Annotated in this window: 110 protein-coding genes and 7 pseudogenes (1 of these 117 only partly in view); 56 read left to right on the forward strand and 61 right to left on the reverse strand. The window is 73.6% G+C overall.

The genetic code is table 11. The features are described from left to right. From ABD946_RS34600 to ABD946_RS34610, 3 genes are all read left to right on the forward strand, one after another. A partial coding sequence (locus tag ABD946_RS34600) for a hypothetical protein (protein WP_345289627.1) occupies window positions 1–188 on the forward strand: 188 nt, incomplete at its 5' end. Between the two features lie 13 nt (window positions 189–201). After that, a complete protein-coding gene (locus ABD946_RS34605; protein ID WP_345289628.1) occupies window positions 202–783 on the forward strand; it encodes a GNAT family N-acetyltransferase in 582 nt (193 codons plus the stop codon). Window positions 784–808: 25 nt separating this feature from the next. Then, window positions 809–1363, forward strand: a complete 555-nt coding sequence (locus ABD946_RS34610; RefSeq protein ID WP_345289630.1) for an Imm21 family immunity protein — start codon at window positions 809–811, stop codon at window positions 1361–1363. On the opposite strand, the gene ABD946_RS34615 is transcribed toward ABD946_RS34610, so the two are convergent. Beyond that, window positions 1312–2295, reverse strand: coding sequence for an ArsR/SmtB family transcription factor (locus ABD946_RS34615; RefSeq protein WP_345289631.1), 984 nt, complete (start codon window positions 2293–2295; stop codon window positions 1312–1314). The genes ABD946_RS34610 and ABD946_RS34615 overlap by 52 nt on opposite strands. A 70-nt stretch (window positions 2296–2365) precedes the next feature. Here ABD946_RS34615 and ABD946_RS34620 point away from each other — a divergent pair, with 70 nt between their 5' ends. After that, window positions 2366–3280, forward strand: coding sequence for an aldo/keto reductase (locus ABD946_RS34620; protein WP_345289632.1), 915 nt, complete (start codon window positions 2366–2368; stop codon window positions 3278–3280). A gap of 7 nt (window positions 3281–3287) precedes the next feature. Here ABD946_RS34620 and ABD946_RS34625 read toward each other — a convergent pair whose 3' ends face one another. Next, the gene (locus tag ABD946_RS34625; RefSeq protein WP_345289633.1) at window positions 3288–4349 is read right to left on the reverse strand and encodes an ATP-dependent DNA ligase; all 1062 of its coding nucleotides are present in this window, start codon (window positions 4347–4349) and stop codon (window positions 3288–3290) included. Window positions 4350–4459: 110 nt separating this feature from the next. On the opposite strand from ABD946_RS34625, the gene ABD946_RS34630 reads away from it, so the two are divergent. The 6 genes from ABD946_RS34630 (at window position 4460) to ligD (ending at window position 8604) form a co-directional block, all read left to right on the forward strand. Beyond that, window positions 4460–4894 (forward strand): arsenate reductase/protein-tyrosine-phosphatase family protein, encoded by a 435-nt coding sequence (locus ABD946_RS34630; protein WP_345289634.1) that lies wholly within the window; start codon window positions 4460–4462, stop codon window positions 4892–4894. A 196-nt stretch (window positions 4895–5090) separates the two neighbouring features. Then, a complete protein-coding gene (locus ABD946_RS34635; RefSeq protein ID WP_345289635.1) occupies window positions 5091–5474 on the forward strand; it encodes a hypothetical protein in 384 nt (127 codons plus the stop codon). Next, window positions 5474–6601 carry a hypothetical protein gene (locus tag ABD946_RS34640; protein ID WP_345289636.1) on the forward strand — a complete coding sequence of 376 codons (1128 nt, stop codon included), beginning with the start codon at window positions 5474–5476 and terminating at the stop codon, window positions 6599–6601. The genes ABD946_RS34635 and ABD946_RS34640 overlap by 1 nt, the downstream gene beginning before the upstream one ends. A 94-nt stretch (window positions 6602–6695) precedes the next feature. Next, a complete protein-coding gene (locus ABD946_RS34645; RefSeq protein WP_345289748.1) occupies window positions 6696–7103 on the forward strand; it encodes a roadblock/LC7 domain-containing protein in 408 nt (135 codons plus the stop codon). A 34-nt stretch (window positions 7104–7137) separates the two neighbouring features. Further along, window positions 7138–7512 (forward strand): roadblock/LC7 domain-containing protein, encoded by a 375-nt coding sequence (locus ABD946_RS34650; RefSeq protein ID WP_345289637.1) that lies wholly within the window; start codon window positions 7138–7140, stop codon window positions 7510–7512. A gap of 96 nt (window positions 7513–7608) precedes the next feature. Beyond that, window positions 7609–8604 (forward strand): non-homologous end-joining DNA ligase, encoded by a 996-nt coding sequence (gene ligD / locus ABD946_RS34655; protein WP_345289749.1) that lies wholly within the window; start codon window positions 7609–7611, stop codon window positions 8602–8604. Between the two features lie 13 nt (window positions 8605–8617). On the opposite strand, the gene ABD946_RS34660 is transcribed toward ligD, so the two are convergent. From ABD946_RS34660 to ABD946_RS34670, 3 genes are all read right to left on the reverse strand, one after another. Beyond that, a complete protein-coding gene (locus ABD946_RS34660; protein WP_345289638.1) occupies window positions 8618–9793 on the reverse strand; it encodes an alanine--tRNA ligase-related protein in 1176 nt (391 codons plus the stop codon). Window positions 9794–10103: 310 nt separating this feature from the next. Continuing rightward, window positions 10104–10700, reverse strand: a complete 597-nt coding sequence (locus tag ABD946_RS34665) for a GNAT family N-acetyltransferase (protein WP_345289639.1) — start codon at window positions 10698–10700, stop codon at window positions 10104–10106. Between the two features lie 20 nt (window positions 10701–10720). Beyond that, window positions 10721–12130 (reverse strand): NsdA family TPR-like regulatory protein, encoded by a 1410-nt coding sequence (locus ABD946_RS34670; RefSeq protein WP_345289641.1) that lies wholly within the window; start codon window positions 12128–12130, stop codon window positions 10721–10723. A gap of 181 nt (window positions 12131–12311) precedes the next feature. On the opposite strand from ABD946_RS34670, the gene ABD946_RS34675 reads away from it, so the two are divergent. The 4 genes from ABD946_RS34675 to ABD946_RS34690 all read left to right on the forward strand — a co-directional run bounded on the left by ABD946_RS34675 (window position 12312) and on the right by ABD946_RS34690 (window position 15203). Beyond that, the gene (locus ABD946_RS34675) at window positions 12312–12755 is read left to right on the forward strand and encodes an ATP-binding protein (RefSeq protein WP_345289642.1); all 444 of its coding nucleotides are present in this window, start codon (window positions 12312–12314) and stop codon (window positions 12753–12755) included. 20 nt (window positions 12756–12775) lie between these two features. Beyond that, the gene (locus ABD946_RS34680; protein ID WP_345289643.1) at window positions 12776–13414 is read left to right on the forward strand and encodes a GNAT family N-acetyltransferase; all 639 of its coding nucleotides are present in this window, start codon (window positions 12776–12778) and stop codon (window positions 13412–13414) included. A 52-nt stretch (window positions 13415–13466) separates the two neighbouring features. Next, window positions 13467–14084, forward strand: a complete 618-nt coding sequence (locus ABD946_RS34685; protein ID WP_345289644.1) for a hypothetical protein — start codon at window positions 13467–13469, stop codon at window positions 14082–14084. Between the two features lie 177 nt (window positions 14085–14261). Continuing rightward, window positions 14262–15203 (forward strand): hypothetical protein, encoded by a 942-nt coding sequence (locus ABD946_RS34690; protein WP_345289645.1) that lies wholly within the window; start codon window positions 14262–14264, stop codon window positions 15201–15203. Window position 15204: 1 nt separating this feature from the next. Here the strand turns inward: ABD946_RS34690 and ABD946_RS34695 are convergent, their stop codons facing one another. After that, window positions 15205–15993 carry an aminotransferase class IV gene (locus tag ABD946_RS34695; RefSeq protein ID WP_345289647.1) on the reverse strand — a complete coding sequence of 263 codons (789 nt, stop codon included), beginning with the start codon at window positions 15991–15993 and terminating at the stop codon, window positions 15205–15207. Between the two features lie 132 nt (window positions 15994–16125). Here ABD946_RS34695 and ABD946_RS34700 point away from each other — a divergent pair, with 132 nt between their 5' ends. Then, window positions 16126–16779, forward strand: a complete 654-nt coding sequence (locus ABD946_RS34700; protein ID WP_345289648.1) for a maleylpyruvate isomerase N-terminal domain-containing protein — start codon at window positions 16126–16128, stop codon at window positions 16777–16779. A gap of 19 nt (window positions 16780–16798) precedes the next feature. Here the strand turns inward: ABD946_RS34700 and ABD946_RS34705 are convergent, their stop codons facing one another. The 3 genes from ABD946_RS34705 to ABD946_RS34715 all read right to left on the reverse strand — a co-directional run bounded on the left by ABD946_RS34705 (window position 16799) and on the right by ABD946_RS34715 (window position 19859). Beyond that, window positions 16799–17749 carry a hypothetical protein gene (locus ABD946_RS34705; RefSeq protein WP_345289649.1) on the reverse strand — a complete coding sequence of 317 codons (951 nt, stop codon included), beginning with the start codon at window positions 17747–17749 and terminating at the stop codon, window positions 16799–16801. A 224-nt stretch (window positions 17750–17973) separates the two neighbouring features. Further along, window positions 17974–18462: a hypothetical protein gene (locus tag ABD946_RS34710; RefSeq protein ID WP_345289650.1), complete on the reverse strand. Its 489-nt coding sequence runs from the start codon at window positions 18460–18462 to the stop codon at window positions 17974–17976. A gap of 224 nt (window positions 18463–18686) precedes the next feature. Then, window positions 18687–19859: an 8-amino-7-oxononanoate synthase gene (locus ABD946_RS34715; RefSeq protein WP_345289651.1), complete on the reverse strand. Its 1173-nt coding sequence runs from the start codon at window positions 19857–19859 to the stop codon at window positions 18687–18689. 362 nt (window positions 19860–20221) lie between these two features. Here ABD946_RS34715 and ABD946_RS34720 point away from each other — a divergent pair, with 362 nt between their 5' ends. The 5 genes from ABD946_RS34720 to ABD946_RS34740 all read left to right on the forward strand — a co-directional run bounded on the left by ABD946_RS34720 (window position 20222) and on the right by ABD946_RS34740 (window position 27115). Next, the gene (locus tag ABD946_RS34720; RefSeq protein ID WP_345289652.1) at window positions 20222–21439 is read left to right on the forward strand and encodes a glycosyltransferase; all 1218 of its coding nucleotides are present in this window, start codon (window positions 20222–20224) and stop codon (window positions 21437–21439) included. Between the two features lie 120 nt (window positions 21440–21559). Continuing rightward, complete coding sequence (locus ABD946_RS34725; RefSeq protein WP_345289654.1) at window positions 21560–23323, forward strand: SpoIIE family protein phosphatase; 1764 nt, start codon at window positions 21560–21562, stop codon at window positions 23321–23323. Between the two features lie 80 nt (window positions 23324–23403). Next, entirely contained in the window at window positions 23404–24618 is a 1215-nt protein-coding gene (locus ABD946_RS34730; protein ID WP_345289655.1) for a serpin family protein, read from the forward strand. A gap of 84 nt (window positions 24619–24702) precedes the next feature. Then, window positions 24703–25461, forward strand: coding sequence for a hypothetical protein (locus tag ABD946_RS34735; protein WP_345289656.1), 759 nt, complete (start codon window positions 24703–24705; stop codon window positions 25459–25461). A gap of 100 nt (window positions 25462–25561) precedes the next feature. Then, window positions 25562–27115, forward strand: a complete 1554-nt coding sequence (locus tag ABD946_RS34740) for an APC family permease (RefSeq protein WP_345289657.1) — start codon at window positions 25562–25564, stop codon at window positions 27113–27115. On the opposite strand, the gene ABD946_RS34745 is transcribed toward ABD946_RS34740, so the two are convergent. Beyond that, window positions 27112–27756, reverse strand: coding sequence for a hypothetical protein (locus ABD946_RS34745; protein WP_345289659.1), 645 nt, complete (start codon window positions 27754–27756; stop codon window positions 27112–27114). The two genes, ABD946_RS34740 and ABD946_RS34745, sit on opposite strands and share 4 nt — an antisense overlap. A gap of 121 nt (window positions 27757–27877) precedes the next feature. Between ABD946_RS34745 and ABD946_RS34750 the strand changes: the two genes are divergently transcribed. Next, window positions 27878–29179 carry a cytochrome P450 gene (locus ABD946_RS34750; RefSeq protein WP_345289660.1) on the forward strand — a complete coding sequence of 434 codons (1302 nt, stop codon included), beginning with the start codon at window positions 27878–27880 and terminating at the stop codon, window positions 29177–29179. A 94-nt stretch (window positions 29180–29273) separates the two neighbouring features. After that, window positions 29274–29615: a hypothetical protein gene (locus tag ABD946_RS34755; RefSeq protein WP_345289661.1), complete on the forward strand. Its 342-nt coding sequence runs from the start codon at window positions 29274–29276 to the stop codon at window positions 29613–29615. Window positions 29616–29679: 64 nt separating this feature from the next. Here the strand turns inward: ABD946_RS34755 and ABD946_RS34760 are convergent, their stop codons facing one another. From ABD946_RS34760 to ABD946_RS34865, 22 genes and pseudogenes are all read right to left on the reverse strand, one after another. Next, a complete protein-coding gene (locus ABD946_RS34760) occupies window positions 29680–30927 on the reverse strand; it encodes an ATP-grasp domain-containing protein (protein ID WP_345289662.1) in 1248 nt (415 codons plus the stop codon). Between the two features lie 34 nt (window positions 30928–30961). Next, entirely contained in the window at window positions 30962–31825 is an 864-nt protein-coding gene (ddaH, locus tag ABD946_RS34765; RefSeq protein ID WP_345289663.1) for a dimethylargininase, read from the reverse strand. Window positions 31826–31862: 37 nt separating this feature from the next. Then, window positions 31863–33036, reverse strand: a pseudogene (locus ABD946_RS34770) (acyl-CoA dehydrogenase family protein). 103 nt (window positions 33037–33139) lie between these two features. Continuing rightward, window positions 33140–33655, reverse strand: a complete 516-nt coding sequence (locus ABD946_RS34775; protein WP_345289664.1) for a flavin reductase family protein — start codon at window positions 33653–33655, stop codon at window positions 33140–33142. A gap of 24 nt (window positions 33656–33679) precedes the next feature. Next, window positions 33680–35044 carry an FAD-binding oxidoreductase gene (locus tag ABD946_RS34780; protein ID WP_345289665.1) on the reverse strand — a complete coding sequence of 455 codons (1365 nt, stop codon included), beginning with the start codon at window positions 35042–35044 and terminating at the stop codon, window positions 33680–33682. After that, window positions 35037–35411: an avidin-fold protein gene (locus tag ABD946_RS34785; RefSeq protein WP_345289666.1), complete on the reverse strand. Its 375-nt coding sequence runs from the start codon at window positions 35409–35411 to the stop codon at window positions 35037–35039. Before ABD946_RS34785 ends, ABD946_RS34780 begins: the two co-directional genes overlap by 8 nt. Next, entirely contained in the window at window positions 35408–36724 is a 1317-nt protein-coding gene (locus ABD946_RS34790) for an ATP-grasp domain-containing protein (RefSeq protein WP_345289668.1), read from the reverse strand. The genes ABD946_RS34785 and ABD946_RS34790 overlap by 4 nt, the downstream gene beginning before the upstream one ends. Then, window positions 36721–37818: an NAD(P)/FAD-dependent oxidoreductase gene (locus ABD946_RS34795; protein WP_345289669.1), complete on the reverse strand. Its 1098-nt coding sequence runs from the start codon at window positions 37816–37818 to the stop codon at window positions 36721–36723. Before ABD946_RS34795 ends, ABD946_RS34790 begins: the two co-directional genes overlap by 4 nt. A gap of 1 nt (window position 37819) precedes the next feature. After that, window positions 37820–39388, reverse strand: a complete 1569-nt coding sequence (locus ABD946_RS34800) for a class I tRNA ligase family protein (RefSeq protein WP_345289670.1) — start codon at window positions 39386–39388, stop codon at window positions 37820–37822. Then, the gene (locus tag ABD946_RS34805) at window positions 39385–39789 is read right to left on the reverse strand and encodes a cupin domain-containing protein (RefSeq protein ID WP_345289671.1); all 405 of its coding nucleotides are present in this window, start codon (window positions 39787–39789) and stop codon (window positions 39385–39387) included. Before ABD946_RS34805 ends, ABD946_RS34800 begins: the two co-directional genes overlap by 4 nt. Beyond that, window positions 39789–41075: a lysine N(6)-hydroxylase/L-ornithine N(5)-oxygenase family protein gene (locus ABD946_RS34810; protein ID WP_345289672.1), complete on the reverse strand. Its 1287-nt coding sequence runs from the start codon at window positions 41073–41075 to the stop codon at window positions 39789–39791. Before ABD946_RS34810 ends, ABD946_RS34805 begins: the two co-directional genes overlap by 1 nt. A gap of 190 nt (window positions 41076–41265) precedes the next feature. Continuing rightward, window positions 41266–41787, reverse strand: coding sequence for a hypothetical protein (locus tag ABD946_RS34815; RefSeq protein WP_345289674.1), 522 nt, complete (start codon window positions 41785–41787; stop codon window positions 41266–41268). A gap of 107 nt (window positions 41788–41894) precedes the next feature. Next, the gene (locus ABD946_RS34820) at window positions 41895–43373 is read right to left on the reverse strand and encodes an XRE family transcriptional regulator (protein WP_345289675.1); all 1479 of its coding nucleotides are present in this window, start codon (window positions 43371–43373) and stop codon (window positions 41895–41897) included. A gap of 103 nt (window positions 43374–43476) precedes the next feature. Next, entirely contained in the window at window positions 43477–44712 is a 1236-nt protein-coding gene (locus tag ABD946_RS34825; protein WP_345289676.1) for an MFS transporter, read from the reverse strand. Window positions 44713–44932: 220 nt separating this feature from the next. Then, window positions 44933–45815 (reverse strand): annotated as a pseudogene (locus tag ABD946_RS34830) (isocitrate lyase/PEP mutase family protein). A gap of 78 nt (window positions 45816–45893) precedes the next feature. Beyond that, window positions 45894–46511, reverse strand: a complete 618-nt coding sequence (locus tag ABD946_RS34835; RefSeq protein ID WP_345289677.1) for a hypothetical protein — start codon at window positions 46509–46511, stop codon at window positions 45894–45896. Window positions 46512–46558: 47 nt separating this feature from the next. Next, window positions 46559–47884, reverse strand: a complete 1326-nt coding sequence (locus ABD946_RS34840; protein WP_345289679.1) for a lanthionine synthetase C family protein — start codon at window positions 47882–47884, stop codon at window positions 46559–46561. A 125-nt stretch (window positions 47885–48009) separates the two neighbouring features. Continuing rightward, window positions 48010–51102 (reverse strand): lantibiotic dehydratase, encoded by a 3093-nt coding sequence (locus tag ABD946_RS34845; RefSeq protein ID WP_345289680.1) that lies wholly within the window; start codon window positions 51100–51102, stop codon window positions 48010–48012. 89 nt (window positions 51103–51191) lie between these two features. Then, complete coding sequence (lanA, locus tag ABD946_RS34850) at window positions 51192–51347, reverse strand: SCO0268 family class II lanthipeptide (protein WP_345289681.1); 156 nt, start codon at window positions 51345–51347, stop codon at window positions 51192–51194. Window positions 51348–51639: 292 nt separating this feature from the next. After that, complete coding sequence (locus ABD946_RS34855) at window positions 51640–52653, reverse strand: TIGR03842 family LLM class F420-dependent oxidoreductase (RefSeq protein WP_345289682.1); 1014 nt, start codon at window positions 52651–52653, stop codon at window positions 51640–51642. 12 nt (window positions 52654–52665) lie between these two features. After that, on the reverse strand, window positions 52666–54063 hold the full coding sequence (gene hydA / locus ABD946_RS34860) for a dihydropyrimidinase (RefSeq protein WP_345289684.1): 1398 nt from the start codon (window positions 54061–54063) through the stop codon (window positions 52666–52668). A gap of 11 nt (window positions 54064–54074) precedes the next feature. Further along, window positions 54075–54917: a nitrilase-related carbon-nitrogen hydrolase gene (locus ABD946_RS34865; RefSeq protein WP_345289685.1), complete on the reverse strand. Its 843-nt coding sequence runs from the start codon at window positions 54915–54917 to the stop codon at window positions 54075–54077. 177 nt (window positions 54918–55094) lie between these two features. Between ABD946_RS34865 and ABD946_RS34870 the strand changes: the two genes are divergently transcribed. Both ABD946_RS34870 and ABD946_RS34875 read left to right on the forward strand, forming a co-directional pair. Next, a complete protein-coding gene (locus ABD946_RS34870) occupies window positions 55095–57593 on the forward strand; it encodes a DEAD/DEAH box helicase (protein WP_380149274.1) in 2499 nt (832 codons plus the stop codon). A 121-nt stretch (window positions 57594–57714) separates the two neighbouring features. After that, complete coding sequence (locus tag ABD946_RS34875) at window positions 57715–58971, forward strand: polysaccharide deacetylase family protein (protein ID WP_345289687.1); 1257 nt, start codon at window positions 57715–57717, stop codon at window positions 58969–58971. Window positions 58972–59180: 209 nt separating this feature from the next. On the opposite strand, the gene ABD946_RS34880 is transcribed toward ABD946_RS34875, so the two are convergent. Continuing rightward, window positions 59181–60983, reverse strand: a complete 1803-nt coding sequence (locus tag ABD946_RS34880; RefSeq protein ID WP_345289688.1) for a transglycosylase domain-containing protein — start codon at window positions 60981–60983, stop codon at window positions 59181–59183. A 329-nt stretch (window positions 60984–61312) separates the two neighbouring features. Between ABD946_RS34880 and ABD946_RS34885 the strand changes: the two genes are divergently transcribed. Next, entirely contained in the window at window positions 61313–61681 is a 369-nt protein-coding gene (locus ABD946_RS34885; RefSeq protein WP_345289689.1) for a PRC-barrel domain-containing protein, read from the forward strand. Between the two features lie 70 nt (window positions 61682–61751). Here the strand turns inward: ABD946_RS34885 and ABD946_RS34890 are convergent, their stop codons facing one another. Continuing rightward, the gene (locus tag ABD946_RS34890) at window positions 61752–62471 is read right to left on the reverse strand and encodes a GntR family transcriptional regulator (protein WP_345289690.1); all 720 of its coding nucleotides are present in this window, start codon (window positions 62469–62471) and stop codon (window positions 61752–61754) included. A 111-nt stretch (window positions 62472–62582) separates the two neighbouring features. Here ABD946_RS34890 and ABD946_RS34895 point away from each other — a divergent pair, with 111 nt between their 5' ends. The 8 genes and pseudogenes from ABD946_RS34895 (at window position 62583) to ABD946_RS34935 (ending at window position 69783) form a co-directional block, all read left to right on the forward strand. After that, a complete protein-coding gene (locus ABD946_RS34895; protein WP_345289691.1) occupies window positions 62583–62810 on the forward strand; it encodes a hypothetical protein in 228 nt (75 codons plus the stop codon). A gap of 27 nt (window positions 62811–62837) precedes the next feature. After that, window positions 62838–63071: a DUF7848 domain-containing protein gene (locus ABD946_RS34900; RefSeq protein WP_345289693.1), complete on the forward strand. Its 234-nt coding sequence runs from the start codon at window positions 62838–62840 to the stop codon at window positions 63069–63071. Further along, window positions 63064–63303, forward strand: coding sequence for a hypothetical protein (locus ABD946_RS34905; RefSeq protein WP_345289694.1), 240 nt, complete (start codon window positions 63064–63066; stop codon window positions 63301–63303). The genes ABD946_RS34900 and ABD946_RS34905 overlap by 8 nt, the downstream gene beginning before the upstream one ends. A 74-nt stretch (window positions 63304–63377) precedes the next feature. After that, window positions 63378–63974, forward strand: a complete 597-nt coding sequence (locus tag ABD946_RS43145; protein WP_425558779.1) for a GNAT family N-acetyltransferase — start codon at window positions 63378–63380, stop codon at window positions 63972–63974. A gap of 45 nt (window positions 63975–64019) precedes the next feature. Beyond that, window positions 64020–67400, forward strand: coding sequence for a hypothetical protein (locus tag ABD946_RS34920; protein WP_345289695.1), 3381 nt, complete (start codon window positions 64020–64022; stop codon window positions 67398–67400). Window positions 67401–67631: 231 nt separating this feature from the next. Next, window positions 67632–67922, forward strand: a complete 291-nt coding sequence (locus ABD946_RS34925) for a hypothetical protein (protein ID WP_345289696.1) — start codon at window positions 67632–67634, stop codon at window positions 67920–67922. A 174-nt stretch (window positions 67923–68096) separates the two neighbouring features. Then, a pseudogene (locus ABD946_RS43150) lies at window positions 68097–68873 on the forward strand (DUF5979 domain-containing protein); the annotation flags it as partial. Window positions 68874–69024: 151 nt separating this feature from the next. Beyond that, window positions 69025–69783, forward strand: coding sequence for a DUF5979 domain-containing protein (locus ABD946_RS34935; protein ID WP_345289751.1), 759 nt, complete (start codon window positions 69025–69027; stop codon window positions 69781–69783). Between the two features lie 666 nt (window positions 69784–70449). On the opposite strand, the gene ABD946_RS34940 is transcribed toward ABD946_RS34935, so the two are convergent. The 10 genes and pseudogenes from ABD946_RS34940 to ABD946_RS34985 all read right to left on the reverse strand — a co-directional run. Further along, window positions 70450–70920 carry a hypothetical protein gene (locus tag ABD946_RS34940; protein WP_345289698.1) on the reverse strand — a complete coding sequence of 157 codons (471 nt, stop codon included), beginning with the start codon at window positions 70918–70920 and terminating at the stop codon, window positions 70450–70452. 306 nt (window positions 70921–71226) lie between these two features. Then, entirely contained in the window at window positions 71227–71913 is a 687-nt protein-coding gene (locus tag ABD946_RS34945; RefSeq protein ID WP_345289699.1) for a cellulose-binding domain-containing protein, read from the reverse strand. 92 nt (window positions 71914–72005) lie between these two features. Continuing rightward, a complete protein-coding gene (locus ABD946_RS34950) occupies window positions 72006–73400 on the reverse strand; it encodes a glycosyl hydrolase family 8 (RefSeq protein ID WP_345289700.1) in 1395 nt (464 codons plus the stop codon). Next, a complete protein-coding gene (locus ABD946_RS34955; protein WP_345289701.1) occupies window positions 73349–73654 on the reverse strand; it encodes a carbohydrate-binding protein in 306 nt (101 codons plus the stop codon). The genes ABD946_RS34950 and ABD946_RS34955 overlap by 52 nt, the downstream gene beginning before the upstream one ends. Window positions 73655–73664: 10 nt before the next feature. Further along, entirely contained in the window at window positions 73665–74645 is a 981-nt protein-coding gene (locus tag ABD946_RS34960; RefSeq protein ID WP_345289702.1) for a chitinase, read from the reverse strand. Window positions 74646–75055: 410 nt separating this feature from the next. Then, on the reverse strand, window positions 75056–75352 hold the full coding sequence (locus ABD946_RS34965) for a hypothetical protein (RefSeq protein WP_345289703.1): 297 nt from the start codon (window positions 75350–75352) through the stop codon (window positions 75056–75058). 73 nt (window positions 75353–75425) lie between these two features. After that, window positions 75426–75879: pseudogene (locus ABD946_RS34970) on the reverse strand (type II toxin-antitoxin system PemK/MazF family toxin). Window positions 75880–75966: 87 nt separating this feature from the next. Next, a complete protein-coding gene (locus tag ABD946_RS34980) occupies window positions 75967–76920 on the reverse strand; it encodes a PfkB family carbohydrate kinase (RefSeq protein WP_425558780.1) in 954 nt (317 codons plus the stop codon). An 85-nt stretch (window positions 76921–77005) separates the two neighbouring features. Next, window positions 77006–77320, reverse strand: a complete 315-nt coding sequence (locus ABD946_RS43155; RefSeq protein ID WP_425558781.1) for a methyltransferase — start codon at window positions 77318–77320, stop codon at window positions 77006–77008. Next, window positions 77298–77999, reverse strand: a pseudogene (locus tag ABD946_RS34985) (methyltransferase); the annotation flags it as partial. The gene ABD946_RS43155 and the pseudogene ABD946_RS34985, both read right to left, overlap by 23 nt. 138 nt (window positions 78000–78137) lie before the next feature. On the opposite strand from ABD946_RS34985, the gene ABD946_RS34990 reads away from it, so the two are divergent. Beyond that, a complete protein-coding gene (locus tag ABD946_RS34990) occupies window positions 78138–78860 on the forward strand; it encodes a siderophore-interacting protein (RefSeq protein WP_345289705.1) in 723 nt (240 codons plus the stop codon). A gap of 307 nt (window positions 78861–79167) precedes the next feature. Here ABD946_RS34990 and ABD946_RS34995 read toward each other — a convergent pair whose 3' ends face one another. Beyond that, window positions 79168–79428 (reverse strand): hypothetical protein, encoded by a 261-nt coding sequence (locus ABD946_RS34995; protein WP_345289706.1) that lies wholly within the window; start codon window positions 79426–79428, stop codon window positions 79168–79170. 22 nt (window positions 79429–79450) lie between these two features. Here ABD946_RS34995 and ABD946_RS35000 point away from each other — a divergent pair, with 22 nt between their 5' ends. After that, window positions 79451–79780: an HAD-IA family hydrolase gene (locus tag ABD946_RS35000; RefSeq protein WP_345289707.1), complete on the forward strand. Its 330-nt coding sequence runs from the start codon at window positions 79451–79453 to the stop codon at window positions 79778–79780. Window positions 79781–80158: 378 nt separating this feature from the next. Here the strand turns inward: ABD946_RS35000 and ABD946_RS35005 are convergent, their stop codons facing one another. Further along, on the reverse strand, window positions 80159–80779 hold the full coding sequence (locus ABD946_RS35005) for a DJ-1/PfpI family protein (protein WP_345289709.1): 621 nt from the start codon (window positions 80777–80779) through the stop codon (window positions 80159–80161). A 73-nt stretch (window positions 80780–80852) separates the two neighbouring features. Here ABD946_RS35005 and ABD946_RS35010 point away from each other — a divergent pair, with 73 nt between their 5' ends. Then, complete coding sequence (locus tag ABD946_RS35010; protein WP_345289710.1) at window positions 80853–81206, forward strand: VOC family protein; 354 nt, start codon at window positions 80853–80855, stop codon at window positions 81204–81206. 35 nt (window positions 81207–81241) lie between these two features. Here the strand turns inward: ABD946_RS35010 and ABD946_RS35015 are convergent, their stop codons facing one another. Further along, window positions 81242–82111 (reverse strand): DMT family transporter, encoded by an 870-nt coding sequence (locus tag ABD946_RS35015; protein ID WP_345289711.1) that lies wholly within the window; start codon window positions 82109–82111, stop codon window positions 81242–81244. A gap of 239 nt (window positions 82112–82350) precedes the next feature. Here ABD946_RS35015 and ABD946_RS35020 point away from each other — a divergent pair, with 239 nt between their 5' ends. Further along, the gene (locus ABD946_RS35020; RefSeq protein ID WP_345289713.1) at window positions 82351–83148 is read left to right on the forward strand and encodes a hypothetical protein; all 798 of its coding nucleotides are present in this window, start codon (window positions 82351–82353) and stop codon (window positions 83146–83148) included. Here the strand turns inward: ABD946_RS35020 and ABD946_RS35025 are convergent. Next, window positions 83109–83534 (reverse strand): DUF5958 family protein, encoded by a 426-nt coding sequence (locus ABD946_RS35025; protein ID WP_345289714.1) that lies wholly within the window; start codon window positions 83532–83534, stop codon window positions 83109–83111. The two genes, ABD946_RS35020 and ABD946_RS35025, sit on opposite strands and share 40 nt — an antisense overlap. Before the next feature lie 469 nt (window positions 83535–84003). Between ABD946_RS35025 and ABD946_RS35030 the strand changes: the two genes are divergently transcribed. Genes ABD946_RS35030 through ABD946_RS35045 form a run of 4 tightly spaced genes read left to right on the forward strand, consistent with a single transcriptional unit; the run spans window position 84004 to window position 86603 of the window. Then, window positions 84004–85101 (forward strand): hypothetical protein, encoded by a 1098-nt coding sequence (locus tag ABD946_RS35030; RefSeq protein ID WP_345289715.1) that lies wholly within the window; start codon window positions 84004–84006, stop codon window positions 85099–85101. A gap of 45 nt (window positions 85102–85146) precedes the next feature. After that, window positions 85147–85728 carry a DUF6434 domain-containing protein gene (locus ABD946_RS35035; RefSeq protein WP_345289716.1) on the forward strand — a complete coding sequence of 194 codons (582 nt, stop codon included), beginning with the start codon at window positions 85147–85149 and terminating at the stop codon, window positions 85726–85728. 4 nt (window positions 85729–85732) lie between these two features. Next, the gene (locus ABD946_RS35040) at window positions 85733–86179 is read left to right on the forward strand and encodes a helix-turn-helix domain-containing protein (RefSeq protein ID WP_345289717.1); all 447 of its coding nucleotides are present in this window, start codon (window positions 85733–85735) and stop codon (window positions 86177–86179) included. Window positions 86180–86189: 10 nt separating this feature from the next. After that, the gene (locus tag ABD946_RS35045; RefSeq protein WP_345289719.1) at window positions 86190–86603 is read left to right on the forward strand and encodes a VOC family protein; all 414 of its coding nucleotides are present in this window, start codon (window positions 86190–86192) and stop codon (window positions 86601–86603) included. A 51-nt stretch (window positions 86604–86654) separates the two neighbouring features. Here the strand turns inward: ABD946_RS35045 and ABD946_RS35050 are convergent, their stop codons facing one another. The 4 genes and pseudogenes from ABD946_RS35050 to ABD946_RS35065 form a co-directional block, all read right to left on the reverse strand. After that, window positions 86655–87068: a PPOX class F420-dependent oxidoreductase gene (locus ABD946_RS35050; protein ID WP_345289720.1), complete on the reverse strand. Its 414-nt coding sequence runs from the start codon at window positions 87066–87068 to the stop codon at window positions 86655–86657. Between the two features lie 134 nt (window positions 87069–87202). Further along, window positions 87203–87400 (reverse strand): NAD(P)-dependent oxidoreductase, encoded by a 198-nt coding sequence (locus ABD946_RS35055; protein WP_345289753.1) that lies wholly within the window; start codon window positions 87398–87400, stop codon window positions 87203–87205. 362 nt (window positions 87401–87762) lie between these two features. After that, window positions 87763–87840, reverse strand: a pseudogene (locus ABD946_RS35060) (NADH-flavin reductase); the annotation flags it as partial. Window positions 87841–87869: 29 nt separating this feature from the next. After that, a complete protein-coding gene (locus ABD946_RS35065) occupies window positions 87870–88775 on the reverse strand; it encodes an EamA family transporter (RefSeq protein ID WP_345289721.1) in 906 nt (301 codons plus the stop codon). 46 nt (window positions 88776–88821) lie between these two features. Here ABD946_RS35065 and ABD946_RS35070 point away from each other — a divergent pair, with 46 nt between their 5' ends. Next, window positions 88822–89307 (forward strand): MarR family winged helix-turn-helix transcriptional regulator, encoded by a 486-nt coding sequence (locus ABD946_RS35070; protein WP_345289723.1) that lies wholly within the window; start codon window positions 88822–88824, stop codon window positions 89305–89307. 121 nt (window positions 89308–89428) lie between these two features. Further along, a complete protein-coding gene (locus tag ABD946_RS35075) occupies window positions 89429–90691 on the forward strand; it encodes a serine hydrolase domain-containing protein (protein WP_345289724.1) in 1263 nt (420 codons plus the stop codon). Between the two features lie 51 nt (window positions 90692–90742). Here ABD946_RS35075 and ABD946_RS35080 read toward each other — a convergent pair whose 3' ends face one another. Further along, window positions 90743–91936 (reverse strand): C40 family peptidase, encoded by a 1194-nt coding sequence (locus ABD946_RS35080; protein WP_345289725.1) that lies wholly within the window; start codon window positions 91934–91936, stop codon window positions 90743–90745. A 301-nt stretch (window positions 91937–92237) separates the two neighbouring features. Here ABD946_RS35080 and ABD946_RS35085 point away from each other — a divergent pair, with 301 nt between their 5' ends. After that, window positions 92238–94127: a glycoside hydrolase family 3 protein gene (locus tag ABD946_RS35085; RefSeq protein ID WP_345289727.1), complete on the forward strand. Its 1890-nt coding sequence runs from the start codon at window positions 92238–92240 to the stop codon at window positions 94125–94127. 32 nt (window positions 94128–94159) lie between these two features. Further along, the gene (locus ABD946_RS35090) at window positions 94160–96343 is read left to right on the forward strand and encodes an RICIN domain-containing protein (protein WP_345289728.1); all 2184 of its coding nucleotides are present in this window, start codon (window positions 94160–94162) and stop codon (window positions 96341–96343) included. 27 nt (window positions 96344–96370) lie between these two features. On the opposite strand, the gene ABD946_RS35095 is transcribed toward ABD946_RS35090, so the two are convergent. After that, a complete protein-coding gene (locus ABD946_RS35095) occupies window positions 96371–97093 on the reverse strand; it encodes a hypothetical protein (protein WP_345289729.1) in 723 nt (240 codons plus the stop codon). Between the two features lie 201 nt (window positions 97094–97294). Here ABD946_RS35095 and bioB point away from each other — a divergent pair, with 201 nt between their 5' ends. The 7 genes from bioB (at window position 97295) to ABD946_RS35130 (ending at window position 105525) form a co-directional block, all read left to right on the forward strand. Further along, entirely contained in the window at window positions 97295–98515 is a 1221-nt protein-coding gene (gene bioB / locus ABD946_RS35100) for a biotin synthase BioB (RefSeq protein ID WP_345289731.1), read from the forward strand. A gap of 16 nt (window positions 98516–98531) precedes the next feature. Further along, window positions 98532–99806 carry an adenosylmethionine--8-amino-7-oxononanoate transaminase gene (locus ABD946_RS35105; RefSeq protein WP_345289732.1) on the forward strand — a complete coding sequence of 425 codons (1275 nt, stop codon included), beginning with the start codon at window positions 98532–98534 and terminating at the stop codon, window positions 99804–99806. A gap of 22 nt (window positions 99807–99828) precedes the next feature. Next, complete coding sequence (gene bioD / locus ABD946_RS35110; RefSeq protein WP_345289733.1) at window positions 99829–100569, forward strand: dethiobiotin synthase; 741 nt, start codon at window positions 99829–99831, stop codon at window positions 100567–100569. 21 nt (window positions 100570–100590) lie between these two features. Continuing rightward, window positions 100591–101907: a YncE family protein gene (locus ABD946_RS35115; protein WP_345289734.1), complete on the forward strand. Its 1317-nt coding sequence runs from the start codon at window positions 100591–100593 to the stop codon at window positions 101905–101907. Between the two features lie 229 nt (window positions 101908–102136). Next, window positions 102137–103246, forward strand: coding sequence for a hypothetical protein (locus ABD946_RS35120; protein WP_345289736.1), 1110 nt, complete (start codon window positions 102137–102139; stop codon window positions 103244–103246). A gap of 382 nt (window positions 103247–103628) precedes the next feature. Beyond that, window positions 103629–104237: a hypothetical protein gene (locus tag ABD946_RS35125; protein WP_345289737.1), complete on the forward strand. Its 609-nt coding sequence runs from the start codon at window positions 103629–103631 to the stop codon at window positions 104235–104237. A 136-nt stretch (window positions 104238–104373) separates the two neighbouring features. Then, window positions 104374–105525 (forward strand): alpha/beta hydrolase family protein, encoded by a 1152-nt coding sequence (locus tag ABD946_RS35130; protein ID WP_345289738.1) that lies wholly within the window; start codon window positions 104374–104376, stop codon window positions 105523–105525. Between the two features lie 29 nt (window positions 105526–105554). Here the strand turns inward: ABD946_RS35130 and ABD946_RS35135 are convergent, their stop codons facing one another. Next, the gene (locus tag ABD946_RS35135) at window positions 105555–106280 is read right to left on the reverse strand and encodes a hypothetical protein (RefSeq protein WP_345289739.1); all 726 of its coding nucleotides are present in this window, start codon (window positions 106278–106280) and stop codon (window positions 105555–105557) included. 752 nt (window positions 106281–107032) lie between these two features. Between ABD946_RS35135 and ABD946_RS43160 the strand changes: the two genes are divergently transcribed. Beyond that, the gene (locus ABD946_RS43160) at window positions 107033–107110 is read left to right on the forward strand and encodes a 50S ribosomal protein bL37 (RefSeq protein ID WP_380149272.1); all 78 of its coding nucleotides are present in this window, start codon (window positions 107033–107035) and stop codon (window positions 107108–107110) included. A gap of 64 nt (window positions 107111–107174) precedes the next feature. On the opposite strand, the gene ABD946_RS35140 is transcribed toward ABD946_RS43160, so the two are convergent. Then, complete coding sequence (locus tag ABD946_RS35140; protein ID WP_345289740.1) at window positions 107175–107501, reverse strand: deoxyxylulose-5-phosphate synthase; 327 nt, start codon at window positions 107499–107501, stop codon at window positions 107175–107177. A 92-nt stretch (window positions 107502–107593) separates the two neighbouring features. Between ABD946_RS35140 and ABD946_RS35145 the strand changes: the two genes are divergently transcribed. Next, entirely contained in the window at window positions 107594–108097 is a 504-nt protein-coding gene (locus ABD946_RS35145) for an isochorismatase family protein (protein WP_345289741.1), read from the forward strand. 7 nt (window positions 108098–108104) lie between these two features. Here the strand turns inward: ABD946_RS35145 and ABD946_RS35150 are convergent, their stop codons facing one another. The 3 genes from ABD946_RS35150 to ABD946_RS35160 form a co-directional block, all read right to left on the reverse strand. After that, window positions 108105–108773: a class F sortase gene (locus tag ABD946_RS35150; RefSeq protein WP_345289742.1), complete on the reverse strand. Its 669-nt coding sequence runs from the start codon at window positions 108771–108773 to the stop codon at window positions 108105–108107. 90 nt (window positions 108774–108863) lie between these two features. Then, the gene (locus tag ABD946_RS35155) at window positions 108864–109175 is read right to left on the reverse strand and encodes a hypothetical protein (protein WP_345282796.1); all 312 of its coding nucleotides are present in this window, start codon (window positions 109173–109175) and stop codon (window positions 108864–108866) included. Window positions 109176–109410: 235 nt separating this feature from the next. Further along, window positions 109411–109842 carry a GNAT family N-acetyltransferase gene (locus ABD946_RS35160; protein ID WP_345282798.1) on the reverse strand — a complete coding sequence of 144 codons (432 nt, stop codon included), beginning with the start codon at window positions 109840–109842 and terminating at the stop codon, window positions 109411–109413. Between the two features lie 273 nt (window positions 109843–110115). Between ABD946_RS35160 and ABD946_RS43165 the strand changes: the two are divergent. Together ABD946_RS43165 and ABD946_RS35170 are read left to right on the forward strand one after the other, a co-directional pair. Further along, window positions 110116–110448: pseudogene (locus ABD946_RS43165) on the forward strand (class I SAM-dependent methyltransferase); the annotation flags it as partial. Between the two features lie 52 nt (window positions 110449–110500). Then, entirely contained in the window at window positions 110501–110785 is a 285-nt protein-coding gene (locus tag ABD946_RS35170) for a class I SAM-dependent methyltransferase (RefSeq protein WP_345289745.1), read from the forward strand. A gap of 824 nt (window positions 110786–111609) precedes the next feature. Here the strand turns inward: ABD946_RS35170 and ABD946_RS35175 are convergent. Continuing rightward, window positions 111610–111897: a hypothetical protein gene (locus ABD946_RS35175; protein WP_345289746.1), complete on the reverse strand. Its 288-nt coding sequence runs from the start codon at window positions 111895–111897 to the stop codon at window positions 111610–111612. A gap of 877 nt (window positions 111898–112774) precedes the next feature. Beyond that, window positions 112775–112938, reverse strand: partial view of a hypothetical protein gene (locus tag ABD946_RS35180; protein WP_345289747.1) — the 3' portion only. It continues 109 nt past the right edge of the window; the window shows 164 of its 273 coding nt (coding positions 110–273); its start codon lies off the right edge, out of view; its stop codon occupies window positions 112775–112777.

Raw genomic sequence — 112938 nt, forward strand, 5'->3', positions numbered from 1 at the left:
TCGACTGGGTGCTCCCCGAACTGCCCAAGGGCGAGAGCTTCCTGCTGGAGACCAACCTCTGCTGGCGCGCCACCTCACCCGAGGAGGACCGGGACGACATGAGCACCTGGTGGGCCGCCATCACCCGCCCCGAGCACCTCCTCGCGGCCGCTGGTGGAAATCCGTTTGGCGCGGCCCGCGCCGTTTGAGCATGATCAGGCAATGGAGACCCCCCAGCGCGTGATCCGCGTCGACGACGAACTGACCCTGCGCGCCTACGAGCCCGGCGACCTCGACGAGCTGCTGCAGGTGATCGAGGAGGCCCGGGAGCACCTCGTCCCGTGGATGCCCTGGGCCTCCGACCACACCCCGGAGAGCACCACGGACTTCCTCGGCTCCCGCGCGGAGAAGTGGGCCTCGGGCACCGACCACACCTACGCCATCGTGCTGGACGGCGCGATCGTCGGCTCCTCCGGCTTCTTCCTCCGCGAGGGCGACCCGGCCGAGCGCCGCGAGATCGGCTACTGGCTGCACCCCGACGCCACCGGCCGCGGCCTGGTCACCCGCACCGCCCGCGCCCTCACCCTCGAAGCCTTCCGCAGCGACCCCCGGGTCGCCTACGTCGAGATCGTCCACGACCCCGCCAACACCGCCAGCGGCGCCGTCCCCGCCCGCCTCGGCTTCACCGACCTCGGCACCGTCCCCGCCGAGAAGCTCGCCCCCGCCGACACCGGCGAGGACCGCCACTGGCGCCTGACCCGCGATCAGCTCCCGATCCTGACCGACGGCGCCGCCCGGAGCTGACACCCCCGGCTGGCACCATGACCGCATGAGCCTGCCGCTGACCTGGATCGACCGCACCGACTTCGCACGCTACGCCCTCCTCCCCGAACACCTGGTCTCCGAATGGACCGGGGCGGAGGCGGACGACGTCATCGGCGAGTACGCGGAAGCGGTCCGCTTCGCGGGCCACGACGTGCTCGTCCTCGGCGGCGAACCGCTCCCGATCGCCTGGTTCCCCGACAACCTCGTGTTCGCGCGCTGGATCTACGCCGACGACGACGGCTCCCTGCGCTCCGCCCTGGAACCCGCCCTGGCCGGCGGGGCTTGGGAGGATGCCGTCACGGTCGAGCTCGGCGGCAGGTACGTGCTGACGGACGCGGGCTACGACGGCGAGCGGATCCTCGGCCTCGACGGGACGCAGCAGTCACCGGAGCTCGTCCGCATCGAACTCCCCGCCGGGCGCTACCTGGTGCAGTCCCTCCTCGTCGAGCCCGATCCCGAATCCGCCTTCTACCTGGAGCGCCTGCTCCCGCTCGCCCCAGCCGAGCGTCAGTCCGAGGCCGCCTCCAGGAGGGTCTCCGCTACGGCGGTGCGGGCGTAGAGGACGGAGCGGCCGGCGCGGTGGGCGCTGACCAGGCCCGCGTCACGCAGGGCGGTCAGGTACTGGGAGACCCCGGCGGGGGAGAGGCCGGTGCGGCGGGCGAGGTCGGTGGTGGAGGCCGGGGCGGCCAGTTCGGTGAGCAGCCGGGTGCGCGAGCGGCCGAGGACGGCGGCCAGAGCGCCGGCCGTGGCACGTGTCTCCCACAGGGTGCCGACACCGCGTGCCGGGTAGGCGAGTTGGGGCGGGTCCGGCGGCCGCACCCGGGTGCGCAGACCGGGCCCGGTGAAGGCGGAGGGGATCAGCAGCAACCCCTCACCCGCGATCCGTCGGGGCATGTCCCGCTTGCGCCGTGCCATCCGGAGCGCACCCTCGTCCCAACTCACCTCACTGTGGAGGTCGTTGAACAGGCGCGCCGCCCCGTGCTCGGCGACCGTGCGGGCCCGGTGGGAGACGTCCGCGTCCAGGACGGCCCTGATCCGCGCCCAGAACGGGGCGAGCGCCAGCTCCCAGAACGTCTCCAACTCCCGGGCGAGCTTGACCAGTCGGGCGTCCGGGTCGGCACGGAGGCTCGCCAGCCGCGGGCCGAGGTGCCCCTGGTGGCGGGCCAGGTGGTCGAGGTCCTCGCGCACCCGGTCGGCGGGCGTGGCCGCGATGGCCTCCCACTCCGCCGACGGCTCGGGTGCGGGCCCGGCGGGGGCCGGATTGAGGAAGTCTGGCACGTAGCCGGACGGCCCGATCAGCTCGGCGAGCCAGCCGCGGTCCAGTCCGGCCTCGAGCACGCGTGGCCGTACCTGCTCGACCCAGGGCCGGTGGACCGGGTGCCCGGTGCCCGACAGCAGCAGCCGGAAGCCGGGAGCCACCTCCCACATCGGCGAGACGGCGAACCGCACCTGCGCCAGGTCGTCCGCCGTGAACGCCAGCTCCGCCACCACACACCCCCGTTGGATTCGGACATACCTTAACCAGTGGCCCGGCCGTCCGGCCCGTACCGATCATTCCGCCATGACCTCACGCACCGTCCCCACCACCTGGCAGCTCGGCGACCGCACCGTCCGCCGGATCGGCTTCGGCACCATGCGGCTGCCCCAGCACGGAGAAGCCCTGCTGCCCGAGGCCGTCCCCCGCGACCGGGCCGACGCGCTCGCGGTGCTGCGCCGGGCGGTCGAGCTCGGCGTCAACCACCTCGACACCGCCGCCTTCTACTTCTCCTGCCTCCTCTCCGCCAACCAGCTGATCCACCAGGCCCTGGCCCCCTACCCGGATGACCTGGTGATCGCCACCAAGGTCGGCCCGGGCCGTGACCCGGCCGGCCACTGGCTCCCGCACGCGACCCCCGGGCAGCTGCGCGGCCAGGTCGAGGAGAACCTGCGCCAGCTCGGCCGCGACCACCTGGACGTGGTGAACCTGCGCGTCGTCGGCACCGGCTCCGTCGCCGAACGCTTCGGCGCGCTCGCCGAGTTGCGTGCCGCCGGGCTGATCCGCCACCTCGGCCTGTCCAACGTCCATCCCCACCAGCTCGCCGAGGCACGGGCCGTCGCGCCGGTGGTCTGCGTGCAGAACATGTACGGGATCGGCGCCTCCCCCGAGCAAGAGGAGCTCGTCCGGACCTGCGGCGAGCTGGGCATCGCCTTCGTGCCCTTCTACTCCATCGCCGGCCGGGGCCGCACCGCCGGTGCCACCGGCGCGGACGGTGCCACCGCGGAGCTCGGCGGCGCCGTGCGCGCGGTCGCCCGCGCCCACGGCGTGAGCCCCGCGCAGGTGCGGCTGGCCTGGACCCTGCACCGGGGCCCGCACGTGCTCGCCATCCCCGGCACCGGCGACCTCGGCCACCTCGCGCAGAACGTCGCCGCCGGCGCCCTCCGACTCGGCCCGGAGGAGCTCGCGGCGCTGGGCTCCGCAGCGCACAGCACGGGCTGAGCCGCCGTCAGCCGCGCAGCACGTCGGCCAGGTCGTAGCCCACCGGCTCCTCCAGCTGCGCGTAGGTGCAGGACTCCGGGTCCCGGTCCGGGCGCCAGCGTTTGAACTGGGTGGTGTGGCGGAAGCGGGTGCCCTCCATGTGGTCGTAGCCGACCTCGCAGACGCGTTCCGGGCGCAGCGGCACCCAGGAGAGGTCCTTCCCGCCGGTCCAGCGGCTCTGGCCGCCGGGGAGCCGGGCCGCGGCCTGGGCGCTCTCGTCGCGCCAGGCCGCCCAGGGGTGGTCAGCGCCCTCGTCCATCCTCAACTCGGCCAGTTCGTCGACCAGTTCGGCCCGGCGTTTCATCGGGAACGAGGCGCAGACGCCCACGTGCTGGAGCTGCCCGTCGGCGTCGTGGAGGCCGAGCAGCAGGGAGCCGACCACCGGTCCGCTCTTGTGCTCGCGGTAGCCGGCCAGCACGCAGTCGGCCGTCCGGGAGTGCTTGATCTTGTACATCGACCGGGCCCCCGGCTGGTACGGCTGGTCGAGCGGCTTGGCCACCACTCCGTCCAGCCCGGCCCCCTCGAACTGGCCGAACCAGCGCCGCGCCACCTCCACCTCGGTGGTGGCCGGGGCGAGGTGGACCGGCGGCCGCACCCCTGCCAGCGCCCGCTCCAGCGCTGCCCGCCGCTCCGTCAGGGGCCGCCCGTCGTAGGCCTCGTCCCCCAGTGCCAGCAGGTCGAAGGCCACGAAGGAGGCGGGGGTGCGCTCGGCCAGCGTCCGCACCCGGGAGGCCGCCGGGTGGATGCGTTCCAGCAGTTCCTCGAAGTGGAGCCGCCCGTCATGGGCGATGACGATCTCGCCGTCCAGCACGCAGCGCTCCGGCAGCTCGGCCCGCACCGCTTCCACCACCTCGGGGAAGTACCTGGTCAGCGGCTTGCCCGTGCGGCTGCCGATCTCCACGTCCTCGCCGTCGCGGAAGACGACCGCGCGGTAGCCGTCCCACTTGGCCTCGTACTGCATGCCTTCGGGGATCTTCGTCACCGCCTTCGCCAGCATCGGCGAGACCGGCGGCATCACGGGCAGCTCCATGCCCCGATCCTGGCGCCCCGTCAGCCGCGCCGCCCGTGGGGTACGGCCGGGCGGGCGGATATGCTCTGTGTACGGGGAGTCGGAGCACGAACACGGGAGGGTGGCCACCGATGGCCGACGAACCGTCACGCCCCCGCCGCCGCGTCCTGGTGGTCTGCAAGGGCAACATCTGCCGCAGCCCGGCCGCCGCCGCGATCCTGGCGGCCCGCTCTCCCGACCGCCCCGAGGTCCGCTCGGCCGGCACCACCCACTGGCACACGGGCGAGCCCGCCGACCCGCTGATGGTCGAGACCATGGCCCGGCTCGGTTACGACCTCTCGGCCCACCGGGCCGCACCGCTCACCCCGGAGCTGGTGGGCTGGGCGGACGAGCTGATCGCGGTGGACGCGGAGACCGCCCGCGAGACCCGGCGGCTGGCCGGCCCCGGACGGACGGTGCACCAGCTGGCGGACCCGGGCATCTTCGACCCGTGGGGCGGCACGCCCGCCGACTTCGTCCGGACGGTGCGCGAGATCGAGGCCGCCCTGGACGCCCTGCTCCCCTGACCGTTCATCAGAGGATCCCACTATCACGCCGGTTGCCCCGGCGGAGAGATTCGGGCATATGCCCGACGAGTATGACGGATCCTCTCCCGCAGCCGCCCGAGCCGGGCTAGCGTTACGTCCCGCAGAGGTTACCGCGAGTGAGCGCGGTACCGCAGGCGTGCTCTTCGACGGGTGCGCGGGAGGGAAGTGCTGCCCGGTGCCGGGAATCGATGACTGCCTTGCCGAGGCCATGGGCGTGCCGGGCGCGCTCGGAGTGAGCCTGGTCGACTGGACCAGCGGACTCGCCCTCGGCACCGCCGGGGAGGGCCCCGGCGGTGACCACGAGGCCGGCGCGGCGGACGCCACCGAGCTGGCCCGGGCCGTCACCCAGGGCACCTCGTTCACCGACCCCGCGGCCGGTACCGCCCCCGCCGAGGACCTGATCCTCAGCTCGGCCGGCGCCTACCACCTGGTCAGGTTCCTGGAGACCGACTTCGACAGCAGCCTGATCCTCTACCTCCGGCTCGACCGCGAGCGCGCCAACCTGGCCATGGCCAGGCTCCGACTGGCCGCCATCGCCGACCAGTTGGTGCTGGACTGATGTCGCTGACCCGGCCCGTGGAGGCCGTCCGACTGCCCCGCCGACGCCGCTCCGGCTGCGCCCCGGCCACCCCCTTCGAGCACGAGCTGGCCGAGCTGGCCGCCCGCCGCGCCACCGGGGTCCTCGCCGGGGAGCACGGCCGGGTGCACCTGGCCGAGGGCGCGGTGGTCTACGCCGAGAGCCACTCCGCCCCCGGCGTGGAGGCACTGCTCACCGGCTGCGGCCGGATCAGCTCCGCCGAGTGGGCCTCACTGCTGGGCAGTTGCTCCGCCACCGGCCGTCCGCTGGGCGAACTCCTGGTCAGCGCCGGCCTGGTGACCACCGCCGAGCTGGAACTCTGCCTGACCACCGCCGTGTTGGACGCCGCCTTCTTCGCCCTCGGCCCGGCCGCCCGGCCTCCGTTCTTCACCCCGTCCGCGGTCCCGCTGCTCACCCTGGCCCGGCCGATGACCGTCCGCCAGCTGCGCGCGGCGGTCGGCCGCCGCCGCGCGCTGCTGGACCGGGTCTGGCCCGCGCCGCCCGGCGAGCACGGCCCGGTGCTGCGCCGCCGCACCGGCGGCGGCCCGGCCCACCCGGCCCGCAGCTGCACCCTGCGGCGCCGGGCCGTCCTGGAGGCGGCCGACGGGCTGCGCACCCCGTCCGAGATCGCCCTGCTGCTCGGCCGCTCCGCCTTCACCACCCTGCTCGACCTGCGCCACCTCGCGGCCGTCGGCCTGCTGGAAACCCCCGTTCCCGCAGCTCCGGCCACCGCCGCCACCCCGGTCACCGGCCTCACCCCCGCCGTCGTCCCGGTGGTCCCCGTGGTCCCCGTCCCCCCGTACCCGGCCACCGCGCCCCCCGCGCCCGCGGCGCCCACCGCTCCCCAGATGCCGCAAGCGCCCCAGGTGCCCCCCACCGCCGCGGCCCCCACCGCCGCCGCCCGGCAGGTCCCCTCGGTACCGCCGCCCCGCTCCGCGCCACCGGCCCCCACCCGCCCGACGGCCGCCGTCCCGGTGATCACCTCACTGCCGACGCCGACGGCCCCCGGGCGGCCCCCGGTCACGCAGCCCTCCCCCGCGTACGACCCGTCAGATCCGCACGTCGCTCTGCTGCTCCGCATCCGAGCCGGCCTGGAGGCCCGACTGTGACTTGCCCACCCGCCCCGACCGCCGCCCGGTCGACCCTCCCCTCCGAGTCATGAAGCGCACCTTGCGACAGTTCACGGCCCGGAAGCCACCCGTCATGATCGACCCCGAGGCGCTCGCCGACCCCGGCCTGCACGCCGAGCTGCGCGGGCTGCGCGCCCGGGTCCCGCACCTGACCGGCAGTCTGATCGCCACCACCGACGGCCTGGTGGTGGCCCACGACGCCGCCACCCTGGAACCCTCCGGCGTGGCCGCGCTGACCGCCGCCGCGCTCGGCGTCGGCGCCCGGCTGGCCGAGGCGACCGGACAGGGCGAGTTCCGCGAACTGATCACCCGCGGCGAGCGCGGCTACACCGCCACCTACGCCGCCGGGGCCTACGTGGTGCTCACCCTGCTGGCCGGGCCGCAGGCCAACCTGGGGCGCCTCCACCTGGAGGCCCGCCGCGCCGGCCAGCGGATCGCCGACCTGGCCGACCTCGCCCTCGAACGCAACCCCCGTACCTGACGCCCCCGTTCACCCCTCTTCCAAGGAGATCCCCGTGGCCACCACCGAAACCGCCCTCAAGGACATCATGGCCTCGATCGACGGCGCCATCGGCGTCGCCCTGGTCGACTACACCAGCGGCATGGCCCTCGGCACCCTGGGCGGCAGCGCCGACCTGGACCTCAACGTCGCCGCCGCCGGGAACACCGACGTGGTCCGCGCCAAGGTCCGCGCGATCGAGCTGCTCGGCCTCAAGGAGGCCATCGAGGACATCCTGATCACCCTCAGCAGCCAGTACCACCTGATCCGGCCGCTCACCAACCGCTCCGGCAAGGGCCTGTTCCTCTACCTGGCGATCGACAAGAACCGTGCCAACCTCGCCATGGCCCGCCACCAGCTGAAGCGCGTCGAGGCCGACCTGGAGGTCTGACGGACCGTCCACCGGGCCGCCACTCCCGGCCCGCCCGACAGGCGCGGGCGGGCCGGGCCCCCTAGCGTGAAGCGCATGGCGGCGAGCAGCACGGCGATCGAACTGGACGTGGACGGCCGCGCGGTGCGGCTCTCCAACCCGGACAAGGTGTACTTCCCGGAGCGCGGCTACACCAAGCGGGACGTGGCCGAGTACTACCTGGCGGTCGCCCCCGGCGCGCTGCGCGGACTGCGCGAACGGCCGACCACCCTGCAGCGCTTCCCGGACGGGATCGAGGGCGAGTTCTTCTACCAGAAGCGCGCCCCGAAGAACGTTCCCGACTGGCTGCCCACCGCCCGGATCGCCTTCCCCAGCGGCCGCACCGCCGACGAGATCTGCCCGACCGAGGCCGCCGCCGTGCTCTGGGCGGTCAACCTCGGCTGCCTCACCTTCCACCCCTGGCCGGTCCGCCGCGCCGCCACCGAGCACCCGGACGAGCTGCGCATCGACCTCGACCCGCAGCCCGGCACCGACTTCGCGGACGCCGTCCGCGTCGCGCACCGGCTGCGCGAGGTGCTGGAGGAGCACGGGCTGCGCGGCTGGCCGAAGACCTCCGGCGGGCGCGGGCTGCACGTCTACGTGCCGATCGTCCCCGAGTGGACCTTCGCCGACGCCAGGCGCGCCGTCATCGCGCTCGGCCGCGAGCTGGAGCACCGGATGCCGGGCGAGGTGACCACCAACTGGTGGAAGGAGGAACGGGGTTCGCGCATCTTCGTGGACTACAACCAGATGGCCCGCGACCGCACCATCGCCTCCCCGTACTCCGTCCGCCCCCGCCCCGAGGCCACCGTCTCGGCCCCGCTGCGCTGGGAGGAGCTCGACTCCGTCTCCCCCGCCGACTTCACCATCCGCACCGTGCCCGCCCGCTTCGCCGAACTCGGCGACCTGCACGCCGACCTGGACGACCACGCCTTCCGGCTCGACCCCCTCCTCGCCCTGGCGGACCGTCAGGCCGCCGACCACGGCGCGGGCGACCTCCCCTACCCGCCCGACCACCCGAAGGCCGAGGGCGAACCGCCCCGCGTCCAGCCCAGCCGCGCCCGCAAGCACTGACCCCGGGTCCCCGTCACCTCCCGTCCCCTCCGCGCAGTCCGAGCACGAGCTCGCGCGGCAGTCCGTGGGTGTCGTGCAGCTCGTGGAAGTCCTGCTCGCCCAGCGGGCCGCGGTAGCGTGGACGGGACAGCACCCGCCGCCCGCGCTCCAGCAGCCGGTCGAAGCGGACCTCCTCCTCCCGCAGCACCCCGCGCACCAGCTCCGGGTCCACGTCCTGCCGGAAGCGGTCCAGGGTGTGGCGGACCAGCTCCACCGGCAGGTCACCGAGACCGCGGGAGGGATCGTCCCGCCGCAACACGGTGAGCACCCGGCGGAGCAGCCGGCGCAGCACGTAGCCGCGGCCGGTGTTGGACGGGAGCACCCCGTCGCCGATCACCACCACGGACGAGCGCAGGTGGTCGCAGACCACCCGCAGCGAAGTCCCGTCGAGCCGCCACAGGCCCGGCACGGTGCGGCGCCAGGGCTCGAAGACGTCGCACTCGAACACCGAGCGGCGGCCCTGCAGCAGGGTGGCCAGCCGCTCCAGGCCGAGCCCGGTGTCCACGTTGCGCTGCGGCAGCGGCACCAGCGAGCCGTCCTCCAGCCGCCGGTGACGCATCATCACGTGGTTCCACACCTCCACCCAGCGGTCGTCGCCGGTCGGCGTGGACTCCGGCGGGGTGTCGCCGGTCCACAGGAAGAGCTCCGAGTCGGGACCGCACGGGCCGGTCGGCCCGTTGGACCACCAGTTGTCCTCGACCGTGAGCTCGACGGGCACCCCGAGGCCCTGCCACAGCTCCAGCGACCCGGTGTCGGGGCCGGTCCGCTCGTCGCCGCCGAAGACCGTGACGTGCAGCCTCCCCCGGTCGACGCCGAACCCCTCGGTGAGCAGGTGGTAGCCCCAGTCCAGGCTCTGCGGGCCCTCGTAGTCGCCGAGCGACCAGCTGCCGAGCATCTCGAAGACGGTCAGGTGGGTGCGGTCGCCGACCTCCTCCAGGTCGGTGGTGCGCAGGCAGCGCTGGACGTTCACCAGCCGGCGGCCCAGCGGGTGCGGGCGGCCCTCCAGATACGGGGTGAGCGGGTGCATGCCGGAGGTGGTGAAGAGCACCGGGTCGCCCGGGGGCGGCAGCAGCGTCGAGCCGGTGATCCGGCGGTGGCCGTGCTCCTGGTAGTACTCGGTGAACGTGCGGACGATCCGGTCGGTGTCCATGGTGCGGCTCCTTCGCGCGGTGGGCGGGGAGGCGCCGGACGACGGTGCGCACGGGCGGCGGGAGCCGGACCCTGGGGAACGGCGACCACCGGCGGACCGTGTCCGGTCGCCGGTGGGAAGTGGGGGTACGTCAGGCGGCGGCCGGCGAGCTGGTCGCTCGCGCGGCGGCGGTGTGCGTGGTGCGGTCCATGACGTCCATGCCGCGAGGGTAACGCGCCCACCGCACCGCCCGCACCGGCATTTCCGTCGCCCCGCCCCGCCACGCCCCCGCCCCCGCCCCCGCCCCCGCCGAGGCCGAGCCGCGGGCCGCTCAGCCGCAGTGCGGGGTGCTCACCTGCGCCACGGCGCCCGGCCGGAGCAGCATCGCGTCGTACTCCGGCGACTCGGGCGCGTGCCGGATCCGGCCGCCGATCACCTGGTAGCCCCAGCGGGGGTAGGCGCTGCGGGCGGGCTCGTTGTCGTGGATGCAGGTGAGGGTGGTCCAGCGCTCGGGGCGGTGGCGGACCAGCTCGTCGTGCAGGCGGCGGCCGATGCCCCGGTTGGCCAGGCTCGGCAGGACCATCAGCTCCCGTAGCCAGAAGACGTCCCGGGCCGCCGCGGCGGCCAGCGCCGCCGGCGGCCGGCTCACGCCGAGGCTGACCCACCAGGCCCGCTCGGCCGGCAGCGTCGCCCCGTGCACCAGCCCCACCAGCCGCCCGTCCGGACGCCCGCCCACCCTGGCCGTGACGGTCTCGAAGCCCGGCATCTCCATCGCCCCGCGCAGCCGCTCCTCGAAGGACTCCACCGAGAAGAACGGGTCCCCCGCGTACGGTGCGACGCCGTAGACCACCCGGTAGACCTCGACCAGGTCGTCGAGGACCTCCTTCGTCTCCTGGCCGTGGTGGTGCCGGAACTCGATGTTGTGCACGTGCCTGTCCTCCGCCCGGCTCAGGCGGTGTAGGCCGCCAGCCGCTCCGTCGTGTCCCTGACCTCCGCCAGGGCCTGATGAGCCGTCAGTTTCTCACGTACCAGCGACAGTTGACGCTTGTTGCGGGCCGAGGCCATACCACCCTCGATCAGCCGCAGCGACTCCTGGGCGGCCGCCACCGTGCGGTCCACGTCCCGGTCCTGGAGCGCGGCGTAGGAGAGCCGGGCCAGGCACATGCCCCGGTTGCGGGCGTGCGCGATGTGCTGCAGCCGCGCCGAGCGCTCCAACAGCCGTACCGCCTGCCGGTAGTGGCCGAGGTCGAGCCGGCACATGCCCTCCAGGCAGACCAGTTCGGCCTCGTTGAGGAAGCTCACCCAGTCCGGGTCGCGGTCGGTGGTGCCGCGGCCGAAGGCCTGCCAGGCCCGGCGGATCGCCGCGGCGCAGGCCGGCTCGTTGCCCAGGCGCCCGTAGCCCTGGGCCTCCCGGATCGCCAGCAGCGCCGCCACCCGGGGCGGTGCGCTCCACTCGGCGGCGTGCGCCTGGGCGATCCGGGCGTAGCGGACGGCCTCCCTGGGCTTGCCGAGGTCCACGCTCTGCCGGGCCATGTTGGCCAGGGTGCGGGTGGCGAGCGGGTCGTTCCCGGAGAGGACCGCGGTGTTGAGCGCCTCGGAGAAGTACACCCGGGCCTCGGTCTGACGCTCCGCGTCGTAGCAGAACCAGCCCAGCGAGGTGGTCAACTGGCCCGCGATGTCGTGCAGTTCGCGCCCGGTCTGCTCGCCGTAGGTGGCGTGGTCGATCAGGTCGTGCACCCGGAGCAGCTGGGCCCGGGCCGAGCGCCAGAGCAGGTCGCCGCCGAAGCGCTGGTCGATGGCGTCGAGGTCGAGCGCGGTGGCCCGCAGCTCCTCGATCTCGTCCCTGCCGATCCGCGCCCCGCCCTGCGCGGCCACCGGGGACGCGTCGAGCCAGGGCAGGCCGCCGAGGGCGGCCGTTCCTACCGTTCTGAGAGCCTGACGGCGGTTCAATGGTCCCTGCCGGTCTTCCGTTTCGAGGTCTTCGGTGCTGTCGGCCGGGGAGAACGGACCGAAGCTGACGACCGGGAGCACCGGCGTTCCGCCCTTGGCCACGAAGCCGAGCGCCTCCGGCCCGCGGTCGAACGCGGCCCGCAGCGCCGAGGCGTGGTCCGGTCGCGGCCAGGGCGGGGCCGGGGCCTCCCAGCGCCGGTAGGTCCGCACGTTCACCTGGAACGCCCGGCTGGCGAGCACCTGCTGTCCGGCCGTGCTGATCCCGGCGGCCGCGGCCTCCTGGGAGAACCAGCCCTTGGAGATCCTGGCCGCGTAGAGCAGCTCGTTGCCCGGCGCTCCCCGCCCCATGGTGTCCCCCTCCGCCGTGCCCCGGGCCGCCCTGTCCTGCCGCCCGCCGACAGTGATCACGGTAGAGGAGTCCGCAGCTCACCCGGCCCGTCCGTCCCCCGGACGAGCGACTCCCGGCGGAACCCGCCCCGTGCATGCCCTCGCTATGCCCTCTCCGTGCCCTCGCACCGACCGGCTCCGCCCGCCACCCTGGGCAAGCACAGGAGCCGGGCGCTCCCGACCGACTGGAGCGATACCGGTGATGACGACACTTCAGGTGTGGGAGACGGAGTTCCCGGCCCAGGCGCAGGCCGCGCGGGCGGCCCGGGGCTGGGTGCGGCAGGTGCTCGGCGAGCACGGCTGGACGCCGGAGCGGGCGGACGACGTGGTGACGATCTGCTCGGAGCTGGTGACCAACGTGCTGCTGCACGCCCCCGGCCACCGCTCCGGCATCCCCGTCCGGCTGGAGCTGGACCGCCTCGGCGGCTCCTGCCGGCTGGAGATCAGCGACGGCCGGGCCGAGCGCGGCCCGGTGGTCCGCCCGGCCGGGGTCCGCGACCACGGGCAGGGCATGCGGCTGGTCGAGGCGCTCGCCGCCGACTGGGGCGTGGTGGCGCGCGGCGGCTCCAAGACGGTCTGGGCGGTGGTGCTGCACGGGTCCGTGCGCGGCGCCCCGTCCGAGGGGGTGCCGACCGGCGTCGTGTAGTCCGGGGCTAGGCTGCCCCCATGCTCAAGACGATCTTGGACGCCGCCGCAGCCGGCCGGTTCCCCGCCCCTGACGGCTCGGTGACGGTCCTTCCGCAGCCGAGTCCGCGCGACGCCGGGGTGGTCGCCTTCAGCGCGCACGCCGTGGTCTTCACCGACCAGGACCCGGAGTGGGTGCGCGCCGCCGTGGCCGCCGCCCCCGCCGACGTCTTCGCCGCCCCGATGAACCCGCACTTCCTGGCCGGCTTCGCCGACCGCACCGGCCGCCGCATGGACACCATCGACCTCCTCTCCGCCGGCTCCCGCCTCCCCGGCGAGCCCCCGCTCCCCCTCACCCCCGTCGCCGACCGCGACCACCCCCGCCTGGTCCGCGCCCTCGCCTACCGCGAGGACGTCCGCGCCTGGACCGCCCCCGGTGGCGTCCTCATCCTCGGCCGCGGCGTCGCCGGCCGCTGGGAGTGCGCCGTCGAGGTCTCCCCCGAGGCCCGCGGCAAGGGCCTCGGCCGCGCCCTCGCCCTCAGCGCCCGCCACCTCCTCCCCGAGGGCGACCACGTCTGGGCCCAGCAGGCCCCGGGCAACGTCAACAGCGTCCGCACCTTCCAGTCCGCCGGCTTCCGCCCGATCGGCTCCGAGGCGCTCCTGATCCCGCGTCAGGCCTGAGCCCGACTCCCTCCTGCTGAGCCCGACTCCCTCCTGACCAGCCTGGGCGGCCATGAGCACGGACATCTACGGCGGCATCGAGTTCCGCCATCCCGGCGTCGACGCCGGGTACTACGAGGGCGAACCCTGGGTCAAGGCGATGGACCTGTGGCCGCTGTACGACCAGAACGACCACGAGTCGTTCAGCTGCCTCTTCGGGGTGCACGACCGCGCGGGATTCCGTCCGCCTTCCGCCGGCCGCGGCCTGCCCGCGGACGTGTCGAGCGGCCTGGCCGACCTGGGACCGCAGCTGGAGGCCGGCGACCTGCACGGCGCCACCTGGGTCGACTGGGCCGAGATCGCCGGCATCGACCCCCGTGCGACTCCCGCCGTGTTCAGCGGGCGGCTGAGCTGGTCGGCGGCGTCCCATCCCGCGCGGATCGACCAGCGGCTGGTGTCCGAGCGGTGGCCCGCGGACGCGGTGGAGGCGGTGGGCCCGCCGCCACCGGGCCTCGACCGTGCGCGCCCCGCCGAGTGGAGCAGGGGCGGCCTCCGGTGCCGGTACGAACCCCTGACGGTGGGCTCCGTGCTCGGCGACGGCTCGGACTGGCAGCACGTCTTCGCCGTGATGAAGGCGCTCGCGGCCCGCTACGGCGAGCGGCACGTCCGGCTGGTGGTGGCCTTCGACTGAGCGGCCCTGATCCCGCGTCAGGCCACGTCCCTCGGCCGGGCCGTGACTGCCCGTGATCCCTCGGACGGGGCCCACCGCTTGCCGAGGCACGCGCTCGCGTGTGCACTCCGTGGTAGGGGCCGGTCCGCGCTGCCCGGTCGTCCTGGCAGGTCACCGAGCTCACCGAGGAGCCCTCCGATGCGTCCGATCGTCCGCGGCCTGCTGGCCGGCACCCTCGCCGCGACGACCGTCCTCACCACCGGCCCAGCCGGTGCCGCCCCGGCCGGGCACCGTGCCCTCCCGTCCCCGGTGTTCGGCGTCACCATCGACGATGTCGAGAACATCGAGCAGGTGGTCGCCGCCGAGGCGACCCTCCCGCGCCGGCCCACCACCCGCGTCGTCTTCGACGAGGGGGTGGACGCCGAGCACTACCGGACCCCGGTGGAACGGCTCGGCACGGTCAGCTACGTGATGGGCGGGCTCCTCGACTCCGAGGGCCTGCGCGAGACCGGCGTCGAGGCGTACCGGCAGCGTGCCCAGGCCTACCTGGACGCCCTCGGCGACAGCGTGGACGTGTGGGAGATCGGCAACGAGGTCAACGGCGACTGGACCGGCCCGTACGGTTCGGTCTCTCAGAAGATCCAGGCCGCCTTCACCACCGTCGAGGCCGCCGGCGGGCGGACCGCGCTCACCCTCTACGAGAACAGCTACGCCCCGGACCACTGCGGCGACGGGGCGGCCGAGCTGACGCCGGTGCAGTTCTCGCAGCAGTACGTGCCGCAGGCGATGCGGGAGGGCCTGGATTACGTCTGGCTGTCCTACTACCCCACCCAGTGCTCGCCGACGACCTACCCGTCGGCCGCCACCGTCCGTGCCGAGGTGGAGCAGTTGCACGCCCTCTACCCGAACGCCCTGATCGGCTTCGGTGAGGTCGGCCTCCCGGACAAGGTCCGGACCTCCACCCTCGCCAAGGCCAGGGCCGTGATGAACTGGGCCTACCGGCTCGCCCCCGGCCCCGACTACTACGTCGGCGGCTACTTCTGGTGGTACGCCTACGAGGACGCGTTCACCGGGCGGCAGCTTCTGCTGCCCGACCTGCGGCAGGCCTTCCTCAACGAGGCCGCGGCACTGGGCGGGTAGCTCAGAGCTCGTCCCAACGGACGGTGGCCCAGGCGGCGGTGAGGACATCGACGAGTTCCGAACCGTCGCCGGGGAGGGCCGACTCGTCGATGCTCGCCAGGGGTTGGGCGTGGCAGTGCGAGTTGGTGGCGACGGCCGCGCGCAGCGGCGGGAGGTCGGCGAGGGTCAGCGGGACGACCGACCAGGGCAGGCCGAGGTGGGTGAGGCCGCGTCGCAGGAGCAGCATGGTGATGCCGGGCAGGGCTTCCCCGTCCGGCCAGAGCACCCGGGCGCCGTCCCAGAGGGCGAGGTTCCAGACCGATCCCTCGCGCAGGCGCCCGTCCCGGCCGAGGAACAGGACGTCGTCGTAGCCGGCCGCCCGCGCCTGCAGCGCCTGGTGGGTCAGGCCCATGGTGGCCAGGTGCTTCAGGTGCGGCAGGTCGCGCTCATAAGTGGCGGTCCGGACCCGCAGCGGCGGCCGCGGCTCCTCGCTGACCGGGTCGGCGACCGCGACCATCAGGTCCGGTACGTGCGGGACGCCGACCTGCGGGACGACCGTCACCTGGACCGAGGCGTCGCGTTCGCCGCCGAGCGCGTGCCGGACCAGCCCCCGGATCCGGTCCTCGTCGTGCTCGGCCTCGGCACCGAAGAACGCCCGGGTCCCCGCTTCGAGCCGTGCCAGGTGCAGGTCGAGGCCGCGCACCCGCCCGCCGCGCACCTGCATCGAGGTGAAGTGCCCGTAGTTCCAGGTCGCCGCCCGGTAGACGTCCGCGACCTCTGCGGGCCGGCCGTTGATCTCGATGTTCCGCACCCGCGCCATGCTGCCACGTCCACGCACGGAGAAGATCATCCACCCCCGGCCGCCGCCTGCCCGGAGGCCACGCGGCGCACGGAGCGGTGAAATTCCGTCAGCGGCCGCCGCCGGACGGGATAGCGTCCCGGCATGACCAGCTCAGCGCACCCCGTGACCGCCGACGACCTCGACCAGGCCGTCCAGCTCGCCCTGACCACCCTCCGCCAGGCCCCGCCCACCACCGACTGGGACCGTCCGGCCGGCGCCCTCACCTGGACCTGCTGGGAGACGGTGGAGCACCTGGCCGACGACCTCTTCGCCTACGCCGCCCAACTCGGGCCGCGCAGGCCTCCGTTGACCCGGGAGGTGCCGTTCGTCTGGGAGGCCCGGCGCGAGGGCGGCCCGGCCAACGCGATCCACGCGGACCGTTCGGCCGGGCCGGAGGGGCTGCTCCAAGTCCTTGAGGCGGCCGGGTCGTTCCTCGTCGCGCTGGTCCGGGTCTCCGCCCCGGAGGTACGGGCGTACCACGGCTACGGCATCTCCGACCCGGAGGGCTTCGCCGCGATGGGCATCGTCGAGACCCTGGTCCACACCCACGACCTGGCGGAGGGGCTCGGGCTCGCCTGGGAGCCCCCGGCCGGGCTGTGCGCGCGGACGGTGGCGCGGCTGTTCCCGGAGGCCCCGACCGGGGAGGACCCGTGGCGGACGCTGCTCTGGTGCACGGGCCGCGCGGACCTGCCGGGGCGTCAGCGCCCCGTCCGCTGGCGGTGGGACGGCCGTCCGGCCGCCGAGCGGACGGGGTGAGACGGGGCGCAGCCGCGGCTCAGTGGTGGATCTCGGCCCGCAGCAGGTTCGGGTCCGGCGGCTGCTCGAAGAAGGCCCCGCTGGTGACGTACACGGAGCCGTCGCGGACCGCGACCGAGGTGGGGTTGGAGAGCCCGTCCTGCTTGGTGAGCACCACCGTCCGCTTCCCGCCGGTGGTGACGTGGACCAGTTCACCGGCCACGTTGCGGGCCGCCAGCAGGTCGTCCCGGTGGCCGGTGAAGTTGAAGTCGTCGATGCCGTCGAGCCCGGTGATCCGGGTCTCGACCGGCCCGGGAAGGGCATCCGGGTCCGAACCGACGGCGATCCGCAGGACGGTGCCGCAGTCGGTGTTGGAGACCCAGACCGCGCCGTGGTGGTAGCGGACCCCGTTGGCCCCGATGAACCCGTTGGGCCGCAGGTCCGGGTGGATCGCCCAGGCCAGCGGCACGCCGCCGTCGACCGGGACCCGCCAGACCACGCCCATCACCGAGTCGGCGGCGTAGAGCTGACCGTGCTTCCGGTCCAGGGTCAGGCCGTTGGGGATGCCGTCCGGCGGCAGGGCGCTGATCTGCTCGGGCTCGCAGCCGGGACGGATCCGCCAGATGCCGGTGAGCTTGGTGCCGGTGACGTAGTTGACGTAGAGGGTGCCGTCGTCGGCCCGGACGATGCCGGTGAGCGCGGCGTAGCCGAAGAGCGGCGTGGCGGGGTGCTCCTCGGTGGGCAGGGTGGCCAGGATCGTCACCTGCCCGTCGGGGGCGACCCGGGCCACCTGGCCGCTGCGCAGCAGGGTGAGGTCGGCGCTGCCGTCGGGTTCGAGAGCGACGTTCTCCGGCAACTGCCCTGCGGCGAAGTCGAAGTGGGCCGCGATGTGCGGATCGGAGAGCGGCGGGGCGACGGCCACGGCCGAGGCGGGGACGAGCAGGGCCAGCGCGAGCGCGCCGGCACCGGCCAGGCGGGTGGAGCGGTACACGGGGACTCCTCTACGGGGACGCGCCGAGCGCCGGTGGGGACACGGGCCCGGCCTTGCCCACAGCAGAGCACGCCGCCCCCTTCCCCGCCCGCCGACCCGGCGGCCGCCCGGGGCCCGGCGCCGTCTCGGAGCGCGACTCGCCGAACGGAGTCCCCCGCACGGCGGACACCGGTTCGGCCCTACGGACCCGGTGGCGGCCACCCGGCTCCGCCGAGCCGCGCCGGCTACCCCTGGGCGTTGTAGAAGCCGATCAACAGGGCTCCCCACCAGCCGAGTTGGGAGACCAGGGCGGAGACCGCGCCCCGCACCAGCAGGGGGCGGGGCGGCCGTTCGTCGCCGCAGACCGCCAGGCGCCGCTGGAGCGCGCCCGCCTGGACGCCGTTGAGGGCGATCATCAGCACCAGGACCAGCTTGAGCTGGGTGAGGCCGGAGTCGAGGTGGGGCTCCAGCAGGACGCCGCTGAGCGTGAGGCCGGCCAGGCCGGCCCAGATGGGGGTGTGCAACGGGGCCGCCAGCTCCAGGACTTGGCACAGCGTGCGGCGGCCGAGCAGCCAGAGGGCGCCGACATAGTCGACGGCGAGGACGGCGCCGAAGCCGGCCACCAGGGAGACCAGGTGGACCAGCAGGGCAGCCGTGTGCAGGGCCGGGGCGGCCCGGACGTGGCCGGCGGTCCAGGCGCTGGCGGCCCAGAAGGCGGCCAGCGCCAGCGACACGAGGGCATGGCGAAGTGCTCTGCCGCGCGGGGGCACGGCAGGTTCCGACTGAGGCATGGGGGTGCTCCCGGGTGGGGGTCCGGCAGGCTGACGCAGTGTCAGGTCAGGGTTCCGCTTTCCTGCCAGCCCCGTCAATAGGTCTGGACCAATCGGAGAGCGGTCCCCCTGCCGGGCGGTGCCCGGGCGCACACGAACGATTCAGGTCCGGCCCGAGCGGGCCGCGGTCAGGGCGCCGTCCGGCGGATCACCGCAACCGCCTCGGCGATCTGGATGTCCGTCAGGTCGCCCCGGGCGGTGAGCCGCAGGCGCGAGATGCCGTCCGGCACGGACGGCGGGCGGAAGCAGCCGACCGCGAGCCCGGCGGTGCGGCAGTCGGCCGCCCAGCGGACGGCCGCCTCCGGCCCGGGGGCCCGGACCGAGACCACGGCGGCGTCCGGGGTGCTGGCCTCCAGGCCGGCCGCGTTCAGCTGGGCGGAGAGCAGCCGGGCCACCTCGCGGGCCCGCTCGGCGCGCTCCGGCTCGGCCCGCAGCAGGCGCAGCGCGCCGAGCGCCGCGCCGACGGCGGCCGGGGCCAGGCCGGTGTCGAAGATGAAGGTGCGGGCGGTCTCGGTGAGGTGCCTGATCACCCGTCGGGGGCCGAGCACGGCGCCGCCCTGGGAGGCCAGCGACTTGGAGAGCGTGACGGTGGCGACGGTGTCGGGGGCCCCGGCCAGCCCGGCGGCGGCGAGCGCGCCGCTGCCGCCGGGGCCGAGCACCCCGAGGCCGTGCGCGTCGTCGATCAGCAGCGCGGCGCCGTGGGCGCGGGCGGCGGCGGAGAGCTCGCCGATCCGGGCGGCGTTGCCGTCCACCGAGAAGACCGAGTCGCTGACCACCAGGGCCCGGCGGTGGCTCCGGGCGGCGAGCGCGGCGGCCACCGCGGCCGGGTCGTCGTGCGGGGCGCGGTGCACGTCGCTGCGGGAGAGCCGGCAGCCGTCGATCAGCGAGGCGTGGTTGTTGGCGTCGGAGACGATCAGCGTGTCCGGGTCGGTGAGCGCGGTGAGCGCGGCCAGGTTGGCGGCGTACCCGGAGGAGAAGACCAGCGCCGCCTCCGCTCCGCAGAAGTCGGCGAGCTCCTGCTCCAGCTCGGTGTGCAGCGCGGTGGTGCCGGTGACCAGCCGGGAGCCGGTGGAACCGCCGCCCCAGCGCAGCGCGGCGTCGGCGGCGGCCCGGGTGACGGCGGGGTGGTGGACCAGGCCGAGGTAGTCGTTGCTCGCCAGGTCGAGCACCGGATCCTCGGCGGGACGGCTGCGCAGCGTCCTGGTCAGCCCGGCGGCGGCGCGCAGCTCGGCCGCCTCGTCGAGCCAGTCGAAGACGGCGGCGGGGGCGCTGGTGGCGGCGGGCTGGGCGGAGTGGACCATGGCCCGCACTCTGTCACCCGCCCGCTCCCACGACAACGCCCGGTGCCGTGGTCGGCTACCGCCGCACCCGTGCTGACCTGCAGTGACATCGCCGCTCGGGCCAGCGCGTGTGGTTGAGTTCACGCCCCCGTCGAGCTTCCGAGCACCCCCGGTGAGATCCCGTCGGGGCCGCCCGCACGGCGCCTCGTGGCCGAGGCCGCTACCCGACTCGGGCGACCGGCGCGCTCGTGCCCGGCGGGAAGGACGCCACACTCTCCGCCATGATCAACTTATACCCCGTCAGGGGGCTTGCCGCAAGGCCCCCTTGAGGGCGCAGAATCACCGCTCGAACGTGGATCACCGATCTTCCTGGGGGAAACGGAATGCGTGTACTGCTGCTGGCGTACGGATCGCGCGGCGACGTGGAGCCGATGGTGGGCCTGGCGCTCGCCCTGCGCTCGGCCGGCGCCGAGGTGCGGTTCTGCGCGCCGCCGGACTTCGCCGAGCTGCTGGCCGACAGCGGGCTGCCGCTGGTGCCGCTGGGCCGGTCGCTGCGGGAGATGGCCCGCGAGGCCGTGCTCGGGACCGGCCCGGCCATGACGATGCAGGAGCGGGCGGCCCGGGTGACGGCCGACACCTACGCGGCGGCCCTGCCCGCCGCCGAGGGCTGCGACGCGGTGGTGGCCACCGGGCTGATGCCCGCCGCCGCGGCCGCCCGCGCGGTCGCCGACCGCCTCGGCGTCCCGTACTCCTTCGTCGCCTACTTCCCCAGCTACCTGCCCTCCCCCGACCACCCCCCGCTGCCCTGGCCGGGCCACCCGCTCCCGCCGGAGGAGACCGACAACCGGGTGCTCTGGGAGCGCAACGAGCAGGTGCTGGACGAGCTGTTCGGCGGCGCCGTGAACGCGCACCGGGAGTCGGTCGGCCTGCCCCCGGTCGAGCACGTCCGTCCGCTCGTGCTCACCGACCGACCGCTGCTGGCGGCGGATGCCGTCCTCAGCCCCTGGCGCCCCACCGGCGAGCTGGACGTGGTGCAGACCGGGGCCTTCGCCCGGCCGGACGCGCGTCCGCTCCCGGCCGCGCTGGAGGCGTTCCTGACGGCGGGTGAGGCGCCGGTGTACGTCGGCTTCGGCTCGATGCCGGTGCGGGACGCCGAGGCGGTGGCCCGGGACGCGGTGGCCGCCGTCCGGGCGCAGGGCCGCCGGGTGCTGCTCTCCCGGGGCTGGGCCGGGCTGGCCGCCGAGGAGGCCGCCGACCTGCACGTGGTGGACGAGGTGAACCAGCAGGAGCTGTTCGGCCGGGTGGCGGCCGTGGTCCACCACGGCGGGGCCGGCACCACGACCACCGCCGCCCGGGCCGGCGTGCCGCAGGTGCTGGTGCCCCAGCTCGCCGACCAGCCGTACTGGGCCCGCCGGGTGGCCGAGCTCGGCATCGGGGTGGCGCACGACGGACCGGTGCCGAGCTTCGACTCGCTCTCGGCCGCGCTCGCGGCGGCCCTCACCCCGGAGACCGCGGCCCGGGCGAAGGAGCTGGCCGCCACGCTGCGCACCGACGGCGCCGCGACGGCCGCCCGGCTGCTGCTGGCGGGGCACCGGGCCTGACCGAAGGACGGCGGGGCGGGCGTCCGGCCCGGGTGTCCGACACCACTCGGCGCTTCTGTCGCCCGCCCCGCCCCTCCGTGCGACGATCCGAGCACTGCCTCCAGCCACGAGGAGGGCCGGGTGTCGCTGGACATACTGAGCGAGGAGCAGGCCAGGGCCCTGCTCCTCCACCTCGGGCGGCTGTCGCCGGACTCCCCCGGGGCGGCCGCGCTGCCCCGCCTGGTGGCCGACCACACGGTGATGCGCGCGGTGGCCGACGGGACCTCGGTCGGCATCGCCGTCCTCGACACCGGGCTGCGCTACCGCTACGTCAACGCGGCGCTGTCCGCGATGAACGGCGCCCCGGCCGACGACCACCTCGGCAAGGGCCTGGCCGACGTGGTCCCGGGCATCAACGTCGAGCACACCGAGGCCGCGCTGCGCTCCGTCCTGGAGACCGGACGCCCCGTGGTCCACCTGGTCGAGGGCATCACCACCCCGGACGGCTCGGGTCTGGCCCGGTTCTGGCACAACGCCTTCCACCGCCTGGAGGACGAGGACGGTGCCCCGCTCGGCGTGGTCGCCCTGGTCCTGGAGATCACCGAGGACCGGCGGATCCGCGAGGCCCTCGCGCTGGCCTCCACCCGGCTCTCCCTCTTCGACGAGGCCGCCACCCGGATCGGCACCACCCTGGACGTCCGGCAGACCTGCCAGGAGCTGACCGAGCTGCTGGTGCCCCGGCTGGCCGACCTCGCCGTGGTCGACGTGCTCGACTTCGAACACCACCACTCCCCCATCCACCCGCACCAGGCGCTCCAGCTCCGCCGCCTGGCCCTCTCCGCCGTCCGCGGCCTGGCCGGGGCCGCACAGCGGATCGGCGCTCCCGGATCGCCCGTCGTCCCTAGGCCGGGATCGGACCTCACCCGCTGCCTCGACGAACAGCGCCCGGTCATCTCCGACCTGCTCGGCAGGGACGGCTCCGGGCTGCACGGCCTGCCGCCCGAGCGGATCGCCCTGCACCGCGAACTCGGCCTGCACTCCGCCTGCCACGTCCCGCTGACGGCCCGTCACGACGTGATCGGCGTGGTCTCGCTGGCCCGCACCGCCGGCTCCCCGTCGTTCACCGCCCAGGAGGCCGATCTGGCGGGCGAGTTGGCGCTGCGGGCGGCCAACTCCATCGACAACGCCCAGCGGTACGCCCACGAGCGGCGCAGCGCCGTGCTGCTCCAGCGCGCCCTGCTCTCCGACCCCACCGTGCCCGGCTCCGGCGTGGAGTGCGCCCGGCGCTACCTGCCGGCCGGGGCGGCGGCCGAGATCGGCGGGGACTGGTACGACAGCCTGGCCCTGCCCGACGGCTGCACCCTGCTGACCGTCGGCGACGTGATGGGCCACGGCCTGGACGCCGCCGCCACCATGGCCGAGTACCGCTCCGTGATCCGCACCCTCGCCCTCCAGGGCCTGCCGCCCGAGGCGATCCTCGACGCGGCCGAACGCACCGTCCAGGCCCTCGGCCAGGAGCGGGTGGCCACCTGCCTGACCGTCGCCTTCTCCCCCGCCACCCGCACCGCCGCCCTCGCCACGGCCGGCCACCTGCCCCCGCTGCTGATCCCGCCGGACGGCCCGCCCCGCCTGATCGACCTCCCCGTCGGCCCCCCGCTCGGCGCCGGCCCCGGCCCGCACCGCAGCCGCTCCCTGCGGCTGCGGCCCGGCTCCGTGCTGCTGCTCTACACCGACGGCCTGGTCGAGCGCCGCGACGAGGACATCGACCAGGGGCTGGCCGCCCTCGCCGCCCTCCCCTTCGACCCGGCCGGCCCCCTGGAGTCCGTCCTCGACACCGCCGTCTCCCTGCTGGTCGGCGCCCGGGTCGGCGACGACGTCTCGCTGCTCGCGGTGCGCACCGCCTGACGGCGGGCCGGCCAAATCCGTTCGCCACCGGTGCACGCAGGCCCTACGCTCGGGCCGGTCTTCCGAGGAGGGGCAGAACGATGAGCGGGATCGCGGCAGTTCGAGCGGTGAACCGGCTGGCGGCGCGGTGGGCGGAGCTCGCGGACGGCGGCAGTACGGTCTTCATGCCGACCGGGGTGTGGCCGCTGCTGGCCTTCCTGGCGGCGGGTGCGCACGGCCCGGCGGCCGCCGAGCTGGAGCAGGCCCTCGGCATGCGCAGCGGCGAAGCCGCCGAGCACGCACGGGAGTTGGTCGACACCTTGCGCAAGCTCCCCGGGTCCTCGGCGGCGGTCGGTCTGTGGACCTCGGACCTGTTGCGCCCGGAACCGACCTGGCTGGCCGGCCTGCCGCTGGACGTGCACGGCGCACTGTCCGGCGACGCTGTCCAGGACCGGCGCCGTCTGGACGCCTGGGCCTCCCGCAACACCGGCGGCGAGGTCGAGTCGATGCCGGTCGCGCTCGACCGTGACACCCGGCTGGTGCTCGCCTCCGCACTGACCGTCCGGACGGACTGGCTCCGCCCCTTCCACGACTCCTTCGGCGGGCCCGAGTCCGGCCCGTGGGCCGGCCGCCCGTTCGCGTTCCTGTCCCGGGTCACCAGCCTCCTCGACCGCGCCGCGGTCGCCGACACCCCGGCCGGACCGGTCACCGAACTCCGGGTCCTGGGCCGCAACGACATCGACGTCCACCTGCTGCTCGGCGAGGAGGGGGCGAGCCCCGGCGCCGTACTCGGTGCGGGCCTGGGCATCCTCGCGGGAACCGTGCCGAGGGTGACCGCCGACCTGCTGCCGACCGGACGGCCCGGCCCTGGCCTGGACATCGCCTGGACCCGGAGCATGGATCGCGGCGACTACCTGTGGGCCTTCGTCCCCGCGTTCTCCGTCCGGGCCGACCACGACCTGCTGGCCCGCCCCGAGGTGTTCGGCCTCGCCGCCGCCACCGACCCGGAGCCCCCGACCGGCCACTTCTCCGGGATCTCCACCGCCGAGCCGCTGGTCATCGGTTCCGGACAGCAGTCAGGGACCGCGGCCTTCGGCGCCAACGGCTTCCGCGCTTCCTCGGTCACCGCGTTCGGCGTGGCCGCGGGCGGCGCTCCGAAGCCGCGGTACCGGGTCAAGTCCGTCGCCGTGCACTTCGACCGCCCGTTCGGCTTCCTCGCCGTCCACCGCACCTCCCGCCTGGTCCTCGCCGCCGGCTGGGTCGCCGAACCGCAGCCCGCCGAGGAACCGGCCTGGGACGAGGAGGACGAGGCCTGAGCGACGACCGTGGGCCGGCGTTTGGTGGTCCGGGGCCGGGGTAGCGATGGCCCGCACCGATCATCGGACAACAGGAGGACCATCGTGACGGCCGACCCCTCGACCGAGCCGACCTCCGGGCCGGACACCGGGACCCGCCACGAGCTCCGCGACGCGATCCACCGCACCGACGTGAGCGGTCTGCTACGGTCGCGCGTCAACGCCGCGAGCGGCATCGACTGGGCACTGCTGAAGGACGTCCCGCTCGACAAGTACCTCGACGAGCAGAGCCGGGCCTCGGTGCGGCAGCTCCTCGCCGAGGTGGACGAGCGCTTCGGTTCGGGCGACGACCTGGAGGCCGTACAGCTCCTCCGGGCGACACCGGAGTGGCAGGCCGTGGTGGACAGCGGATGGATGGCCGCCGACGGGCCGGCCAGTGACGTGCTGCTGGTGCTGATCGGCTCGGACCGGGTCATGGAGGGGCCTTTCCTACCGCTCCCCGGCGAACCGGTGTCCTTCCACGTGAACCAGCAGACGGACAACGGCTCCAACATCGCGGTGCTGCTGTTCTCCGGCCGCCTGGTCTGGGGCGGGGAGGGCGGCCGCGACTACACGGTGAGCGGGAACCTGATCGCCCGCAGCAGCGTGCGGGGCCGGGCCACGGTGTGGCTCCAGTACGGCGCCACCGACGAGAGTTGGCGGGACTCGGAGGAGACCGAGGTGTCCAACCTCAGCCAGTCCACCCGGGAGATCACAGTCACCGGCACCGTCAAGCCCGGCCAGCAGCTCGAACTCCGCCTCGGCACCTGGTCGCACGCGGGCTGGAAGTACTCCACACGCCAGACCTTCGCCCCCGTGGCCTGAGGTCATCACTGGGCCTGACGGGTGGTTCGAGGCCGGGCGGGCGGGCGGGTCGCGGCCGCGGATCGTGACGGCGGGTCAGGATGCCTCTCCGGGAGGAATCTTGACGCACAGCGCGCACGGACAGCACCATCAGCCGGAGCAGCACCGACCGGAGCGTGACCTCCAGGAGAAGGGGCTCAAGTCGGGGGCGGTCGGCCTGGTGGCCAGCGTGGTGCTGAGCGTCTCCTCGGTCGCCCCGGTGTACGCGCTCACCGCCACCCTGGGGCCGACCGTGGCCCAGGTCGGGCTGCAGATGCCGGCCGTCTTCCTGGCGGGCTTCCTGCCGATGCTCCTGGTGGCCTACGCCTACCGGGAGTTGAACCGGGTGATGCCGGACTGCGGCACCTCCTTCACCTGGACGGCCAAGGCCTTCGGGCCGCACCTGGGCTGGATGTGCGGCTGGGGCCTGGTGGTGGCCACCATCATCGTGCTGTCCAACCTGGCCGGGGTCGCGGTCTCCTTCTTCTACCTGATGCTGGCCCAGGTCTTCGAGAACCCGGACCTCGCCGACCTGGCGCACAACCGCGGCCTCAACGTCCTGACCTGCCTGGTCTTCGTCGGCCTGGCCACCGCCATCGCGTACCGGGGCGTGACCCTCACCAAGGAGGTCCAGTACGTCCTGGTGGGGCTGCAGCTGACGGTGCTGGCGCTCTTCTCGCTGTTCGCCTTCGTCAAGGCCGGGCAGGGGCGCTCGCCGCTGGCCATCGAGTTCAGCTGGCAGTGGCTGGACCCGTTCGCGGTGCAGTCCTTCGCCGCCTTCACCGCCGGGCTCTCGCTCTCCCTGTTCATCTACTGGGGCTGGGACACCTCACTGACCGTCAACGAGGAGACCGCCGGCTCCGCCGCCACCCCCGGCCGGGCCGCCCTGCTCACCATGGTGGTGATCCTCACCGGCTACCTGGTCACCGCCGTCGCCACCCAGCGCTTCGCCGGGGTCGGCACCGAGTCCTACGGCCTGGGCAACCCGGCCACCGAGGACAACGTCTTCGCGGCCCTGGCCAAACCGGTGCTCGGCTCGCTCTCCATCCTCATCTACGTGGCGGTGCTGGCCAGTTCGGCCTCCAGCCTGCAGACCACCTTCCTGCCGCCGGCCCGCACCATGCTGGCCATGGGCACCTACCGTGCGATCCCCGCCCGGCTCGCCCACATCCACCCGCGGTACGCCAGCCCCTCCACCGCCACCCTGGTGTCCGGGATCGGCACCGCCGTCTTCTACTCCACGATGACGCTGATCAGCGACAGCGTGCTGGTGGACACCATCTTCACCCTCGGCATGATGATCTGCTTCTACTACGGCCTCACCGCCTACGCCTGCGTCTGGTACTTCCGGCGCGAACTCACCTCCTCCGTCCACTCGTTCTTCTTCAAGGGTGTCTTCCCACTGCTCGGCGCCGCCCTGCTGACCGCCGTCTTCCTCAAGACCGCCGTCGACACCTGGGACCCGTCCTACGGCTCCGGCACCTCCCTCTTCGGCGTCGGCACCGTCTTCCTGATCGGCTTCGGCCTGCTGGCCCTCGGCGTGGTGCTGATGCTGCTCTGGCGCCACCACGCCCCGGCCTTCTTCCGCGGCGAGACGCTCCGCCACGACACCCCGTCCCTGGTGGTCGAGGACTAGAGCGAGGTCAGCGCGCTCCGGGACAGCGACCGCAGGACGGCCGGGTGGTCGACCGGGTCACCGTCGCCGTTGGTCGCGCCCAGGTGGGCCACCAGGTCCTGCGGGTCCAGGCGGTGCGCCTCGGCCTCGCCGAGGAGGTGCTCGACCGGGGCGGCGGCGGTGAGGTGGCGGCGCAGGTCGCGGAGGAGGTCGGCGCGGTCGACGACGTCGCTCATGCCGCAGTCCAGGCCGTCGTCGTCGAGGTCGTCGGGGTAGGGGGCGCGGGCCCAGGTGCCGTCCTCGTACCAGTAGACGCAGCCGATCTCGTTGCCCGCGATCCGGTCGCGCAGCTCCTCGTACGGCAGCCAGCCGGGCCCGCCGGCGAGCACGTCGATCGGCGGCTCGTACCACTTGACCTCGCTGGACTCGTCCTCGCCGTAGAGGACGAAGCGTCCCTCGCCGCAGCGGGAGAGCACCCACCAGGTGCAGCCGGAGTCGTCCCAGTGCAGGCCGTCCTCGTCGATCCACCGGCCGTGGCGGTGGACCGACGGGCGGGCCTCGGCCTCGGTGGTGGCGGTCAGCGCGGCGAGCAGCGCCCAACGTGCCCAGAGCACCTCGGCCGGTGGGAGGTCCTGCGGCAATCCGGGCCGGTTGACGGTCATTCAAGTGCCCCCGTGTGAGCGTTCGGTCGGTGATCACCACCACCCTACGGGGGTGTCACCGGGCGCCGTCGATGGCGTACGGTCCGTACTGAAGCGCCGTCGGAGGGTGAGGAGCGGACCGGTGTCCACGGAAGCAGTGACCGCAGCACCTCCCGTGCCCCGGCTGGACCCGGCGGTGGCGGCCGCCTGGCGGGCCCGGGGCGGGGAGCTGGTGGAGCTCCTGGCCGCCGCCCGGGACGAGGTGGGGCCGGTGGCAGGGGTGCCGGTCGGGGACCGGCCGACGGTGCTGGTGACCGGGCCGGCCGAGGTGCAGCACGTGCTGGCACACCATCCGGAGCGCTACGTGAAGCGCTCGCACCGGGCCAGGATGCTGATCGGCGACGGTGTGCTGGCCGCCACCGGGGAGGCCTGGAAGCGCCAACGGAAGCTGCTGCAGGGCCAGTTCACCGGCACCGGGATGCGCCGCTACGAGCGGCGGATCGCCGCCGCGGCACGCACCGCCGCCGGGCGCTGGGCCCGCTCGGCGGCCGAGGGCGCGGTGGTGGACCTCGGCGACGAGATGCGTCGCTACGCGCTCGACACCATCTGGCGCGCCCTCACCGGCCATCCGCTGGACGACGCCACCGACCGTGAACTCGGCGCCGTGGCCACGGTGGTGGCCCGGATGCCGGAGCTGCCGGCCGACGCCTCGGACGCCGCGGCGGCGGTGGCCGGGGAGCTGGCCCGGATCGACCTGATCGCCGAGCGCGCCATCGAGGCCGCCCGCTCGGGCCCGGCCGGGCCGGACGGCCCGGGGCTGCTGGCCCTGCTCACCGAGGAGGGCCACGGCTACCCGGACCGGCTGATCCGCGACGAGCTGGTCACCCTGCTGGTGGCCGGGCACGAGACCACCGCGACCACCCTCACCTGGCTGTACCTGCTGCTGGACCGTCACCCCGGCGCCCGGCAGGCCGCACTGGCCGCCGGCGTGGAGGGCTCGCCGCAGCGCCGCGAGGCGGTGCTCGCCCTGGTCCACGAGACCCTGCGCCTCTACCCCTCCGCCTGGCTGCTCCCCCGCCACGCCCTGGAGCCCGACGTGCTCGGCGGCCACCGGATCGAGGCCGGCACCGACGTCCTGGTCTGTCCCTACCTCACCCACCGCGACCCGTCCCGCTGGCTGGACCCCGAACGCTTCGACCCCGCCCGCTTCACCACCCCGGGCCGCCGCCCCGCCGAACTCGGCGCCTACCTCCCCTTCGGCCTCGGCGCCCGCGCCTGCCTGGGCACGCAGTTCGCCCTCCGCGAGACCGCCGCCCTGCTCGAACTCCTGCTCCCCGCCTGGACGACGACCCTCCACGACCCCCCGTCCGGCGCCTCCTACAGCATCACCGTCCGCCCCGACGGCCCCGTCCTCGCCACCCTCACCCCGGCGGCGGGAGCCTGAACCACCCCGTCCGCACCAGGGAGGCTTCGGGTACGATCCGCCGTGGAAACGACGGAGACCCTGCGCCGGACCGGCGAGTGAGGAGGCCCCGGCGGTGCGTGCGCTGACCCGGGACGAGGAGTGTCTGCTCGTCAACGCCCGTGAGGGCACCGAGCTCTGGGCGGTGCTGGCCGACCGGGCGGAGACCGAGGAGGACGAGGAGCGTGACTCCTACGTCCCGCTCCTCACCGCGCTGATCACGGACTGGACCCGGGAGGGCTACGTCCGGCTGCGGCAGGGCGGCGCCTGGCCGCACTGGCTGACGGACGGGCGGGACGTGCCGGTGGAGGAGGTCCCCACCGTACTGGCCGACCCGGCCAGTTGGGCGTACGAGGAGGAGCCGGTCTCGGTGGTGGCGGTGGTCGTGGGCGCGCGCCCCGTCGACGACCTGTTCTGAGCCGCACGCCCGGAGACCGGTGCCAACCACCCGGCGGGGGGATCGGGCACCGGCCTCCGACGGATCAGCCGGCCGTCCGGACGGTGATCGCGGCGGTCACGGCCGCGGCGTTGGCCAGCGCCTCCTCGGGCGTGGCGCCCCTGGTCATCACCGAGCCGGCCCGGTCCCAGGAGCTGCGCAGCGGACGGACCGTCTGGCCGGGCTCCAGGTGGAGCGAGAGGGAGAGCACGCCTGGCAGGGCGCGGGCCTCCTCCACTCCGGTGACGGAGACCACCTCGCCGGGCTCGGCCTGGACGAAGCGCACCGCCGCACCGCCGGCCGCCTCCCGCGGCAGGGGGGCGGGCCGCCCGCCCTGCATGACGGTGTAGAACTCCGCCGCCAGGTTGATCCGGTAGGCCTCCTCGATCAGCATCGGGATGCCGTCGCCGGGGAAGCGCCCGGCGCACTCGACCAGGTACGGGACGCCCTCGCTGACGATCCACTCGCAGTGCACCATGCCGCTGCCGAAGCCCACCGCCCGCAGCACCCTCCCGGTCTCGGCGACCAGCAGCTCCCCGAGCTCGGGCGCGAGGCCCGCCGCCGGGACGGAGTGGCCGAGCTCGATCGGCCGGTCGCCGGGGTAGAGCAGCTTGCCGGTGACGTTGGAGAACAGCACCTCGCCCTCGCGGACCAGCAGTTCGACGCTGAACTCCTCGCCCCGCACGTACTGTTCGACCAGCATCCGCAGCTCGCGCTCACGGTCGGGCACCAGGTAGCCCTCGTCCTGGGTGAGGCAGTCCTGCCAGACCGATTCCAGGCCGTCCAGCGAGTGCAGCACCCGGGTGCCCACCGAGGCCTGCCGGTTGGCGGGCTTGAGCACCAGGGAGCCGGGGTGGGCGGCGGCGAACTCCCGCACCTGCTCGGCCGAACCGACCTCCTGGGAGGCCGGGTTGGCGATCCCGGCGGCGCTGGTGACCTTGCGCAGCAGCGCCTTGTCCCGCATCACCTGGGCGGCGCCGGCCCCGGCGCCCGGCAGGCCGTAGCGCTCGGCCAGCCGGGCCGCGAACGGCGTGGCGTACTCCAGCAGCGGGGCGATCAGCGCCGGATCCAGGTCGGGGTAGGTGGCGAAGAACTCATCGGCCGCACCGGGGAGTTGGTACTCCCACCCGATCAGCTCGCGGAGCATCACGGCGCCGTCCAGGGCGGACTTCAGATCGCGGTTGCGGATCACGTCCGGCTCGTCGATGACGATCACCGAGCCGGGGGCGAACTCCTTCACCACCGGGAGGACGTTGACGTAGCCGACGATGATCCAGGGCTGCTGCGAGGTCATCGGGTTCTCCTTCGAGGGCGTGCGGACGGGTTGGTCAGTGGCGGAGTTCGAGGGTGCAGCACTTGGCGCTGCCGCCGGCCTTCAACAGCTCGGTGAGACCGACCCCGTGTGTGCGGAAGCCGCGCTCGCGCAGCTGGGCGGCCAGCCCGGTGGCGGCCTCGGGGAGGATCACGTTGAGCCCGTCGGAGACGGCGTTGAGGCCGAAGACCACGGCGTCGGCCTCGGTGGCGATCACCGCGTCCGGGAAGAGGGCACGCAGCACGGCCCGGCTCTCCTCGCTGAACGCGGCCGGGTAGTACATCACCTCGTCCTGGTCGAGCACGGCCAGCGCGGTGTCCAGGTGGTAGAAGCGCGGGTCGACCAGCTGGAGGCCGACCACCGGGCGGCCGAACAGCTCGGCGGCCTCGGCCTGCGAGCGCGGGTCGGAGCGGAAGCCGTTGCCGGCCAGGATGGCGCGGCCGGTGGTGAGGTAGTCCCCCTCCCCCTCGTTGGCGTACTCCGCCTGGACCACCTCGGCGAAGCCCTGGGAGCGGAACCACTCGACGTAGTGGGCGGATTCGCCGTCCCGCTCGGCGTGCCGGAAGCGGGCGACGAGCACCTTGTCGTCGACCACGGTGGCGCCGTTGGCGGCGAAGACCATGTCGGGCAGGGCCGGGTCCGGGTCGATGGTCTGGACGTGGTGGCCGAGCGAGACCAGCAGGTTGTGCAGCACCTCCCACTGGGCCACGGCCAGGGTGTTGGACGTGGGCTTGGCCGGGTTCATCCAGGGGTTGATGGAGTAGGTGACGTCGAAGAAGTCCGGACGGCACATCAGGAAGTGGCGCAGTCTGGCCCGGCGCGGCATCCGCGCGGCCTGGCTGGTGGCGGCGCGGGCGACGGGGGTGAGCAGCTCGGTCATGGCGGCGGGTCCTCTCGCAGACGTGGGGGGGAAGGGTTCAGCTGGTGATGCCGAGGCTGAGCGGGAACCCGGGCCGGCTGCCGAGCAGGTGCGCACCGGCGGACTGCAGGATCTTGTCCTGCGCCACCACGTGCTGACACATCGTCATGGTGTCGCGCAGCCAGCGGTCGAGCGGGTTGGGCCGGTAGACCGAGGCGGTCTGCATCAGGTCGTAGAGCCGGGTCAGGATGGAGCGGGCGGTGCGGAAGGCGTGCAGCCGGGAGAGCGGCAGGGCGGCCCGCTCCTCGGGGGTCAGGTCGTCCAGGGTGCCGCCGGGGGCGGAGAGCACCTCCCACTGGCGGCGCAGCGCGCCGTAGACGCCCTGGCGGGTGGCGTGGAAGTCGGCCTCGCACTCGGCGAGGGTGACCTGCATCCGCCAGTTGTCGGCCCAACCGGAGCCGCCGGGGCCGGACTTGGCGGCCACCTGGGCGCGCACCCAGTCGAGGGCGGCGCGGGCGGTGCCGAGCGGGACGCCGGGCATGTTGCGCATGTGCACCTCGGGCTGGGCCAGCGGGCCGGCCGCGCCCCGGACGGTGTCGAAGGTGAGGGTGCGGCCCTCGGGGACGAACACCTCCTCGATGGCGTAGTCGCAACTGCCGCTGCCGGCCAGGCCGGTGGTGTGCCAGGTGTCGATGACCTCGACCTGGGCGGCGGGGACCATCAGCAGGATCGAGTCCTGTGCTCCCTCGGCGGGGTAGGCGGCGCCGTCCTCGAAGACGAAGGCGCCGGAGATCACCCAGTCGGCGTGGGTGATGCCGCTGCCGAACTGCCAGCGCCCGCTGAGGCGGTAGCCTCCCGGGACCCGCTCGGCCCGGCCGGTGGGGAAGAGCAGCCCGGCGGTGGTCATGTCCAGGCGGGGGAACATCTCCTTGGCCACCGCCTCGTCCAGGAAGGCCGCGTAGAGGCCGGAGTCCATGCCGATCATGGCCGCCCAGCCGGCCGAGGGGTCTCCGTAGGCGAGGGCCTCGACCACCTCGGTCTGCTCGATGGAGCTGAGCTCGGGGCCGCCCCAGGAGCGGGCGAAGCCCATTCGGAAGGCACCGGTGGCACGGACGGCCTCGACCACCTCGGGGGGAAGGCGTCGGGCCCGCTCGATCTGCTCGCCGCGCTCGCGCAGCCAGGGGGGCCAACTCCCGTGCGGCGGCCAGGATGTCGGCGGCGGTGTTGGGCACCTCCGCCGGGACGGGCGCCGGGGCGGCGGGAACGGGTACAGGACCGGCCGGCCGGGCGACGGCCGCGGGGGCCGGGGCGGCGATCGGCGTCGGGTGGGGCATCTCAGGACTCCTTCGCGGCGGAGGGGGGTGCGGGCGGCAGCTGCCGGAAGCCGCCGTGCAGGAAGAGCAGGGGCGGGCGGTGGTCGCCACCGGCGGTGGCGACCACCTCACCGATCACCATCGTGTGGTCGCCGATCTCGAAGCTGTCCCGCAGGACGCACTCCAGACCGGCCATCGCGTCCAGGAGCAGGGCGCCGGTCTCGCTCCCCGGCCTGGCGGCCAGGCCGGCCACCACCGCCTGCCGCTCCGGGCGGCCCCGGGCCAGCGAGCGGGCCAGCGGCTCGGCCTCGCCGTCCAGGATCGCCACCGCCCACTTCTTGGTCTGGAGCAGGTCGCCCAGGAAGCGGGACTCGCGGTGCAGCGAGAGCGAGACCAGCGGGGGGTCGAGCGAGACCGAGGTCAGCGAGTTGAGCGTCACCGCGTCGTGGCGGCGGGTGCCGTCGCGGTCGGCGTAGGTGGTCGCGACGCAGACCCCGGTGGCGAAGTCGCGCATCACGCCGCGCAGATCGGGTGACATGGCGGGTGCTCCTCTCCCGTCGTCTCAGACGGCCTGGGGGTGGGTGAAGACCCGGTCGGGGTCGTAGCGGCGCTTGACCTCCTGGAGGCGGGCCAGGTTGGGGCCGTGGTAGGCGGCCAGGGCCTGGCCGGGGGGCAGGTCGGGGTCGGCGAAGTTGAGGTAGGAGGCGTCCCGGGCGTGTTCGCCCATCGCGGCGTGCAGGTCGGTGAGCCAGTCGAGGTTGGCCCGCCGCAGCTCCTCCGGGTCCTCGGGGCTCCAGGAGGTGTCCATGGAGACCAGGAAGAGCACGTCCCGGTGCGGGAAGGCGGTCTCGGTGACCGGCACCCGGTTGATCGCCCCGCCCCAGGTGAACAGGGCCACGCCGGCCCCGTCCGGGTTCCCGCTGCCGGGCCACTTCTGCAGCGCCGTCAGCACGGTGTCGATGGCGGCCCGCCCGATCGGCTCGGTCACCGTCCTGGTGCGGACCGCGAACGGGTCCCCGGAGGTCTCGTGGTGCAGGAAGTCCTTCGCCTCCCAGTACCCCATGTCCTCCACCACCGCCCGCTCCGGTTCGGCGGCGGCCAGCACCGGCGCGAGCAGCTCGCGCAGCTCGCTCGCCGGGCCCAGGTGCTGGCCGATCACGGAGACCGAACCGCCGTCCGCCCCCGTGCGGTTGACCCCGATCCGGGCGGCGAACTCGTCCGGCGCGGCGGCCATGATCCGCTGCATCACCGTCAGCACCACCGGCGCGTCCGCCAGCGGCCAGAGCAGCAGGCAGGTGGAGCTGGGCACGGTGGGGCGGGCCTGGAAGGTGAAGGAGGTGTTGACCCCGAAGGTGCCGCCGCCCCCGCCCTTGCAGGCCCAGAACAGGTCGGGGTGCTCGGTCTCGTTGCACCGCACCAAGGAGCCGTCGGCCAGCACCAGTTCGGTCTCCACCAGGGAGTCGCAGGTGAGCCCGAAGGCCCGGGAGACGGCGGCCACTCCGCCGCCCAGGGTCAGGCCGCCGATGCCGACCTGGTCGGAGTTGCCGAGCGGCACCGCCAGGTCGTGGCGCTGGAGCTCGGCGTAGAGCTCGCCGGAGCGCACTCCCCCGCCTACGGTCACCAACTCCCGCTCCCGGTCCACCCGGACGGTGTCCAGCCCCTGGAGGTCGAGCACCAGGCCGCCGGCAGTGGTGCCCCGGCCCGAGTAGCCGTGCCCGCCGCCGCGGGCCACCACCGGCAGCCCCTCGGCGCGGGCCCAGGCGATGCCCCGGGCCACGTCGGCGACGCTGCCGACCGAGAGCACCCCGGCGGGGACCACCTCGGCGTAGCGGCGGTTGAAGGCGGAGCTGCGCTCCTCGAAGCCCTCCTCGCCGGGCAGCCGGACCGCTCCGTCCACCCGGGCCCGCAGTGCCTCCCAGTCAGGCATCGTCCTCGCCCCCGTCCGCTCCGCCCGGGTTCCCGCCGGCACCGGTGACCTCGGTCAGGAAGGAGGTGCCGCTCTGCGCGTGCGGGCCGTAGCGCTCCCACTCCTCGCGGATCAGCAGGTCCCCGCCCGGGCCGGTGTAGGGGGTGTTGACGGTCCGTCCGGCGATCACCTCGCCGTCGTCCAGCACCATCGTGTAGGCCAGCTCCAGGACGCCGTCCGGCCCGCAGACCCCGGCCACGTTGCCCCGGCGGACCGGGCCGCCGGCGAAGTCGGCCCAGACCAGGTCGTCCTCCTGGTGGTAGCGGGCCACCACCCCGTCCGCGGACTCCAGCTTGCGGAACTGCCGTCCGTCGTAGTCGATCCTCATGACCGCGCCTCCACCGCGTCGGTGTCCAGCAGGCCGGCCGGCATCTCCAGCACCGCGTCGATCCCCTTCCGGGCCAGCGGCTCGGCGTCCAGCTCCACGGCGGCCAGGGCGGCTTCCAGCCGCTCCTCGCACTCCTCGGGGCCGTCCGCCGTGCAGACCACGAAGGAGTGCCGGGCCAGGTAGCCGCCGGGCGGCAGCCGCAGCTCGGTGCCCGGGGAGACCATCGGCTCGGCCCTGGCCAGCCCCGGCAGCGCACCCGGCATCCGCACCTCCCGAACCGTGCAGTCCTCGGCCGGGTAGCCGAAGCGGATGCCGGCCACGCCCCGGTGACGCGGGGTCAGGTCGGAGCGCACCCCGAGGGCGGTCTCCACCAGCACCTCGCCCGGGTCGATCCCGGTGGCCAGCCTGCCCAGGTAGGGGATCAGGTCCCCGCCGAGCCGGCCGTTGACCTCGATCACCACCGGGCCGTACGGGGTGAGCTTGAGCTCGGCGTGGGTCATGCCGTCCTCCACCCCCAGCACCTGGTGGGTCTTGGCCAGCACGTCCAGCAGCACCTGGTCCTGGAGCAGCGGGTCGTCCGCGTCCACCAGGTGGCCGAGCTCCTCGAAGTACGGGTGCAGCCCGGTCCGCTTGCGGGCGACCACCACCGCGCGGTACTCGCCGCGCTGCACCACGCCGTCCACGCTGATCTCCGGCCCGCCGGCGTAGCCCTCGACCATCGCCCCGCCCCGGTACGGCTCGTCGCCGACCATCCCGGCGTTGGCGGCGACCAGGTACGCCTCGGCCAACCGGCCCTCGTCCGGCGCCAGGACGACGCCCATCGAGGCGCCGAGCGCGCGCGGTTTGACCACCACGGGGTAGCCGATGGCTGCCGCGGCGGCCCGGGCCGCCTCCGGGGTGTCGACCAGCTCGAAGCCGGGCTGCGGGAGTCCGGCCGCGGTCAGCAGGGTGCGGGTGGTGTGCTTGTCGCGGCAGCCGACCACTCCCGCCAGGCCGAGGCCGGGGAGGCCGAACTCGGCGGCCAGTTCGGCGGTGGGCATCACCAGCGGCTCGTCGTAGCAGAGGATGCCCTCCACCCTCCGCCGTGCGGCGATCTCCCGTGCGGCGGCCTTGAGTTGCCCGTGGTCGAAGACGTTGACCACGGTGATCTCGTCGAAGTACGGGGTCTGCCAGGTCGGGTGCAGGTTGTTCACCAGCACCAGTTTCAGGCCGAGTTCGGCGGCCCGGCGGGCGGCCGATTCGATCAGGTACTCGCGGTAGTACCGCAGACCGCTGCCGATCACCAGCAGCACGCGGACCTCGTCACCGCTCATGGCGTCTCCTCTCGGTGCGGGGATGGGCTCTCGTGGGATTCGGGCTCCTCCAGCGCCGCCACGATCCGGTCGGCGACCAGGGGGGCGGTGCGGAATCCGTCGCCCCCGCTGGCCGTCCTGGCCCAGGTGCCGGGGCCGATCCGGACCAGGTGGGCGGCGCCGGTGCCGGCGTCCACCAGGTAGTGGCAGCGCTTGACCGCCAGCACCTGGTAGCGGTCGGGTTCGGTGAGGATCGGCTCGGCCAACACCTGCTCGGCCCACCGGAGTTCCTCCTCCGGGGTGCCCTCGGTGGCGAGGTCGGCCTCCCGGCAGACGGCCGCCGAGCTGACCTTGAGCAGCGTCCCGTCGCCGGGCGGCAGCAGCCAGGCCAGGCCCTCGCTGCCGATCCGACCGACCCCGGGGGTGCGCTCCCAGGCCGCCGTGAGCTCCTCGGGCGGCTTGAGGTAGACCAGGGTCTGACGGTGCAGCAGCATCGGCAGGTCGACCAGGTCCTTGGACCACGGGCCGGTGGCGATCAGGGTCAGGTCCCCGGTCAGGGTGCGGGCGTCGGGCAGGTGCACCTCGCCGGTCCGCGGGTCGACGGCCTTGACCTCCTGCCAGGGCATCAGGGTGACGTCCGTCCGGGCGGCCAGCCAGCGGGCCACCGCCTGGAGCGCGTGGTCGGCCAGCAACACCCCGCCGTGGTGCTCCCGCACGCCCACCGTCCCCTCGGGGAAGCGGACGTGCGGCAGCTGCGCGGGTTCCAGCAGGCTGACCGGCAGCCCGGCCTCGGCGGCCACCGCCGCGACCTGCTCCGCCTCCTCCGCCGGCCAGGCCGTGACCATCCCCACCCGGCGGTAGAACCGGGTGCCCAGCATCGCCTCCAGGGCCAGCCAGCGCCGGTGGGCGACGGCGGTGCGCCGGGAGGCCGCCGGATCGGACGGGTCCAGCGCGCGGACGGCCCGGTGCTGGTCGAAGGAGGTGGAGCCGGGATTGGGGATGGCGCCCCGGTCGATGACGGTGACCCGGTGGCCGGCCAGGGAGCACCGCACCGCGGTCAGCAGGCCGGTCACCCCGGCGCCGACCACCAGCACCCGGCGGCTCTCGGCCGCCACCTCAGTCGCCCCCGACCGGGATCCGCGGCAGCGGACGGACCGTCACCTCGGTTGTGGTGTCCGGCCCGCCGACGGCCAGGGAGTCCAGTGCCCCGCCCGCCACCGCCTCCGCCGCCAGGTCCACCAGGACCGGCGCCGCGCAGCGCAGCACCGTGCGCACCTGGTGCGCGAAGTCGCCCGCCTGCCGCTCCGTCGCCTCCCAGCGGTCCAGCCGGCCGAGCTGCTCGGCCAGGGTCTCGGCCGCCCGGTTGAGGCTGAAGCCCTCGCTGCCGTACGCGGCGGCGAACCGGGCGGTGATCCGGTCGGCGGCCCTGCGCGAGGCGGCCGAGACCGGCAGGGTGCGCCCGGCGAGCGCGGCGTCCTTCTCGACGATCCGGTTCCACGGCGCGACCAGACGGGCACCGGTGACGGCGGCCAGCTGCTCCCAGCCGAAGTTGGTGCGCTGGTACTCGGGGCTGGTGGCGGCCAGGTGGTAGCGGCCGACGTCCCGGGGCAGCCGGTCGGCCAGCTCCTGCCCCCAGACCAGGTGGCCCCGGCTGGTGGAGAACTTCTGGTGGTCCAGCTCGTAGAACTCGTTGGTGACGAAGCGCGCGGGCAGCGCGTAGCGGCCCTCCAGCGCCATCAGCATGGCCACGCCCGCGACGGCGAACGGGAAGGTGTTGTCGAAGCCGAGGAAGTAGACCACCTCCGTCCCCGCCTCCGGCCACCACAACTGGTCGTCGGCCTGCAGCACTTCGCCCCGCCGCTCGGCGCCGAGCGCGGTGGTGTACATCGACCAGGCCATGGTCTCCGCGTTCGGGTTGATCACCTGACCGGGCACCTCGGGGAACTGTGCGGGGATGCCCCAGGCCCCCGGATAGGTCACCGGGAAGTCCGGCAGCGGGGCGGCCAGCATCTCCCGGACGGCCTGCGCCATGTGCGGGCGCAGGGCGGCGCCGGTCCGCTCGAAGTACTCCCGCAGCCGCTCCCGGTACTGCTCCAACGGCAGCACCAGCACCGGGAGTTCGCGCAGCTCCAGCTCCTCCTGCGGGTCCTCGGTGGAGCGCGGGTCGATCAGGTCCCCGGCCGCCAGCGGGTGGCCGCAGCTCTCGCAGAGCCCGGCGCAGCCCTCGGTGAGGCAGACCGGGCAGCCGCCCTTCACGAAGCCGTCGACCAGGTACTCGCCGGTGCTCGGCCGGTAGGGGAAGCGCACCGGCTTCAACTCCAGCTTCCCGGCGGCGTGCAGGCGGCCGTGGAAGTCCAGCACCAGTTTGGTGAAGCGCTCCTCGTCCCGGCTGAAGCCGTCCACCGCGATGCCGAGGGCGGTCAGGGTGGCCTCGATCCTGGCGGTGGAGTCGGCCACCAGGTGCTCGGGCTCGGTGCCCAGGCGGCGGGCGGTGGTGACCACGAAGGTGGAGGTGTCCTGGGCGCCGGTGCCGAGCACGGCCTCGCGGCCGGCGGCCCGCTGGTGGCGGGTGAAGACGTCGGCGGCCAGGAAGGGCCCGGCCAGGTGGCCGAGGTGCAGGTCGCCGTTGGCGGTCGGCGCGGGCGAGACCACGGCGATCCGGCCGTGCCGCTGACCGGCCGTCACGACGCCGCCCCCGCCCCGGCGTCCGCCCCTGCCGCGGCTCCCAGGTGACGGGCCAGGAAGTCGGCCGCCATCGGGGCGTCCCACCAGATGCCGTAGTACTCGAAGTCGGCGTCCGAGCGGTTGACCACCCGGTGGGTGGAGCCCGGCGGCAGGTGGACGATGTCGCCCGCCTTGAACTCGCGCTCCGCCCCGTCCACCTCCAGGGCGCCGTCGCCGCTGAGCGCGATGAAGATCTCGTACTCGTGGTGGCTGTGCGGATCGGAGGCGCCGCCCGCTCTGACCACGCACCAGGCGCCCTCGAACGGGGAGTTGAGCGGGGCCCAGGGCTTGAGCCGCTCGCCCTCGATGCCGTAGGCCGGGGTCAGGTTGGCCCGGTCCAGTCTGCGGATCTCCGGCTCCATCAGTTGCCTCCGATCGTGGCGGCGACGCTGCGCCGGTCGAGCAGGTCGGTGGTGATCTCGTGGGAGCGCTGGGCCAGCACGCTGAGCAGCGAGTCGGAGATCCCGTGGGTGGCCTCGTTGAAGCCCTGGAGGTAGAGGCCGCCGCGTCCGGCGCCGGTGCCGAGCTCCACCCGGTAGCGGCGGTTGACCTCGACCTCCTCGACGCCGAGCCGTCCGGCCAGCTGACGGACCATCGCGGGCATCCGCTGGTCGTAGCCGGTGCCGAGCAGCACCAGGTCGCAGCGGAGCGGCTCGACCTTGCCGGTGCGGCGGTCGCGCAGCTCCAGCACCACCTCGCCGTCCTCCTCGCGGGCGGCCACCACCTCGGTCATCGGACGGACGGTGGAGCGCGGGGTGCCGTCGAGCTTCTGGCGGTAGAGCATCGCGTAGGTGTCGTCGAGGAAGGGCGCGGCCAGGCCCGCGTAGTTGGTCAGCCGCAGCTCGTCCAGGATCTGCTTCCTGGCCCCCGGGTCGGTGTCGTGGAACTCGTCGACGAAGGACGGGAAGAAGAGCTCGTTGACGAACTTGCTGGTCTGGTAGTTCATCAGGCCGATCGAGCGGTGCACCAGGGTCGGGGTGCTCAGCGGCAGGTCGTCGTGGACCGCGACGAACATCTCGGCGGCGCTCTGCGCGGCGCCTATCACCACCACCCTGGCCGGCCGGTCCACCGGGTGGCGGGCTATCCGGGTGGCGTACTGGGAGCTGTGGATCACCCGGTCGGCCGGCAGGCCGGCGAAGACCTCGGGCACGTGGGCGTCCCGGCCGGTGCCGACCACCAGGTCACGGGCGTCCACCGTGTCGCCGTCGGCCAGCGTGACCCGCCAGCCGGCCACGGTGCCGTCGTCGGCCAGGCGCGGCGCGACGGAGGTGGCCGCGGCGTTGTGCCGCACCCGGACGTGGTCCAGGGAGTTCGCCACCCACTCCAGGTAGTCGGAGAGTTCGCGGCGGTAGGGGTTGAAGGTGCCGAGGTTGACGAACTCGTCCAGCCGGCCCTGCTGGTGGAGGAAGGCCAGGAAGGAGAAGCGGCTCTGCGGGTTGCGGAGGGTGACCAGGTCCTTGAGGAAGGAGACCTGGCTGCGGGCGAACGGCAGCAGCAGGTTGCGCTGCCACTTCACGTCCGGGTGCTGCTCCAGGATGAGGGTGCCGGAGGCCAGCCCGGCCGAGCCGGACTCCTCGATCGCCACGGCCAGCGCCAGGTTGGAGGGCCCGGCGCCGATCGCCAGCACCTCGACCTCGTGGTCGGTCATGCTCTGTCACCACCTCACTGCTCGTCCCGCCGCCCGTGGGGAAGCGGTTGGGGTGAACCGCCGTCCGGTGTCCGGGCGGTTCGTTGGGACGAGTGAAGCGAGGGGCGGAATTGGTCGGCAGCCTTGTCCGGGAGCGCCGATCAACCCCGCCGGAGCGGGAGTTGATCGGCCGGCGGCGCCTCGTGCCCGCTCAGAGCCTCGACGCGATCGCGGTGGCCAGCGTGACGAGGCCGGTGCGGATCCGGGCGGAGCTCTCGTCGGGCACCCCCTTGTCGGCGAGCGGGTCGAAGGCGTAGTTGACGGCGAAGTTCACCGAGCCCTTGCGCACGTACAGGTGGGCACCGACCTTGGCCTGGTCGTACAGGGCCAGGTCACCCACCCCGGGCACCGGCGTCCCCGGCTTGGTGGCCTGGCTGACCTCGTACGGCAGCAGGTTGACGATGACGAACCGGCCCTTCTCGGCGTACCGGTAGCTGCACTGCGTGAGGCTGGGCAAGGGGGTGTCGTCCCGCTGCCCCTCGACCACCTGCCCGAGGAGCGCCCCGACCTCCTCCTTCGTCGCCAACGCGCAGACGTCCAGCGCCGGTTTCGTGGGTTCGGCCTGCGCGGACCCGCCGGTGCTCCCCGAACAGCCGCTCAGCGCGACCAGGAGCACCAGCCCCAGCACCCCCGGCGGCGAGCCCTTCCGCACCGACTTCCCAGACCACACCATGACCGGCCCCTCCCGCCCGTTCCGTCGTCGCGGCGCTCCGGGCACAGAAGGCCTCCACCGAGAGCGACATGACGACCCGTCAGATCTGAGCCAGCGTAGTACGGCCGCTAACCCGACGCCGGGCGGATCTGCGGGAAGGGGCGGGTGCGGCGGGGCAGCAGGTTGTGCGCCGGGTCGCGGTCCAGGACGAAGGCGCGGACCAGTGGGTCGAGGCGGTGGCCGCCGGGGCGTTCGCCGTGCCGGAGCACGCCGGCCTCCACCAGCTCCTGCACCGGCTCCTCGTGCTCCGCCAGCAGCGGCTCCTGGGCCCACAGTTCGCGCACCGGGATCCGGGCCAGCCGGTCGAGCAGTTCGGCCGCGGCGGCGCCGAGGGCGAGGTGGGCGGAGTTGAGCGACTCCCGCATGGAGAGGTCCCCGACGGCCAACCAGTCCAGCAGCGCGGCCGGTTCGGCCAGCCGGGCCACCGCCCAGCGCAGCGGCAGCTCGGGGCGGGGCAGCAGTTTGCGGGTGGCGATGTCCAGGGCCAGCGGGAGGTCGCCGCAGAGCTCGGCCAGCCGGTCGGCGGCAACCGGATCGGCCCCGGCCCGCTCCGGCAGCACGGCGGCGATCAGGCGCAGCGACTCGGCGCGGTCCAGCGGGTCCAGTCGCAGCCGCCGGACGTCGCGCAGGCCGAGCAGGGCGGAGCGGCTGACGACCAGGGTGGTGCTGGTCGCGCTGTCGGTGAGCAGCGGCCGCACCTGGCGCTCGCAGTGCACGTTCTCCAGCAGCACCAGCACCCGGCGGCGGGCGATCAACGAGCGGTAGAGCGCCGCGCGTTGATCGGCCGCGACGGGGACCCGCGGCCACTCGACGCCGAGCGCGGCCAGGAAGGAGCCGAGCAGTCCGGACAGGTCGTATTCCTGCTCGGCCAGCGGCCCGAGGTCGGCGTAGAGCTGACCGTCCACCATGGCGGGGGCCAGGTCGTGCGCGTGCCGCAGCGCCAGCCCGCTCTTGCCGACCCCGACCGGCCCGCTGATCACCACCGGGCTCCCGCCGGGGCCGCCGAGCCGTCCGAGCTCGGCCTCGCGACCGACCAACCCGTGTGGGCGGAGCGGGAGTTGGACGGGCACGGACGGGCCGCCGGGTGGCGCCGCGTGGTCCGGGGCCACCGGCAGCACGTACGGGCTCGCGTCCGCGGCCTCCTCCGCGCCCGTTCCGGGCAGGTCGGTACGCTCCCGCCCGGGCGCCCGGCCGTTCATCCACGAGGTCAACCCGGAGGCGCCGCCGGCCTCGTGCGCCGCGTCGGTGGGTGCCGCCGGCCGGCTGCCGATCACCGGGACGCCGCCCCGCGCCGCGGCCTCCAGCCAGCGCCGCCGCCACTCCTCCCGCTCGCCGCCGCAGGCGGCGACGTAGGCCAGCGCGACCTGGAGGGTGGGCAGGCGGTGGCCGTTCGCCGCGCTGGAGAGCACCGAGGCGGAGTACATGGCGGTGCGCGCCATGTCCCGGTAGGTCGGGCTGCCCGCCTCGGTACGCAGACGGCGGAGCCGGTCGGCGAACTCCGCCACCGCTCCGCCCGAGGCGTCCACCGGCCTCTCGGGTCTCCCCATGTGCCCATCCCCTTCCCTCGTCCTGATCAAGGAGGAAGTACGCACACGGGGGAGTGGACCGCCGGGTGTCTCCCCGCGGTCCACTCCCCCGTGTGTCGGTGCGTCAGGCGGCGTTCGCCCCCCGCATGCCCAGGTGGGCGCAGAGCGCGGCCACCAGGCCGACGACCCCGCAGACCCACCAGATCCCGTTCCCGAGCGTGCTCCAGGCGAGCACCCCCAGGGTCGGGCCGAGCGCCAGCCCGACCCCGAACCCGGCCTGGTGCGCCGCGATGTAACGGGCCTTCACCGCCGCCGGGTAGGTGGCCGGGTGGGCGAACATGGTCGGCCCGCTGATCATCACGCCGAACACGAACACCACCGTGCAGAGCACGATCGTCACCGCGGAGCCGAACGGCAGGCCGTACCCGGCCACCCCGAGGGCCATCAGCGCGGTGCCGACGCCGCCCGCCAGGTACGGCGGCCAGCGCTTCACGTAGCTGGTGAGCTTGAGCTCGCAGCTGATCAGGATCACCGAGGAGGCGGTCAGCACCGTGCTGTAGAGCGCGGTCGGATGCCCCTCGGAGCTGATCTTCAGCGGCAGCGCCACGGTGTACTGGACGTAGATCACCGAGCCCAGCAGCACCGAGGCCAGGAAGGCCAGGTACTTGCGGTCGCGCAGCAGCGCACCGTAGCCGCCCTTCGGGCCCTTCTCCTCCTCGTCCTCGTCCACCGGCGCCGCCACCTTGGGCAGCAGGGTGAGCGCGAGCAGCGCGTACACCAGGGCGGTGCCCGCGTCCAGGTAGAACAGCAGGTCCCAGTCGAGCAGGATCAGCCCGGCCGCGATCAGCGGGCTGAGCGCGGCGCCGCCGTTCAGGGCGATCCGCATCATCGAGAAGCCCATCACCCGGTGCTCGGCCGGGATCAGGTCGCTCAGCAGCACCGAGGCCGCCGGGCGGTAGCTCTGGGTGGCCAGGCCCGCCAGCGCCACGGCCACCAGCAGCAGCGGGAACCGGCCCGCGCCGCTGAGGGTCGGGATCAGCACCAGGATCACCGCCGAGGTGGCCATCGCCCCGGTGATGGTGGCCCTGGGGCCGTACCGCAGGACCAGTTCGCCGCCCAGGATGGTGCCGAGCACCGCTCCGACGCTGTAGGCGGTCAGGGCCAGTCCGGCGTGCCCGACCGACAACCCACGGGCCGTCAGGTAGAGCACCAGGAAGGTCTGGACGAAGGCGCCCATCTGGTTGATCAGGACACCGCCCAGCAGGTACCGGACGGAGACCGGCGTCTGCCGCAGGGTGGCGAACACCCCCGGTGGGGGTGGTGCCGGTTTCGTCGTGCCGCTCTCGGCCGTGGTGGTCACTGGCTCGTCCTCGCTCCCTGCCGGCTGTGCTCGGATGTGGTGCGCGGGCGGGCGGCTCCCTGGCCGCCCACCCGCCTCAACTTCCGGTCATTGCAGCGGAGTCGGCGATTGACCGACAGCGTTGACCGGCCCGGCCGATCAACCCGGCCGATCAACCCCCCTCATCCAACCCGGTCGTCCACCGGACCGCCGGCCGGCCGCCGGCCGACCGTCCGCCGGGTCAGCGGCTGAAGGCGCCGTTCACCGTGCCGAAGTCCAGCGCCCCGGCCAGCTCGTTGTAGCTGCCGTGGGTCACCAGCTCCTCGGCCGCGCGCTGCGCCAGCGTGTACGCGGCCTGCGCCACGGCGGTGCCCACGCTCACCCGGCGGACCCCGGCCGCCTCGAACTCGGCCACCGTCGGCGCCCCCCGGCCCGGCCATCACGTTGACCGGCAGCGGCTGGCCCTCGACCAGCTCCGCGATCACCGCGAGGTCCAGCAGCCCCGGCACGAAGAGGCCGTCCGCCCCCGCCTCGGCGTAGACGGCGGCCCGGGCCAGCACGTCGTCCGCACGACCCGCCTCCTCGCCGATCCCGAACAGGAACACGTCGGTGCGCAGGTTCACCACCAGCTCCGGCAGCCCGGCCCGCTCGGCCGCCGCGCGGGCCGCCCGGATCCGCTCGGCCTGCTCATCGGCGGAGAACAGCGTGAAGTCCGGCTTGGAGTCCTCCAGGTTGATCCCGACCGCACCGGCCGCGATCACCGCCTCCACGGTGGCCGCCACGTCCTCCGGCGCGGGCCCGTACCCACCCTCGACGTCCGCCGTCACCGGCAGCTCCACCGCCGCGGCGATCCGGCGCACCTGCTCCACCATCTCGTCCCGGCTCAGCGCCTGCTGGTCCGGCTTCCCCTGCGACCACGACACCCCGCCGCTGGTGGTGGCGATCGCCTTGACCCCCGCCCGCGCGATCAACGCCGCACTTCCGGCGTCCCAGGCGTTCGGCAGCACCAGCACGCCGTCCTTGTGCAACTCCCGCAGCACGACGGCCCTGGACTGCTGACTATCCGTCACGATGAACACACCTCTCCCTGGAGCATTTGGGCGATATCGTCCCGAGGCGGTCATGTGACGGTCAACACAGGCGAACGCACTCCATCACGTTCGATTGCGTTCGCCTCACGGCTGTGCTGCGGACGGGCGCGGTCAGTCGAACCAGACCACCAGCCTCACGTTGTCACCGCCGTGCAGCCCCGCGAACGTCCGCATGACCGCCCACACCGGCGCCCAGCTCCCGTCCGGCGGGACGGCGTCCCGGCGACGCATCCGTTCGACCCGGTAGCTCACATCCCCGTCCTGCCACTCGGTGCCCTCGGGCCACCGCACTCCGCCGTACCCGACGTCCGGGCGATCGGGCAGTCCGGCGACCCTGGCGAACTCGCGGCTCCAGCCCGCCTTGCCGTGGTAGGTCCAGCGACCGTCCTCGGCTCGCCGGTACTCGTGGATGCGACCGTCCACGTCGCCCGCCGGCTCGTCCCAGTCAACGGCGGCGAGTTCCGTCCAACTGATCCAGGTCTCACCGTGCGCCTCCGGATCCCAGGCGGCACGGGTCGCCTCCGCCACGTCCTCGGGCATGCCCCGGAACGGAGCGAGCGGTTCGAAGTTGGCGTGGTTGCGGATGCCGAACAGGCAGCCGAAGGCGTCGTAGGACCGCGCGTCGTACAACAGGCCGAGGTCGACGGCCGTCGACCACTCCTCGTCATCGGCCCACGGCATGCCGAAGGTCATGCGGCATTCCACGAAGCCCTGGATGTCTGTTCCCATGCGGCGAGTGTGCTGCTCGGAATGCCTTGCGCACCAATGGATTTCGCTCAGGAGAGCAGCAGCGGCATGTCCCAGCCCGAGTCCGTGCCCCGGGTGGCGTAGGAGTCCAGGGCGAGGGCGACGCCCGCCGCGCCGTCCAGGTAGCCGGAGACGTCGCTGCCGTAGTCGGCCTTGGTCATGGTGAAGCGGTAGCCGAAGGGGAGGGCGGGGTCGAAGGAGGAGATCAGGCGGGCGGCCAGCTGGTCGCGGACGCGTTCGATCCGCTCCTCGCCGAACTCCTCGTTCAGGCGGCCGAGTTGGTGCAGGGCCCCGGCCCAGCCGTGGCAGAGGGCGTGGTCGTGCAGGCCCCAGGTGTCCAGGGGTGTGGTGAGCAGGCGCTCCACAGAGCGGCGGGCCAGGCCGGTCCATTCGGGGCGGTCGAGGGCCAGGCCGGCGAGCTGGACGGCGCGGGAGACGCCCGGGGCGCCGTAGCACCAGGACGGCCAGCCGGGCGGGGCGTCGAAGGCCTCGGGGCCGGCCAGGTACTGGCGCAGCGTCAGGTGCGGCGGCCAGTACGGCCCCCGGGCGTCGCGGACCGCCCATCGGGCGAGCAGCGCGGCGTCCGCCTCGATCGCCTCCGCCTGGCCGGGCAGCCGCACGCCCTGTCGCCAGGCCAGTGCGAGCAGCGCGAGCGGGCCGGCCACGCCGTGCGAGATGCCGAGGTTGAGGTGACCGTCGGGGAACTCGGCCTCGGAGCCGGTCCGGGGCGCGTCCAGCGACCACCAGCGCGGCACCCGGTGGCCTCGGTGCTCCACCTCGCCGAGGGAGAGTCCGATCAGGTAGCCGAGCACCGCCTCCAGCTCCGGCCGGCAGACCTCCGCCCGGGCCAGCAGGTACCGGCCGACCCCGGTCATGCCGCGGACCACCTCGTAGTGGCCGATGGTGGTGAGCGGGGCGTCGGTCACGGCGGGCAGCGCGGTGCGGACCAACTCCCTCTGGTAGTCGTCGAGTCGGTGCAGTGCGGAGACGTAGCCGCCGGTGGCCCGGTGCGCCAGCAGCACCGCGAAGGCCAGCGCTCCCGGCCCCTTGAAGATCCCGCTGGCCACCGTGCCGCCCTCCGCGACCGCCCTGGTCGCCTGCCCCAGGTACGCGTGCGCCCGGGCGGCGCGCGCCTCGGCCGGCCAGGCCCCGCCGCTGAACGCGATGGCCAGCCCGGGGCTCCCGCTCCCCAGGGTCAGCTCGGCCCAGACGTTCTCCCCCCGTCCGCCCTCCGCCGCCTCGTCCGGGATCGCGGTCGCGGCGGCGGTCGCCACCGGATCGGCCAGCCGGTCGAGCACGGCCGCCGACACGGCCCCGGCCCGCTCGCGCAGATCGGCACGGTCAGGAGTGGTCATCGGGCTTTCCTTCCAAAGGAGTTGGGATCCGGAGCGAAACCGAGCGCAACCGCCGTACGGTGCGGCGCGGGCACAGCCGGGGCGGGGCGGCGCGGAGCGCGCGGCGGACACGGCCCGTGTCCGCCTCACCCCGCGCCCGCGCCCGTGCGGCGACGGCCCAGTACCGTCCGCGCGGCACCGCGCAGCACCGCGTAGCCGCGCGCCTCCGCCGCGGGGTCGGTACCGAACAGCCGGTTGTGCCGCATGTGCAGCAGGGAGTGCAGCGCCTCGTCCCGGTCGGCCGCCGGGGCCGCGAGGATCGACTCCCCGTAGGTGCGCGGCGCGTCCGAGCCCCACACCGCCGTCAGCTGCGGCATCCCCAACCGCTCGCAGGCCTCCGCGAAGCCGCCCGGCCGCAGCAGCCCGTCGGCCAGCGCCCGGTGGCGCTGGTACAGCTCGTGGTCCGGGCCCTTGGTGAAGGCGTGGTCGACCCAGGAGCACCAGTCCCAGTCCCCCAGGGAGGCGAGCAACAGCCCGTGCCCGAAGGCCGCCAGGACTTCGTCCGGCACGGCCGCCGCCCCGGCCCGCCGGGCCGCGAGCTGCACCAGCGCCGAGCGGCTGTCCGTCTGGAAGAGCCGCTCCACCGCCTCCTGGAGCGCCTCGCCCCCGTACCGGTCGCTCTCCGGCCGGTAGCCGTCGAGCAGGACGGTGCGCACCGCCCCGGCCTCGACCAGCCGCCGGACGCCGCGCGCCAGCGCGGGCAGCACCCGCCCGTGCAGCGCCACCGGGTCGGTGCCGTGCAGCCGCAGTCTCAGGTGCGGCTGCGGGTCGCGGTAGCGCAGGAAGAACCAGCGGTCGACGTCCTCCTCCACCTCGGCCAGCAGGGCGGGCAGGTGCGCGGCCAACAGCGCGTCGTGGGAAGCCGGTTCGGCGTACAGCTTGAGGTGCAGCCACTCCTCCCCCGGCAGGAACACCGCGCTCGGCGCGCGCCGCAGCGGTGCCCGCTCCTCGGCCGGCGGACGGGGGACGGGTGCACCGGCCCGGGCCAGCGGGACCACGATCTCGGTGGCGTGCCCGGAGTTCCACCCCAGCCGCGCCGGATCGGCGGTCAGGTCCTCGTAGAGCACGAACCTCGGCTGGGCGGCGGTGAGTTCGGAGCGCAGCAGCTCCCGGTCCCAGGGTTCGCGCAGGTCGACGGGGTACATCTGGTCGTTGCGGGTGATCTGCAGCCGGTCCGGCACCCGGTACCGCCGCCGCCACTCCACCAGCTCGCCCTCCCAGGCGGCCGTCCCGGCGGTCCCGGCCGCCTCCCGCAGCCGCCGCCCGGCCAGCCAGCGGGCCGGGGAGACCAGCACCCGCCCGTAGCGGACGGCCGGCAGGTAGGGCAGGGTGTCCAGCCCGGCCCAGTCCCAGCCGGTCCAGACCCGGGGCCGGGCGGCGGCCAGTTCGACCAGGAAGCGGGCCACCGGCGGGGCCTGGGCGTCCAGGGCCAGCATGTGCGGCAGCACCGGGACCACCTGACGGCCCGTCGGGCCGTGCAGCAGCCGCAGGCCGTCGGCGCCGGCGGCGACCAGCAGAGTGCGCCAGTCCAGGCAGTGCGGGTCCGTCCGGTCGTCCGGCAGTCCGACGGGTATCCGGTGCGGGAGCAGCCGCGGCACCTGGACGATGTTGAGCGAGCGCGGGTCGGTCGGGGCGATCTCCAGCTGCGCCAACAGCGCGTCCTGGTCGGCCGGTTCGGCCACCAGCCGGGCGAGCGAGTCGGTCAGCCCGGCGGCCTCGGCGAAGCGCCCGGCCGTCGCGCCCGCCGTCCAGGAGCCGATGTGCGGGCTGCCGAGCAGCAGGTACTCGCCCCGGTCCAGGGCGTCGGTGCCGTCGGCGAGCAGCTGGAAGCAGAGCTCCAGGGTGCGCGGCGGCCGGGCGGACGGGTCGTGCTCGGCCAGCCGCCCGATCCGCCGCACGTCGGCGTCGGTGAGCACCAGGTCACCGCCCTCCAGCACGGCCTGCTGCACGAGTTCGGCGATCGCGGCCCGGCGCGGCCGGTCGGCCTCGGCACCGGGGCCGGAGCGGGGGTACGGGTCCTCGGCGGTGTACTCGGGCGGCAGGCCGAGGCCCCGGTGCGGGTCGATCAGGTCCGCCAGCGGGACGGCCGAGGCGGTGCCGTAGCGCTCGACGAAGCGGTCGCGGTAGTCCCGCAGCTGGGCCAGGCTGCCCCACTCCGGGGTCATCGCCCAGACCGCGGCGGCGTAGCGGCGCACCTCCTCGCCCACCGAGGCGGGCAGCACCGTCTCCCCGGGAAAGGTCAGGTCGACCTGGACGGGCGGCCGTTGGTGCTCGTTGGCGGCCGGGTCGGCCGGGTCGAGGGCGCGGACCGCCGCCACCAGCGCCCGCCAGGACTCCCGGCCCTCCCCCGGCAGGTCGCGTTCGTGCGCGGCGGCCGCGCGGCGGACGGCCCGCAGGCCCTCGGCCGCGCCGGGCACCGCGCCCTCGACCGCCGCCTCGATCCGGTCCAGGTGGGCCGCGTCGATCCGGTGCGGGGTGAGCGAGGTCCGCAGGAAGCCGTGCTGGACCAGCCCGGCCAGCAGTCCGTCCAGTCGCTCGGCCCCGACGGCGGGGAAACGCTCCGTCAGGTGCGACAGCAGCGCCGCGTAGCCGACCGGGGCGGCGCCCGCCCGCTCGCGCACGGCGGCCACCACGGCGTTGTCCCGGACGGAGACCTCGCGGCCCTCGGCGTCCCGGGTGAGGCGGCCGTCGCGGAGCACGGCCAGGTCGTCCAGCACCACGTCCACGCGGCGGCGCACCTCGGGCACGGCCAGCCAGTCCAGCACCCGCCGGTGCAGCCAGCCGCCGTCCACCCGGACCGAGACCCGCCCCGGACCGACCGGGCCGGCCTTGGCCACCTCGCCGAAGCGGGCCCGGCCGACGCCGGCGAACAGGCCGAAGGGGGTGGGGCGTCCGCCGGAGCGGCGGGCGTAGCGGGTGAGGGTGCGGGCCGCGCTGAGCGTGCGTCTGCGGCCGAGCGCCGCGGCGCCCTCGTCCTCCGCCAGCCGCCGCAGGCTCGACTCCAGGCTTCCGCTGGCCACTTCGACCGCCTGCCGGAGCAGCGGCCGGCCGGCCAGCTCCCGTATCCCGGCCAGCGGCGCCGTCGGGTCGATCCGGGCCTCGGCCTCGGCGCGCGGCGTGCTCGCCGTCCGCACCAGCACCGGCTCCCGCACCTCGAAGATGTCCCACTCAGCTCGCACGCGCCCGCCCTCGCCCTCGGTCCCGCCCACCCCGTACACGCGGACGCGGAGCGGGCCGGGGGCCCGCTCCGCGTCCGTCACTCAGTCACTCAGCAACAGACCGGGCAGCGGGTGCCGATCGCGTAGCTGCTGGGCGAGGTGTAGGTGCCCTGGCCGAACTGCTGGGTCCCCTCCGAGACCTCGGAGATCCGCAGGTCCAGGTCCAGGTCGGCCGCGTCGTCCTGGAACATGATCTCGTCGCGCATGATCCCTCCCAAGGGATGTGTGGGGGCTGCGGGCCCTCGACGAAACGTTCGGTAGTTCGTCCCCGCAGTCACACCATTCCCCGCACACTTTCCCCACGGTGAGTCCCGTACCGGCCAAGCTGACACACCTTCACCACCCGCCCCGGACCAGCACCGGAACCCCACCAGCACCGTCCGCACCACCCGTCGCCGTGGTGACCGGCCCGAACGTTTGGCGGTCCACCATCAGGCCGTAAACGCACCACCGTCCCTTTCCTGCGGCACATGCCACCGTTGGCCGGAACCGGTCGGGTCAGAGGGCGGGGATCACCTCCCGGCCGTAGGCGTCGATGGTCCCCTCGATCGCGTCGTGCATCGCGTAGACCGCGAACTGGTCGACGCCGAGCTCGCGCAGCTGCCGGAGCTTGGCCAGGTGCGCCTCGGGCGGGCCGATCAGGCAGAAGCGGTCCACGATGGCGTCGGGGACGAAGGCGGTGTCGGGGTTGTCCGCGCGGCCGTGGTGGGAGTAGTCGTAGCCCTTGCGGTCGCGGATGTAGTCGGTGAGCTCGTCGGGCACCAGCCCCGAGTGCTCGCCGTAGCGCCCGACCAGGTCGGCCACGTGGTTGCCGACCATGCCGCCGAACCAGCGGCACTGTTCGCGGGCGTGGGCCAGCACCTGCGGCGAGTCGTCCTCGGTGACGTAGGCGGGCGCCGCCACGCAGACCGTGATGCCCGCCGGGTCCCGGCCCGCCTTCTCGGCGGCCGAGCGCACCGCCTTGACCATCCACTCCGTCAGGAAGGGATCGGCCAGCTGCAGGATGAAGCCGTCCGCCTGACGGCCCGCCAGGTCCAGCGCCCTGGGCCCGTACGCACCCATCCAGACCGGCAGCTCGGCGCCCTCCTCGACCCAGGGGATCCGCAGCGGGCTGCCGTCCACCTCGGCCTCCCGGCCCTCGGCCAGCTCCTTGATCGCGTGCATCGCGGCCGACAGCCGGTCCAGGGTGGCGGGCCGGCGGCCGGCCACCCGCATCGCGGAGTCGCCGCGCCCGATGCCGCAGACGGTGCGGTTGCCGTACATCGAGTTGAGGGTGGCGAACAGCGAGGCCGTCACCTCCCAGGTCCTGGTGCCCGGGTTGGTCACCATCGGGCCGACGGTCAGGCGGGAGGTCTCGGCGAGGATCCGGCTGTAGATGACGAACGGCTCCTGCCAGAGCACCACCGAGTCGAAGGTCCACCCGTGGGTGAAGCCGGCCGCCTCGGCCCGCTTCATCCGCTCCACCAGGAGCCGGGCCGGCGGGTCGGTCTGCAGGACGAGTCCGATGTCCAAGGTCACGCTCCTCTAGAGGTACTGACAGGTCGAGCGCGGCTGGTACCGGCCGTGGCCGGGCCGCCCGAGGTACACGCCGTCGTCCACCACGACCGTCCCCCGGGAGAGCACGGTGCGGGCCCGGCCGGTGAGCCGGCGGCCCTCGTAGGCCGAGTAGTCCACGTTCATGTGGTGGGTGGCGGCCGAGACCGTCTGCTCGGCGGCCGGGTCGTAGACCACCAGGTCGGCGTCGGCCCCCGGGGCGACGGTGCCCTTGCGCGGGTAGAGGCCGAACATCCGGGCCGGGGTGGCGCAGGCGATCTCGATCCACCGACGCCGCGTCAGGTGGCCGTCCAGCACCGCCTGGTGCAGCAGGTCCATCCGGTTCTCCACGCCCGGCAGTCCGTTCGGGATCTTGGAGAAGTCGCCGCGCCCGAGCTCCTTCTGCCCGACGAAGCAGAACGGGCAGTGGTCGGTGGAGACCACCTGGAGGTCGTTGGTGCGCAGGCCCCGCCAGAGCGCGGCCTGGTGCTCGCGCGGCCGCAGCGGCGTGGAGCAGACGTACTTGGCGCCCTCGAAGCCCGGTTCGGCCAGGTTGTCCGTGGAGAGGTAGAGGTACTGCGGGCAGGTCTCGCCGAAGACCGGCAGCCCCTCGTCCCGGGCCTTCGCCAGCTCGGCCACCGCCGAGGCGGCCGAGACGTGCACCACGTAGAGCGGGGAGCCCGCCACCTGCGAGAGCTTGACCGCCCGGTGGGTGGCCTCGGCCTCCAGCAGCTCCCGCCGCACCTCGCCGTGGTAGCGCGGGTCGGTCCGGCCGGCCGCCAGCGCCTGCTCCACCAGCACATCGATGGCGATGCCGTTCTCGGCGTGCATCATGATCAGCCCGCCGTTGGCCGCGCCGCGCTGCATGGCCCGCAGGATCTGGCCGTCGTCGCTGTAGAAGACGCCGGGGTAGGCCATGAAGAGCTTGAACGAGGTGACGCCCTCGTCCACCAGCAGGTCCATCTCCTTGAGGCTGGCGTCGTTGACGTCGCCCAGGATCATGTGGAAGGAGTAGTCGATCGCGCAGACCCCGGCCGCCTTGTCGTGCCAGGCGTCCAGCCCGGCCCGCAGCGAGGAGCCGACCGACTGCACCGCGAAGTCCACGATGGTGGTGGTGCCGCCGAAGGCGGCGGCCCGGGTACCGGTCTCGAAGGTGTCGCTGGCCTCGGTGCCGCCGAAGGGCAGCTGCATGTGGGTGTGGGCGTCCACCCCGCCCGGGATGACGTACAGCCCGGTGGCGTCGATCACCCGGTCCGCCGTCCAGGCGTCGGCGGCGTCGCTCCCGGTGGCGGCCAGGGCCACCACCTGCTCGCCCTCCACCAGGACGTCCGCGTGCATCTCCTCGGCGGCGGTGATCACCAGGCCGCCGCGGATGACCGTCCTGCTCATCCGACGCCCCCTCAGGCTTCCGTCAGCGGGCCGTAGGCGTCCGGACGGCGGTCCCGGTAGAACGCCCACTGCTGGCGGACCTGCTCGATCAGCCCCAGGTCCAGGTCGCGGACCACCAGCTCCTCGTCCTTGTCGGACGCCACGTCACCGACGAACTGCCCGCGCGGGTCGACGAAGTAGGAGGTGCCGTAGAAGTCGTTGTCGCCGTACTCCTCGGTGCCGACCCGGTTGATCGCAGCCACGAAGTACTCGTTGGCCACCGCGGCGGCCGGCTGCTCCAGCTGCCAGAGGTAGGCCGACAGCCCGCGGCTGGTGGCCGAGGGGTTGTAGACGATCTCCGCCCCGGCCAGGCCCAGCGCCCGCCAGCCCTCCGGGAAGTGCCGGTCGTAGCAGATGTACACCCCGACCTTCCCGACGGCGGTGTCGAAGACCGGCCAGCCGAGGTTCCCGGGCTTGAAGTAGTACTTCTCCCAGAACCCCTTCACCTGCGGGATGTGGTGCTTGCGGTACTTGCCGAGGTACGACCCGTCGGCGTCGATCACCGCGGCGGTGTTGTAGTAGAAGCCCGCCTGCTCCACCTCGTACACCGGCACCACGATCACCAGGCCGAGCTCCTTGGCCAGCGCCTGCATCCGGCGCACCGTCGGGCCGTCCGGCACCGGCTCCGCCCAGCGGTAGTGCTCGGGCTCCTGGACCTGGCAGAAGTAGGGGGAGTTGAAGACCTCCTGGAACCCGATGACCTGCGCGCCCTGCGCGGCGGCGTCCCGCGCCGCCTGCTCGTGGACCGCCAGCATCGCCTCCTGGTCACCCGCCCAGGAGGTCTGGAACAGGGCAGCGCGTACCACTCGACTCATCGTCCGCTCCTCGCTGTAGAGAGCTGAGGCTAGGAGTTCTTCCACTCGCACCCGGGGATTACGCGCCCGACGCCGCCGGGATTCCCCCACCTGATCCGCTTCCGATCCCCTCCCCCGTCCCCTTTGCCCAAGACGATCTCGACCAGGCAAGATGTCCCGGTGACCCTCCTGGACCTGATGCCGAAGCCCGCCACCCCCGACGCGCTGTACGAGACCTTCGCCGAATGGGCGCAGGACCGCGGCATCACGCTCTACCCCGCCCAGGAGGAGGCGCTGATCGAGCTGGTCTCGGGGAACAACGTCATCCTCGCCACCCCCACCGGCTCCGGAAAGAGCCTGGTGGCGGCCGGTGCGCACTTCGCGGCGCTGGCCGAGGGCAAGCGGACCTTCTACACCGCGCCGATCAAGGCGCTGGTCTCGGAGAAGTTCTTCGACCTGGTGAAGGTCTTCGGCACCGAGCAGGTCGGCATGATGACGGGTGACGCCAGCGTCAACCCGACCGCGCCGATCATCTGCTGCACCGCCGAGGTGCTGGCCAACATCGCGCTGCGCGACGGCGACCGGGCCGACATCGGCCAGGTGGTGATGGACGAGTTCCACTTCTACGCCGAGCCGGACCGCGGCTGGGCCTGGCAGATCCCGATCCTGGAGCTGCCGCAGGTGCAGTTCCTGCTGATGTCCGCCACCCTCGGCGACGTCCGCCGCTTCGAGGAGGACCTGACCCGCCGCACCGGCCGCCCGACCACCGTGGTCCGCTCTGCCACCCGCCCGGTCCCGCTGTTCTACGAGTACCGCCGCACCAACATCCACGACACCCTGGAAGAGCTGCTGAAGACCGGTCAGGCGCCGGTCTACGTGGTGCACTTCACCCAGAAGGAAGCCGTCGAGCGCGCGCAGTCCCTGATGAGCATCAACATGTGCTCCAAGGCGGAGAAGGACGCCATCGCCGACCTGATCGGCGGCTTCCGCTTCACCACCAAGTTCGGCCGCAACCTCTCGCGCTACGTGCGGCACGGCATCGGCGTGCACCACGCGGGCATGCTGCCCAAGTACCGGCGCCTGGTCGAGCGCCTGGCCCAGGCCGGTCTGCTGAAGGTGATCTGCGGCACCGACACGCTCGGCGTCGGCGTCAACGTGCCGATCCGCACGGTGCTGTTCACCGCGCTCTCCAAGTACGACGGCCAGCGGGTCCGGATGCTCCGGGCCCGGGAGTTCCACCAGATCGCCGGCCGGGCCGGCCGGGCCGGGTTCGACACCGTCGGCCAGGTCGTGGCCCAGGCCCCCGAGCACGTGATCGAGAACGACAAGGCCGTCGCCAAGGCCGGTGACGACCCGAAGAAGAAGCGCAAGGTGGTCCGGAAGAAGGCCCCGGACGGCTTCGTCTCCTGGTCCGAGGAGACCTTCGAGAAGCTGATCGCGGCCGACCCGGAGCCGCTGGTCTCCCGCTTCAAGGTCAGCCACGCCATGCTGCTCTCGGTCATCGGCCGCCCCGGCAACGCCTTCGAGGCGATGCGCAAGCTGCTGACGGACAACCACGAGGACAAGGCCGCCCAGCGCCGCCACATCCGCACCGCGATCGCCATCTACCGCTCGCTGCTGGACGGCGGCGTGGTCGAGCGGCTGCCGGAGCCGGACGCCGAGGGCCGGATCGTCCGCCTCACCGTGGACCTCCAGGAGAACTTCGCGCTCAACCAGCCGCTCTCCACCTTCGCGCTGGCCTCCTTCGAGCTGCTCGACCAGGAGTCGCCCGCCTACGCGATGGACGTGGTCTCGGTGGTCGAGGCCACGCTCGACGACCCGCGCCAGATCCTCGCCGCCCAGCAGAACAAGGCGCGCGGCGAGGCGATCGGCGAGATGAAGCGGGACGGCATCGAGTACGAGGAGCGGATGGAGCGGCTCCAGGAGGTCACCTACCCCAAGCCGCTGGAGGAGCTGCTCACCCACGCCTACGAGGTCTACCGCCGGGCCCACCCGTGGATCGGCGACCACCAGCTGGCCCCCAAGTCGGTGGTCCGCGACCTGTACGAGCGGGCCATGACCTTCTCGGACTACGTCGGCTTCTACGAGCTCGCCCGGACCGAGGGCATCGTGCTGCGGTACCTGGCCGGCGCCTTCAAGGCGCTGGAGCAGACCGTCCCCGACGACCTGAAGACCGACGACCTCAAGGACGTCATCGCCTGGCTCGGCGAGCTGGTCCGTCAGGTCGACTCCAGCCTGCTGGACGAGTGGGAGCAGCTGGCCAACCCGACCGACCCGGCCACCCCCGAGGTCCGCCTCGACGACAAGCCCGCCCCGGTCACCGCCAACGCCCGGGCCTTCCGGGTGCTGGTGCGCAACGAGATGTTCCGCCGGGTGGAGCTCTGCGCCCTCGAACGCTGGTCCGAGCTGGGCGAGTTGGACGACGAGTACGGCTGGGACGCGGACCGCTGGGCGGACGCCATGGACCCGTACTGGGACGAGCACGACGACCTGGGCACCGGCCCGGACGCCCGCGGCCCCAAGATGCTGCTGATCGAGGAGGACCCGGAGGAGGGCTCCTGGCGGGTGCGGCAGATCTTCGACGACCCGGCCGGGGACCACGACTGGGGCATCAGCGCCGAGGTCGACCTCTACGGCTCCGACGAGGAGGGCCGCGCCGTCCTGCGCGTCACCGCCGTCAACCGCCTGGACGGCTGACGGGGCACGAGGGGCTGCCCGAACGGGCAGCCCGCTGCCCGAACGTAACCATCGCACACGCCCGAAGCGTCCTTGTGACTGATCGTCAGTTCACGAGCGAGGACATCCAGGGGCGGTAACGGTGGCAGGAATCGGGCGGACCGGACGGGTACGACTCTCGGTGGGGGCGGTGGCGGCCGCCGTGACGGTGGTCCTGGCGGTGACCACGGCCGGCGGCGGCAGACCCGCCGTCACGACGGTGGGCGCCACGGCCTCCGCCACCACCACTCCACCCGCTCCCGCTCCCACCCCCACCCCGTCCCCCTCGCCCAGCTGGGACGGGCAGGTCCGGGTGATCGGCGACGGCTCCACCTCCTACACCGGGCCGCAGCCCGGCCAGCCGGCGGTGGAGAAGCTGGCGCCCGGTCAGAAGCCGCCGCAGTTCGTGGTGTTCTCCTGGGACGGGGCGCTGGAGAACGACGACCACCTGTTCTCCCGCTTCCGCAAGGTGGCCCGGGAGAACAACGCGGACATGACCTTCTTCCTCACCGGCATCTACCTGGTGCCCAAGAGCAAACGCACCCTCTACCGCCCGCCGCAGCACGCCCCGGGCGAGGCGGCGATCTCCTTCCCCACCGACGGCCACATCGAGGAGACCCTGCACGAGCTGGGCGAGGCCTGGCGCGAGGGCAACGAGATCGGCACCCACTTCAACGGCCACTTCTGCGAGGCCAAGGGCGGCGGCCAGTGGAGCGTCGAGGAGTGGCGCTCGGAGATCGACCAGGCCTACTCCTTCGTGGAGAACTGGAAGACCAACACCGGCCTGGCCTCCGTCCCGCCGCTGCCCTTCGACGTCCGCAAGGACCTGGCCGGCGGCCGGGCCCCCTGCCTGGAGGGCCAGAAGAACCTGCTGGCCGCCGCCAAGAACTACGGCTGGCGCTACGACGCCAGCTCCACCGGGGAGTTCCAGGTCTGGCCGGTCAAGAAGGAGGGCATCTGGAACTTCCCGCTCCAGCTGCTCCCCTACCCCGGGCGCTCCACCCAGGTGCTCTCGATGGACTTCAACTTCCTGGCCAACCAGTCCGGCGACACCACCGAGGGCGACCCGCGCAAGTACCCCACCTGGCTGAAGGAGACCCGGGACGGCTACCTGAACGGCTTCGAGCGGGTCTACAACGGCAGCCGGGCACCGCTGTTCATCGGCAACCACTTCGAGACCTGGAACGGCGGCATCTACATGCAGGCCGTCGAGGACGTGGTGAAGTCCGTCTGCCGCCGCGAGGGCGTGCGCTGCGTCTCCTTCCGCCAACTGGCCGACTGGCTGGACGCCCAGGACCCGAAGGTCCTGGAGCAGCTCCGCCAGCTCGACCCGGCGCAGCCCCTGGACTGGGCCAAGTAGGGGTCACACCGGGGGCGCGGGGCTCTGCTGATTTGCGGCTCCGCCGCGTGGGCGCGCAGCGGTAGGAACCGGCCCGTCTGCCGGGTACGGGGATCCACTTGCAAGTGAGCTTCCGTACCCGGCACTCGGGTCGCCTCCTACCGCTGCGCGCAGTTCCTCGCGCCCCCGGGATCACGCGTTCACGTACCCGGCACAGACCGCCCCCGGGATCACGCGTTCACGTACCCGGCCCAGACCGCCGCCGGGTAGCTCCAGTCCGGGGTGTTCGGGTCGGCCCCGGCCAGCCCCTCCAGGCTCGACAGCTGCATGGTCTTCGGGTCCATCCGGAACACCGTCACGGCGGTGGACACCCCGCCCGCGTAGCCGACGAACCAACCCGCGGTCCGGTCCTGGGTGGTGCCGGTCTTGCCCGCCACCTGCGGCCCGGCGGCCCGCGCCGCCCCCGCTGTGCCCTCCCGCACCGCCCCCTTGAGCGCCTCGTCGACCTGCCGCGCCACCTCCGGCTTCAACACCCGTGCGGCGGCCGGGAGTCGGAGCGCCACCGGCTCCCCGCCCCGGGTCACCGCAGCGACCGAGTACGGGTCCGTCCGCAGGCCTCCGTCCGCGAAGGCGGTGTAGGCCCCGGCCGTCCGGATCGCGCTCGGCCGGGAGTTGCCGAGGGCGAAGGCCGGGACCGCCTCGCCCAGGGTGGCGGGCAGGATGCCGAGGTCGAGCGCGGTGCGGCGGACCAGGTCCAGGCCGACGTCCAGGCCGAGTTGGGCCATCGGGCCGTTGACGGACTGCTCGACGGCGGTGCGCAGCGCGATGGTGCCGTAGGAGCGCCGCCCGTCGTTGACGGCGGTCACGATCTTGCCGTTGCGACCCCAGTACGGCCCCTCCGGCGTCATCACGTTGATGCCGTCGTTGCCGTCGTACGGCGTCCCGGGGGTGACGGGCGTCCTGGCCGCACCGCGCTTGCGCTGCGCCCCGTGGTCGAGGCCGGCCGCGTAGACGATCGGCCCGAAGGCCGAACCGGCGGGCACGTTCGAGGTGTTGGCGTTGTTGAACCCCTGTTTGAGGTAGTCCGGCCCGCCGTACAGCGCGAGGATCCGGCCGTCGTTGGCCACGCTCGCCGCCCCCACCCGGACGTTGACGTCGGCGGGGCGTTGGGCGGCGTCCAGCTTCTTCCCCTGCTCCTCGACCGCCCGGCCGAGCGCGGCGGTCCGCTCCCGTTCGAAGGTGGTGCGGATCTGGTAGCCGCCGAGGTCGAGCTGGGCCGCCGAGGGCCCGCCGTTGGCCTCCAGGTAGGAGCGGGCCAGGTCGACCAGGTAGCCGGTCTGCCCGCTCAGCCCGGTCTGCGGCTGACGCTCCTTCGGCTCGGGGAACTCGGTGTACCGGGCCCGCTCCTCCCGGCTCAGGTGGCCCGTCTCCACCATCCGGTCCAGCGTCCAGGACCACCGGTCCACCGCCCGCTTGCGGTTGTCCGGGCTCAGCACCGGGTCGTAGAGCCCCGCCCCCTTCAACACCGCCGCCAGGAAGGCGCCTTCGCTCGGGCCGAGCTCGGAGGCGTGCTTGCCGTAGTAGGCGAGCGCGGCCCGCTCGATGCCGTAACTCCCGCGCCCGAACCAGCTGGTGTTGAGGTAGCCGGCCAGGATCTCGTCCTTGCTCAGCCTGCGGTCGAGCTTCACCGCGATGAAGGCCTCGTCGACCTTGCGGCCCAGGCTCTGCTCCTGGTTGAGGTAGATGTTCTTCACGTACTGCTGGGTGATGGTCGACCCGCCCTGGGTGTCCCCGCCGGTCACCAGCGTGAGCGCCGCCCGCCCGATCCCCTTCACCGAGATCCCCGGATCCGAGTAGAACGACGCGTTCTCGGCCGACAGCACCGCCCACCGCACCGACTCCGGCACCGTCTCCAGCGGCACCTCCTGACGGTTCACCAGCCCCGTACGGGCCATCTCGGTGCCGTCCGCCCAGAAGTAGACGTTGTTCTGCTGGGTGGCGAAGGAGTTGAGGTCCTTCGGTATGTCGGTCACCGCGTACCTCCAGCACACCGCCCCGCCCACCAGGGCCGTCCCCAGCGCCGCGGTTCCGAGCACCTGCCGCCAGGACGGTAACCAGCGGCGAACCCCGCGCCGCCCCCGCCGTGGGTACTCCGGTCGCCATCGCACAGTCGTCTCCCCGTTCGTCGGTAGTCGCACCAGTCGTCCCTACCAACACACGCACCGCACACCCGTTCAGGTCCCGACACCGCTACGTGATCGCGCTCACATCCCGGGAGTGGCTCCCGGGAAGCCGGGTAGGCGCGGCCGCAGAGCGCGCCCCGGCGACCGGCCGCGGCGCGGGAACGAGAGGAGACAGAGCCATGAGCCACGACGCCACCGGCCTCTGGCAGTTCAGCGACGCCTCGGGCCTCGTCTCGGGCGCCGACCTGGTCGGCTACGCGGTCGACGCCAGCGACGGCCACATCGGCAAGGTCCACCGCCTCTCCGAAGAGGTCGACGCCAGCCACCTGGTGGTCGACACCGGCCCCTGGATCTTCGGCAAGCACGTGCTCCTCCCCGCCGGCACCGTCCTGCGCATCGACCACGAGGAGGAACGCATCCAGGTCGCCCGCACCAAGGACGAGATCAAGCACGCCCCCGAGTACGTCCCCGACCCCCCGGCCGGCACCGACTACCGCGACCAGTACACCCACTACTACGCCCCGTTCGGCGGCGGCCCGCTGCTCTGACCCCGGTCACGGGCCGGACGGCCGGAGGGGGAACGACGGTCTCCGTCGTTCCCCCTCCGGCCGTCCGGGTTCAGCCGCGTCGGGGTGGGCGGTCGCCGTACTCGGTGGCCCAGCGGTCGGCGGGGAGGAGGAGGTCGGCGGTCTCGACCGGGCGGCCGGTGACGGCGTCGTGGTGGGTGCGTTCGATGGCGAGGGCCGGGGTGCCCGGGGTGGTGGTGAGGGTCTGGGCCTCGGCGCGGGTGAGGACGCGGGCGGTGACGCGCTCGACCGGCGGGCCGGCCTCGATGCCGATGGCGGCCATCCGGGCGACGACGCCGATGCCGCCGTAGGGGCCGGCTTCGGGGAGGACGACCAGGGTGCCGCCGGTGACGGCCATCGGCTCCCAGCTCTCCATCAGGTAGGAGGGGGCGCCGTCGAGCAGGTGGACGTACTTGGTGTGCATGACCGGGTCGCCGGCCTCGATCTCCAGGCGGGCCGCGACTGTCTCGGTGGCCCGGGCGGTGGCGGATTCGGAGCGCCAGGAGCCGGTGACGCCGTCGCCCTGACGGCGGATCAGCAGGGCGGGTGCGTCCTGCGAGCTGACGAAGTAGCCGCGCCCGTGGTGCGCGACCACCAGCCCCTCCTGCTCCAGCAGGCCGTACGCCTTCTGGCCGACGCTGATGCTGTAGCCGTAGTCGGCCATCAGCTGCGTGAGGGACGGGAGCCTGTCACCCGAGCCGAACTCCCCTCCGACGATGCGTTCGCGGATCCGCTCCGCGACGTGGAGGTAAGGGGATGGCTCGTCACTCATGGGGCGCGTCCTCCCAGTTGTCGCAGGTTGGTGACAGAGTATCCACTCACCCTTACTCTATGCATATAGTGAAGCCCTACGCATAGAGGGGGGCGAGTGCACGGCGCACGCGTGTCCGAGGTCCAGGCGGCGATCAAGGAGGCCACCGGCCTCCTGGCCGAGACCACCCGCCACGGCACCCGGATCCGGCTCTCCCTCCCGCTCGCCGACGTCCCGCCGGAGCGCTGGCCCGGCCTGCTGGCCGTCCTCGGCGGCACCCACGTCACCGGGTACGGCACCACCGACCTCGGCCCAGACGGCGGCCGGCCATCCGTCTGGGCCGAGGTCGCGGACGACTGACACCCCACCCGAGAGGACCGAACTCCCGTGTCCAGCTGGACCTTCGCTCCCGATCCGGAGCCCGACGCGCTGCCCTCGCTGCACCTGTTCCAGTGCGCCAGCGAGAACGAGGAGGGTGCCCCGTGCGGCTGGAACACCCTGCCGTCCACCCACTTCGAGGACGCCCGCGGCGCGGCTTTCGCCCACCTCACCACCCACCCCGAGCACCGCACCTTCCAGCACGTCACCTCTCTCCCCTGGCGGATGACCCCCGATGCCTGACCGCTACGAACCCCGTCCCCTCCCCCGCGAGGGCGACGCCCCACAGCTCTGGGGCGCCTGGGACACCCTCCACTCCGACTGGCTCCGCCGCCTCGGCACCGGCTGCCTGGCCGGCACCCCGGAGCCGTTCACCTCCCCGCAGCGTGTCCAGCTCTGGGCGGCCGCCGCGGGGGCGCTGCGCCTGACCAGCACCAGCGTCTCCGTCCGGCCACCGTCCGCGCCGGCCCCCTGAGGGGACCGCAAGGAGCACGACACGCTGGCGAAATCCCGTTGGCGCGAGGGCCGTTGGTGTGGGACAACGGCCTGATGACCCTCACCTGGCGCAGGCTGACCACCGCCGACTTCCCGCTGCTCGCGGAGTGGCTGGCCCGGCCGCACGTCGCCCGCTGGTGGAACCACGAGACCTCCCCCGAGGCGGTCGAGCGGGACTTCGGGCCGGCCGCCCGGGGCGAGGAGCCGTCGGAGGACCTCCTGGTGGCCGTGGACGGGGAGCCGGTCGCGCTGGTGCAGCGCTGCTGGATCGCCGACTACCCGCAGTACATGGGCGAGTTGGCCGACCAGGCCGAGATCCCGGATCGGGCCATGACCCTCGACTACCTCATCGGCGGCCCCCGAACGGACCGGCCAGGGCCTCGGCACCCGCATCCTCCGCGCCGTCGCCGAGGCCACCTGGACCGACCATCCGACCGCGACCGCCCTCGTCATCCCCGTCCACGCCGACAACCGCGCCTCCTGGCGCGCCCTGGAGAAGGCCGGCTTCCACCGCTACGTCGAGGCCGACCTGGAGCCCGACAACCCCGCCGACGACCGCCGCCACTACGTCTACCGCCTCGACCGTCCTCAGGGGCCGTGACCCCTCGGTCGGCCTGCGCCATCCGGGGCAACCCGGGCGCGTCGACCTGAACGGCGCAGGGGCCCGCTACCTAATCTGACGATCATTCAGGCCGGATGACGTCGGACGACGGGATGCGCATGGTCGGGTTGGACTTCGGGCGCCGGGCCGGACGGCCGCTGCGCGGGTTGGCGGCCGCGGCGGTGGCGCTCGGCCTGGCGGCCGCGCTCGTCGGGGCGCCGTCGGCTCACGCGGCGGGGCCGGTGATGTCGCTGACCAAGGCGGTGGAGGGGGCGCCGGACCCGCTGATCCCCGGGTCCGCGTTCTCGTACAAGCTGACGCTCTCCTGCTCCTCGCTCTCGGTCTCCTGCGTGAACGCGTACCTGGAGGACGTCCTCCCGCCCGAGTTCGACATGACCTCGCTGCCGCCCTCCACGCCGACCCAGCAGGTGACGTACGACCCGGCGACGCGCAGGCTGCGGATCGACTTCAGGAGCCCGCTCGCCTCGCCGCCCAACCCCGCCGGCTCGGTCGGCCTGCCGGCCGGGACCACCGCGGACGTGTCGGTCGGGATGAAGGTCCCCGCCACCGGGCCGCTGGAGGACGGCGACACCGTCACCAACACCGCCACCGCGAGGGCCGACAACGCCACCGAGGTGGTCGGCAGCGTCACCCAGACCGTGACCGTCCCGAAGATGCTGGACGCCAAGGCCACCAAGAAGTGGCAGCCCACCTCGGACGTGGCGCAGAGCGACGGCGTCTCCACCGTCACCCTCGGCGCGGCCAACACCTCGGCCACCCCGGACGGGATCAGCCGCCTCGACGTCCAGGACGACACCGCCGAGCTGTACGAGAACTTCGACCTGGTCTCGGTCGGCCCGGTGAGCCGGATGCCCGCCGGGGCGGACCGGGTCACCGTGCTGGTGTGCACCAAGCCGCCCGGCAGCCGCTGCGCGGAGAGCGAGTGGGTACGCGGCACCGCCGTCCCCGGCCCGGACCTCACCCTGCCCGCCGGGGTGACGGCCGATCAGGTCACCGGCGTGCGCTACGAGTTCACCAACTCCACCGGCGCCACGCTCCCGTACGACAGCACAGGCGCCACCGTGCCGATGCAGGTGAAGCTGCGCCGCACCGAGCGCACCAGCGGCGCCCAGATCAGCCCGGCCGCCCGCAAGACCGTGCACAACTGCGCCGACTCCGCCGTCAAGGACGCGGGCAGCCGGTTCACCGTGATCGGCCTGCCGGCCTGCTCGGACCACGACATCCTGCCGAACATCGCCACCGTCGACCTGGACAAGCGCTTCTTCCCGGACGCCCGGGGCGACTTCACCCAGAACGGCACCGCCGTCCGGGGCGAGAACGCGAGCGTCACCGCCCAGCTGAACGCCAAGAACACCTCGCCCTTCGCCGTCTCCGAGCTCACCGTCACCGAGCCCTCCGACTCCGCCACCGCCGGCAGCGAGTTCGACAAGTTCGACGCCGCCAAGCTGAAGGTCGACTTCCCGCCCGGTGCCACCACCGCGACGCTGACCGTCACCTGCCGGGACGGCTCCACCCCGGCGCCGGTCACCCTCACCAACCCGCCCGCCTCCCAGGTGCGCGCCTCCACCGGCTGCCCGGCCGGCAGCCCGCCCAAGCGGATCTCCATCACCTTCAAGGGCGAGCAGGGCGGCAAGGGCACCATCCAGCCCGGTGCGGTCGCCAAGCTGTCGGTCAACGGCACGCTCAACTCCAAGGTGACCGCCGAGGACACCAGGGACGGCGTGCAGGACTGCGCCGACGCCTCGGCCTCCAACCCGGCCAACGGCTCCGGCTCGGCCGCCGTCACCGACTGCGCCGTGCTCAAGGTCGAGGAGCGCAACCCCGACGGCAACGGCTTCAAATCCTCCTCCTGGACGGAGGTCCCGCCCGGCCAGGACCTCACCTTCAGCCTCGGCTACACCAACTCGGGCAACGTCACCCAGCCCAAGGTCCAGGTCACCGACCCGGCCGACCCGCTGGCGCCGAACAACCCCTTCGACCAGCTGGAGATCGTCGGCGTCTCCACCGACGGCAGCCCGCGCTCCCTGCACATCGGCGTCGAGCTCTGGGACCCGGCCGTCAGCTCCTGGGTGGCCTACGTCCCGCCGGACAGCGCGCTGCTGGCCCGGGCCAAGGGCGTCCGGATCACCGAGCCGGACGGCATCCCGCCCAAGGGCTTCATGCGGGCCACCCTCACCGTCCGGCTCCGCCCGGGCGTCACCTCGGGGCGTATCGACAACTGCGCCGCGGTCACGATCGACGGCAAGGCGGAGGGCAATCCGAGCTGCTCCCCCGCCGTCGACGTGAAGCCCGCCAAGGCGGCCGCCTCGCTGCAGAAGACGCTGGCGCCGAGCACCGTGCTGCGCCCCGTCACCGGCGTCGCCCCGCAGGACGTCACGCTCCGGCTCACCACCGTCAACACCGGGAACCTGGGCCTGAAGCGACTGGTCGTCAGCGACACCGACCCGGACTTCTTCGACGCCGTGACGGTGACCGCCCTGGCCGGGGTCACCTTCCCCAACGGCGCCGACCGGGTCCAGGTGGACGTCTGCACCACCGGCTGCCGCAGCAACCCGCCGGTCTTCGTCACCGGCACCCCGACCTCCTCCACCAAGCCCGGCTTCCCCGCCGGGGTGGACCCGGCGGACATCCAGGGCCTCCGGGTCACCTTCAGCAGCTCCACCGGCGGCTACGGCATCCTGCCCGCCACCTCCGCGCCCAACTACCAGGACTGCCCGGGCAGCAGCGTCTGCCTGACGGTCCGTCCGCGCGAGGGCCTGCGCTCCGCGCCCCGGCACCCCGGTCCCCGACCTGCTGGAGGACACCGCGACCGCGGCCGGCGAGAGCCGGCTGCAGCCCGACGGCGGCACCTTCCCGGTGCCGGACTCCACCGCCTCGCTCAGCGTGCGCGAGGGCAGCAACCTGCTCCGGGTGGAGAAGGAGCCGGCCACCACCGTGCTCAGCCCCGGCTCGGTCGCCCCGTTCAACCTGCACGTCAGAAACACCGGCACCGCGCCGGTGCCCGACCTGGTGGTGGTGGACGAAGTCCCCAGCGGCCTGCGGTTCGACGACTCCTTCCAGGGCGACCAGGGCCGCCCGTACACCGTGAAGGTGACGGTGCCGCCCGGCGGGACCCAGCCGACCGAGGTCCTGTTCGAGCCCGAGCGGGACGCGGGCGGCCGGATCACCAAACTGCGCTGGCGCTTCCCCGGCTGGACCTTCTACCCCGGCAGCGAGGTGGTGCTCGGCTACCAGGTGAAGCTGAACGGCGGCGTCGCGGCCGGGACCACCATCACCAACGTCTTCGGCGCGGGCTCGGAGAAGGTCGCCAAGGTCAACTGCGACCAGAGCTCACCCAGGCTCGGCACCGTCACCGACGACCCCCGGTACGGCACCGGCACCTTCTGCACCTCCTCGGCCCAGGTCACCTCCCGCTCCGGCGTCTCCTTCGACGCCGCCAAGTGGGTCACCGGTGACCGCTCGCTCGGGTACCAGGACGCCAACACCGGCAAGCCCGTCCCGGCCGGCGACCCGCGCTGCCCCGAGCTGACGGTCGGCGGCACCGTGTACACCCGCTACCCGTGCGTCGCGCTCACCCGGCCCGGCCAGGACTTCTCCTTCCTGGTCGCGGATCGAGAACACCGGCACCGAACCGGCCCGTTCGCTCCAGCTGCTGGACGTCTTTCCCGGCGCCCAAGGACACCGGGGTGCTGCTCGGCGACGAACAGCGCGGCACCCAGTGGGACACCGTGCCGACCCTCACCGGGCCGGTCGGCTACGACGGGGGCCGGCACCGCGCCACCGTCACCTACACCGGCACCGAGAAACCCCTGTGGCCGGAAGGTCGAGACCCCCAAGCGAAAGTGCGCGTCCGCGTCCTGGGGCCGGACACCACCCACGCCACCGCCTTCGAGACCGAGGTGGAGTTCCCCTCGGGGATGGCCCCCCGGCAGTGCCGTCACCTTCACCCTGCCGTTCCGCGCCCCGGCCCGACCTGACCGTGCCCGGGTACGCTCGCGTGGCCTGGAACTCCTTCGCCCACACCGAGACCGTCCGCGTCGGCGGGAACACCACCGCCCGGCCTGCCGGTCACCGAACCCCCGAAGGCGGGCATCGGCCTGGTGTTCGGGAATGTCCGGATCCTCAAGAACGTGGTCGACCCGCCGTCCGGCGTGCCGGTCGGGCCGTTCCGGCTCGCCTACTCCTGCCTGCTCACCACCGCCGGTGGCGAGAGCGTCGAAGTCCGGTCCGGCGCAGCCGAGTTCGGCCCGGACAAACCCTTCGACCTGGGCGGCGTGCCGGCCGGTGCGGTCTGCCGGTTCTGGGAGACAGAGGCGGCCGGGGCGAAGACCGACCACCTGGGCGAGGCCAACGCGATCGTGGTCACCGTCGAACGGGCGGCGGACGCCACCGTCTGGCAGCAGGAGGAGATCGCCAACAAGTACCCGCGCAAGGACCTGGTGGTGGCCAAGCGGATCACCGGCCCGGCCGCCGAGGCGGTCGGCCAGGGTCCGTTCAAGGTCACCGTGGACTGCGCCTTCAACGGCACCCGGCTGCCGGGCTTCCCGCAGCAGCTGGTGCTCACCGGCGGCACCTCGCAGGCCGTCACCGACCTGCCCGACGGCAGCCGGTGCCAGGTCGACGAGACCGACAACGGTGGCGCCACCCGGGTCGAGTACCAGATGGTGAGCTCGCCGAAGGTGGTGATCTGGTCCCCCCGGCCCGTCCCGGCCACCCTGACCACGGTGGGCGAGACCGCGACCGTGATCATCACCAACGAGTTCGCGGTCGGCTCGCTCCAGGTCACCAAGAAGCTGGCCGGCACCGGCAGCCCGCTGGCCACCGGTCCGTTCCGGTTCGAGGTGGTCTGCGACTTCAACGGGCGGGCCACGGTGCTCACCCGCGAGCTGGAGCTCACCGGGCCCGACCACCTGACGGGGCGTCTGGACGGCCTGCCGGTCGGCGCGCTGTGCACCGTCACCGAGACCGCGAGCGGCGGAGCGGACGTGCCGGCCGAGCCGGTCCGCCGGGTCGAGGGTCAAGGAGGGCCTCACCGACCTGGCCACCGCCGAGCTCACCAACACCTTCCACGCCGGACGCCTGACCCTCGCCAAGGAGCTCACCGGCCCGCTGGCCGGGGCCGGCTACCTGCGGGAGGCCGAGTTCCAGCTGCGCGTGATCTGCCGCCGGGACGGCAAGGAGGTGCTCGACCGCACCGTCACCGTACGGGCGGGCCGGTCCGTCACCCTGCCGGAGCTGCTGCTCACCGGTACCCGCTGCTGGGCGGCCGAACTGCCGAGCGGCGCGAGCGCGGTGACGGTCTCCCACCCCGACGAGCAGCACGCGGCCGTGGTCACCGCCGAGGCCCCCGACCTGACCGTCACCGCCGTCAACGAGTACCGGCCGGCCGCACTGGCCCTGCTCAAGCGGACCACCGGGACCGGGGCCGCCGCCGCGGCCGACCGGGAGTTCACCGTCGAGCTCAGCTGCACCCTGACCACCGCGCCGGGCACCGCCCCGATCGTGCTGGCGGACCGGCGGCGCTACCAGCTCCGCCCGGGCACCGTCCGTCCGGTGGACGACCTGCCCGACCCGTTGCCGGCCGGGGCCCGCTGCTGGCTCGGCGAGCCGGACCGGAACGGGGCCGCCGAGGTGACCGTCGAGCACGACTCCGCCGAGCGGGCGCTGCTCCTGACCACCGACCCGGCCTCGCTCGAGGTGACCAACCGCTTCGACACCACCGAGCCGCCGCCCCCGCCGCTGCCGATCACCGGCAGCGTGCCGGGACCGTGGGCGGCCGGATCGCTCGCCCTGCTGCTGCTCGGCCTGGCCGCCCGGTACGCCGCACGACGGTGGTGACCGCCGGGTGACTCCCGGGTGACGCACCCTCACCGGCCGGTTCGCCGCAAGCGAACCGGCCGTGAGCGTGTGCGAACCCTGTTAACCTGCACGGAACTTGCACGAACTCCGACCCGCACCCCACCCGAAGCAGGCCTCCGTGTCCGTCCCACCCGGCACCGGTCACCACGCTGTCCCCAGCGTGGGTCCGGATCGACTCCGCCCTCGAGGCCGACCAGTTCACCGACGAGGGCCGGAGCGGCTGGTCCCGGCTGCGGCACCGGCTGGTGGTGGCGCGGGGCCGTCTTCGACAACGGCCGCCCCGGCCTGGTCGCCACCTGGCACGTGGTGGCCCAGTACTGGTCCCGTGGGAGTACCACGGGGACCCGGAGGCCACCGTCACCGGCTCGCTGCGCCTGCGGGCGGCCGGGGTGCGGGCTGGATCGGCGTCAGCGAGTTCGAGTTCGAGACCGGCATGCTCGGCCACGGCCTGGTCCGGGCCGAGTTCCCCGACCTCGCGCCGGGCGCCTATCGGGTGGAGCTCGGCCCGGAGACCGAGAAGGACCTCGGCAGGATGTACGGTCACATCCGCGACGAGCGCGACGCACCTCAGCCCCTCGGTCTGGTCGCTGGTCCGCCCCCGGCCCACCGGGCTGGACGTGGACCTCTGACCGGTGCGGGCTCCGCTCAGGGCGTCACGGGGACGTTGGTGAGCCCGGAGACCGCGTTGGTGACGGTGTTGGAGGCGTACACCCGGTTCGGCTTCGCGGTGCAGGCCGAGACCGAGGTGATCTTGATCGCGTAGCCGCCGACGCCCCCGAGGTCGGAGCGGTTGTCGCGCCAGGTGTTGCCGCAGCCGTTCGGGAAGGCGGGGGTGGTGGCCGGGTTGTGGGTCTCGTAGCCGTTGGCGAAGGTGCCGGGGGGCGGCGAAGGTGCCGGTGTTCCCTCGATCAGGTAGTCGAAGCCCTTGACGTCCAGCCAGGAGTCGGCGGAGTTCTGCCCGCTGACTCCCCGTCCGTCGAAGGTGTTGCCCGGATCACCCCGCCCGAGGTGCCCTCCTTGACGTCGATCGCCTCGGCCGCCACGTACGGGCCGATCCGGTTGTTCTCCACCAGCACCCGGTCCGAGCGGTCCACCCCGTCGGTGTTGCCGTGGCACCCCCAGTTGGAGCCGGCCGAACCGAGGTAGACCCCTCCCCGTAGCCGGGCTGGACCAGGCCGGTGTACTCCACGACCGAGTTGCGGATCGCCCCGTCGGCGGAGGAACGGCGGAAGTGCACGCCCTCGTCCTCGGTGTGGTGCACGTACAGCCCGTCGATCGTCACGTGCGGCGAGGCGTCGAGGACCACGCCCTTCTTGGCGTCCTTCACGGTGAACCCGCCTGAGGTTCCAGTACGGCGCCCCGTACAGCCAGAGCCCGTACCCCGGGTCCCAGCCGGCCGTCGGCACCGGGCAGTCCGGCGCGTCACCGGCCGGGCCGTCGTTCACCAGCACGGCGGTGCGCGGGCCGGTGAGGGTGATCGGCGCTGCAGGCGGTGCCGGGGCGCTGGGCGAGGAAGGCGCCGTGGTACTCCCCCGGAGCCAGCCGACGGTCCGCCCGGGGGCGGCGGCCGCCAGCGCGGCGGTCAGCTGGCGGCGCGGTCGACACCTCCACCACGGGGCCGGTGGAGGTCGGGCTCGGGGTCGGTGTCGGCGACGGACTGGGACTCGGGCTCGGGCTCGACGTGGAGCTCGGGCTCGGGCTCGGCGTGGAAGTGCCCTGGCAGGACTGCCCGTTGACGGTGCAGTTGAGCGGCTCGCCGAGGCCGCCGCCGACGTTGAAGCCGAAGCTCTGGGTGGCGCCGACCGCCACCGTCCCGTTGAAGCCCGCGTTGACGAAGGTGTAGTGCTGCCCGGTCTGGGAGCGGGTGGAGTTCCAGCTGTTGGAGACGGTGGTGCCGGCCGGGAGGTCGAACTCCACCTTCCAGCCGGTGGCGGCGGCGTCGCCGGAGTTGGCGATGGTGAACTGCGCTCCGTAACCGCTGTTCCAGGACGAGGTCTTGGCGAAGGCCGCGGTCAGCCGCGGCGCCGCCGCGTGGGCGGGCAGGGTGGTCAGCCCGGCACCGACGGCCAGTGCCGCGGTGACCAGGGCGGGAAGGAGTGATCTGCGCATGGGGTCGGACTCCTGTGTGGGGGAGGAGGCTGGACGGGCCGGAAGACCGGAGCCGTTGGGGCGGCCCCGGCCTTCCGGTGGTGCGGGATCGCTTACGGCACCCAGTAGTTGCCGGAGGCGACGATCATCGTCTGGAGCTGCACGCTGCCGCCGTAGTAGACGGACGGGGTGATCTGGGTGGCGACCATCTTGGCCCAGAGCGCGTCCAGCCAGGCCTGCGAACCCGGGTCGGTCATCGCCGCGACCGCGAACGGGGCGGTGAAGGCCATGTCGTTGCCGGAGTCGAAGGCGGTGCCGTTGAGCTTGTAGCCGGTGACGATCGAGTTGGCGTTGCCGCCGGTCTTCGACTTGATCCAGCTGTTGATCTTCCGCGCCGAGGCCAGCGAGGCGGAGTCGCCACTGGTGACGGCGTCCGCGCCGATCCGCCACGGGTCGCGGCAGGCGTTCCAGCCGAAGTCACCGTCGTTGGCGCTCTCCAGCACCTCGCCGGGGGCCGGCTTCGGGGTGGTGTTGGTGTTCACCACGAAGTCGGCCAGCAGGCCGGTGGAGGCGGCGTACTTGGTCTGCTGGGAGGTGATCAGGTTCTGGTGCGCGGTCCGGATGGTGTCCCAGCTCGCGTCCCCGGTGGCCTTCCGGAAGGCCCGGAAGTGGTCGATCATCCAGTCCGAGGAGCGCGAGATGTAGTAGTACTGGTCACCCGAGCTCGACCAGTCGCCGAGCAGCAGCAGCTTGGTGGTGGGGTTCACCTCGCTCGCCTTGATGGCGTTGATGTGCTTGACCGCCAGGTCCTTGTAGTTGTACGTCCCGGTGCTGCCCCACTGCTTGTCGGCGAGCAGCAGCCCGTAGGCGACGTCCATGTCGCCGTCGGTGGCGGAGTCGGAGCCGTTCACGGACTTGCAGTTGACGTCCTGTTCGGCCGCCAGCAGGTCCTTGTTGTTCACCGAGGGGTGCGCCAGCACGAACTTCAGCAGCCCGTCGAAGGCGGTCTTGGCGTTCGCGTCGGCGCCCGCCATCAGCGCCGTGACGACCAGGCCGTAGCCCTGGGCCTCGGCCACGTACGGGTGGTCGGCGTCCGGCGAGATGACCTGGTACCAGCCGTTGCCGCAGTTCTGCTTGAGGAAGGCGGACTTCCAGGCGTTGTACTTGTCGATCACCTGCTGGTCCAGGGTGCCCTGCGCCCCGGTGGGCTTCAGGGTGCCCGCCGCGTAGGCGAACTGGTGGCTGCCGAACGGGACGGCCGGACCGCCGCCCCCGGGCGGGGTGGACTGCTGGTCGACGTCCAGGTAGTCCAGGTTGGCCAGGCCGTTGGCGGAGGTGGCGGTGAGCCGGACCTTGTTGGCACCGGCCACCAGCTGCACCGACAGCGTCGAGTTCGCCCAGGTGTCCCAGTTGGTGGTCGAGTTGAACGCGCGGGCGGCCGAGACCACGGTGCCGTTCAGCGCCACGTCGGCCGGGCGGGCGGTGGTGGTCCCGTTGGAGTAGCGCACGGTGAGGTTGGCGTGCCCGCGGCGGCCGCGTTCACCGTGAACTCCACCCAACTGCCGCTCACGTTGTCGCCGTTGACGAAGCCGGTGCCGGAGTAGTTGGCGTGGTTGGCCTCCACCACGCCCTGGGAGAGCGCCGCGCTCTCCGCCTCGTAGCGGGTGGCGGCGGCCGAAGCCGTCTGCGGCACCGCGACGATCCCGGCCACCAGGCCGGCCCCGGCCAGGGTGAGGGCTGCCGTTCTGCGGATCTCACTCATCGGTCTCTCCTCAGCCCTTGTACTGGACGACGATCTTGGTGAACGCGTACGGCGACTGCGCGATCCCGCTACAGGCGTCGGCGTCCGACCCGGAGCCGCAGGCGCGGTCGCGGTTGACGGACCAGAAGGCGAAGCGCGCCAGGTGGTGCTGCTGGGCGTAGGCCAGGATGGTCTTGAAGTCGGCCAGGGTGACGGTCTCCCCCGGCTCGTCGGTGATGCCGTTCATCGAGGAGACCCCGATGTGCCGGTACGCGGCGTCGTCGCTGTAGCCGTAGGCGCTCTTCACCGCCGACTTCAGCCCCTCCAGGGCGCTGACGCTGGCCTGGCCCATGGTCCCGCTGTGCCCGCCGAAGTCGAACGGCATGATGATCCAGCCGTCGTTGGCCAGCCCTGCCGCGGCGCCCCGCTTGATCAGGTCCTTGCCGGTGGCGTCCGGACCGCTCGGCGTGGTGCCCATGGTCACGTAGGTGACGATCCCGGGGTTCTTGGTCTTGACGATCTTCAGGGCGTCGACCACCCGCTGACGGACCGTCGCGTTGGAGAACTCGGTGTCCTCGATGTCGATGTCGAAGGCCTTCAACTGGTAGGCGTCGATGACCTTCTGGTACGCCCCGGCCAGCGCCGACGCGCTGGTGCACTTCTCGCCCAGCTTGTTGCCGCTCCAGCCGCCGACCGAGACCACCACGTCCCCGCCGGCCGCCCGGATCGACTTGATCGCGGCCTCGTCCGAACCGCCCTTCAGCGCCCGGCTCCCGTCCCACTTGGGGTTGCACCCCCCGTCGGACAGGATGAACGCCAGGGTGAACCACTTCACCCCGGTGGCCGCCATGACGTCGGTCGGCTTCTGCGGGCTGCCCCAGCCCAGGTACTCGTACGGAGCGGCGGCCATCCCGGCCGGAGCAGCGGCCGCCCCGGCGGTGGCGCTCGGGACCAGCAGCGGCGCGGTCAACGCCAGGGAAGCGGCCATCAGGGCGCGCTTGATTCGTTGCACGTCTACTCGATTCTCTGATCGAAGGGGGGAGGCAGAACGTGCGGACACAGGTGGCCACCGGCGACGCGGTGTTCAGGATGTCCAGCTGACCACCGGCAGTCAAGGACCTTAGTTAGGAAAGTTTCCCATCGGTTATCGGGCGAGAGCGCCCCCCGGGGCCCGGCACGGCGGCCCGGACCGGTCGGTCGACAGCGGTGCGACGCACCGTCAGAACCGGCCCTGACCTGCGAACACGGCAGGCCGGGCCGGGAGTTCGGGCTCCTCGGAGCGACCGACGCGGAGCCGCCACCCGGAGAGCGCTCCCGCGAGTGGCGGACTTCCGCCACCGCCGCCCCGGTCTCAGGAGGTGGCGAGCAGGTCCTCCGGGGCGGCGTCCAGGACGAGGCCGTTGTCGAAGCGGATCCTGGCGGTCACCCGGGGGCCGTGGCCTGGTGGGCCGTCCACTCGGGTTCGAGGGCGGCGAGTTGGGACTCCAGGCGCTTGCGGCTCTCCTCCGGCATGGTGTGGCCGTAGTCGTCGAAGAGGTCCTTCAGGCGGCGGTACTCGCGGACCTCCTCGGGCTCGGGGAGCTCGCCGTCGACCCGTTCGACGGTGCCCTCGGCCCCGGCCCCCAGGGAGAGGAAGCCGACCAAGGCCTCGCCGGACACCGCCTCGCCGATCCCGAGATCCGCCACCAGCCGCACCCGCTGACCCGCCGTCAGACCCATCCGTCCGCTCCTGCCCGCTCGCTCACCCGTCCGGCACCGCCCACGGGCCCCGCGACCAGGCCATTATCCGGCGTCAGCTCCAGCGGTAGCGCCGCCGGAGCGCCTCGACCACCCGGTCGAAGCGGGCCCGGTCCAGGGCACAGGCCTCCCGCCGCATCCCGTCATCGTGGACCCCGCATCACCCGGTCCAGCGCCACCCAGGAGTCCCGCCCCGAGCGGTCCCACGGGCCGGCGCCGATCGGCACCCAGTCGGGATCGTGGTCGTGGCCCTTGCTGGAGAGCATCACCGTGAGCACCGTGCCGCCGGGCTCCCGCGCGACGACCAGGACCGGGCGGTCCTTGCCGCGGCCGTCCCGCTCCTCGTACGGCACCCAGGTCCAGACGATCTCGCCGGGGTCCGGATCGCCGTCGTGGTCCGGGGCGTACTCGGTCCGCACCCGGCCGACCTGGTGCGCCTCGACCTCCACGGTGGCGGACGGGCCGGAACGGCCCGGGGTCTGCTGGTCCTGCTCGGTGGTCTCGGCCATGCCCGCAGGCTAGCCACCCCGGCCGACACCGATCAAGCCTCCCGAGGCCCGGCCTGTCGCCCCGTCAGCCGCCCGCCGGCCCGTCCGTCACCCCGTCAGCTCGGGGCACCGCCCTGCCCGGCGAGGAAGGCGCCCACCTCGGCCCGGGTGGGCAGGGCCCCCTGCGCCCCGCGCCGCGTGGTGGCCAGCGCCCCGACCGCGCAGGCCCGGCGGACCGCCTCGCCGAGTCCGGCGACGCCCTCGGCCCGGGCCACCGCCAGCGCCGCACAGAACGCGTCCCCCGCCCCGACCGCGTCCACCGCCGCCACCGCGAAGGCCGGGACGTGGGCACCGCCCCCGTCCGGGCCGGTGTGCACCGCACCCCCTCGCCCCGAGCGTCACCACCACCTCCGCCGGGCCCAACCTTCCCAGCGCCGCGGGGAGTTCGAGCAGGTCGAGCCCCGCTCCGCCACCCAGCAGGTCCGCCGCCTCCACCTCGTTCACCACCAACACGTCCGCCATCGCGATCAGTTCGCTCAACTCGGCGCCGATCACCCCCGGCAGTGGAGCGGCGTTCAGCACCACCGGCACCCCCGCGGCCTTCGCCAGCCCGGCCGCCGTCAGACAGGTCGCCACCGGGACCTCCAGTTGCAGCAGCATCGCCCCCGCCCCGGCCAGCCGACCGGCCTCGGCCTCCACGCTCTCCGAGTCCAAGTCCGCGTTGGCGCCCGGGGAGACGGTGATGGTGTTCTCCCCCTCCGGGTCGATCACGATCAGCGCAGTCCCGGTGGCGGTCGCCGCCGCCGTCACCGCCGCGACCCCGACCCCGGCCGCCGCCAGCCCCTCCCGCGCGCGGCGGCCGAACGCGTCGTCCCCCACCCGGGCGATCAGCACCGTGGTCACCCCGAGCCGCGCGGCGGCCACCGCCTGGTTGGCTCCCTTGCCGCCGGCGCTCTCCTCCAGCCCGCCACCCGTGACGGTCTCACCCGGCCGGGGCAGGTGCGGCACCCGCACCGCGAGGTCCACGTTCACGCTTCCGACCACGACGACCTTCGCCGGCATGTCCGTCCTCCCGGTGTCCCATCGCTGCTTCCCCGCCCTCCATCGTCCAGGAGCGGCACCCTTCACGGCACCCGGGTGGCCTCGATCACGCACATCGGCCCGCCGGTCTCCCGGATCCGGTCCAGCCGGAAGCCCGCCCCCTCCAGCAGCACCCGCCACTCCTCGCCGGAACGTTCACGGCCGTCAGCATCCCGAGCATGGTGAGGTCCAGCAGCGCGGCCACCTCGGGGGCCTCGCACCGGTCGAGCACCGTCTCCACCAGCACCAGCCGGGCGTGCGGCACGGCGGCCGCCTCGTGCACCCGGGAGAGGATCCGCGCGGCCTCCCCGTCGGACCAGTCGTGCAGGATGAAGCCCGCCACGTAGCAGTCCCGCGGACGGCACCTCGACGAAGAAGTCACCGCCCACCGCCGTGATCCGGTCGTCCACCCCGGCGGCCCGGAGCAGCAGCGGTGCGGCCGCCACCACGTGCGGCAGGTCGAAGACGGTGCCCCGCAGGCGCGGATACCGCCGGGCCAGCGCCGCGAGCACAGCCCCGTCCGCGCCACCGACGTCCACCACCGTGCGGGCGCCGTCCAACTCGACCGCCGAGAAGGCGTCCTGACGGATCGCCCGGGCGAAGTCGGTCATGGCCGCGGTGAAGGTGGCGACCTTCTCCGGATCCTGCGCCAACCACGCGAAGTACGGCATCCCGAACAGGTGGTCCGCGGCCGGCCCGCCCGTCTCCGCCGTCTGCCACAGCTCGGCGAACGCGGGGTAGTGGGTCTCCATCCACATCACCGCGATGCCGCGCACCGACTCCGGCGCCCCGGTGACCAGCGTACGGCCGAGCGGCCCGAGGCCGACCAGCCCGGTGGCCGGGTCCAGGGTGAACACGCCCTGCCCGGCCAGCACCCGGACGATCCTCGCCAGCGGATCCGCCCGGAGCCCGGTGGCGGCCGCCAGCTGCGCCACCGTCCGATCTCCGTCGAGGAGTTGGTCGGCCAGCCCGGCCCGGGCCACGACGTAGACCGCCTGGGAGAGCTGGAACCCGCCGAGCAGCCGGAGCATGGCCAGGGCGGGGGTGGCCGCAGTGTGCATGCCTCAAGCTAGCCAGCCGATGCCCCGTCAGGACGTGGACGCACCAAGGGATCCGCTCCTGTGGCCCGGACAGACCAATCTCGCTTGAGTTAGGTTAGGCTAACCGAACTTCAGCGATCGGAGACAGGGAGCACCCTCATGGGCCACGGTTGGGAAGGCGTCGTCCTCAAGCTGCTGCGCGGCCGGGACTTCACGTTCACGGTGACCGGTGCGGAGCAGGTCACCCCGCACTGCCGCCGCCTCCACCTCACCGACGGCGGCATGCTCGCCGCCACCGGCGTCCACCCCACCATGTGGGTGCGCCTCTGGTTCGACAACGCCGGCCGACCGCACCAGCGCGCCTACACCCTGGTCGACCCCGACCCGGCGGCCGGCACCTTCAGCATCGAGTTCGCCCTCCACGACGGCCCCGCCAGCGACTGGGCCCGCGGCGCCGCCCCCGGCGACACCGTCCACGCCACCCTCCAGGGCTCCGCCTTCACCCTCCCCGCCCCGGCGCCCCGTCACCTCTTCCTGATCGGCGACGCCGCCTCCGCCCCCGCCCTCGGCTCCCTCCTCACCGCCCTGCCCGACACCCCCGCCACCATCTGGCTGGAGACCCAGCACCCTTCCGACCGCGGCCTCCCCCTCCGCACCCGCCCGGACCACCACGACGTCCGCCACGTCCCCCGCGAGGACGCCGGCGCGGCCCTCGCCACCGAGGTCCGCCGCACCCTCCCCACCCTGCTCGGCGACCCCACCGACGCCTACCTCTGGATCGCCTGCGACACCACCACCACCCGCACCCTCGCCACCTTCGCCCGCAAGGAACTCACCCTCCCCAAACCCCGCCTCCACGCCCAGGGCTACTGGCGCCCGTGACCGGGCCCTCCTGCTGAGAGGCCACCTACGGCGACCAGGGGCGCGAGGAACTGCGCGAATCGGAAGACTGCGACCCAAGTGCCGGGTACGGAGAACCACTTGCACGTGAGCCTCCGTCCCCGGCACACGGGCCTCGTCCTCCCGCCTCGCGCAGTTCCTCGCGCCCCCGGGGTGACCACCACCGCGCGCCCACGCGGCGGAGCCGCACATCAGCAGAGCCCCGCGCCCCCGGCATGACCACCACCCGCGCCCCGAGGACGTGCGATACCCCCGTCCTCCCCTGGCGTGATATCCAGACCGGGTGACCTCATCCCCCTTCGACGCCGTCCTCTGCGACTTCGACGGCGTGATCCGCCACTTCGACCAGACCGAGGTCGTCGCCCTCGAACGCGCGGCAGGCCTCCCGGAGGGCAGCACCTACGCCGCCGCCTTCTCCCCCGACCTCGCCCAACCCCTCATCCTCGGCCGCCTCACCAAAGCCGAGTGGGCCGACCTCATCGCCCAGGCCCTCGCGCCCCGCACCGCCGCACCGACGGCCCGCGCCCTCGCCACCCGCCTTCACCACCACGCCCGTCCACGCCGACGCGGCCGTGGTGGCCCTGCTCCGCGAGGTCCGCCTCCATCGGCCCCTGGTCCTGGTGACCAACGGCACCACCTGGACCGACCAGGGCCTCGCCGACCTCGGTCTCACCGACCTCGCCCACCACGTGGTCAACAGCGCCACCTTCGGCACCGCCAAACCCGAACCCGCCATCTACCACCACGCCGCCGCCCGGGCCGGCGCCACCCCCGACCGCTGTCTCTTCATCGACGACAGCCCCAAGAACGTCACCGCCGCGATCGCCCTCGGCATGACGGGCCACCACTACACGACCCCCGACGGCCTCCGCACCGCCCTCGCCCCGCTCCTCCTCGGATGACCACCCACCCCCTCCCCTACGTCGGCCCGCCCGAGCTGCTCCGCCTCCTCCACCCTGCCGCCGAAGGAGCAGCGATACGCTCCCCGGCCGACCTCGACGCCTGGCTCGCCTCCCGCCCCGCCGCCGAGCTCGCCGAGCCCTTCACCCACGTCGTCGACCTGACCGGCCGGCTCCGCCTGGCCGCCCCTGACCGCCGCCCTCGACCGCGCCGGGATCACCCACCCCCCGGACTTCACCCACGCGTTCGTCTTCCGCCGCTGCCCCGCCTGCCGCGAGCTCAACGTCGTCCGCGAGGGCGAGTTCTTCTGCGCCCTCTGTGGGACGCCGCTCCCCACGGAGTGGAACGTCTCCTACCGCGCTGACCACTGACGGGCTCCGCTACCCGAGGGCTCGGGCGCGGGCCACCACCTCCGGGGTCGCCTTCGCCACCGAGCCGGAGTCGTACGGGGGTTGGGGGTCGTACTCGGTGTAGAGCTGGATCGCCCGCGCGGTCACCTCGTCGGTGAGCAGCGCCGCCAGCTGCACCGCCATGTCGATCCCCGAGGACACCCCCGCCGAGGTGATCACCCGGCCCTGGCGGACCACCCGCTCGGCGGTGTAGGTCGCACCGTACGCCTCCAGGTCGGCCACCGCCGCCCAGTGCGTGGTGGCCGTCAGTCCGTCCAGCAGGCCCGCCGCGCCGAGCACCAGCGAACCGGTGCAGACCGAGGTGGTGAACCGGCTGCCCTCGTGCATCCGCCGCACCCACCCCAGGAACTCCTGGTCGGCCGCCATCCGCAGGAAGCTCCCACCACCCGGTACCAGCAGCACGTCACACCGCTCGACCTCCCCGTACGCGGTCGGCACGTGCACCGGCATCGACCCCAACACGTCCTTCACCAGGCCCGGTTCGGCCGTGACGAAGCGCACGGTCGCACCGGGCACGTACGCCAGGATCTCGTACGGTCCGACGGCGTCGAGCGGTTCGAAGTCCTCGAAGAGCGGGATCACGATGTCCATGCCGTGCAGCATAGACACCGCGACCTCCGTGGCCTCCCACCCCTGCGGTCCGGGCACTGGCAGGATGGGACGCATGGAACGTGTGCTTGGCATCGGCGGGTACTTCCTGCGCGCCAACGACCCCGCCGGCCTCAGCGCCTGGTACCGCGACCACCTCGGCCTGGACTCCGACGAGCACGGCCTCTGGCAGCAGCAGCCGGGCCCCACCGTCTTCGCCCCCTTCGAGGCCGACACCGAGTACTTCGGCTCCCGCTCCCAGCAGACCATGCTCAACTTCCGGGTCCGCGACCTGGAGGCGATGCTCGCCCAGCTCCGCGCCAAGGGCGCCGACGTCTCCGAGGAGACCCAGTCCATGGACGGCGTCGGCCACTTCGGCTGGGTCACCGACCCCGAGGGCAACCGCATCGAACTCTGGCAGCCCGCCTGACGCCTGCGGCGACCGACACCGTCCACGGCCTGCCCTCATTCCTGGCGGCGCGTCAGGGCGACGACGGCGGTGAGCAGCAGGGCCGAGCCGGCCGCCACCGTCCAGGTGAGCGGCTCACCGAAGCAGGCGACGCCGAGGAGCGCGGCGGTGGCCGGTTCGAGCAGGACCAGGACGGCGGCGGTCGCGCCCGGGACGGTGGCGAGGCCCGCGAAGTACCAGCGGTAGGCGATCAGGGTCGGGACGGTCCCCAGGAAGAGGAGTGCGGCGGCGGTCGGCACCGGCTGCCCCGCGCTCGGCAGCACGCCGCCCTCCAGCAGCAGCGCCACCGGCAGCAGGCAGGCCAGCCCCGTCCCGAACGCCCCCGCCGAGGCACGGGCGGTGCCGCCGCCCCGGGCCCAGAGCGTGAGTCCGCTGTGCGCGGCGCCGGAGAGCAGCGCGAGTCCGACGCCGAGCAGCGGGCGCGGCCCCGCCGCCGGGGCGGCGGTGAGCAGCACCAGCCCGCCGAGCGCCAGCCCGTTGGCGGCCAGCGCCCGGCGGGTGAGGCGTTCGCCGAGCAGCAGGTGGGCGCCGAGGCTGGTGAACACGGGCCCGGCGCCGATGGTGATCAGGGTGGCCAGCCCCAGGCCCGCGTACCGGACCGAGGCGAAGTAGGCGCACTGACCCACCATCAGTCCGATCCCGGTGAGCACGGCGGCCCGCCATCCGCCGGACCTCTCCCGGGCGGGGAGCAGCAGCAGGCAGCCGGCCGCGACGGCGAACCGCCAGGCGCAGACGGCGATGGGGCCGAGCCCGGCGGTGTTCATCAGCAGGGCCGCGACGGCCCCGCCCGCGCCCCAGGCGACGGCGGCGGCGGAAATGGACAGCACACCGTGCCGGTACGGCACGGTGGCGGCATGCGTGGTCATGGCGTTCGTTCTCCACGGAAGAGGCGCCGGGCTCGGCCCGGCCGGATCAGGTCCACCCCGTGCGGGCGCCACTCACCGGCCCGACGGCCGTGGAAGGCCGTCCGGCACCTGTCAGGGAGTCAGCCGCCCGCTAGCGGACGGGCGGCGGAGGAAGGATCCGGGAACGCATGGGCCCCACCGTACACGGCCCGCCCCACCGCCCGGCCTCGCTGTCACCGCCCACTGCCAGACTTCCGCCCATGCCCCTCACCAACCTGACCTTCGAGGAGTGGCGGTCCTTCGACCTGCCCACCGCCCTGCGCACCGCCCGCGAGGCCGCCGCCCTGACCGGCAGTCACCTGGTCTCCGTGGAGACCGTCCACCACCTCGGCCGCCCCTTCCACCGCGCGCTGATGGAACGCGCCGACCAGGCCTTCGCCCTCGTCCCCGGCGGCGAGGTCACCCTCGGCCTGGAGCTCGACGCGTGGCAGCCTGCGCCAGGGCAGGAGGAGGACTACCAGGCCAGCGTGGACCAGGGCTTCGGCCACGCGGACGACCTGCGGGGCCACCTCGCCCACATGCTCAGCCCGTACCGGCAGGTGACCGTCCCGACCGTGCTGATGGCCGTCGAGGACGAGGAGTTCGGCGAGGAGCCGGAGGGCGCCGCCGAGGCCCTGGCCGCCCGCGGCCTGCGGCTCCCGACCCCCGACGAGTGGGAGCACGCCTGCGGCGCCGGTGCCCGCACCCTCTTCCGCTGGGGCGACACCTGCCCCCTCGACCGCATCCCGTACCACTCCCCCGACGGCCCCCAGCACCGCCCCAACGCCCTCGGCCTGCACATCGCCTACGACCCCTACCGCACCGAACTCACCACCGACCCCGCCTCGGTGTACGGCGGCGACGGCGGCGAAGCCACCTGCGGCGGCTACGGCACCCTCCTCGCCTGGCTCCCCCTCGCCACCTCCCACCGCAACCCCGACTACGCCGCCTGGCTGCACAACCCCGACGGCGACGCCTTCTACGAGGACACCTCCACCCGCCCGGTGCTCCCGCTCTGAGGCCCCGGGTGGTGCCAGTCGTGCGAGCAGCCGCCCACGCAGTACAGCGCCCGCCGCCGCTCGTCGGCGACGGCCAGCAGCGCCACCAACAGCCGGAAGGACTTGACCCGTTCGTCCTGCGGCAGCCCGACGATCTTCGCCAACTGCTCCGGCAGGCGCCCCCGCACCACCAGCACCGCGGGCGTGTGGGTGGGCTTGATCCCCGCCCTGCGGATGCTCTCCGGCCCGTCCTCGGTGACCGCCCGCGCCTGCAGGCAGTACTCCGTCAGCAGCCGCAACACCCCCACCTGCTCGGGCCCCGCCATCGCCCCGAACCACCCGACGCCCTCCTCCGGCGTCCGGGCCCCCTGCGCCAACTCGTTCACCATGACCGAGCGTTCGTCCATCCCACCCACCTCCACGTCTTCGCCCGCACACTCCGACGGAGCCCCGTCACTCCGCCCTCCGGGCCCCGGACGGTACGTGCGCCGCGGTGGCGGCCGCAATCGACTTGTCGTGCGGGGCCTCGGGAGCGGGCCCCGTCCTCCGCGACCAGTGTTCGGATTACGGCCGCGTGTCCCGGCCGTGGGTCGTACGGTGGTGGGCGGCTGCACCGAGCAGTGAGCCGACGACGACCGAGTGACCGGGCGAGGGCGGGTGTCCCGTTCCGGTCGCGTGCCGGTCGGGCCTGCGGACGCGGTTCCGCAGCGGGGGAACGACGACGTGCCGGGGGGCGGGTTGCCGTAGACGCGCGTGGTGGTGAGGGGCCTGTCCCTCACGCCGCCACGCCGCGCACGGCTGCCCCGACCACCGGATGCCGGAGCCGCTCGGTGCGGGCCGCAGGGATCACCGTCGGCGCGTTCGTCCGGAAGGGACATGATGAGCACCCACACCCCGCCCGCCCCGTACCCGTACCTGCTCGGCTGGTTCACCGCGGGGGCGCCCGACGCCGCCCTGCTCGCCGAGGAGCTCGAGCTCATGGCGCAGGGGCCGCACTACGAGCGGCTGCTGACGGCCCTCCGCCTCCACGACGAGCTGGACCACTTCCGGGCCGCCCTGCTGGTGGCCTTCCCCGAACTCGACCTGGCCGTGCCGCAGTTCCTCGCGTCCCAGCAGCCGCTGACCGCCCTGGCGAGCCCCGAGCTGAAGGCCGTCGGCGTGGCCTGTCTGACCGCGATCGCGCTCGGCTTGCCGGAGCCGGCCTTCGACCCCAAGCTCTTCACCTCGACCGAGGCGGGCCTGTTCTACGACAAGGTGCCCGTCTTCGGCACGGTCGACGGCGACCGCCGCCGGGTGTTCGTCTCCGCCAAGGGGAAGCTCTACGTCGTCAGCGACGACCACGACTTCAAGGGCTGGCTGCAGCGAGCGAAGACCGACCTGGCCGTGAAGGACGTCCTCGGCGTGGCGCCCGACCCGCACGAGAGCGGGTACAACGCCCTGGAGGCGGTCGGCAAGGTGACCTGGGACGTCTCGTACGGGGAGTTCAGCACGCCCGTGCTGCTGCTGCAGGCGATCGCGAAGAGCGAGGCGTTCGCGAAGGTGGCCTGGGGAGCCCCGACCTGCCACTCCGGATGGGTGGCCTCGCTGATGCCGACGCTCGTCACCTGGGGCACCATCCGGACCCCGGGGAAGACGCTGACGATCGGTCAGAACGTCCACAGCGCCGGGCTGATCGGCAGCGCCTGGATCAAGGGCCTGACCGGGGCCGACTGCAAGCAGGCGCAGTTCCCCCCTCACTGGGAGGTCGGGGTCAGGACCACGCTGCTCCCGCAGGCCGCAGCGAGCACCGACCTCACGACCGTCGCCGTCTTCTGCACCTACCTGAAGCAGAAGAACTTCAAGCCTGCGGGCCAGGCCCCGAAGGCGGAGCGGGAGAAGCGGATCGCCTTCCTCGTCGCCAACCGTTCGGTGGCGGAGAAGGAGGCCCTGCGGAAGCTGCCCAATATCGACGCCTACTACGGTCACCTGTTCTGATCCTCGGCGCAGGCGGCGGCCCGCGCACCGGATAGGGTCGCGGCCATGGACGCACCGCCCCGGCCCGACCTCACCACCGCGCTCTCCGGTGCCGAGCTGCGCCGTTGGTACTGGACGCTGGACGAACTCGCTTCCCTCGCCCGGGCGATGGGCGTCGCCCGGGGCGGCGGCAAGGCCGCGCTCACCGAGCGCCTTGCCGCCGCCCTGGACGGACGGCCCGCCCCCGCGGCGCCCCGGCCGCCCCGGGCCGGCCGGCAGTTGGCCGGGCCCTTGGACGAGGCGACCGTGATTCCGGCGGGGCAGCGGTGCAGTCAGGTGCTGCGGGCGTACTTCGAGCGGGAGATCGGTCCCGGGTTCCACTTCGACGCGGCGATGCGGGCGTTCGTGGCCGAGGGGGCGGGGCGGACCCTCGGGGAGGCGGTACTGCACTGGTACGGGACCCGGGCGGAGATGGCGCGGCCGCAGGAGGTCGGGGAGCAGTTCGAGTTCAACCGGTTCCTGCGGGAGTGGCACGCCGAGCACCCCGCCCGGTCCCGCGCCGAGGCCGTGGCGGCCTGGCAGGCGCACCGGGCCCTCCCCCGCGAGCTGCGGGAACGCGCGGCGCGCGGAGACGCTGTGGGAGGGTGATCCCATGAGCAACCTGGAGGACCTGGCCCGGCTGCGGCGGGCCCGCGACCAGATGGACCGCGACTACGCGCAGCCGCTGGACGTGGCCGCACTGGCCCGCACCGCGCTGATGTCGGAGGGCCACTTCTCCCGGAGCTTCCGGGCCGCCTTCGGGGAGACGCCGTACAGCTACCTGATGACCCGTCGGATCGAGCGGGCCAAGGCGCTGCTGCGGCGCGGGGACCTGAGCGTGACGGAGGTCTGCTTCGAGGTGGGCTGTACCTCGCTCGGTTCGTTCAGCTCGCGCTTCACCGAGCTGGTCGGGGAGAGCCCGAGCGCGTACCGGGCGCGGGAGCACGTGGACGAGTCGGCCATCCCCTCCTACATCGCCAAGATGTACCTGCGGCCGGTCCGTACGCCGCCCGCGAAGGCGGTCAGGAATGGAGAAGCAGATCCGCGGGCCCGCCCGTAGCGTGGGGCCCATGAACATCACGCTCTCCCAGACCTTCATCGCCGTCGACGACCACGACGCGGCGATCGCCTTCTACCGGGACGCCCTCGGCTTCGAGGTGCGCAACGACGTCTCCTTCGAGGGGATGCGCTGGGTGACGGTCGGCTCGCCGGCCCAGCCCGACGTGTCGATCGTGCTGGAGCCGCCGCTGGCGGACCCGAACGCCTCGGCAGCCGACCGCGAGACCATGGCCGAGGTGCTGGCCAAGGGCCTGCTGCGCGGCGCGATCTTCGCCACCGACGACGTGGACGCCACCTTCGAGCGGATCCGGGCCACCGGTGCCGAGGTGCTCCAGGAGCCGGTGGACCAGCCGTACGGCGTGCGCGACTGCGCGTTCCGCGACCCGTCGGGCAACGCGCTGCGTTTCAACCAGCCGAAGAAGTAGCCCGGACGAGGCCGGCCGCCCTCCGACACGGGAGGGCGGCCGACGTCGTCGTCAGACCCGGGCGAGCGAGCCGAGCACCCGCTCCGGGGTGATCCGGATCGCCACCCGCTGGACCTCGGGCGGGAGTTCGAGGTACTCGCGGCCGGCGCCCGGCCCCTCGTACAGCTCGGCGACCGTCACCGCCAGGGCCCGGCCCGCGTCCTCGGTGACGGTGGCCCGGCCGCGGAGCTCCACGTAGCGCAGCGGATCGGCCGGGTCGTAGACGATCACGCTGGCCCGCGGGTCGCGCTCGAGGTTGCGGACCTTGCGGAGTCCGGCCGTGGAGGAGATCAGCAGGTCGTCGCCGTCGCGCCCGACCCAGACCACCGAGGTCTGCGGCGCGCCGTCGGGGTTCACGGTGGCGAGCACGGCCACCACCGGGGCATCCAGGAGTGCGCGGACGGCATCGTTCAAGATCACTGTCATGGACCCGACCCTAGCCCGACGGGACGTCAGGGGTCGACCCCCGTCCGACCCCTGACGTCCCGTCGGCGTGCCCCTCTTCCCCGCCACCGGAAGCGGGCCGGGAGTGCAGGAGACCTTCACGCTCCCGGCCCCCGTCAGTACCCGACGGTGAAGCGGGTGCGGTGGTGCCGCGGCCGCTCCGCCTCGTCGAGCAGGGCGACGGCCACGTCCTCCATGGAGATGGCGGAGTTGCCCTCGGCGTCGACGACCAGCTCGTCCGTGCCGAGGCGGTAGCTGCCGGTGCGCTCGCCGGGCTCCAGGACGGCGGCCGGGCTGAGGTAGGCCCAGTCCACGGTGTCGTCCGCGAGGGCAGGCGGCCAGCTGCTCGTTGCAGGCCAGGGCGATCGGCCGCCAGGAGGGCGGGAAGTCGGGGCCGTCGATCACGGTCAGCCCGCCGCCGGGCAGCAGCAGACTGCCAGCGCCGCCGAGCAGGAGCAGGCGGGCTCCGCTCTTGGCCAGCCCGGCGAGCAGCGCGCGGGTGACGGCGGCGTGCTCCTCCTCCCGGCCGGGGACGGGGCGGGTGGCGCCGATGACCACGTCCTGACCCTCGGTCAGTTCCGCGATCCGGTCGGGATCGAGGGCGTCGCCGCTGCGGTGGGCGGGCCCCGGGGTGCAGGTCGGGGTAGCGCTCGGGCGAGCGGACCACGGCGGTGACCTCGTGGCCTCGGGCGACGGCCTCGGTGACGATCCGGCTGCCGGCCGCTCCGGCGGCTCCGAAGACGGTGATGCGCATGGTGGTGTCCTCCTGGGACGAGGGTGGGTTCAGCGGTCGGCGAGGACGCGGGCCGGTGCCGGGGCCTCGGCGGCGGGCGGCCGGGGGCCGGACCGGGCGGCGAGGACGACGGCGCCCAGCGCCAGGGCGGCGCCGAGGAGTTGGGCGGGCGCCAGGCTCTGGCCGAGCACGATCCAGCCGAGCAGGGCGGCGACCAGCGGGCTGAGCAGGCCGAGGAAGGTCACCTCGTTGGGCGAGAGCACCTTGATGCCGCGGAACCAGAGCACGTACGCGACGGCCGCGCCGATCAGGCCGAGGTAGGCGTAGCCGAGCAGGTTCCGGTCGGTCAGCGAGGGGGGCGGCGGGCCCTCGACGAACAGGGCCACCGGGACCAACAGCAGGCCGCCGGCGACCAGTTGCCAGCCGGTGGTGGCCAGCAGCGGGGCCGGGGAGGTCCAGCGCTTGCTGAGCACCACGCCGGTGGCCATCACGGCTGCGCCGCCCAGGGCCGCCGCCACGCCGACGGCGTCCAGCTCGGCGTCCGCCCGCAGGACCAGCAGGGCGACGCCGGCGATGCCGACCACGGCGGAGAGCAGGGTGCGCAGGGTGAAGCGCTGGCCGAGCAGGGCGGCGGAGAGGCCGGCCACCAGCAGCGGCTGCACGGAGCCGACGGTGGCGGCGACGCCGCCGGGCAGGCGGTAGGCCGAGACGAACAGCAGGGCCAGGAAGAGGCCGATGTTCAGGGTGCCGAGCACCATCGCCTTCCACCACCAACTGCCCTTCGGCAGCTGCCTGGTGACGGCGACCAGCAGGAGGCCGGCGGGTAACGCGCGGAGCACCGCGGCCAGCAGCGGGCGTCCGGGCGGGAGCAGTTCGGTGGTGACCAGGTAGGTGGAGCCCCAGACGGCGGGGGCCAGGGCGGTGAGCAGGAGCGCTGCGGTCCGATCTCTTAGCACTAAGCAAACATATCTCACCGCTAAGAGATGTCGCTAGACTTTTCCCATGACCGATCACGTGGACCAGGTACTCGCGCAGTGGGCCGCGCAGCGGCCCGACCTCGACGTCTCGCCGATGGCGGTGATCGGCCGCCTCAAGCAGCTCACCGCCCGGGTGGAGGGCGAGCTCAAGCGCACCTTCGCCGCCCACGGCCTGGACACGCCCTCCTTCGACGTGCTCGCCACCCTGCGCCGCAACGGGCCCGAACACCCGCTCACCCCGGCCGAGTTGATGCGCTCGATGATGGTCACCTCCGGCGCCGTCACCCAGCGCCTGGACCGCCTCCAGGAGCGCGGCCTGATCCGCCGCACCCCCAGCCCCACCGACGGCCGGGTCGTCCTGGTCGCCCTCACCGAGGCCGGCCTCACCCTGGTCGACGAGACCCTCCCCGACCACCTCGCCACCGAACAACGCCTGCTCGCCCCCCTCCCCACCGCCGACCGCGACCAGCTCGCCACCCTGCTGAGAACTCTCCTGGAGGGCCTGGACTGACGCTCTCCGCCGCGCTCCCGCCACGCCCTCCGATGGCGCAACGTGCGCCGGTCCGCCCCCGGCCGGGGCTGAATGGACCCCGCACGAGGACGACCACCCCTGCGGCGAACGGGTAGCACGCATGCACATCGAGGCCACGACGAGACCGAAGCCCGACGGACGACGAGGACGGAGGTGGCGTTCGGCGCTGCTGGCGGCCGCGCTGGTCGGGTCACTGGCCGCCCCTGCGGCCACCTCCGCCGTGGCGAAGCCGCTGCCCGCGCCCGTGCCCGTGGTGCGGCTGGCGGGCCAGGACGCCCCCTCGAACGAGCAGCTGACGCAGGATCTGATCGCGCTGATGCAGCGGCTGCGGATCCCGGGGGCGCTGGTGGCGGTCACCACGCCGGAGCGCGGGACCTGGACCACCGCGCTGGGCACCTCGGACCTGACCACCGGCAAGCCGATCGAGACGGCCGACCACCTGCGGGTCGGGAGCATCACCAAGACCTTCACCGGCACGGTGATCCTCCAGCTGGTCCAGGAGGGCCTGCTCGGTCTGGACGACCCGGTGAGTGCCCACCACCCCGGGGTGCCGAACGGCGACTGCATCACGATCCGTCAGCTGCTCAACATGACCAGCGGGCTCTACAACTACTCCGAGGACCCGGGCTTCAACCAGCGCCTGGACGAGGAGCCCGAGGCGGTCTGGACGCCGCAGGAGCTGCTCGACCTGGCCTACTCGCACGACGTGTACTTCCCGCCCGGCCAGGGCTTCCACTACTCCAACACCAACACCGTGATCCTCGGCCTGATCGCCGAGCACCTCACCCACCAGCCGCTCGCCGAGCTGTTCCGGCAGCGGATCTTCCAGCCGGTCGGCATGCCGGGCAGCAGCCTGGAGAACGGCGCCGGGATCCCGGAGCCGAACGCCCGCGGCTACCAGTTCATCACCAACGTGGAGAGCCTCACCGCCCCGACCCTGACCGGCCAGGACGCCGCCTGGGCGGACTGGTCGGCGGGCAACCCGTACGACGTCACCCGGGTCGACGCCTCCTGGGCCTGGGCCGCCGGCGCGGCCGCCTCCACCCTGGGCGACCTGCAGCGCTGGGCCCCGGCGCTGGCCACCGGCACCCTGCTGTCGCCCGAACTCCAGCACGAGCGGCTGCAGTTCGTGCCGACCTCGGACCTTCCGGGTGCCCCGCGCTACGGACTCGGCATCGCCGAGTTCTTCGGCTTCCTCGGCCACGACGGGCAGATCCCCGGCTACACCAGCTTCATGGGCTACCACCCGGAGCACCGCGCCACCGTCGTGGTGCTGGCCAACCTCAACCAGTCCCCCGACGGCACCGCGCCGGCCAACGAGCTGGCCAAGCTGCTGATCGCGGAACTCTTCCCGAAGAAGTAGGCCGACCACTGGTGGGGTCCCGCCGAGCGGCAGGGCCCCACCCGCCTGCCGTCAGCAGTTCGGGATGACGGTGCCGTTGTTGTCCTTGGCCACGTCGTTGCCCCAGCGCGACAGGTAGAACGCCGACACCCACTGACCCCCCGGCCCCACGTCCGGATCCGTCTTCAGCCACCAGTGGTTGAAGGACGAGCCCGACGCCACCTCACGCCCCCATGCCTTGCAGAACACGTAGTTGGTGCCCTGGTACAGCGTGCCCGTGGCACTGGTGGAGCTGGGCGAGGCGAAGACCGAGGCGTTCGAGAAGGTGTCCACCCAGTACTTCCCGGTGGCCGGCGGCGCTCCGCCGCCCGCGCAGTCGGGGATGACGGTGCCGTTGTTGTCCTTGGCCACGTCGTTGCCCCAGCGCGACAGGTAGAACGCCGACACCCACTGGCCCCCCGGCCCCACGTCCGGATCCGTCTTCAGCCACCAGTGGTTGAAGGACGAGCCCGACGCCACCTCACGCCCCCACGCCTTGCAGAACACGTAGTTGGTGCCCTGGTACAGCGTGCCGGTCTGGGTGGTGGAGGTCGGCGAGCCGTAGACCGGGGCGTTGGCGAAGGTGTCGACCCAGTACTGGCCCGGCGTGGTGGGCGGGTTGGGGCTGCCGCCGCCGGGGCCGTAGAGGCGGATCGCGCCGTAGTAGTCACCGTGCGAGGAGAGTGCGGCGACCTGGACGTAGCCGCCGGAGTACGGGGCCTCCGCGATGTAGCCGTTGCCCAGGTACATCGCGACGTGGTGGATGGTGGAGGGCGAGCCGCCGAAGAACACCAGGTCACCGGGGAGCAGCGGGGCGGTTCCGTCGGAGCGGTAGTAGCGGGCCACCGCCCGCGAGGAGGGCCACTGGGTGTAGGTGGTGCCGTTGATGACGTCGGCGCCGACCGCCAGGTAGTAGGCGTAGCGGACGAAGCCGGAGCAGTCGAGACCCCGGACGTGGCAGTCGTTCGGCGCGCCGTTGGAGGCGTCGCAGATTCCGTAGCTCGGGCCGGGCTGGCTGCCGTGGCCGCCGCCCCAGGAGTAGGGGGTGCCGATCTGGCCGCAGGCGGCGTTGACGGCGGCGACGGCCTGGGTGGCCGCGCCGGAGGAGAGCACGCCGCAGGCGGGGGCGGCCTGGGCCGGCTGGACGCCGGCGAAGAAGACCGCGAAGGAGGCGAGCACCGAGAGCAGGGCAGCGGTGCGCAGTGGACGAAGGAGCCAGCGTGCCAAGGGCGTTACGCGCGTAGTCACAGGGCCGTCCCGAACTGTCGTGGGGGCTGGGATTGGTGGCGGACATTCAAGCACCGCCGCACGGACGGCGGGTAGCCCCGCGGCACACACTCTTCAACAGTTCATCGAGGGCCGTGGCCACACCCTGGCGGCCCGTCAGCTGACCAGGCATTACTTCACGGTTAAGTTCAAGTCCTGAAAAAAGAGCGCCCCGACCCCTTACCAACGCTTTCGGGACTCTGCTTACATGCTCCTGACATCGCACCTCCGGCACCCCACCCAGGACTGGAGAGACATCCGCATGCACCGGCGCCCCCTGCTCGGCGGAGCCCTGCTCGCCGCCGCCACCATCGCCGCATCCGCCCTCCCCGTCAGCGCCTCGGCAACCCCCGGCCCGGCCTACCGGGACTCCCGGAAACCGGTCGAACGCCGGGTCGAGGACCTGCTGGCCCGGATGACCCTGACCGAGAAGATCGGCCAGATGACCCAGGCCGAGCGCAACGCCGTCGACGGCGACCCGGCGAAGATCACCACCCTGGCCCTCGGCTCCCTGCTCTCCGGCGGCGGCTCCACCCCCGCCTCCAACACCCCGGCCGCCTGGGCCGACATGGTGGACGGCTACCAACGCCGCGCCCTGGAGACCCGGTTGGGCATCCCCCTGCTCTACGGCGTGGACTCGGTGCACGGCCACGGGAACCTGGTGGGCGCCACCGTCTTCCCGCACAACATCGCGCTCGGCGCCACCCGCGACCCCGAACTCGCCCGCAGGGCCGCTCACATCACCGCGATCGAGACCCGCGCCACCGGCCCGCAGTGGGTCTTCGCCCCGTGCGTCTGCGTGGCCCGGGACGACCGCTGGGGCCGCACCTACGAGAGCTTCGGCGAGACGCCCGAGCTGGTGAGCTCGATGGAGACCCAGATCGACGGCTTCCAGGGCACCCGCGGCTCCCAACTCGACCGCCCCGACCGGGTGCTGGCCACCGTGAAGCACTACGCCGGCGACGGCTCCACCGCCTACGGCTCCTCGGCCGGCAGCTACAAGCTGGACCAGGGCGTCACCGTCACCTCCCGCGAGCGCTTCCGCCGGATCGACCTCGCCCCGTACGTCACGGCGGTGCAGCGGCACCGGGTCGGCTCGATCATGCCCTCCTACTCCAGCGTGGACTGGACCGAGGACGGCCTGGGCAACCCGGTGAAGATGAGCGCCAACCACGAGCTGCTCACCGAGGTGCTCAAGCAGAAGACCGGCTTCGACGGATTCCTGATCAGCGACTGGGACGCGATCAACCAGCTCCCGGGCGACTACCCGACGCAGGTGCGCACCGCGGTCAACGCGGGGATGGACATGTTCATGGTCCCGTACAGCGCCGAGAAGTTCGAGCAGGCCCTGCTCACCGAGGTGAACGAGGGCCGGGTGGCGCCGTCCCGGATCGACGACGCCGTCCGCCGGATCCTCCGGGCCAAGTTCGAACTCGGCCTGTTCGAGCACCCGTTCACCGACCGGCGGTACCAGTCCGCCATCGGCTCGCCCGAGCACCGGGCGGTGGCCAGGGAGGCCGTCGCCAAGTCCCAGGTCCTGCTGAAGAACGAACACGGCGCGCTGCCGCTCAGGCGCACCGACGCCATCTACGTCGCGGGCGTCAACGCCGACGACCCCGGTAACCAGGCCGGTGGTTGGACCGTCACCTGGCAGGGCGCCCCCGGCGACACCATCCCCGCCACCACCATCCTGGAGGGCATCCGGGAGTACGCCCCCTCCGCCGTGTACAGCGCGGACGCCTCGGCGCCCGTCGGCGGTGCGAAGGTCGGCGTCGTGGTGGTCGGCGAGACGCCGTACGCCGAGGGCATGGGCGACGTCGGCAACAACGGGCACACCCTGGAGCTCTCCCCGGCCGACCGGGCGAACGTCGACAAGGTCTGCGCCGCCGTACCCACCTGCGTGGTGCTGGACGTGGCGGGCCGTCCGCAGATCGTCACCGGCCAACTCCCGGCCATGGACGCCTTCGTGATGTCCTGGCTGCCCGGAAGCGAGGGCGGCGGGGTGGCCGACGTGCTGTTCGGCGAGCGCCGCTTCTCCGGGAAGCTCCCGGTCAGCTGGCCGCGCAGCGAGGCCCAGGAGCCGCTGAACGTCGGCGACCCGTCCTACGACCCGCTGTTCCGCTACGGCTTCGGCCTCACCGCCGGCCGCTGATCCCGCCCATCGACCCAGGAGCCCCCACCTCCATGAACCAACGACAACGGCGTTACGGCATAAGGCTGTTGACCGCCGCCACGCTGCTCGCGCCCGCCTCCGTGCTGGCTCCCACCGGCGCCGAGGCGGCCACCCCCACCGGCTGGACCACCGTGGTCAACCGCAACAGCGGCCGCTGCGTGGACGCCGCGGCGGCCGCCACCGCCAACGGCACCGCCGTCCAGCAGTACTCCTGCAACGCCACCACCGCCCAGCAGTGGCAGCTGCTGCCCACCGACGGCGGCCACGTCCGGATCGCCAACGCGAACGACTCCACCAAGGTCTGGGACGTCACCGGCGTGTCCGCCGCCGACGGCGCCAAGGTCCAGCTCTGGACCTGGGGCGGCGGCACCAACCAGCAGTGGCTGCCGGTGGACGAGGGCGGCGGCTCCTACCACTTCGTCAACCGCAACAGCGGCAAGTGCCTGGACGTGCCGTCCGCCTCCACCGCCGATGCGGTGGTGCTCCAGCAGTACACCTGCAACGGCACCGCCGCGCAGTCCTTCTCCTTCGGCGCCGGCGGCGACCCGGGCAACCCCGGCAATCCGGACCTCGGCCCGAACGTCGCCGTGTTCGACCCCTCGATGCCCGCCGCCACCGTGCAGGCCAAGCTGAACGCGGTCTTCCAGCAGCAGGAGACCAACCAGTTCGGCACCCAGCGCCAGGCCCTGCTCTTCAAGCCCGGGACGTACAACGTCGACGCCAACGTCGGCTTCTACACCCAGGTGGCCGGCCTCGGCCTCACTCCCGACGCCGTCACCATCAACGGCGGGGTGCACGCCGAGGCCGACTGGTTCCAGGGCAACGCCACCCAGAACTTCTGGCGCTCCGCCGAGGGCCTCTCCGTCAACCCGCCCTCCGGCACCGACCGCTGGGCGGTCTCGCAGGCCGCCCCCTACCGCCGGATGCACGTGCGCGGCAACCTCCAGCTGGACGACGGCGGCTGGTCCAGCGGCGGCCTGCTGGCCGACAGCCTGGTCGACGGCCAGGTCCGCTCCGGCTCCCAGCAGCAGTGGCTCTCCCGCAACTCCCAGTGGGGCAGCTGGACGGGCTCCAACTGGAACATGGTCTTCGTCGGCGACGTCAACGCCCCGGCCAACACCTTCCCCAGCCCGCCCTACACCACCGTGGCGCAGACCCCGGTGGTCCGGGAGAAGCCCTTCCTGTACGTGGACGCGGCCGGGGCCTACCGGGTCTTCGTCCCGTCGCTGCGCACCAACTCGGTCGGCACGTCGTGGAGTTCGGGCAGCCAGGCGGGCAGCTCACTGCCGATCGACCAGTTCTTCGTGGTCAGGCCCGGTGCCACCGCGGCCCAGGTCAACGCCGCCCTCGGCCAGGGGAAGAACCTGCTCTTCACCCCCGGCGTCTACCACCTCGACCAGACCCTGAACGTGAACCGGCCCGACACCGTGGTGCTCGGCCTCGGCCTGGCCACCCTGATCCCGGACAACGGCATCGCCGCGATGACCGTCGCCGACGTGGACGGGGTGAAGATCGCCGGAGTGCTCTTCGACGCCGGCCCGGTGAACTCCCCCGTGCTGCTCCAGCTCGGCCCGGCCGGCTCCACCGCCCGGCACACCGCGAACCCGGCCTCCCTGCACGACGTGTTCTTCCGGATCGGCGGCGCGGGCGTCGGCCGGGCCACCCAGAGCCTGGTGGTGAACAGCTCCGACGTGATCGGCGACCACACCTGGATCTGGCGCGCCGACCACGGCAGCGGCGTCGGCTGGACGGCCAACACCGCCGCCACCGGACTGACCGTCAACGGCACCGCCGTCACCTTCTACGGCCTCTTCGTCGAGCACTACCAGCAGCACCAGGTGGTCTGGAACGGCAACGGCGGCCGCACCTACTTCTTCCAGAACGAGATGCCCTACGACCCGCCGAACCAGGCCGCCTGGCAGAACGGCGCGACCCGCGGCTACGCCGCCTACAAGGTGGCCGACTCGGTGACCTCGCACGAGGCCTGGGGCCTGGGCAGCTACTGCTACTTCAACGTCAACCCGGGGGTGGTGGCCGAGCACGCGATCGAGGCGCCGAACCGGAGCGGGGTGCGCTTCCACGACATGGTGACCGTCTCGCTCGGCGGCACCGGCACCATCGCCCACGTGGTGAACTCCACCGGCGGCCCGTCCAACTCCGCCACCAACGTCGCCAACCTGGTCAGCTACCCCTGAAGCCCGTGACGCGGCCTCAGGGCCGGGTCAGAGCCAGATGAAGGGCGCCCGGGCCGTGTACCCCACGGCCCGGGTGGCCTCGTCCAGGGCGGCGGGCGCCGCGGTGGAGGCCGGGTCGGCGAAGCGCGAGGAGGTGACGGTCAGGTAGTGACCGACCGCGTCCACCTGGACGCTGGTCTGCTGCTGCGCGCCCGGGAGGGGGGCCGGCGAGCCGGACGGCGTCGGCAGGACGCCCGGGTCCGGCGGCACGAAGGCGATCGCCTCGGCGTTGGGGACCAGCGCCTTCTCGGCCTGCTGCGCCGACCCCTCGTCGGGGAAGCGCAGCACCGTCACGCTGCTCAGCACCTGGTTGCCGTCCTGGGTGTAGCTGACCGAGACGTAGGAGAGGCAGTTGGTGTCCTTGAGCACGTCCCGGCCCTTGTCGGCCAGCACCTCGGCGCAGGCCTGGCCCTGGCGGGCCGCCGTGCGGCGGGCCTTGAAGCCGCCGTTGTCGACCGCCCGGCCGACGGGGAAGTAGCGCTCGACGGTGAAGAACTGCTCCTCCGTCAGCGGCTGGGTCGGCGGACCGGCGTCGGCCGGCACCGCGCTGAGGCCCTCCTTGGTGGTCCGTCCGGCGCCCGGGAGCCAGTCGCCCGACTCGGCCACCACCACGCCCACGGCGACGGCCACACCGCCGACGGTGCACAGGGCGATGATCCGGCGGCGGCGGCCCCGGACCCGGCGGCTCTGGCGCTCCCCCTGCGTGGTCATGGCGCAGATTCTAAGCGGATGATCCGACCACGTCCGCACCCGGGTCGCCCGCCACGCCGCGCCCGGCCGCCCGGTGGCGCGGAGCGGATCGCCCGATGATCGCCGGATGGCGGAACTGTGACAACTCGCACACCTCCGAGGCCCTGTTCTTGGTGGGTTCCCTCTGGCGCGGGGCGACGTCGCCCGGGCAGGATCAAGGCCATGGATCTGCTCGACACCCTCACCGCCAAGGGCCTGCGCCGGGAACTCCCCACCCGGGAGGAGGCACTGGCCGTACTCGCCACCACCGACGACGAGTTGCTGGACGTGGTCGCGGCCGCCGGGCGGGTGCGCCGTCAGTGGTTCGGCCGGCGGGTCAAGCTCAACTACCTGGTGAACCTCAAGAGCGGCCTCTGCCCCGAGGACTGCAACTACTGCTCCCAGCGGCTCGGCTCCAAGGCGGAGATCCTCAAGTACACCTGGCTCAAGCCCGAGCAGGCGGCCGAGGCGGCCGCCGCCGGTCTGGCCGGCGGTGCCAAGCGGGTCTGCCTGGTCGCCAGCGGCCGCGGCCCGACGGACCGCGACATCGACCGGGTCGCCGACACCATCGCCGCCATCAAGGACTCCAACGAGGCCGTCGAGGTCTGCGCCTGCCTGGGCCTCCTCTCCGACAACCAGGCCGAGCGGCTGAAGGCGGCCGGGGCCGACGCCTACAACCACAACCTCAACACCTCCGAGGCCACCTACGGGGACATCACCACCACCCACACCTACGCGGACCGGGTGGACACCGTCCAGAAGGCGCACGGCGCCGGCCTCTCCGCCTGCTCCGGCCTGATCGCCGGCATGGGCGAGAGCGACGAGGACCTGGTCGACGTGGTCTACGCGCTGCGCGAGATCGGCTCCGACTCGGTGCCGGTCAACTTCCTGATCCCCTTCGAGGGCACCCCGCTGGCCAAGGAGTGGAACCTCACCCCGCAGCGCTGCCTGCGCATCCTCGCCATGGTCCGCTTCGTCTGCCCCGACGTCGAGGTCCGGATCGCCGGCGGCCGCGAGGTGCACCTGCGCTCGATGCAGCCGCTCGGCCTGCACATCGCCAACTCCATCTTCCTCGGCGACTACCTCACCAGCGAGGGCCAGGCCGGCCAGGCCGACCTCGACATGATCGCCGACGCGGGCTTCGTGGTGGAGGGCGCGGGCGAGGCCACCCTGCCGCGGCACCGCTCCGAGGCCGCGGCCGGCGGCGGCTGCGGCTCGGTCTGCTCGACCGACTCCGAGGCCTCGGAGGACGCCCACGGCTGTGGCACCGGCGGTGGCTGCGGCCCGTGCGGCGGTCACGCCGCCCCCGTGCCCGCCCAGAGCACCCCGAACGACGAGCCCCAGCCCGACCTGGTCCGGGTCCGCCGCCGCGGCGCCGGCACCGAACTGGCGCCCAACGCCTAGGAACTGACGCTCCCCCATGCACAACCTCCTCGACCTCGACCGCGCCCACGTCTGGCACCCGTACGGCCCGATGCCCGGCACCTCCACCCCCTACGTGGTGGAGTCCGCCTCCGGTGTCCGGCTCCGGATGGCGGAGCCGGTGGCCGGGCACCACGAGCTGATCGACGGCATGTCCTCCTGGTGGGCGGCCGTCCACGGCTACCGGCACCCGGTGCTGGACGCCGCGGTGACCGACCAGCTCGGCCGGATGAGCCACGTGATGTTCGGCGGGCTCACCCACGAGCCGGCCGTCCGGCTGGCCTCCCGGCTGGTGGAGATCACCCCGGAGCCGCTGCGGCACGTGTTCCTCTCGGACTCGGGCTCGGTCGCGGTCGAGGTCGCGATGAAGATGTGCCTGCAGTACTGGCGCTCGATCGGCCGCCCCGCCAAGCAGCGTCTGCTGACCTGGCGCGGCGGGTACCACGGCGACACCTTCCACCCCATGTCGGTCTGCGACCCCGAGGGCGGGATGCACAGCCTCTGGGGCGGGGTGCTGCCGGGTCAGGTCTTCGTCCCCGAGCCGCCGGTGGAGTTCGAGCAGGCGTACGCGGACCAGCTGGAGCAGGCGGTCGCCGAGCACGCCGACACGCTCGCCGCGGTGATCGTCGAGCCGGTGGTGCAGGGCGCGGGCGGCATGCGCTTCCACTCCCCGGAGTACCTGCGGGTGCTGCGCGAGGTCTGCGACCGCCACGACGTGCTGCTGGTCTTCGACGAGATCGCCACCGGCTTCGGCCGCACCGGCGAGCTCTTCGCCGCCGACCACGCGGGCGTCTCCCCCGACGTGCTCTGCCTGGGCAAGGCCCTGACGGGCGGTTACCTCTCGATGGCCGCCACCCTGTGCACCTCCCGGATCGCCGACGGGATCAGCCGGGGCGAGGTCCCCGTGCTCGCCCACGGCCCGACCTTCATGGGCAACCCGCTGGCCGCCGCCGTCGCCAACGCCTCGATCGAGCTGCTGCTCTCCCAGGACTGGCGCACCGAGGTCAAGCGGATCGGAACCGGCCTGCGGGACGGACTCGCCGAGGCCACCGCCGTCCCGGGCGTCAAGGACGTCCGGGTGCTCGGCGCGATCGGCGTCGTCCAGCTCGACCACCCCGTCGACATGCGGGCGGCCACCGAGGCCGCCGTCCGCGAGGGCGTCTGGCTGCGGCCGTTCCGCGACCTCGTCTACACCATGCCGCCGTACGTCACCTCCGACGCCGACCTGGCGCGGATCACGGCCGCCGTGACCGCCGCCGCTGCCGCCGGCTGACTCCTTCTTCGTTGAGGCTCCTGTGAACACCCGTCAGACCCGCCGCCCCGGCACCGTCCTGTTCGTCACCGGCACCGGCACCGAGGTCGGCAAGACCGCCGTCACCGCGGCCGTGGCCGCGCTCGCCCCCTCGGTGGCGGTGCTGAAGCCCGGTCAGACCGGCGTCCTCCCCGGCGAACCGGGGGACGCCGAGGAGGTCGGCCGACTGGCCGGCCCGCACGTGACCCTGCGCGAACTCGCCCGCTATCCCGAGCCCTTGGCCCCCGAGACCGCCGCCCGGCGCTCCGGTCTGCCGGCGCTGACGGCCGCCGAGGCCGCCGCCGAGGCCGCTTCGCTGGCCGCCGACCACGACCTGGTCCTGGTCGAGGGCGCGGGCGGCCTGCTGGTCCGCTACAACCCGGCCGGGGAGACCCTCGCCGACATGGCACTGGCCACCGCGGCGCTCGGCCTGGAGATCCAGGTCCTGCTGGTCGCCACCGCCGGCCTGGGCACCCTCAACACCACCACCCTCACCGCCGAGGCGCTGCGCGCCCGTGGCCTGGCCACCCTAGGCGTGGTCATCGGCAGCTGGCCCGCCGCCCCCGACCTCGCCATGCGCTGCAACCTCGCCGACCTCCCCACCGCCGCCGGCGCCCCGCTGCTCGGCGCCCTCCCGCACGGCGCCCCGGACGCGCCCTCCTTCTCCGCCCTCGCCGAGTCCGCCCTCGCACCCGCCCTCGGCGGCCTCTGGGACGCCGCGAAATTCGCTGCCGATCACGCCTGAGGCCGTGTTCTACTCGCCCCCGTGAACGATCCACGGGGGACCACCGCCGCGCCCGCCTGCGGCCATCACCTGACGTCGGCACCGGTCCCGGTCTGCGAGCACCTGCTCACCACGACCGAACCGCTCTACCAGTACGTGCACTTCACCGGCGACGGCACCGGCCAGGCCCGGGTCTGCCAGGACTGCGTCCCGCCGACCGACGTCGGCCCGATGGTCCGGGTGACCCCGCTCTGTGCCCCCTGTGCCGACGCCGCCACCCGCGGCCTGCTCGGCACCCGCGGCCACCCGGGCCCGGTGGAACGCCCGCGCCCGACCGACCCGACCGTGGTGCGCTCGCCGCTGCCCACCGCGCTCGGCCCGGTCACCGACCTCGCACCCGGTGGCGCGGCCGGCGGCTGGCTGCTCCTGCTCACCGACGGCACCCTCGTCCGCTGGCACCCCGGGGACGAACACTGGCAGGAGCTCGCCCGCACCACGGTCGCCCTGCCGCCGGACGCACGGACCTGGGGCGACATGGTCCCCGCCCTGCGGCTGCACGCCGGCGCCGACGGCCGGTACGCCGCCGTGGTGCAGGATCACGTGGACGAGGAGTCCCTCGGCCAGGTCCTCGACCTCACCACCGGCGCCGTCACCATGTCCCTGTCCGGCGGCACCTACAGGACCTACACCGTCCCGTTCTCCCTCGCCTTCACCGAGCACCAGGGCCGCACCCTGCTGGTCCACCGCACCGACTGGAACCGCCTCGACGTCTCCGACCCCGCCGACGGCACCCTCCTGACGGACCGTGAGCTCGACGAGGACCGCTCCCTCGACTACTTCCACGGCGCCCTGCACGTCAGCCCCGACGGCCGCCGGATCGCCGACGACGGCTGGATCTGGCAGCCCGTCGGCGCCCCGTCCCTCTGGAGCCTGCACCACTGGCTCACCGAGAACCCCTACGAGAGCGAGGACGGCCCCAGCCGGCGCGACCCCCTCCAACCCGACTACCTCTGGAACCGTCCGATGGTCTGGCTCGACGGCGAGCGCCTCGCCCTCGGCGGCCTCGGCGACGACAGCGCCTGGCTCCGCCCCGGTGCACTGGTCCTCCACGTCGACGACCTCGCCGGTGCCCTCAACACCCCCCTCCGCCTCACCGCCTTCGCGGGCCCCGACGGCCCCTTCTTCGCGGTAGACGGCCTCCTGTACGCCGCCACCCCCGAAGGCCTCACCGTCTGGGACCCCACCGACGGCGCCCGCCTGGCCACCGTCCCCGGCTTCCACCCCACCCACCACCACCGCCCCGCAGGCGAGTTGGCCTCCCTGGTCGACGGCGCCCTGCACCGCTGGACGATCAACTGACACCGGCGCGATCTCCTCGCCCCCGACCGTGACTCATGATCGACAGCGTCGTTGATCTTCTTCGGGGGCAAGGGAAGACCCGGATCCGAATCCATCACCGCAGCGGCACTCCGTCGCGACCGCGGCATGCCCCCTTCTGCCAGGAATCCGTCACACGCGGGCCGTTGGGCCCCAGGGGGTTGTCATCGTCATGCTTCCCGCACTCCACTCCACGAGTCCGCCGCGGACCGTGCCCGACCGCGAGCACGCGCTCCGGCTCCTCGACGCGATGGTCCGGCAGGCCGGTGCCCGGCCGGACCTCGCCGATCCGGCGGACGCCGCGGCCCTCAGCCTCGCCGCCGTCGAGCGGGCCTTCGGTCTGTACGAGGGCCGGATCACGCCCGACCTGCCGGCCGACCGGGCCTTCGTGGTGCCCAGCCTGATCAGCCGTCACGACCCCACCCGGGGCCCCGAGATCCACCACCTGCTGCCACTGCTCGACGCCCGGTACGGCGTCACCCCGAGCTGGGGCCAGCACCTCCTGGCGGCCCTGCCGCCCCTGGTGCTGGCCGACTACGGAGCACACGCCGGACACCGCGGGGTCGTGCTGCAGGCCCCGGTCACCGCGGACCTGGTCACGGACCTGACCCCCGAGGCGTCAGCGGAGCGGATCTCGGGCATCGTCCGCGACACAGTCGACTTAGCACGGAAACGATTCGGCGCCCACGTGGTGGGCCTCGGCGCCACCCTCCCGGCGCTGACCCGCTTCGGGCGCGACGCGGTCCCCCGCGGGGTCGGCGCGGCCGTGCCGGGCAGGAACGTTCCGGCCGTCACGACCGGCCACGGCGGCACCGTCCACCTGATCCGGTCCCTGACGCTCGACGTCCTGGACTCCGTCGCCGTCGGCGGCGGTCCGCTGCGGATCGGCGTGATCGGAGCGGCCAGCTCGATCGGCGGCTCCGTCCTCACCACCCTGCTCGCCGCCTTACCCGACACGGCCTTCCTCGCCTGCGACCGGCCCACCCGGCTGGGCCGGGTCGACCGAGTGGTCCGGGCGGCGGGCGGCGAGGCCCGCACGCGCGTCACGGCCGACGTGGGAGAGGTCCTGCGGACCTGCCGGGTGACCGTCAGCGCCATCACCGAAAGGCTGGACCTGGACGAGCTCGTACCGGGCGAGGATCTGACCGGGCACGTCCTCATCGACGACAGCCGGCCCAGCTGCGTGGACCGCGAGCAGTGGCACAAGCGCGGCGCCCGGTTGCTGTGGCCGATCGGCACCGGTACCCCCCGCGCCGGGACCGCTCCACCGGCGCGGGGACTACCGCTACGGACCGGGCATCGGGCTGCTCAACTCCCATGACCTGTGGGGCTGCGAGGCCGAGGCCGCGGTCCTGGCCCTGACCGGGGACGTCGGGGCCGCCCTGACCGGACCGGTCTCCCCCGAGGCGGCCGCCCGGATCGGCCGGCTCTGCGACCAGGCCGGCGTCGGCACGGCCCAACCGCAGTCGCACGCCCTCCCCACCCCGCTCACCCTCTCCGCCCCCGCCCCCGCCCGCCTCGTCCTGCCGCGCCCCGCGCGCGAGCGGACCGCGCCGCGGTCCTCGCTCCTCCTCCGACCGCGGCCCTCGGGCCAGGAGGGCCTGGAACGGATCACCACCCTGCCGGCCATCGCCACCCTGGGAACCGACCAGCACCTGGACGGCGGCGAGTGGATCGCGAAACTCGGCGAGGACCGCGTCTTCATGATGGGCGACAACCCGGCGCTGCCCGTGATGCCCGACCGGCCCACGCTCGCCGACTTCTTCCGCCTGCGGCTCGCACAGGACCGCTTCACCGCCCTGCACCTGATCCACAGCGCGCGCCGCGCCCGCGACCTGGACCTGGGCGACACGGTCGTCACCGCCTGCCTGCTGCACGACATCGCCGTCGGCGGTCTGCTGCGCAGTCACCACGGCCACTGGGGCGCCCAGTTGGTCGCCCCCTACGTCAGCGAGGAGATCGCCTGGGCGATCCGCCAGCACGAGATCCTCCGCTTCTTCCCCGACCCCGCCGTGGGCTACGACTACCCGGACGCCTACAACGCCTTCTTCGGCCCCGACTACCGCCCTCCCGGGCACGTGCGCCGCGCCTACCGGGACGTGCGCGCCCACCGGTGGTACATGACGGCCCGCCTGATCACGCTCAACGACGTCTACACCTTCGACTTCGACCCGGCCGAGGAGATCGACATCAGCGAGTTCGAGGACACCCTGGGCCGGTGCTTCCGGCAGCCACGCGAAGGCCTCGGCTTCGACGGCTCACCGGTGGCCCACATGTGGCGGACCATGATCTGGCCCAACAACTTCCTCTGACCGCGCTCGCCCCCGGCGATGAGCCCGGGCACCCACCGTCAGACCGTGGGTGGAGCCGGGGGGTCATCCGAGCGGATGACCCCCTTCCTCCGCCGAGTTGACGTTCCGTCAGAGACGGCCGCATAGGTTCGAAGGCATGAACCCACGCCTCACCGCCGCCGCCACCCTGACCCTCGCCCTACTGCTCCCGCTGCCGTTGGCCGCCACCGCCTCGGCCGCGCCCGGCCCGTCCGCCACGGCCACCACGCCCGTGCGGACCCAGCTCGAACTACCGCGCCCCACCGGCCCGTTGGGGGTCGGCGAGGAGGTGCTGCACCTGGTGGACCGCAGCCGGGTGGACCAGTGGGCGAAGGCCGGCCCGCGCGAGCTGATGGTGACGATGTACTACCCCGCCCGCCAGGGCACCGGACGTCCGGCGCCGTACCTGCGGGTGGAGGAGGCGCGGCGGCTGCTCGCCTCGCGCGAGCTCCAGGACGTCGTCGACCCGGCCGTGGTGGCCGCCACCAGGACGGCGGGGCGCACGGATGCCCGGCCGCTGAGCGGGACGTACCCGCTGGTGGTGCTCTCCCCCGGATTCGGCGTCCACCGGGCCACCCTGAGCTCGCTGGCCGAGGACCTCACCTCGCGCGGCTACCTGGTCGCCCTGGTGGACCACGCGTACGAGAGCGTCGGCACCGCCTTCCCGGGCGGCCGGCTGCCGGAGTGCCTGGCCTGCGAGCAGGCCGAGACCGTCGGCTACGACAAGGTGACCGACGGCCGGGCGAAGGACGTCTCCTTCCTGCTCGACCGACTGACCGGCCGTCACCCCGCCTGGCGCTACGCCGGGATGATCGACCGCGAGCGGATCGCGATGGCCGGCCACTCGATAGGCGGCGCCTCGGCCGCCTCCACCATGGCGGCCGACCCGCGGGTGAAGGCCGGGGTCGACATGGACGGCTCGCTGATGACCCCGCCCGCGAGCGACGACCGGCCGTTCCTGCTGCTGGGCGCGGCCGAGACCACGCCGGGCCACGAGCCGAGCTGGGACGCCAACTGGAGCCGGTTCGGCGGCTGGAAGCGCTGGATCACCTTCACCGGCTCGGGCCACTTCACCTTCAGCGACTACCCGGCCCTCGGTGACCAGCTGGGCCTGCCCGACCCGGACTACCCGCTCTCCGGTGCCCGCTCGGTGGAGCTGACCAGGCGCTATGTCGGCGCCTTCCTCGACCTCCACCTCAAGGGCCGCCCGCAGCCGGTGCTCGACGGCCCGCGCCCGGACGCCCCGGAGGTGCTCTTCCACACCCCCTGAGCGCCCGGGCCGGGTCTACCGACGACGGGTCAGAACGCCGAGGTGTAGGCGGTGAAGAACCGCCCGGTCACCGGGCTGCCGCTGCCGTTGAAGCAGATCGGGTAGAGCGTCAGGGTGCTGCCGCTGCGGTTCCAGGGCATGGCCTCGCCGCAGTAGTCCGGGCCGGGACCGAAGGCGGTGGTGTGCGAGGTGTCCGGGGCCTGCGCCACCCCGGGCATGGTCACCGAGTACGGGACCGACCCGGCGAGGGAGTTGACCGCGCCGACCGAGTTGAAGCTGGTCGCGGCCGGGACGCCGCCGTTGTACCAGAGGTGGCCGAAGTACTTGGGCGGGAAGGCCGGGCCGTGCACGGCGCGCTTGACCGAGTAGCTGAGCGTCCAGCGGGTGTCGTACGGGTTGTTGGCCGCGTCGAAACAGGCGACGATCGCGGTCTGGCCGCTGGCGGCCGGGTACCAGTCGGCCACCTTGCAGCGGGCGCCCTGCACGCCGTCCACCGCCGTCACCTGGAAGTTGCCGAGCGGGGTGGCGGCGCCGAGGCCGGGCAGCCAGGCCTTCCAGATGCCGGTGGAGCCGTGGCTGACGGTGTTGGCCCCGCCGGAGGAGTTGTACTGGGTGATCACCGCGCCGGTGGGGGCGGAGTAGGTGTAGCCGTAGCCGCCGCCCGCCGGGGCGGGGACCCCGCTGCTGGTGGTGTAGAGCGCGGTGAACAGCGAGTTCACCGGGATGCCGCCGGGCTTGTAGCACAGGACCGTCACGTCGAGTCCGGTCCCGACCGGGCCCCCAGCCCTTCACCTGGCACCAGCTGCCGGTGCGACCGACGGCGGTGGCGTGGGCGATCCCGCCCGGGCCAGCGATCAGCGGGAAGTGCACGACGTACTGGCCGACACCCACCTGGTCGACCTTGACCGGGTTGGCGCCCGGCGACGGCCAGCTGCCCCACTGGCGGGTGGTGTCCGGGACGTAGGCGGGCGGCGGGGTCGCGTTGTCCAGGAAGGCGAAGCCGTAACGGTCCGGTACGGCGGCCGCGGCCGGGGAGGCGGTGGGCAGGGTGGCGGCGAGGAGCGCGGCGAGCACGCTCACGGCGAGCAGCGCGGATCTGACCACGCGCGAGAACAGGCGTAGCGACATGCGGGTACCCCCTGGGTGGTGGTGGCGGACGGTCTCCGTCGACACCCGGGCCCGGCTGACGGTGCGTCACACCCTAGGAGCGGAGCCCCTGTTGGCCTAGACCTCTGGCATGCGCCGGCCGGTCGCTTGTCGGCCTTTCTGCGGCCCGCCCCATCCGCCGCTCCCCGCCCCACCCGTCCCTGCGCACACCGCCACCCGTACACCTGCGCCACACCATCCACCCTTCTCCCCCGCGTGACCGTCACCGGACGGCCGGAACCGGCCGGTCCCCCTCCGCTCACGCCCCGTCACCCGCACAGCGGCGCCGCCTCGCCGACCTCTCCCGCCCGTGCGAGGTTGAACGGAGGACCGGCAGACCGCACCGAGAGGAGCAGACGCGATGTCTTCCAAGCGACGCCGCAAGAAGAAGGCCCGCCGCAAGCACGGCGCCAACCACGGCAAGCGGCCCCAGTGCTGAGCACCGTGTGAGACGGACCGGCCGTGCCACCCCCTCCGGGAGGGGGTAGCACGGCCGGTCCGCGTCAGAGCCCGTATCGCACCAGCGCCTCCGCCGCCGGGCGGCCGGTGCGGCGGGCGTGGACCAGCCGCTCCCGGACCTCGGGGACGGAGCGGGGGCGGTAACCGGGGCCGCCGCAGCAGGACTTGTGGAAGCGGACGCCCGCGTGCAGCAGCACCGAGAGGACCCGCCAGGCGGCGGTGTCGCGTCGGCGGGGGGCGGCGAAGGCCGAGCCGACGTGGATCAGCGGCTCGGCGCAGCGCGGGCAGCGGCGCTCGTGGGCACCCTCGTACGGCTGCTTGTACGAGGCCCGGCAGGGCAGGCAGACGTAGCTGGTCTTCGCGTGGGACATGGACAGGAGCGTAGGCCGGACCGGCCGGCGGATCGACGGGTTTTCCCCTGCCCCGCCGGGGCCGAACGCCGCGCGGCCCCTATGCTCGGCCCGTGAACACCGCCCTGGTCCTGATCGACCTGATGCCCCGGATCGTCGCGCTCCCGCTCGCCCCGTACGAGGGCGAGCAGGTGCTGGCCCGCTGCCGCCGCCTCGCGGAGGCGTTCCGCGTACAGGGGCGGCCGGTGGTGCTGGTGCGGGTGGACCGCCCCGGGGTGGCCGAGCAGCCGCCCGGCAGCGGCTTCGCCGAGGGCCTGGTGCAGCCCGGGGACGTCACCGTGGTGAAGCACACCGTGGGCGCGTTCCAGGGCACCGGCCTGGACGCGCGGCTGCGCGAACTCGGCGTCGGGACGGTGGTGTTGGGCGGCCTGGTGACCACCATGGGGGTGGAGTCGACGGCGCGGGCGGCGAGTGACCTCGGCTACGAGGTGGAGTTCGTCGCGGACGCCATGTCCGGCTTCGCGGCCGACGAGCACGAGTTCGCCGTCGGCCGGATCTTCCCGCGCTTCGGCGAGGTGCGGCGGACCGCCGACTACACCGATCCGACGGGCGGCTGACCGGCCGTCACGGCCGCTGCTCCAGGTGGGCGTAGACCACGGTGTTGTCCTGGTAGCCGCCGTGGGCCCGGTCGTAGCGGCCGCCGCAGGTGATCACCCGGAGCTCGGGCCTGGGGGCCGGGGCGTAGACCCGGTCGCTGGGGAAGGCCTCGCGGGGGTGGTTGGCGACCTCGTCCACCACGAAGCGGGCCGTGCCGCCGTCCGTCCGGTCGACCAGGACGGCCTGACCGGGCGTCAGGGTGGCCAGCCGGTACAGCGCGGCGGGGCCGCGTACGGTGTCGACGTGCCCGGCGAGCACGGCGGTGCCGGTCTCGCCCGGGCTGGTCCCGGCCGCGTACCAGCCGGCCAGCGCGGTCTCCTCGGACTCCGGCGGCTGGAGCGACCCGTCCGTCCCGAGGGTCAGCTCGACCAGCGGGACGTCCACGTCCAGCTCGGGGATGCGCAGCCGCCGGGGCACCGACCGGGCCATCCCGTGCACCGGCGCCGGTACGGCCGGCACCACCACGACCGGGACGGGCGCGGCGGCGGGCGTCCCGGGCACCGGCGGCAGCTCGGACGAGGCGCCCAGCCCCACGCCCCAGGCGCCCAGCGCCAACAGCGCCGAGGCCAGCGCGAGCACGCCCGGCGCCCGGCGGCGCCAGCCCTCCCGCCGCTCTCGTCCCATGGCAGTCGCCATCCGGGACCCTCCTTCTCCCTCGCCGCTCCTGTGGCACGACGGTCCGACACCGCGCCACCCGCCCTAACGCGACGGTCTCGGCCGGTACCGCTACCGGCTCTGACGCCGCCTAAGCACCACGGCCCCGCCCGCAGCCAGCACGGAGGCGGAGCCGAGGCCCACCGCGAGTACCGTGCGACCGCTGTCCGGCACCGGTCCGCTGCCCGCCCGCACCGGGCCGTGCGGCAGGGGCGCGGCCGGACCGGACGGGACCGACGGGGCCGGGGTGGTCAGCGGGGGCGGGGTCCCACCGGGGACGGTGGAGCTGTGGTCGGACTCGGTCCGGGCGGCGGCCGGGCCGGCGAGCGGCAGCGCGCTCACGGCCAGCAGGGCGGCGGCCCCGGCGAGGGTGGATATGCGCATGTCCCGGACTCCTGCGGGTGTGGCTACTCGTACCTGATCTCACCGTACGTACTCCGGCCACTACCACCAGTCGGGCTGCGCCGCCTGTGCGAGCGCACGCCAGGGGCGCACGTCCGCCACGCCTCCGCGCCGCCGCACCCCTGACGCCCCGTCCGACGACGCCGCACCCCGAGCGGCGCGGAGCGGACGTCGCCCCCTCGCCGTGACCGACCCGCGGGGAGATCCGGGGGGCCGCTCAGCCCAGCGGCTTCACCCAGCGGGTCCAGGCCGGCTCGGGACCGTAGCCGGCCGCCCGCCAGGCGTGCTGCCCGAGCTCGTTGTGGTCGAGCACCATCGCGTCGGCCCGCCGGCCGCCGAGTGCGGCGAACCGCTCCTCCACCGCGGCCAGGAGTGCGGCGGCGATGCCCTGCCGCCGCTGCTCCGGGTCGACCGCGAGCCGGTAGAGGTGACACCGCCAGCCGTCGTAGCCGGCGATCACGGTGCCGACCACCGCGCCGTCCCGTTCGGCGACGATCAGCGCCTCCGGGTCACGGGCGATCAGGCGTCCGACCCCCTCGGGGTCGTCGGTGATGCTGGTGCCCTCCGCAGCCCTGGCCCAGAAGGCCAGCAGGGCGGGGATCTCGTCGGGGTCGGCGGGGCGCAGTCGTAGGTCGCTCATGACGGGCATGTCTAGCAGCGCCGACCCACCCGGACGAGCGAATTCCAGCTGGTGGGACGGTCCCTTGCGGCCCCGGTGCGCCTCGTGCGCGCGGCAGCCGCGCTGCCTCCGTGCTGCCGCTGTGCTGCGGCTGTACGACGGACACGTGACGCGCACGTGACGGGCCGTCAGATGCCGTAGGGTCTGGGTCACCCCCGACCGCCCCGGGCCCTGCTGCGGCCGGTCGGCGAGGTGGCGGACCCGGCGTAGGATCCGGGCACCGGTGAGAGGAAGGCGCGGAGCATGGGTGTGGCCACGGTGGACGAGCAGGCCCTGCGGGGGTTCGTGCGGGAGCAGACCGAGCTGGCGCCGGTGCCGTTCGTGCCGGAGGTGCGGCTGCACCAGGCCGCCTCGGCCATCTCGCTCTGGGAGCACACCGAGGAGAGCAAGGGCCAGGCCGACCTGCCGCCGCCGTTCTGGGGTTTCGCGTGGGCCGGCGGCCAGGCCGTGGCCCGCTACGTACTGGACCACCCGGAGGTGGTGGCGGGCCGTCGGGTGCTGGACCTGGCGGCCGGTTCAGGGCTGGTCGCGGTCGCGGCCGCGCTGCGCGGCGCGGCGGAGGTGACGGCGGCCGAGATCGACGCGTACGCGGTGGCCGCGATCGCGCTCAACGCCGAGGCCAACGGGGGTGCGGCTCGACGCCGTCCTGGCGGACCTGCTCGGCGGGGACGGCGGACCGGCCGAGGTGGTGCTGGCCGGGGACGTGTTCTACGAGCGGGCGATGGCCGAGCGGGTGCTGCCGTTCCTGACCCGGGCTCAGGAGCGCGGCGCGCTGGTGCTGGTCGGCGACCCCGGGCGGGCCTACCTGCCGCGCGGGGCCTTCACCGAGGTGGCGGTCTACCAGGTGCCGACGGCGGCCGACCTCGAGGACAGCCGGGTGAAGACCACCACGGTCTGGCGCCTCGGCGGCTGACGCCCCGCCACCACTCCCCCGTCGCTGCCCCGTCACGTCCGTGCGCGGTCACGTCCGTGCGCGGCCGCGACCGCGCACCGTCGCGCACCGCCGCGTTCCGGCGCCCGCCGTTCGGGCCCGGCCGACCCCGCCGGGCGACGGGGCCTACGTACCGTTTCGATACCGAACCGGTGATGAGCTGCGGAAACGCTCGCGGGCCGAGGTCGCTCCGAGTAGCATCCGGCTCACGCCCTCCGGCGCCGTACCCCGTGTCGCGCTGCCCGGTGGGCCCACCCGTGGGGGCCCGGACAGTGTCGCCCGCGTACTCCTTCACGCGTGCCGGTGCAGTCGCGCGTGAGACGGCGGAAGGGCAGCGACTTGGCGGATCGGCTCACCGGAGGGGACTCCTCGCTGCTGCGTCGGATCAACGCCGCGGTCCACCCTGCGGGCGCTAGATGTTCGCGGGGAGGGAGTCGGGGATCTCCAGGGTCGACGGGTTCTCCAGCCGGCGCCGGACGTCCTTGTCCGACCGGCCGCCCGGGGTGCACGGCCGCCCACTGGGTGAAGAAGCCGTCACTGGCGAAGTAGGACTTGTCGCCCGCCGCCTTGTAGTTCTCCATCATCAGCGCGGAACCGCGCCCGTCGGCGTCGAAGCCGTACGCGTTGGTGAACTGGGCGCCCTTCTTCGGCGCGCCGTCGGAGGTGCTGCCCTCCTTCTGCTCGAAGTCGCTGGTCTGCTGCTCGACCTGGTGGTACTTGAGCGGCGCGGACCCGCCGTCCTGCAGGAAGCCGTTGACCAGCTTCGAGTTCGGGAAGGTGCTGTGGTCGGCGTACCCGCCCCTCCATCAGCCCGGCGAGGGTGGACACCCGGCGCGGACCGCCGCCTGCACCTCTGCCGGGGTGCGGGTGTCGTTGGCACCGAAGTGCTCGCGGAACTCCGGGTCGGGCGTCATGCCCGGCAGCGTCTGCTCCCGGCCGTCGACGGCCGAGGCCCAGACCTTCCAGTCGCCTGCGCGCCGGTCCGGCAGGGCGCCCGGCTCGGCGGGCCAGGAGGTCTTCTTGCTGGTGTCGACCCCAGTGCGGCCCGCCCGGCTTGCCGTCCTGCGGGGGCAGGTTGACCAGCGCGAGGGCATGGCCCTCCGCGCCCTCCTTGCCCACCATGACGGTGGCGAAGGCACCGGGGCCGCCCTGCTTCACCTTGTCGATCAGGGAGTCGACGGGCCGGCTGGCCCGTGCCGAACAGGTGCGGGACGTCGTGACGCTTGTTCAGCATCGAGGCCACGCCCAGCTCCGCCTCGCCGGTGAAGGTCTGCCCCGAGGGGCGCGGGCGGCCCGAAATGGGTGTCGCGGTACGCCTCGACGCCCTCCAGGCAGTTGTGCAGGTCGCTGCCGGGAACGGAACCCGGGCGGCGGCGTCACCGGCACCTTGTGCGGGTCCACCAGGCCGAGCAGTTCCTTGGTCGGCTGCGGGAACTTCGCGCCCTGGGTGTGCTGCGCCAGGGCGTCGTACTGCGCGTCACTGGCCGGCAGGTAGCCGCGGCCCATCAGCACGGCGTCGCTGTTCTCGTACGCCGGGGTGCGCCGCCACTTGTCCGGGGTCTCGTCCGGTTCCTCGTCCCGGCCGCGCTTGCGGCCGGTGCCGTTCCCGTGCCCCGGCGCCGGCTGGTCCGGCGGGGGCGTCCCGTCCGACGGGGAGGCCGGTGCCTTGGGCAGCCGACCCGTCGGGGACCGCGGTGGGCGTCACCCGGCCGAGGGACCGGGCGGCGTCTGGCCCGGCGAGCCGAAGCCCGCGGCGGGGCGGCACCTGGGCCCTGGCCCGCCGGTGCGGCATCGGGCGGTCGTCACCGGCGCCTCCTGCTGCCACGTCGAGCCGCAGGTGGAAGCTGCCGTTGGCCTCCCGGATCACGGTGACCCGGCTGATCTCCATCCGCTCGCCCTCGCGGCGGGCCGGCCACGTCGTTGAACTGGTCGACGATCTCTGCTTGGTGCTGGAGCCGTTCTGGGTCTCCGTCAGGAGGCGGGCGGCCTGCTCCGGGGTCGCCACGCGGTTGTACGGCCCCGCGTCCGGACCCCATGATCGCGACGAGGGCGGCCTTTCGCCGGGGTGCCCGAGATGTTCTGCCGGTAGATCGAGTCCGGCAGACCGGACGGCACCGCCACCGGCTGCTTCCCGA

It is taken from the genome of Kitasatospora albolonga, from assembly GCF_039535905.1.
GTDB classification, from domain to species: domain Bacteria; phylum Actinomycetota; class Actinomycetes; order Streptomycetales; family Streptomycetaceae; genus Kitasatospora; species Kitasatospora albolonga.

Coding starts and splice junctions, on each gene's coding strand:
- ABD946_RS34605 (WP_345289628.1), top strand. CDS start 202: ATGGAGACCCCCCAGCGCGTGATCCGCGTCGACGACGAACTGACCCTG.
- ABD946_RS34610 (WP_345289630.1), top strand. CDS start 809: ATGAGCCTGCCGCTGACCTGGATCGACCGCACCGACTTCGCACGCTAC.
- ABD946_RS34620 (WP_345289632.1), top strand. CDS start 2,366: ATGACCTCACGCACCGTCCCCACCACCTGGCAGCTCGGCGACCGCACC.
- ABD946_RS34625 (WP_345289633.1), bottom strand. CDS start 4,349: ATGGAGCTGCCCGTGATGCCGCCGGTCTCGCCGATGCTGGCGAAGGCG.
- ABD946_RS34630 (WP_345289634.1), top strand. CDS start 4,460: ATGGCCGACGAACCGTCACGCCCCCGCCGCCGCGTCCTGGTGGTCTGC.
- ABD946_RS34640 (WP_345289636.1), top strand. CDS start 5,474: ATGTCGCTGACCCGGCCCGTGGAGGCCGTCCGACTGCCCCGCCGACGC.
- ABD946_RS34645 (WP_345289748.1), top strand. CDS start 6,696: ATGATCGACCCCGAGGCGCTCGCCGACCCCGGCCTGCACGCCGAGCTG.
- ABD946_RS34660 (WP_345289638.1), bottom strand. CDS start 9,793: ATGGACACCGACCGGATCGTCCGCACGTTCACCGAGTACTACCAGGAG.
- ABD946_RS34675 (WP_345289642.1), top strand. CDS start 12,312: ATGACGACACTTCAGGTGTGGGAGACGGAGTTCCCGGCCCAGGCGCAG.
- ABD946_RS34680 (WP_345289643.1), top strand. CDS start 12,776: ATGCTCAAGACGATCTTGGACGCCGCCGCAGCCGGCCGGTTCCCCGCC.
- ABD946_RS34685 (WP_345289644.1), top strand. CDS start 13,467: ATGAGCACGGACATCTACGGCGGCATCGAGTTCCGCCATCCCGGCGTC.
- ABD946_RS34690 (WP_345289645.1), top strand. CDS start 14,262: ATGCGTCCGATCGTCCGCGGCCTGCTGGCCGGCACCCTCGCCGCGACG.
- ABD946_RS34700 (WP_345289648.1), top strand. CDS start 16,126: ATGACCAGCTCAGCGCACCCCGTGACCGCCGACGACCTCGACCAGGCC.
- ABD946_RS34715 (WP_345289651.1), bottom strand. CDS start 19,859: ATGGTCCACTCCGCCCAGCCCGCCGCCACCAGCGCCCCCGCCGCCGTC.
- ABD946_RS34720 (WP_345289652.1), top strand. CDS start 20,222: ATGCGTGTACTGCTGCTGGCGTACGGATCGCGCGGCGACGTGGAGCCG.
- ABD946_RS34730 (WP_345289655.1), top strand. CDS start 23,404: ATGAGCGGGATCGCGGCAGTTCGAGCGGTGAACCGGCTGGCGGCGCGG.
- ABD946_RS34745 (WP_345289659.1), bottom strand. CDS start 27,756: ATGACCGTCAACCGGCCCGGATTGCCGCAGGACCTCCCACCGGCCGAG.
- ABD946_RS34760 (WP_345289662.1), bottom strand. CDS start 30,927: ATGACCTCGCAGCAGCCCTGGATCATCGTCGGCTACGTCAACGTCCTC.
- ddaH (WP_345289663.1), bottom strand. CDS start 31,825: ATGACCGAGCTGCTCACCCCCGTCGCCCGCGCCGCCACCAGCCAGGCC.
- ABD946_RS34775 (WP_345289664.1), bottom strand. CDS start 33,655: ATGTCACCCGATCTGCGCGGCGTGATGCGCGACTTCGCCACCGGGGTC.
- ABD946_RS34780 (WP_345289665.1), bottom strand. CDS start 35,044: ATGCCTGACTGGGAGGCACTGCGGGCCCGGGTGGACGGAGCGGTCCGG.
- ABD946_RS34785 (WP_345289666.1), bottom strand. CDS start 35,411: ATGAGGATCGACTACGACGGACGGCAGTTCCGCAAGCTGGAGTCCGCG.
- ABD946_RS34790 (WP_345289668.1), bottom strand. CDS start 36,724: ATGAGCGGTGACGAGGTCCGCGTGCTGCTGGTGATCGGCAGCGGTCTG.
- ABD946_RS34805 (WP_345289671.1), bottom strand. CDS start 39,789: ATGGAGCCGGAGATCCGCAGACTGGACCGGGCCAACCTGACCCCGGCC.
- ABD946_RS34810 (WP_345289672.1), bottom strand. CDS start 41,075: ATGACCGACCACGAGGTCGAGGTGCTGGCGATCGGCGCCGGGCCCTCC.
- ABD946_RS34815 (WP_345289674.1), bottom strand. CDS start 41,787: ATGGTGTGGTCTGGGAAGTCGGTGCGGAAGGGCTCGCCGCCGGGGGTG.
- ABD946_RS34820 (WP_345289675.1), bottom strand. CDS start 43,373: ATGGGGAGACCCGAGAGGCCGGTGGACGCCTCGGGCGGAGCGGTGGCG.
- ABD946_RS34835 (WP_345289677.1), bottom strand. CDS start 46,511: ATGGGAACAGACATCCAGGGCTTCGTGGAATGCCGCATGACCTTCGGC.
- ABD946_RS34840 (WP_345289679.1), bottom strand. CDS start 47,884: ATGACCACTCCTGACCGTGCCGATCTGCGCGAGCGGGCCGGGGCCGTG.
- lanA (WP_345289681.1), bottom strand. CDS start 51,347: ATGCGCGACGAGATCATGTTCCAGGACGACGCGGCCGACCTGGACCTG.
- hydA (WP_345289684.1), bottom strand. CDS start 54,063: ATGAGCAGGACGGTCATCCGCGGCGGCCTGGTGATCACCGCCGCCGAG.
- ABD946_RS34865 (WP_345289685.1), bottom strand. CDS start 54,917: ATGAGTCGAGTGGTACGCGCTGCCCTGTTCCAGACCTCCTGGGCGGGT.
- ABD946_RS34870 (WP_380149274.1), top strand. CDS start 55,095: ATGCCGAAGCCCGCCACCCCCGACGCGCTGTACGAGACCTTCGCCGAA.
- ABD946_RS34885 (WP_345289689.1), top strand. CDS start 61,313: ATGAGCCACGACGCCACCGGCCTCTGGCAGTTCAGCGACGCCTCGGGC.
- ABD946_RS34890 (WP_345289690.1), bottom strand. CDS start 62,471: ATGAGTGACGAGCCATCCCCTTACCTCCACGTCGCGGAGCGGATCCGC.
- ABD946_RS34905 (WP_345289694.1), top strand. CDS start 63,064: ATGCCTGACCGCTACGAACCCCGTCCCCTCCCCCGCGAGGGCGACGCC.
- ABD946_RS43145 (WP_425558779.1), top strand. CDS start 63,378: ATGACCCTCACCTGGCGCAGGCTGACCACCGCCGACTTCCCGCTGCTC.
- ABD946_RS34920 (WP_345289695.1), top strand. CDS start 64,020: ATGACGTCGGACGACGGGATGCGCATGGTCGGGTTGGACTTCGGGCGC.
- ABD946_RS34945 (WP_345289699.1), bottom strand. CDS start 71,913: ATGCGCAGATCACTCCTTCCCGCCCTGGTCACCGCGGCACTGGCCGTC.
- ABD946_RS34955 (WP_345289701.1), bottom strand. CDS start 73,654: ATGAGTGAGATCCGCAGAACGGCAGCCCTCACCCTGGCCGGGGCCGGC.
- ABD946_RS34965 (WP_345289703.1), bottom strand. CDS start 75,352: ATGGGTCTGACGGCGGGTCAGCGGGTGCGGCTGGTGGCGGATCTCGGG.
- ABD946_RS34980 (WP_425558780.1), bottom strand. CDS start 76,920: ATGCCGGCGAAGGTCGTCGTGGTCGGAAGCGTGAACGTGGACCTCGCG.
- ABD946_RS34990 (WP_345289705.1), top strand. CDS start 78,138: ATGGGCCACGGTTGGGAAGGCGTCGTCCTCAAGCTGCTGCGCGGCCGG.
- ABD946_RS35005 (WP_345289709.1), bottom strand. CDS start 80,779: ATGGACATCGTGATCCCGCTCTTCGAGGACTTCGAACCGCTCGACGCC.
- ABD946_RS35010 (WP_345289710.1), top strand. CDS start 80,853: ATGGAACGTGTGCTTGGCATCGGCGGGTACTTCCTGCGCGCCAACGAC.
- ABD946_RS35015 (WP_345289711.1), bottom strand. CDS start 82,111: ATGACCACGCATGCCGCCACCGTGCCGTACCGGCACGGTGTGCTGTCC.
- ABD946_RS35020 (WP_345289713.1), top strand. CDS start 82,351: ATGCCCCTCACCAACCTGACCTTCGAGGAGTGGCGGTCCTTCGACCTG.
- ABD946_RS35025 (WP_345289714.1), bottom strand. CDS start 83,534: ATGGACGAACGCTCGGTCATGGTGAACGAGTTGGCGCAGGGGGCCCGG.
- ABD946_RS35030 (WP_345289715.1), top strand. CDS start 84,004: ATGATGAGCACCCACACCCCGCCCGCCCCGTACCCGTACCTGCTCGGC.
- ABD946_RS35035 (WP_345289716.1), top strand. CDS start 85,147: ATGGACGCACCGCCCCGGCCCGACCTCACCACCGCGCTCTCCGGTGCC.
- ABD946_RS35040 (WP_345289717.1), top strand. CDS start 85,733: ATGAGCAACCTGGAGGACCTGGCCCGGCTGCGGCGGGCCCGCGACCAG.
- ABD946_RS35045 (WP_345289719.1), top strand. CDS start 86,190: ATGAACATCACGCTCTCCCAGACCTTCATCGCCGTCGACGACCACGAC.
- ABD946_RS35050 (WP_345289720.1), bottom strand. CDS start 87,068: ATGACAGTGATCTTGAACGATGCCGTCCGCGCACTCCTGGATGCCCCG.
- ABD946_RS35070 (WP_345289723.1), top strand. CDS start 88,822: ATGACCGATCACGTGGACCAGGTACTCGCGCAGTGGGCCGCGCAGCGG.
- ABD946_RS35075 (WP_345289724.1), top strand. CDS start 89,429: ATGCACATCGAGGCCACGACGAGACCGAAGCCCGACGGACGACGAGGA.
- ABD946_RS35085 (WP_345289727.1), top strand. CDS start 92,238: ATGCACCGGCGCCCCCTGCTCGGCGGAGCCCTGCTCGCCGCCGCCACC.
- ABD946_RS35090 (WP_345289728.1), top strand. CDS start 94,160: ATGAACCAACGACAACGGCGTTACGGCATAAGGCTGTTGACCGCCGCC.
- ABD946_RS35095 (WP_345289729.1), bottom strand. CDS start 97,093: ATGACCACGCAGGGGGAGCGCCAGAGCCGCCGGGTCCGGGGCCGCCGC.
- bioB (WP_345289731.1), top strand. CDS start 97,295: ATGGATCTGCTCGACACCCTCACCGCCAAGGGCCTGCGCCGGGAACTC.
- ABD946_RS35105 (WP_345289732.1), top strand. CDS start 98,532: ATGCACAACCTCCTCGACCTCGACCGCGCCCACGTCTGGCACCCGTAC.
- ABD946_RS35125 (WP_345289737.1), top strand. CDS start 103,629: ATGATGGGCGACAACCCGGCGCTGCCCGTGATGCCCGACCGGCCCACG.
- ABD946_RS35130 (WP_345289738.1), top strand. CDS start 104,374: ATGAACCCACGCCTCACCGCCGCCGCCACCCTGACCCTCGCCCTACTG.
- ABD946_RS43160 (WP_380149272.1), top strand. CDS start 107,033: ATGTCTTCCAAGCGACGCCGCAAGAAGAAGGCCCGCCGCAAGCACGGC.
- ABD946_RS35140 (WP_345289740.1), bottom strand. CDS start 107,501: ATGTCCCACGCGAAGACCAGCTACGTCTGCCTGCCCTGCCGGGCCTCG.
- ABD946_RS35150 (WP_345289742.1), bottom strand. CDS start 108,773: ATGGCGACTGCCATGGGACGAGAGCGGCGGGAGGGCTGGCGCCGCCGG.
- ABD946_RS35155 (WP_345282796.1), bottom strand. CDS start 109,175: ATGCGCATATCCACCCTCGCCGGGGCCGCCGCCCTGCTGGCCGTGAGC.
- ABD946_RS35160 (WP_345282798.1), bottom strand. CDS start 109,842: ATGCCCGTCATGAGCGACCTACGACTGCGCCCCGCCGACCCCGACGAG.
- ABD946_RS35175 (WP_345289746.1), bottom strand. CDS start 111,897: ATGCCCTCGCGCTGGTCAACCTGCCCCCGCAGGACGGCAAGCCGGGCG.